This window comes from Paraburkholderia pallida, from assembly GCF_004524855.1.
GTDB classification, from domain to species: domain Bacteria; phylum Pseudomonadota; class Gammaproteobacteria; order Burkholderiales; family Burkholderiaceae; genus Paraburkholderia; species Paraburkholderia oxyphila.
Genome location: NZ_CP038149.1, coordinates 922,747 through 1,038,089, shown reverse-complemented (window position 1 = coordinate 1,038,089; position 115,343 = coordinate 922,747). Strand labels below are relative to the sequence as shown.

General features: G+C 64.1%; 98 protein-coding genes and 1 pseudogene (1 of these 99 running past the window's edge). 62 read left to right on the top strand and 37 right to left on the bottom strand.

The window, feature by feature from the left end; genetic code table 11:
* Positions 1–123 precede the first annotated feature (123 nt).
* On the bottom strand, positions 124–714 hold the full coding sequence (locus tag E1956_RS19875; RefSeq protein ID WP_134752186.1) for an acyl-homoserine-lactone synthase: 591 nt from the start codon (positions 712–714) through the stop codon (positions 124–126).
* A 169-nt stretch (positions 715–883) separates the two neighbouring features.
* On the opposite strand from E1956_RS19875, the gene E1956_RS19870 reads away from it, so the two are divergent.
* Positions 884–1,204, top strand: a complete 321-nt coding sequence (locus tag E1956_RS19870; RefSeq protein WP_134752184.1) for a helix-turn-helix domain-containing protein — start codon at positions 884–886, stop codon at positions 1,202–1,204.
* Here the strand turns inward: E1956_RS19870 and E1956_RS19865 are convergent.
* Complete coding sequence (locus E1956_RS19865; RefSeq protein ID WP_028222779.1) at positions 1,188–1,892, bottom strand: helix-turn-helix transcriptional regulator; 705 nt, start codon at positions 1,890–1,892, stop codon at positions 1,188–1,190. The genes E1956_RS19870 and E1956_RS19865 overlap by 17 nt on opposite strands.
* 570 nt (positions 1,893–2,462) lie before the next feature.
* Positions 2,463–2,915, bottom strand: coding sequence for a DUF3005 domain-containing protein (locus tag E1956_RS19860; RefSeq protein WP_134752182.1), 453 nt, complete (start codon positions 2,913–2,915; stop codon positions 2,463–2,465).
* 306 nt (positions 2,916–3,221) lie between these two features.
* On the opposite strand from E1956_RS19860, the gene E1956_RS19855 reads away from it, so the two are divergent.
* Positions 3,222–3,455, top strand: coding sequence for a hypothetical protein (locus tag E1956_RS19855; RefSeq protein WP_028222781.1), 234 nt, complete (start codon positions 3,222–3,224; stop codon positions 3,453–3,455).
* Between the two features lie 87 nt (positions 3,456–3,542).
* Complete coding sequence (epsC, locus tag E1956_RS19850) at positions 3,543–4,466, top strand: serine O-acetyltransferase EpsC (protein ID WP_134752180.1); 924 nt, start codon at positions 3,543–3,545, stop codon at positions 4,464–4,466.
* 178 nt (positions 4,467–4,644) lie between these two features.
* Here epsC and folE read toward each other — a convergent pair whose 3' ends face one another.
* Both folE and E1956_RS19840 read right to left on the bottom strand, forming a co-directional pair.
* Positions 4,645–5,295 (bottom strand): GTP cyclohydrolase I FolE, encoded by a 651-nt coding sequence (gene folE / locus E1956_RS19845; RefSeq protein ID WP_028222783.1) that lies wholly within the window; start codon positions 5,293–5,295, stop codon positions 4,645–4,647.
* 130 nt (positions 5,296–5,425) lie between these two features.
* Complete coding sequence (locus E1956_RS19840) at positions 5,426–6,349, bottom strand: LysR family transcriptional regulator (protein WP_134752178.1); 924 nt, start codon at positions 6,347–6,349, stop codon at positions 5,426–5,428.
* Between the two features lie 341 nt (positions 6,350–6,690).
* On the opposite strand from E1956_RS19840, the gene E1956_RS19835 reads away from it, so the two are divergent.
* From E1956_RS19835 to pcaC, 5 genes are all read left to right on the top strand, one after another.
* The gene (locus tag E1956_RS19835) at positions 6,691–7,392 is read left to right on the top strand and encodes a 3-oxoacid CoA-transferase subunit A (protein ID WP_028223580.1); all 702 of its coding nucleotides are present in this window, start codon (positions 6,691–6,693) and stop codon (positions 7,390–7,392) included.
* 16 nt (positions 7,393–7,408) lie between these two features.
* Complete coding sequence (locus E1956_RS19830) at positions 7,409–8,068, top strand: 3-oxoacid CoA-transferase subunit B (protein WP_028223581.1); 660 nt, start codon at positions 7,409–7,411, stop codon at positions 8,066–8,068.
* 116 nt (positions 8,069–8,184) lie between these two features.
* Positions 8,185–9,564, top strand: a complete 1,380-nt coding sequence (locus tag E1956_RS19825) for a 3-carboxy-cis,cis-muconate cycloisomerase (RefSeq protein WP_134752176.1) — start codon at positions 8,185–8,187, stop codon at positions 9,562–9,564.
* Between the two features lie 4 nt (positions 9,565–9,568).
* Entirely contained in the window at positions 9,569–10,360 is a 792-nt protein-coding gene (pcaD, locus tag E1956_RS19820) for a 3-oxoadipate enol-lactonase (protein WP_134752174.1), read from the top strand.
* Positions 10,357–10,761 carry a 4-carboxymuconolactone decarboxylase gene (gene pcaC, locus E1956_RS19815; protein WP_134752172.1) on the top strand — a complete coding sequence of 135 codons (405 nt, stop codon included), beginning with the start codon at positions 10,357–10,359 and terminating at the stop codon, positions 10,759–10,761. Before pcaD ends, pcaC begins: the two co-directional genes overlap by 4 nt.
* Positions 10,762–10,815: 54 nt before the next feature.
* Here the strand turns inward: pcaC and E1956_RS19810 are convergent, their stop codons facing one another.
* Both E1956_RS19810 and aptA read right to left on the bottom strand, forming a co-directional pair.
* The gene (locus E1956_RS19810; RefSeq protein ID WP_133199227.1) at positions 10,816–11,064 is read right to left on the bottom strand and encodes a hypothetical protein; all 249 of its coding nucleotides are present in this window, start codon (positions 11,062–11,064) and stop codon (positions 10,816–10,818) included.
* Positions 11,065–11,315: 251 nt separating this feature from the next.
* The gene (gene aptA / locus E1956_RS19805; protein WP_134752170.1) at positions 11,316–12,644 is read right to left on the bottom strand and encodes an omega-aminotransferase AptA; all 1,329 of its coding nucleotides are present in this window, start codon (positions 12,642–12,644) and stop codon (positions 11,316–11,318) included.
* 144 nt (positions 12,645–12,788) lie between these two features.
* Here aptA and E1956_RS19800 point away from each other — a divergent pair, with 144 nt between their 5' ends.
* Positions 12,789–14,204 carry an aminotransferase-like domain-containing protein gene (locus tag E1956_RS19800; RefSeq protein ID WP_134752168.1) on the top strand — a complete coding sequence of 472 codons (1,416 nt, stop codon included), beginning with the start codon at positions 12,789–12,791 and terminating at the stop codon, positions 14,202–14,204.
* A gap of 43 nt (positions 14,205–14,247) precedes the next feature.
* Here E1956_RS19800 and E1956_RS19795 read toward each other — a convergent pair whose 3' ends face one another.
* A complete protein-coding gene (locus E1956_RS19795) occupies positions 14,248–15,675 on the bottom strand; it encodes an aminotransferase-like domain-containing protein (RefSeq protein WP_134752166.1) in 1,428 nt (475 codons plus the stop codon).
* 366 nt (positions 15,676–16,041) lie between these two features.
* On the opposite strand from E1956_RS19795, the gene E1956_RS19790 reads away from it, so the two are divergent.
* Genes E1956_RS19790 through E1956_RS19780 form a run of 3 tightly spaced genes read left to right on the top strand, consistent with a single transcriptional unit; the run spans position 16,042 to position 19,838 of the window.
* Positions 16,042–17,394 carry an amino acid permease gene (locus tag E1956_RS19790; protein ID WP_232071837.1) on the top strand — a complete coding sequence of 451 codons (1,353 nt, stop codon included), beginning with the start codon at positions 16,042–16,044 and terminating at the stop codon, positions 17,392–17,394.
* Positions 17,394–18,626: an NAD(P)/FAD-dependent oxidoreductase gene (locus tag E1956_RS19785; protein ID WP_134752162.1), complete on the top strand. Its 1,233-nt coding sequence runs from the start codon at positions 17,394–17,396 to the stop codon at positions 18,624–18,626. The genes E1956_RS19790 and E1956_RS19785 overlap by 1 nt, the downstream gene beginning before the upstream one ends.
* Before the next feature lie 60 nt (positions 18,627–18,686).
* Positions 18,687–19,838, top strand: coding sequence for a branched-chain amino acid ABC transporter substrate-binding protein (locus E1956_RS19780; protein ID WP_134752160.1), 1,152 nt, complete (start codon positions 18,687–18,689; stop codon positions 19,836–19,838).
* Positions 19,839–20,732: 894 nt separating this feature from the next.
* On the opposite strand, the gene E1956_RS19775 is transcribed toward E1956_RS19780, so the two are convergent.
* Both E1956_RS19775 and E1956_RS19770 read right to left on the bottom strand, forming a co-directional pair.
* A complete protein-coding gene (locus E1956_RS19775; protein ID WP_134752158.1) occupies positions 20,733–21,344 on the bottom strand; it encodes a LysE family translocator in 612 nt (203 codons plus the stop codon).
* 220 nt (positions 21,345–21,564) lie between these two features.
* Complete coding sequence (locus tag E1956_RS19770; RefSeq protein ID WP_134752156.1) at positions 21,565–22,923, bottom strand: hypothetical protein; 1,359 nt, start codon at positions 22,921–22,923, stop codon at positions 21,565–21,567.
* Between the two features lie 1,226 nt (positions 22,924–24,149).
* Between E1956_RS19770 and E1956_RS19765 the strand changes: the two genes are divergently transcribed.
* From E1956_RS19765 to E1956_RS19695, 15 genes and pseudogenes are all read left to right on the top strand, one after another.
* Positions 24,150–24,956 (top strand): IS5 family transposase, encoded by an 807-nt coding sequence (locus E1956_RS19765; protein WP_134752154.1) that lies wholly within the window; start codon positions 24,150–24,152, stop codon positions 24,954–24,956.
* Between the two features lie 719 nt (positions 24,957–25,675).
* Positions 25,676–26,692, top strand: a complete 1,017-nt coding sequence (locus E1956_RS19760) for a helix-turn-helix domain-containing protein (protein WP_134752152.1) — start codon at positions 25,676–25,678, stop codon at positions 26,690–26,692.
* 379 nt (positions 26,693–27,071) lie between these two features.
* The gene (locus E1956_RS19755; protein ID WP_134752150.1) at positions 27,072–28,310 is read left to right on the top strand and encodes an EAL domain-containing protein; all 1,239 of its coding nucleotides are present in this window, start codon (positions 27,072–27,074) and stop codon (positions 28,308–28,310) included.
* Between the two features lie 171 nt (positions 28,311–28,481).
* The gene (locus E1956_RS19750) at positions 28,482–29,744 is read left to right on the top strand and encodes a nucleotide sugar dehydrogenase (protein ID WP_232071835.1); all 1,263 of its coding nucleotides are present in this window, start codon (positions 28,482–28,484) and stop codon (positions 29,742–29,744) included.
* Between the two features lie 32 nt (positions 29,745–29,776).
* A complete protein-coding gene (locus E1956_RS19745; RefSeq protein WP_134752146.1) occupies positions 29,777–32,260 on the top strand; it encodes a tetratricopeptide repeat protein in 2,484 nt (827 codons plus the stop codon).
* A 306-nt stretch (positions 32,261–32,566) separates the two neighbouring features.
* Positions 32,567–34,651 carry a glycosyltransferase gene (locus tag E1956_RS19740; RefSeq protein ID WP_232071742.1) on the top strand — a complete coding sequence of 695 codons (2,085 nt, stop codon included), beginning with the start codon at positions 32,567–32,569 and terminating at the stop codon, positions 34,649–34,651.
* Positions 34,652–34,731: 80 nt separating this feature from the next.
* Positions 34,732–35,763 (top strand): polysaccharide biosynthesis/export family protein, encoded by a 1,032-nt coding sequence (locus E1956_RS19735; protein WP_167760075.1) that lies wholly within the window; start codon positions 34,732–34,734, stop codon positions 35,761–35,763.
* 9 nt (positions 35,764–35,772) lie between these two features.
* Positions 35,773–37,146 carry an ABC transporter permease gene (locus E1956_RS19730; protein WP_134752142.1) on the top strand — a complete coding sequence of 458 codons (1,374 nt, stop codon included), beginning with the start codon at positions 35,773–35,775 and terminating at the stop codon, positions 37,144–37,146.
* 7 nt (positions 37,147–37,153) lie between these two features.
* Positions 37,154–37,873, top strand: a complete 720-nt coding sequence (locus tag E1956_RS19725) for a P-loop NTPase family protein (protein WP_134752140.1) — start codon at positions 37,154–37,156, stop codon at positions 37,871–37,873.
* Positions 37,833–39,026: a KpsE/RkpR family capsule polysaccharide export protein gene (locus E1956_RS19720; RefSeq protein ID WP_232071740.1), complete on the top strand. Its 1,194-nt coding sequence runs from the start codon at positions 37,833–37,835 to the stop codon at positions 39,024–39,026. Before E1956_RS19725 ends, E1956_RS19720 begins: the two co-directional genes overlap by 41 nt.
* Positions 39,019–41,028 (top strand): tetratricopeptide repeat protein, encoded by a 2,010-nt coding sequence (locus E1956_RS19715; protein ID WP_134752138.1) that lies wholly within the window; start codon positions 39,019–39,021, stop codon positions 41,026–41,028. The genes E1956_RS19720 and E1956_RS19715 overlap by 8 nt, the downstream gene beginning before the upstream one ends.
* 28 nt (positions 41,029–41,056) lie before the next feature.
* Entirely contained in the window at positions 41,057–42,148 is a 1,092-nt protein-coding gene (locus E1956_RS19710) for an SDR family oxidoreductase (RefSeq protein WP_134752136.1), read from the top strand.
* Between the two features lie 78 nt (positions 42,149–42,226).
* Positions 42,227–44,044 (top strand): glutamine--fructose-6-phosphate transaminase (isomerizing), encoded by a 1,818-nt coding sequence (gene glmS, locus E1956_RS19705; protein ID WP_134752133.1) that lies wholly within the window; start codon positions 42,227–42,229, stop codon positions 44,042–44,044.
* A gap of 27 nt (positions 44,045–44,071) precedes the next feature.
* Complete coding sequence (locus E1956_RS19700; RefSeq protein WP_134752131.1) at positions 44,072–45,283, top strand: pectate lyase family protein; 1,212 nt, start codon at positions 44,072–44,074, stop codon at positions 45,281–45,283.
* 38 nt (positions 45,284–45,321) lie between these two features.
* Positions 45,322–46,083, top strand: a pseudogene (locus E1956_RS19695) (NTP transferase domain-containing protein); the annotation flags it as partial.
* A 60-nt stretch (positions 46,084–46,143) separates the two neighbouring features.
* On the opposite strand, the gene E1956_RS19690 reads toward E1956_RS19695, so the two are convergent.
* Positions 46,144–46,491 (bottom strand): MarR family transcriptional regulator, encoded by a 348-nt coding sequence (locus tag E1956_RS19690; RefSeq protein ID WP_134752129.1) that lies wholly within the window; start codon positions 46,489–46,491, stop codon positions 46,144–46,146.
* Positions 46,492–46,581: 90 nt separating this feature from the next.
* Between E1956_RS19690 and E1956_RS19685 the strand changes: the two genes are divergently transcribed.
* Positions 46,582–47,199, top strand: coding sequence for a hypothetical protein (locus E1956_RS19685; protein WP_134752127.1), 618 nt, complete (start codon positions 46,582–46,584; stop codon positions 47,197–47,199).
* Positions 47,200–47,253: 54 nt separating this feature from the next.
* Here the strand turns inward: E1956_RS19685 and E1956_RS19680 are convergent, their stop codons facing one another.
* Together E1956_RS19680 and E1956_RS19675 are read right to left on the bottom strand one after the other, a co-directional pair.
* Complete coding sequence (locus E1956_RS19680; RefSeq protein WP_134752125.1) at positions 47,254–47,871, bottom strand: hypothetical protein; 618 nt, start codon at positions 47,869–47,871, stop codon at positions 47,254–47,256.
* A gap of 190 nt (positions 47,872–48,061) precedes the next feature.
* On the bottom strand, positions 48,062–48,478 hold the full coding sequence (locus E1956_RS19675) for a hypothetical protein (RefSeq protein WP_134752123.1): 417 nt from the start codon (positions 48,476–48,478) through the stop codon (positions 48,062–48,064).
* Positions 48,479–48,668: 190 nt separating this feature from the next.
* On the opposite strand from E1956_RS19675, the gene E1956_RS19670 reads away from it, so the two are divergent.
* From E1956_RS19670 to E1956_RS19655, 4 genes are all read left to right on the top strand, one after another.
* Positions 48,669–50,186: a sensor domain-containing diguanylate cyclase gene (locus E1956_RS19670; protein WP_134752121.1), complete on the top strand. Its 1,518-nt coding sequence runs from the start codon at positions 48,669–48,671 to the stop codon at positions 50,184–50,186.
* 377 nt (positions 50,187–50,563) lie between these two features.
* The gene (locus E1956_RS19665) at positions 50,564–51,964 is read left to right on the top strand and encodes an FAD-binding oxidoreductase (RefSeq protein ID WP_134752119.1); all 1,401 of its coding nucleotides are present in this window, start codon (positions 50,564–50,566) and stop codon (positions 51,962–51,964) included.
* A 98-nt stretch (positions 51,965–52,062) separates the two neighbouring features.
* The gene (locus E1956_RS19660; RefSeq protein WP_134752117.1) at positions 52,063–53,760 is read left to right on the top strand and encodes an AMP-binding protein; all 1,698 of its coding nucleotides are present in this window, start codon (positions 52,063–52,065) and stop codon (positions 53,758–53,760) included.
* A 325-nt stretch (positions 53,761–54,085) separates the two neighbouring features.
* Entirely contained in the window at positions 54,086–55,081 is a 996-nt protein-coding gene (locus tag E1956_RS19655; RefSeq protein ID WP_232071738.1) for a peptidoglycan DD-metalloendopeptidase family protein, read from the top strand.
* Between the two features lie 45 nt (positions 55,082–55,126).
* On the opposite strand, the gene E1956_RS19650 is transcribed toward E1956_RS19655, so the two are convergent.
* Positions 55,127–56,059 (bottom strand): LysR family transcriptional regulator, encoded by a 933-nt coding sequence (locus E1956_RS19650; RefSeq protein ID WP_134752115.1) that lies wholly within the window; start codon positions 56,057–56,059, stop codon positions 55,127–55,129.
* 96 nt (positions 56,060–56,155) lie between these two features.
* Here E1956_RS19650 and E1956_RS19645 point away from each other — a divergent pair, with 96 nt between their 5' ends.
* Both E1956_RS19645 and E1956_RS19640 read left to right on the top strand, forming a co-directional pair.
* Positions 56,156–57,427: an MFS transporter gene (locus E1956_RS19645; RefSeq protein ID WP_134754629.1), complete on the top strand. Its 1,272-nt coding sequence runs from the start codon at positions 56,156–56,158 to the stop codon at positions 57,425–57,427.
* Positions 57,428–57,649: 222 nt separating this feature from the next.
* On the top strand, positions 57,650–58,054 hold the full coding sequence (locus E1956_RS19640) for a DUF302 domain-containing protein (protein ID WP_134752113.1): 405 nt from the start codon (positions 57,650–57,652) through the stop codon (positions 58,052–58,054).
* A gap of 150 nt (positions 58,055–58,204) precedes the next feature.
* Here E1956_RS19640 and E1956_RS19635 read toward each other — a convergent pair whose 3' ends face one another.
* A complete protein-coding gene (locus E1956_RS19635; RefSeq protein ID WP_134752111.1) occupies positions 58,205–58,462 on the bottom strand; it encodes a hypothetical protein in 258 nt (85 codons plus the stop codon).
* Positions 58,463–58,983: 521 nt separating this feature from the next.
* Here E1956_RS19635 and E1956_RS19630 point away from each other — a divergent pair.
* Entirely contained in the window at positions 58,984–60,414 is a 1,431-nt protein-coding gene (locus E1956_RS19630) for a cytochrome-c peroxidase (RefSeq protein ID WP_134752109.1), read from the top strand.
* On the opposite strand, the gene E1956_RS19625 is transcribed toward E1956_RS19630, so the two are convergent.
* The 7 genes from E1956_RS19625 to E1956_RS19595 all read right to left on the bottom strand — a co-directional run bounded on the left by E1956_RS19625 (position 60,383) and on the right by E1956_RS19595 (position 67,421).
* The gene (locus E1956_RS19625) at positions 60,383–62,014 is read right to left on the bottom strand and encodes a sensor domain-containing diguanylate cyclase (protein ID WP_134752107.1); all 1,632 of its coding nucleotides are present in this window, start codon (positions 62,012–62,014) and stop codon (positions 60,383–60,385) included. The genes E1956_RS19630 and E1956_RS19625 overlap by 32 nt on opposite strands.
* A 132-nt stretch (positions 62,015–62,146) precedes the next feature.
* Positions 62,147–62,932 carry a c-type cytochrome gene (locus E1956_RS19620; protein WP_134752105.1) on the bottom strand — a complete coding sequence of 262 codons (786 nt, stop codon included), beginning with the start codon at positions 62,930–62,932 and terminating at the stop codon, positions 62,147–62,149.
* Positions 62,929–64,554, bottom strand: coding sequence for a b(o/a)3-type cytochrome-c oxidase subunit 1 (locus tag E1956_RS19615; RefSeq protein ID WP_134752103.1), 1,626 nt, complete (start codon positions 64,552–64,554; stop codon positions 62,929–62,931). The genes E1956_RS19620 and E1956_RS19615 overlap by 4 nt, the downstream gene beginning before the upstream one ends.
* Positions 64,544–65,122 carry a cupredoxin domain-containing protein gene (locus tag E1956_RS19610; RefSeq protein WP_134752101.1) on the bottom strand — a complete coding sequence of 193 codons (579 nt, stop codon included), beginning with the start codon at positions 65,120–65,122 and terminating at the stop codon, positions 64,544–64,546. The genes E1956_RS19615 and E1956_RS19610 overlap by 11 nt, the downstream gene beginning before the upstream one ends.
* A gap of 47 nt (positions 65,123–65,169) precedes the next feature.
* Positions 65,170–65,352, bottom strand: coding sequence for a hypothetical protein (locus E1956_RS19605; RefSeq protein WP_028220877.1), 183 nt, complete (start codon positions 65,350–65,352; stop codon positions 65,170–65,172).
* A gap of 58 nt (positions 65,353–65,410) precedes the next feature.
* Positions 65,411–66,772 (bottom strand): c-type cytochrome, encoded by a 1,362-nt coding sequence (locus E1956_RS19600; RefSeq protein ID WP_134754627.1) that lies wholly within the window; start codon positions 66,770–66,772, stop codon positions 65,411–65,413.
* Positions 66,773–66,815: 43 nt separating this feature from the next.
* Positions 66,816–67,421 (bottom strand): c-type cytochrome, encoded by a 606-nt coding sequence (locus tag E1956_RS19595; protein ID WP_134754625.1) that lies wholly within the window; start codon positions 67,419–67,421, stop codon positions 66,816–66,818.
* 621 nt (positions 67,422–68,042) lie between these two features.
* On the opposite strand from E1956_RS19595, the gene E1956_RS19590 reads away from it, so the two are divergent.
* Positions 68,043–68,780, top strand: a complete 738-nt coding sequence (locus tag E1956_RS19590) for a FadR/GntR family transcriptional regulator (RefSeq protein ID WP_134752099.1) — start codon at positions 68,043–68,045, stop codon at positions 68,778–68,780.
* A gap of 78 nt (positions 68,781–68,858) precedes the next feature.
* On the opposite strand, the gene E1956_RS19585 is transcribed toward E1956_RS19590, so the two are convergent.
* Complete coding sequence (locus E1956_RS19585; RefSeq protein ID WP_134752097.1) at positions 68,859–70,442, bottom strand: aldehyde dehydrogenase (NADP(+)); 1,584 nt, start codon at positions 70,440–70,442, stop codon at positions 68,859–68,861.
* A 254-nt stretch (positions 70,443–70,696) separates the two neighbouring features.
* On the opposite strand from E1956_RS19585, the gene E1956_RS19580 reads away from it, so the two are divergent.
* The 4 genes from E1956_RS19580 (at position 70,697) to kdgD (ending at position 75,622) form a co-directional block, all read left to right on the top strand.
* Positions 70,697–72,028, top strand: a complete 1,332-nt coding sequence (locus E1956_RS19580) for an MFS transporter (protein ID WP_134752095.1) — start codon at positions 70,697–70,699, stop codon at positions 72,026–72,028.
* A gap of 53 nt (positions 72,029–72,081) precedes the next feature.
* Positions 72,082–73,215, top strand: a complete 1,134-nt coding sequence (locus E1956_RS19575) for a lactonase family protein (RefSeq protein ID WP_232071736.1) — start codon at positions 72,082–72,084, stop codon at positions 73,213–73,215.
* A 51-nt stretch (positions 73,216–73,266) separates the two neighbouring features.
* Entirely contained in the window at positions 73,267–74,640 is a 1,374-nt protein-coding gene (gudD, locus tag E1956_RS19570; RefSeq protein WP_134752093.1) for a glucarate dehydratase, read from the top strand.
* A gap of 64 nt (positions 74,641–74,704) precedes the next feature.
* Positions 74,705–75,622 (top strand): 5-dehydro-4-deoxyglucarate dehydratase, encoded by a 918-nt coding sequence (gene kdgD, locus E1956_RS19565; RefSeq protein ID WP_134752091.1) that lies wholly within the window; start codon positions 74,705–74,707, stop codon positions 75,620–75,622.
* Between the two features lie 11 nt (positions 75,623–75,633).
* Here kdgD and E1956_RS19560 read toward each other — a convergent pair whose 3' ends face one another.
* Together E1956_RS19560 and E1956_RS19555 are read right to left on the bottom strand one after the other, a co-directional pair.
* A complete protein-coding gene (locus tag E1956_RS19560; protein ID WP_134752089.1) occupies positions 75,634–75,906 on the bottom strand; it encodes an H-NS family nucleoid-associated regulatory protein in 273 nt (90 codons plus the stop codon).
* A gap of 105 nt (positions 75,907–76,011) precedes the next feature.
* A complete protein-coding gene (locus E1956_RS19555) occupies positions 76,012–76,707 on the bottom strand; it encodes a cytochrome b/b6 domain-containing protein (protein ID WP_134752087.1) in 696 nt (231 codons plus the stop codon).
* Positions 76,708–76,878: 171 nt separating this feature from the next.
* On the opposite strand from E1956_RS19555, the gene E1956_RS19550 reads away from it, so the two are divergent.
* A complete protein-coding gene (locus tag E1956_RS19550) occupies positions 76,879–77,478 on the top strand; it encodes a TMEM175 family protein (protein ID WP_134752085.1) in 600 nt (199 codons plus the stop codon).
* A 66-nt stretch (positions 77,479–77,544) separates the two neighbouring features.
* Here the strand turns inward: E1956_RS19550 and E1956_RS19545 are convergent, their stop codons facing one another.
* Complete coding sequence (locus tag E1956_RS19545; protein WP_134752083.1) at positions 77,545–78,153, bottom strand: DUF4142 domain-containing protein; 609 nt, start codon at positions 78,151–78,153, stop codon at positions 77,545–77,547.
* Positions 78,154–78,650: 497 nt separating this feature from the next.
* Between E1956_RS19545 and E1956_RS19540 the strand changes: the two genes are divergently transcribed.
* Entirely contained in the window at positions 78,651–79,712 is a 1,062-nt protein-coding gene (locus tag E1956_RS19540) for a diguanylate cyclase (RefSeq protein WP_232071734.1), read from the top strand.
* Between the two features lie 90 nt (positions 79,713–79,802).
* Here the strand turns inward: E1956_RS19540 and icmH are convergent, their stop codons facing one another.
* The 3 genes from icmH to tssJ all read right to left on the bottom strand — a co-directional run bounded on the left by icmH (position 79,803) and on the right by tssJ (position 82,718).
* Entirely contained in the window at positions 79,803–80,597 is a 795-nt protein-coding gene (gene icmH / locus E1956_RS19535; protein ID WP_134752081.1) for a type IVB secretion system protein IcmH/DotU, read from the bottom strand.
* The gene (gene tssK / locus E1956_RS19530; RefSeq protein ID WP_134752080.1) at positions 80,594–81,940 is read right to left on the bottom strand and encodes a type VI secretion system baseplate subunit TssK; all 1,347 of its coding nucleotides are present in this window, start codon (positions 81,938–81,940) and stop codon (positions 80,594–80,596) included. Before tssK ends, icmH begins: the two co-directional genes overlap by 4 nt.
* Positions 81,941–82,091: 151 nt before the next feature.
* Positions 82,092–82,718, bottom strand: coding sequence for a type VI secretion system lipoprotein TssJ (tssJ, locus tag E1956_RS19525; RefSeq protein ID WP_134752078.1), 627 nt, complete (start codon positions 82,716–82,718; stop codon positions 82,092–82,094).
* Between the two features lie 368 nt (positions 82,719–83,086).
* Between tssJ and E1956_RS19520 the strand changes: the two genes are divergently transcribed.
* The 9 genes from E1956_RS19520 to tssA all read left to right on the top strand — a co-directional run bounded on the left by E1956_RS19520 (position 83,087) and on the right by tssA (position 94,014).
* Positions 83,087–83,761 carry a tetratricopeptide repeat protein gene (locus E1956_RS19520; protein WP_167760074.1) on the top strand — a complete coding sequence of 225 codons (675 nt, stop codon included), beginning with the start codon at positions 83,087–83,089 and terminating at the stop codon, positions 83,759–83,761.
* Between the two features lie 89 nt (positions 83,762–83,850).
* Positions 83,851–84,381 carry a type VI secretion system contractile sheath small subunit gene (gene tssB, locus E1956_RS19515; protein WP_133199509.1) on the top strand — a complete coding sequence of 177 codons (531 nt, stop codon included), beginning with the start codon at positions 83,851–83,853 and terminating at the stop codon, positions 84,379–84,381.
* A gap of 14 nt (positions 84,382–84,395) precedes the next feature.
* The gene (gene tssC / locus E1956_RS19510; RefSeq protein ID WP_134752076.1) at positions 84,396–85,892 is read left to right on the top strand and encodes a type VI secretion system contractile sheath large subunit; all 1,497 of its coding nucleotides are present in this window, start codon (positions 84,396–84,398) and stop codon (positions 85,890–85,892) included.
* Between the two features lie 200 nt (positions 85,893–86,092).
* Positions 86,093–86,596, top strand: coding sequence for an Hcp family type VI secretion system effector (locus E1956_RS19505; RefSeq protein WP_028220896.1), 504 nt, complete (start codon positions 86,093–86,095; stop codon positions 86,594–86,596).
* 75 nt (positions 86,597–86,671) lie between these two features.
* Positions 86,672–87,151: a type VI secretion system baseplate subunit TssE gene (gene tssE / locus E1956_RS19500; RefSeq protein ID WP_134752074.1), complete on the top strand. Its 480-nt coding sequence runs from the start codon at positions 86,672–86,674 to the stop codon at positions 87,149–87,151.
* 81 nt (positions 87,152–87,232) lie between these two features.
* Complete coding sequence (gene tssF, locus E1956_RS19495; protein WP_134752072.1) at positions 87,233–89,071, top strand: type VI secretion system baseplate subunit TssF; 1,839 nt, start codon at positions 87,233–87,235, stop codon at positions 89,069–89,071.
* Positions 89,035–90,120: a type VI secretion system baseplate subunit TssG gene (gene tssG, locus E1956_RS19490; RefSeq protein WP_134752070.1), complete on the top strand. Its 1,086-nt coding sequence runs from the start codon at positions 89,035–89,037 to the stop codon at positions 90,118–90,120. Before tssF ends, tssG begins: the two co-directional genes overlap by 37 nt.
* Positions 90,121–90,157: 37 nt before the next feature.
* A complete protein-coding gene (tssH, locus tag E1956_RS19485; protein ID WP_134752068.1) occupies positions 90,158–92,860 on the top strand; it encodes a type VI secretion system ATPase TssH in 2,703 nt (900 codons plus the stop codon).
* Between the two features lie 14 nt (positions 92,861–92,874).
* The gene (tssA, locus tag E1956_RS19480) at positions 92,875–94,014 is read left to right on the top strand and encodes a type VI secretion system protein TssA (protein WP_134752066.1); all 1,140 of its coding nucleotides are present in this window, start codon (positions 92,875–92,877) and stop codon (positions 94,012–94,014) included.
* A gap of 810 nt (positions 94,015–94,824) precedes the next feature.
* On the opposite strand, the gene E1956_RS19475 is transcribed toward tssA, so the two are convergent.
* From E1956_RS19475 to E1956_RS19460, 4 genes are all read right to left on the bottom strand, one after another.
* Positions 94,825–95,814, bottom strand: a complete 990-nt coding sequence (locus E1956_RS19475; RefSeq protein WP_418789293.1) for an OmpA family protein — start codon at positions 95,812–95,814, stop codon at positions 94,825–94,827.
* Entirely contained in the window at positions 95,798–96,808 is a 1,011-nt protein-coding gene (gene tagF, locus E1956_RS19470) for a type VI secretion system-associated protein TagF (RefSeq protein WP_028219717.1), read from the bottom strand. The genes E1956_RS19475 and tagF overlap by 17 nt, the downstream gene beginning before the upstream one ends.
* Positions 96,805–100,713 carry a type VI secretion system membrane subunit TssM gene (gene tssM, locus E1956_RS19465; RefSeq protein ID WP_134752064.1) on the bottom strand — a complete coding sequence of 1,303 codons (3,909 nt, stop codon included), beginning with the start codon at positions 100,711–100,713 and terminating at the stop codon, positions 96,805–96,807. The genes tagF and tssM overlap by 4 nt, the downstream gene beginning before the upstream one ends.
* Before the next feature lie 120 nt (positions 100,714–100,833).
* Positions 100,834–101,700, bottom strand: coding sequence for a M15 family metallopeptidase (locus E1956_RS19460; protein WP_134752061.1), 867 nt, complete (start codon positions 101,698–101,700; stop codon positions 100,834–100,836).
* Between the two features lie 137 nt (positions 101,701–101,837).
* Between E1956_RS19460 and E1956_RS19455 the strand changes: the two genes are divergently transcribed.
* Positions 101,838–102,806 carry a hypothetical protein gene (locus E1956_RS19455; protein WP_134752059.1) on the top strand — a complete coding sequence of 323 codons (969 nt, stop codon included), beginning with the start codon at positions 101,838–101,840 and terminating at the stop codon, positions 102,804–102,806.
* Between the two features lie 69 nt (positions 102,807–102,875).
* Here E1956_RS19455 and E1956_RS19450 read toward each other — a convergent pair whose 3' ends face one another.
* A complete protein-coding gene (locus E1956_RS19450) occupies positions 102,876–103,316 on the bottom strand; it encodes an Lrp/AsnC family transcriptional regulator (RefSeq protein WP_028219721.1) in 441 nt (146 codons plus the stop codon).
* A 280-nt stretch (positions 103,317–103,596) separates the two neighbouring features.
* Between E1956_RS19450 and E1956_RS19445 the strand changes: the two genes are divergently transcribed.
* The 5 genes from E1956_RS19445 to E1956_RS19425 are packed head-to-tail and all read left to right on the top strand — an operon-like array spanning position 103,597 to position 109,799.
* Complete coding sequence (locus tag E1956_RS19445) at positions 103,597–106,644, top strand: aminotransferase class III-fold pyridoxal phosphate-dependent enzyme (protein ID WP_134752057.1); 3,048 nt, start codon at positions 103,597–103,599, stop codon at positions 106,642–106,644.
* Positions 106,645–106,670: 26 nt separating this feature from the next.
* On the top strand, positions 106,671–107,642 hold the full coding sequence (locus E1956_RS19440; RefSeq protein ID WP_197732901.1) for an ABC transporter substrate-binding protein: 972 nt from the start codon (positions 106,671–106,673) through the stop codon (positions 107,640–107,642).
* Positions 107,643–107,702: 60 nt separating this feature from the next.
* Positions 107,703–108,356 (top strand): amino acid ABC transporter permease, encoded by a 654-nt coding sequence (locus E1956_RS19435; protein ID WP_197732900.1) that lies wholly within the window; start codon positions 107,703–107,705, stop codon positions 108,354–108,356.
* Between the two features lie 10 nt (positions 108,357–108,366).
* Positions 108,367–109,026: an amino acid ABC transporter permease gene (locus tag E1956_RS19430; protein WP_134752055.1), complete on the top strand. Its 660-nt coding sequence runs from the start codon at positions 108,367–108,369 to the stop codon at positions 109,024–109,026.
* A 14-nt stretch (positions 109,027–109,040) separates the two neighbouring features.
* On the top strand, positions 109,041–109,799 hold the full coding sequence (locus E1956_RS19425) for an amino acid ABC transporter ATP-binding protein (RefSeq protein ID WP_167760126.1): 759 nt from the start codon (positions 109,041–109,043) through the stop codon (positions 109,797–109,799).
* Between the two features lie 122 nt (positions 109,800–109,921).
* On the opposite strand, the gene E1956_RS19420 is transcribed toward E1956_RS19425, so the two are convergent.
* Positions 109,922–110,269 carry a cupredoxin domain-containing protein gene (locus tag E1956_RS19420; protein WP_134752051.1) on the bottom strand — a complete coding sequence of 116 codons (348 nt, stop codon included), beginning with the start codon at positions 110,267–110,269 and terminating at the stop codon, positions 109,922–109,924.
* 34 nt (positions 110,270–110,303) lie between these two features.
* Positions 110,304–111,248: a metallophosphoesterase family protein gene (locus E1956_RS19415; RefSeq protein ID WP_134752049.1), complete on the bottom strand. Its 945-nt coding sequence runs from the start codon at positions 111,246–111,248 to the stop codon at positions 110,304–110,306.
* A gap of 216 nt (positions 111,249–111,464) precedes the next feature.
* Here E1956_RS19415 and E1956_RS19410 point away from each other — a divergent pair, with 216 nt between their 5' ends.
* From E1956_RS19410 to E1956_RS19390, 5 genes are all read left to right on the top strand, one after another.
* Positions 111,465–111,755, top strand: a complete 291-nt coding sequence (locus E1956_RS19410) for a hypothetical protein (protein ID WP_134752047.1) — start codon at positions 111,465–111,467, stop codon at positions 111,753–111,755.
* 46 nt (positions 111,756–111,801) lie between these two features.
* Positions 111,802–112,551: a hypothetical protein gene (locus tag E1956_RS19405; RefSeq protein WP_232071732.1), complete on the top strand. Its 750-nt coding sequence runs from the start codon at positions 111,802–111,804 to the stop codon at positions 112,549–112,551.
* Positions 112,552–112,588: 37 nt separating this feature from the next.
* Entirely contained in the window at positions 112,589–113,194 is a 606-nt protein-coding gene (locus E1956_RS19400) for a TetR/AcrR family transcriptional regulator (RefSeq protein WP_232071730.1), read from the top strand.
* Positions 113,195–113,253: 59 nt separating this feature from the next.
* Positions 113,254–114,099 carry an SDR family NAD(P)-dependent oxidoreductase gene (locus E1956_RS19395; protein WP_134752045.1) on the top strand — a complete coding sequence of 282 codons (846 nt, stop codon included), beginning with the start codon at positions 113,254–113,256 and terminating at the stop codon, positions 114,097–114,099.
* Between the two features lie 93 nt (positions 114,100–114,192).
* The gene (locus E1956_RS19390; protein ID WP_232071728.1) at positions 114,193–114,837 is read left to right on the top strand and encodes a Rossmann-fold NAD(P)-binding domain-containing protein; all 645 of its coding nucleotides are present in this window, start codon (positions 114,193–114,195) and stop codon (positions 114,835–114,837) included.
* A gap of 89 nt (positions 114,838–114,926) precedes the next feature.
* Here the strand turns inward: E1956_RS19390 and E1956_RS19385 are convergent, their stop codons facing one another.
* A protein-coding gene (locus tag E1956_RS19385; protein ID WP_134752041.1) for a porin crosses the window boundary here: on the bottom strand, positions 114,927–115,343 show its final stretch. The gene runs 747 nt beyond the window's last position; the window shows 417 of its 1,164 coding nt (coding positions 748–1,164); its start codon lies beyond the right edge, outside the window; it ends in the stop codon at positions 114,927–114,929.

Here is a 115,343-nt window from a genome sequence, read left to right as displayed (position 1 = left end):
CCCGCTGCGGAGGTTTTCGGCCACCTTCGGCGCAATTCATCAGACAAAAGCGTGAGCTGCCTGACATGAGCGCCGCGGGCCGTGGCGCAAGTTGCGGGATCGACAAGGGGGTGTATGCGTCTTTCAGGCCGCGGCGGCCATCGGTCCGAACAGGGCGTTGCGGGTCTGCGGGCTCACGGCGATTTCCAGCGCGACGGCATTTTCCACGCCAATGCGAACGGGTGCGCCGAGCCGCGTGACGTCAATGCCGGTGCGGCGCAGCAGGCGCTCGATGGGCGTGGTGGTGACGGTCACATAGCGCGAGATGCCCATGCGGTCGGCAAACGAGACCAGCGCGTGGATCGCGTGCATGGTGACGTCGGCAAAGCCGAAGGCGTGGTCATTGCCCGATTCGATGGCAAAACGGCTCAGTTCCCAGATATGACGGCCCGCCGGCGCCGCGTCGCCATGCAGCAGCTGCGGGAAGGTGTCGCGCAGCATGTTCGGGCCTTCGGTCGGCATCAGGCGCCAGCAGCCGCAGACCTTGCCGTCGTCGGCCTGGATCAGCATGTAATGGGGCCCGAGCGCGTCGTACCCGTCGATTTCCATCCCCGCGATGGTGGGAATATCCCAGCCCATGCGGTCGCGAAACACGCGTGCGCGCAGCCGGTACATCTCGTTGATATCCTCGTTGTCGAACTCCTGGCGCAGTCCGATCCGAATCGCAGCTTGCATGACAACTCTCCCGTGTACGTGTGGAGGGGCAGCGGTATGGATCGAAGCTATGCGTTATGAATATAAAAAAACACCTATCAAGATAGGTAGGTGCGCGGGGAGGGTCAGTTCTGGAGAATGGCTGAGCGGCAGTCACTCATCAGGCATATCTGACACAGCGAGAGTCAAAATGGAACTTCTGGACAATCATCAATGGCAGGCGGGCACGAATTCCTCTCACACCGGAGGGGACCTGTCGTCGGTAATCGACCGTGTCCTGATCATCGCGTATCGGAAAAAGAAGAAGGAAAGCCAGCGCCGCTTCTGGGCGCGGTTCGGCGTGACGCAGTCGCGCGGCAGCCGGTTCGAGTCGGGCGCGGAAATTCCGCCGCCGGTGTCGATCCTGCTCGGTCTGTACTTCAACAAGACGATTTCGGACGGCGATCTGGGCCGTGCCGAGCGCGTGCTTCGGCGTCCGGATGCGCCGATGATGCTTAGCCCGGGTCAATAAGACCCATCTGGGTTGCAATCACGGCTGCCGCACGCCGTGAGTTCACGCCGAACTTCCCGCGAATATTCTTCATGTGGAAGTTCACGACGGCCTCGGAGCAATTCAGGATGTGCGAAATCTCCCAGGTGGACTTGCCCAGTGCAGTCCACTTGAGGCATTCCTTTTCGCGCGGCGTGAGCTTGGGAATCAGGGACTGAGCATGATCGTTCAGGTGCCGTTGGCTCGTGTCGAGCACGAGATCCCGTAGCAACACGAGGTTCGGCAGCGCACGGTCCACGTCCTGCCAGAACGAGTCCGACGGATTGGCGTCGTTGACGAAGCACAGCATGCCCGCCTCCTGGCGCGGGCCATGGATCGGCAGGGTAATGCCGGCGCGCAGCCCGTGCGAACGGGCCTCTTCATACATCGATTGCTGCTGCTCGGTGGCAAACAGTTCAGGCGACCAGATGAGCGGGGCGGCCCGCGTCGTGCAGTGCGCGACGACCGGGTCGAAATACGCCATGCCGTGGTCGTTATAGGCCTGCCGCCAGACGGAAGAATAGTTCGTCCGGATGAACGCGTCTTCGAGCCGCATACCCGGGCGCGGCAGGATGGCCAACATGACCTGGCCGAAGCCCCATGAGGCGGCGAGCCGAGACACCGCCTCGAACCACGCCGAATCCTCGGGGGCGTCGAGCACGGATGACATCTGCTCAATGTAATGTAGAGGCACGTCAACACTCTCCATCGGCGGTGGGCCAGACCGCAGGCGGCGCCTGGGGCAGGCTGCCGCCTTGCTTCTTGTGATGTAACAATTTATCACTAAATTCCGAATTCATCGTCTTTTTCTCCCCACCGGAAGGGGTTTGCGCCAGGGATTGACCCGGCGCTTAGGGAGAAGTCTCGTCCTTGTCCTGCACATGCAGAACAAAAGTGGCGATTTGTTGGCACGGCGCATCTAACGCGCATGCAGTCTGGAATTGAGTTTGGGCAGTTATTGCTCATTCCGGAAATGGCTTAATCTGAATCGGTAATAAAGCCGGGTAATTGAAATCGCGCCAACTTGAAAGATTGTTAATACGATCGAATGCAGCGATCAAATGCACTTTTGTGCATGCTAGTCAGGGTGATTCGCGCGTCATTCAACGCGGCATTGGGTCCATGGCGGCCCGCGCCGTCTCACCGAACGGAAGAGGGCCTCGCCGGGTGCATATGGCCGCAACCGGCGGCGCCTGGCGAGGCAAGCTCGCCAGGCGTTCGATTGCCTGTGCTGCGTGGGTCAGGGTTTGCGATGCAGTTCGACCACGCGCGTCGGGCGCATGTGATTGATGGCGTAGTGAATGCGTCCCGGACTGCGGCGCTGGCCCGGCTCGCGCGGGTCGGCGAGCTGCCAGTCGAAATCGTAGGGCAGCTCCGGGGCGCTCATACCCATGTCGACGGCCTCGAAGCCGGTCTCGGGCGCGAAAGGCATGCGATGCGCGAGGCCGCGGCTGTCGAAGCCTGCCAGGCCGTCGAGGGCCTCGGGCACGCTGTTGTCGAGCGAGGCGTTGCTGGTGGTGACTTCGTCGGGGCCGATCAGGCCATCTCCCGCGAGGCGCGCGGCTTCGCGGTTCTTGCCGTCGGTGTCGACCGTGCTGTCGTGGGTGCGGTCGTTATGCAGTTCGGCGCTGCGCCGGCGCGTCTCTTTGGCTTGCATTTCGCCGGGGCGGTTGCTGCGGTCGGAGTCGGTCATGGTGTGTCCTCCGTGGGAGAGCCAATGAAGATCCGGATGCACCAAAATTCAGCATGAGACGTTCCAAAACACCCGGTGCGAACCTTGAATCGGGCGGAATTGCAAGCCTGTGCACCAGGAGAACGCCTCCAGCAATCCAGCATTTTTTTCGTTGGATCGCGGTATTTACTGGGAGTATGATCCTCTTTCAACGAGTTGGCGCGCTTAAGAATTAACGGCATGAAGAAAGGCCGGGCTGTGGCTTTGCCGCACGATCCTGTACGCGCCCACGAAAACGGACAAGGCAGTCAGGGGCGGATGAGACACATGCACTTCGACGCTGCATTCACGCATCGCGGCTATTTGCTCAATTGTGCGCCGGCGCGCGCCGGTGACGGCACATATCAACCTTATGTCGTGATCTCGCGCTCGAGCGACGGCGAACTCGTTGCCAATCGTTTTTTCCCGGCCGATTTGCGCTTTTCCGACGAAGCCGCTGCCATTGCGCATGCGCGCGACTGGGCGGTGCGCTGGATCGATGCGAGCAGCGTCACGCTCTGAGGGCAGCTCGGCGCGCTGTCGCGAAAAGCGGTAATCTCTGGGGTCGATACACTCCTCGGCGGCGCCCGCCGCCTTTGCCGCTTCATCATGCCAAATCCCGCTTCTCCCGATTGGGGCCTCGAACAGATCGTTGCCGACCTGCGCGCGTCGCGCGAAGAGCTCCACCGCACGCGCCATCCGCTCGGCATTCGCGAGCTGCCCTCGCGCGATGGCGTGATCAACATCGTCGCCGGCCTGCGCGCCGCGCTGTTTCCCACGCACTACGGCGCCCCCGACCTGACTGACGAAAGCGTCGACTATTACGTCGGCCATACCCTCGAAAGCACGTTGCGCCTGCTTGCCGAACAGATCCGCCGCGCGCTGCGCTTCCTGCCCGAGAACGCCGAAGCCGGCGATGACGTGCTGCGCACGCGCGCCTTCGACATCGCCCGGGAGTTTGGTCACCAGCTGCCCGGCATTCGCGCTCTGCTCGTGAGCGACATCCAGGCCGCGTTCACGGGCGACCCGGCCGCGCAGCACATCACCGAAATCCTGCTTTGCTATCCCGGCGTCTGGGCCATGACGCATCATCGGCTGGCGCATGCGCTGCATCGGCTCGGCGTGCCGCTGCTTGCGCGCTTCATCAACGAAATCGCGCATTCGGCAACGGGCATCGACATTCACCCGGGCGCGCAGATCGGCCCGAGCTTCTTCATCGACCATGGCACCGGCGTCGTGATCGGCGAGACGGCGATCATCGGCGAGCGCGTGCGCGTCTACCAGGCCGTGACGCTCGGCGCGAAGAGCTTCGCAGCCGATCTCGACGGCACGCTCGTGAAGGGCAATGCGCGCCATCCGATCGTCGAGGACGACGTGGTGATCTATGCCGGCGCAACCATTCTGGGCCGCGTGACGATCGGACGAGGCTCGGTGATCGGCGGCAATGTGTGGCTCACGCACAGCGTGCCGCCGGGCAGCAGCGTGCGCCAGGGCAAGATTCGCGAAATCGGCAGCGGCAACGAACCGGCTTGAGGCGCTGCGAGCGGGCCTGAGCGGTTGCGTTGCGACCGTTGTGGCCGCAAGCGGTCTCAATGGCGGCGCGCCCGGCCTGACGCTTTCGCGCCGGTTCGGGCCTGCCGTGGCGGCTGATCGGCCTGAGCGGTTGCGAACCGGCTCGGGCCGAACCTGAGGGTGCGTTGCAGCGCGCGCTTCAGGTGTTGGGCACGCTCATCACGCCGGGATTGCCGACGATGGAAAGAAATTCGCGGCGCGTGGACGGGTCGCTGCGGAACGTTCCGAGCATGCGCGACGTGACCATCGTGACGCCGGCCTTGTGCACGCCGCGCGTCGACATGCATTGGTGCGCGGCTTCGAGAATCACGCCCACGCCCTTGGGCTGAAGCACCTCGTTGAGCGTGTCGGCGATCTGCGCGGTCATCTTCTCCTGAATCTGCAGGCGCTTGGCGAAGGCGTCGACGAGCCGCGCGAGCTTCGAAATGCCCACCACGCGATGCTCGGGCAGATACGCGACGTGCGCGCGGCCGATGATCGGCACCATGTGATGTTCGCAGTAGCTCTCGAAGCGGATGTCCTTCAGGACGATCATCTCGTCGTAGCCGTCCACTTCCGAGAAGGTGCGCGACAGAATCTCACTCGGGTCGTGATCGTAGCCCGCGAAGAATTCTTCATAGGCGCGCACGACGCGCGAGGGCGTATCGATCAGGCCTTCGCGCCCGGGGTCGTCGCCGGCCCAGCGCAGCAGCACGCGCACGGCGTCTTCTGCTTGCTCGCGCGAGGGACGGCCAGCGCCGGTCTTCGACTTTTTCTTGCGGGTCTTTTCTGCGTTCTTTTCGTCGCTCATGCATCGGCTCCTGTCATGTGGGCCACGCCGCTGCGACGCGCACCACGAACGTGCATTGTTCCATGATTTTTGCGCGTCCGCGCAAGGCGGCGCGCCTTAACGGCTTGTGACGCGGCATTCATCGCGCGATTCACTTCGGCCATTCGTCCATTGCATCGTTGAAGAGCTCGGCCACCACGCTACGCAGCCATGCGCCGCGCGGCGCATTATGGTACTTGCGGTGCCAGTGCTGCTTGAGGTCGAAGCGGGGCAAGGGCAGTGGCGGCTCCACCAGCACGATCGAGGCGTGTTCCGATACGTAGGCGAAGCCGATTGCATGCGGGACGGTCGCGATCAGGTCCGTGCGCGTGAGAATGAACGGCAGGCTCATGAAGTGAGGCGTCTCGAGCACGGCACGCCGGTGCAGGCGCTTCTTCTCCAGAAAGCGCTCGAGGATTTCCTGGCTGCGCCCCTCTGCGCGCACGACAGCGTGCCCGAGTGCAAGAAATTGCTCGAGCGTCATGGGCTTGCCGGCGAGCGGATGGCCGCTGCGCATCAGGCAGATGAACCGGTGCGTGAACAGGCGCTGCTGAAAAAAGTTGTTGCCGCCGAGGTCGGGGAAGTAGCCGACGGCCAGATCGATGTCGCCCGATTCGAGGCCGCGTTCCACCTGGCTGTGCGGCAGCGAGACCGAGCGCAGATTGGCGTTGGGCGCGCGTTTGGCGAATAGCTGCAAGAGACGCGGCAGGAACACGATCTCGCCCACGTCCGAAAGGGCGATCGAGAACGTGTGCGTGCTGGTGGCCGGATCGAAGTCTTGCGCTTCGAGCATGCCCTTTTCGATACGGATGAGCGCGTCGCGCGCGGCCGGGATCAGGTCGAGTGCGCGCGGCGTGGGCTCCATGCCGCGCGAGGTGCGCACGAAGAGGGGGTCGCCGAAATACTCGCGCAGCTTGCCGAGCGCCGTGCTCACGCGCGGCTGGCTCACGCCGAGGCGCTCGGCGGCGCGGCTCACGTTACGCGTTTCCTCCATCGCGACGAGGTAGGGGATCAGATTCAGGTCGAGCTCTTGCATGGGAAAGACGCGCGCTGGCGGCGAGGTGCACTATGTTGAAACGGGATAAACAGTAGTACATGAATTCGATTGCATGATATTGGGGGATTTGCTCACTACATCTCGCACGACAGGCATCGCATGCAGTCCAATGCCTTGCGCAATGGCAAAGCATTGGATTTCCTCCGATGAATCCACCTGCACTGGATGGCTGCCTCAGGAAGTCCCGCCTTGACAAGTGCGCATTTCGGCTCCGATAATGCGCTGGACGTTCGCTAAACGAATCAGTGTTCGTATATAGAACTTTTTCGCGATCGGGTGACGTGGACTTTCCGCGATGCGCATCGCTTTCAGGAACAGTGATGATCAACAAGATTTTCGATTCGCTTCAAGCCGCCGTTGCCGACGTGCACGACGGCGCCACGGTGATGATCGGCGGCTTCGGCACGGCCGGCATGCCGTCGGAACTGATCGACGCGCTGATCGCGCAGGGTGCGCGCGAGCTCACGATCGTGAACAACAACGCAGGCAACGGCGACACCGGTCTCGCCGCGCTGCTCAAGGCCAAGCGGGTGCGCAAGATCATCTGCTCGTTCCCGCGCCAGACCGACTCGTATGTGTTCGACGCGCTCTACCGCGCCGGCGAAATCGAGCTCGAACTGGTGCCGCAGGGCAATCTGGCCGAGCGCATCCGCGCGGCGGGCGCCGGCATCGGCGGCTTCTTCACGCCCACGGGCTACGGCACCAAGCTCGCCGAAGGCAAGGAAACGCGCCTGATCGACGGCCGCCACTACGTGCTGGAGGCGCCGCTGCACGCCGACTTCGCGCTCATCAAGGCCTATAAGGGCGATCGCTGGGGCAACCTGGTCTATCGCAAGACGGCGCGCAACTTCGGCCCGATCATGGCGAGCGCGGCGAAGGTCGCCATCGCCCAGGTGACTCAGGTCGTGCCGCTCGGCGAGCTCGACCCAGAAAACATCGTGACGCCCGGCATTTTCGTGCAGCGCGTCGTTGAAGTGCCGCAGCCGGCGCATCTGGCGCTGCAAGCCGGCCAGGCTGCCTGAGTGACGGAGTCAAGAAATGAAACGTTTGAATCGCGACGAAATGGCTCAACGCGTGGCTCAGGACATTCCTGAGGGCGCTTATGTGAATCTCGGCATTGGCGTGCCGACGCTGGTGGCCAACCACCTCGACCCGAGCAAGGAAATCTTCCTGCACAGCGAGAACGGTCTGCTCGGCATGGGCCCGGCGCCGGCGCCCGGCCAGGAAGACGACGAACTCATCAACGCGGGCAAGCAGTTCGTGACGCTGCTCACGGGCGGTGCGTTCTTCCATCACGCGGACTCGTTCGCAATGATGCGCGGCGGCCATCTCGACTACTGCGTGCTCGGCGCGTTCCAGGTTTCCGTGAAGGGCGACCTCGCGAACTGGCACACCGGCGCACCCGACGCCATTCCGGCAGTGGGCGGTGCAATGGACCTCGCGCTGGGCGCGAAGCAGGTGTTCGTCATGATGGAACTGCTCACGAAGCAGGGCGAAAGCAAGCTCGTCGCCGAGTGTTCGTATCCGGTGACAGGCGTGGGCTGTGTGGGCCGCGTCTATACCGACGTCGCCGCGTTCGACGTGACGCCCGAAGGCCTCGCCGTGCGCGAGATCTATTCGGACATCGACTTTGACGCGCTGCAAAAGCTGGCCGGCGTGCCGCTGATCGACGCCACGCAGAACCGCCGCGCGGCTTAAACTGCTGCAACGCGCTCATCGCATGAACACGCGCGTGGCGCGGCGTCCGGCTGCAGGGTGGCCGGGCGCCGCGCCATCTGTGTTTGCGCGCCTCTCCACTCGACTCATCCCGATCCATGATTGAACGCCTGACGAGCCTGATCTGCGGCACCGAGCCGATGAACGCCGTGTGGTCTCCGGCCGCCACGCTGCAGCGCATGCTCGACGTGGAAGCGGCGCTGGCGCGGGCGTCGGCGGCGCACGGCGTGATACCGCAGCGCGCCGTGGCGGCCATCGTCGCGACCTGCGAGGCGGACCGGCTCGACGCCGAAGCGCTCGCGCGCGATGCCGCCTTGGGCGGCAACCTGGCGATTCCACTCGTCAAGCAACTGACCGCGCGCGTGAAGGACGCCGATCCCGAAGCTGCAAAATACGTGCATTGGGGCGCGACGAGCCAGGACATCATCGACACGGCCACGGTGCTGCAATTGCGCGACGCGCTCGCGCTGATCGAAAGCGGTATCGACGCCACCTGCGCGAAGCTCGCCGACCTCGCGCGCACGCATCGCGCGACGCCTGCGGTCGGGCGCACCTGGCTGCAGCAAGCGCTGCCGATCACGCTCGGCCTGAAATTCGCGCAATGGCTCGACGCGATGCTGCGTCACCGCGAGCGCCTGGCGGCGTTGCGCGAGCGCGCGCTGGTGCTGCAATTCGGCGGCGCGGCGGGCACGCTCGCGAGTCTGCGCGAAGCAGCGCCGAAGGTCAGCGCCGAACTCGCGAAGGAGCTGGGCCTTGCCGCGCCCGCGCTGCCCTGGCATACGCAGCGCGACCGCATTGCCGAGGCCGCCTCGTTCTTCGGCATGCTGATCGGCACGCTCGGCAAGATCGCACGCGATATCTCGCTGCAGATGCAAACCGAGATCGGCGAACTGGGCGAGCCGGCTGCGGCAGGCAAGGGCGGTTCTTCGACGATGCCGCACAAGCGCAATCCGGTCGGTTGCGCAGCAGTCCTGACCGCTGCCACGCGCGCGCCTGGCCTCGTCGCCACCGTTTTCGCGGGCATGGTGCAGGAGCACGAGCGCGCGCTCGGCGGCTGGCAGGCCGAATGGGATGCGGTGCCGGAGCTCGCGCGTCTCGCGGGCGGCGCGCTGGCGCAGATCGAGCAGATCACCGGCGGCCTCGAAGTGCGGCCCGAGCGCCTCGCGGCCAGCCTGAACGTCACGCATGGCCTGATTCTCGGCGAGGCCGTGATGCTCGCGCTGGGCGACCGCATCGGTCGGCTGGACGCGCATCATCTCGTTGAGCACGCATCGAAAACGGCGGTGCAAACGGGCCGCACGCTGTACGACGTGCTCGCAGCCGACCCCGCCGTCACACAACATCTGGACGATGCGCGCCTGAAGGCGCTGCTCGATCCCGCCAACTACGTGGGTGAGGCGCACGCCTTTGTCGATGCGGTCCTCGCGTCGTATGGCGCGCGCGCGCCCCATTCTTCATCGCAGACTCATCAGGAGTAACCGCATGCCTCATGCAGCCGTCAACGACACGCAACTGTTCTACCGCATCGACGGTGCGCAGAACGCCACGGCACCGTGGGTCGTTCTGTCGAATTCGCTCGGCAGCGACGTGTCGATGTGGACGCCCCAGCTCGCCGCCTTCTCGAAGCATTTTCGCGTGCTGCGCTACGACACGCGCGGCCATGGTCACTCGGCGGTGCCGGCCGGCCCGTACACCATCGAGCAGTTGACCGGCGACGTGGTCGGGCTGCTCGATCACCTCGGCATCGAGCGCGCGCATTTCGTGGGCGTCTCGATGGGCGGCCTGACGGGCGTGGGCCTCGGCGCACGCTTTGGCAGCCGCATCGAGCGCCTCGCGCTGTGTAACACGGCGGCGAAGATCGGCACGCCTGAAGTGTGGGTGCCGCGCGCGGCGAAAGCGCGTAACGAAGGCATGCTCGCGCTGGCCGACGCGGTGCTGCCGCGCTGGTACTCGGCCGAGTTCATGGCGAAGAACCCGCTCGTGATCGACCAGGCGCGCGACGTGTTCGTGCATACCGACAAGGACGGCTATGCTTCGAACTGCGAAGCGATCAACGCCGCCGATCTGCGTGGCGAGGCCGCGTCGATCAAGGCGCCCACGCTCGTGATCTCGGGCACCCACGACCTGGCCGCCACGCCCGCGCAGGGCCGCGAGCTGGCCGAATCGGTGCCGGGCGCGCGCTACGTCGAATTGAACGCTTCGCACATCTCGAACGTCGAGCTGGCGGACGAGTTCAACCAGACCGTGCTGGGCTTCCTGCTGGAGTCGAAATGAACGAAGACGAACGCTACGAAGCGGGCATGAAGGTGCGCCGCGCGGTGCTGGGCGACGCGCACGTCGACCGCTCGATCGCGAACCGCACCGAGCTGACCGAGGAATTCCAGACGCTCATCTCGCGCTATGCGTGGGGCGAGATCTGGACGCGCGAGGGCTTGCCGCGCCACACGCGCAGCCTGCTCACGATCGCCATGATGGTGGCGCTCAATCGCAGCGAGGAGCTCGCGCTCCATCTGCGCGCCGCGAAGAACAACGGCGTGACGCGCGACGAGATCAAGGAAGTCTTGCTGCAGACGGCCATCTACTGCGGCGTGCCCGCAGCCAATTCGGCGTTTCATCTCGCCGATCGCATCTTCCGCGAGGAAGACGCCGCGCCGTCCGGCGGTGCGCAGGGCTAATCCTGCACCCCGGGGCGCGCGCCATGTGCGCCCCGGTTCATCCCCTCACTGCACTCACTCTTCGGCATTGAGCTCGGCCACGTAGCGCCGCAGGACGGCCAGCACGGCGGCGTCTTCGGCGCGGCTCGCTTCGTCGCTGGCCGAACCCGCATCGTCTTCTTCGCCCAATAGCGCGGCCGGCGCCGCAAACGTGTCGACTGCACGGCCGTCACGGAACACGCGGATTTCATGCGTCGACGCGAGATATTCCGCCACCCAGTGGACGCCTTCGATATGCGCGCCCATACGGATCGGTGTCTTCATGGCCCTTCCTCCCGCCGCCGCCTGCGAGCGGCATCGCAATGTCGATAAACCAACGATACGCCGATGGCGCGCGCCGTGCGCGTGTCGTGATCGCCGGGCCAGGCACGGGAAAAAGCAAACTGAAAGATAGGGACGTAAAAAAGCGGCCCGCGCATGTGTTGCCGCGGACCGCCTGGCTGTCGACTCACCTCATTGCACGACGCGCGAGGGCGCGATGCAATGAGCGGGGTGCGTGAGCGATAGCGCTGGGGTTACTGGACCTTCGCCAGCACGTCGCGCACCGTGCCGAACAGGCGCTCGATTTCTTCCTCGGTGACGATGAGCGGCGGCGAGAACGCGAGAATGTCGCCCGTGAAGCGGATCAGCACGCCCGCCTCGAAGCACTTGACGAACACCTCATAGGCGCGCGCGCCCGGCGCGCCATCGCGCGAATCGAGCTCGATGCCCGCGACGAGGCCGAGATTGCGGACGTCCTTCACATGCTTCGCGTCGCGCAGCGCGTGGGCCGCGGCTTCGAACTTCGGCGCGAGGCTATGGGCGCGCTCGAAGAGCCCCTCGCGGCGATACAGGTCCTGCGTCGCGATCAAGGCTGCGGCGGCGAGCGGGTGCGCCGAATACGTATAGCCGTGGAACAGCTCGATCGCGCCAGGCGCGCCGCTGTTCACCACCGTGTCGTGGATCGTCTGGCTCACGGCCACGCCGCCCATCGGCACGGCCGCGTTGTTGATCGCCTTCGCCATCGTGATGATGTCGGGCGTGACGCCGAAATACTCGCTCGCCGTGGCCTTGCCGAGGCGGCCGAAGCCCGTGATCACCTCGTCGAAGATCAGCACGATGCCGTGCTTCGTGCAGATTTCGCGCAGGCGCTGCAGGTAGCCTTGCGGCGGGATCAGCACGCCGGTCGAGCCTGCCACCGGCTCCACGATGACGGCCGCGATGGTCGAGGCGTCGTGCAGCGCGATGATGCGCTCGAGGTCCTCGGCGAGATGCGCGCCCCATGCCGGCTGGCCCTTCGAAAACGCGTTGTGCTCGAGGTTGTGCGTGTGCGGCAGGTGATCGACGGCGGGCAGGAGCTGGCCCGAGAACGCCTTGCGGTTCGCGCCGATGCCGCCGACCGAAATGCCGCCGAAGCCCACGCCGTGATAGCCGCGCTCGCGGCCGATCAGCTTGGTGCGCTGGCCTTCGCCGCGCGAGCGGTGGTAGGCGAGGGCGATCTTGAGCGCCGTGTCGACCGACTCCGAGCCCGAGTTCGTGAAGAAGATGCGGTCGAGTCCCGCGGGCATGATGTCGGCGATCTTGCGCGCCGCCTCGAAGGCGAGCGGGTGGCCCATCTGGAAGGTGGGGGCGAAGTCGAGCGTGGCGGCTTGCTGGGCGATGGCGGCGACAATTTCTTCGCGCGCATGGCCGGCGTTCACGCACCACAGACCCGCGCTGCCGTCGAGCACTTCACGGCCGTCGCTCGTGCGGTAGTACATGCCCTTGGCCGATTCGAGCAGGCGCGGCGCGGCCTTGAACTGACGGTTGGCCGTGAACGGCATCCAGAACGACGACAGATCGTCGATGACGGGGCGCGAAGTCATGGGTTTGCTCCTCCTAGGTGGTTTCGAAGACTGTAGCCCCCGGGCTTGAACGGTGGCATATACAGTCTCTATACTGCGCTGATAACCGTGCTGGACAATTTGACGCAACTGTATTGGTCTGCATGCCCCCCAACGACTTCTCCCATGATCGAACTTGAACTGGAACGTGGCCGCGGCGCCTCCATGACGCTCGTCGAGCAGCTCGTGCGCGGCTTTTCGCACGCGATCGAGGCGAACTCGCTGCGCACCGGCGCGCTGCTGCCCTCGGTGCGGCAGCTCGCGCAGTCGCACGCGCTCTCCACCTATACGGTGACCGAGGCGTACAACCGGCTCGTCTCGATGGGGCTGGTGGTGGCGCGCCGTGGCTCGGGCTACCGCGTGGCGCCGCGCGAGACCGCGCCGCGCCCGAGCGCGGCGGCCTGGCAGCCGCCCACGCTCACCGCCACCTGGCTGCTCTCGGACGTGTTCGCCGACCACTCCGTGCCGATCAAGGCGGGCTGCGGCTGGATGCCGAGCGAGTGGATCAACGAAACGGGCCTGCATCACGCGCTGCGCGCGACGAGCCGTGTGCCGGCGGTGCGGCTGGGCGACTATGGGCATCCGTACGGCTTCGCGCCGCTGCGCGAGCGCATTGCCGCGCAGCTGGACCGCCAGGGATTGCCGGTGGAAGTCGGCAACGTGTTGCTCACTCAAGGCGCAACCCAGGGGCTCGACCTGATCGTGCGCACGCTGCTGCGCCCCGGCGATGCGGTGCTGGTGGAGGACCCGGGCTATTGCAACCTGCTGCAGATCCTCAAGCTCGCCGGGCTCGCGGTGCACGGCGTGCCGCGCACGCCTGCGGGGCTCGACCTCGACGTGCTCGAGCAGCAGGTGGTCGCGCACCGGCCCAAGGCGATCTTCGTGAACACGACGCTGCAAAATCCCACCGGCGCCACCTACACGATGGCAAATGCGTTTCGCCTGCTGCAGATTGCCGAGCGCGAGCGCATGTGGGTGGTGGAGGACGACGTGAGCCGCGAGCTCGCGCCGCCCGGCGCGCCGCTGCTGGCGGCGATGGAAGGGCTCCAGCGCGTGCTCTACGTGGGCGGCTTCTCGAAGACGGTGACGCCGTCGCTGCGCTGCGGCTATGTGGTGGCCGAGCGCGATGTGCTGCGCGAGTTGGCGCGCGCGAAGATGGCGGTGGGGCTCACGTCGTCGGAGACGATCGAGCGCATCGTCGACAAGGTGCTGCTCGAAGGGCGTTATGCGCGCCACGTCGAGCTCGTCAACGAGCGCCTGAAGGCCGCGCACGCCACGCTGGAGGACCGTCTCGACGCGCTCGGCCTCGAGCCGTTCTGCCGGCCGCGCGCGGGGCTTTTCGTGTGGGTGCGCCTGCCCGTGGAGCCCGCGCGTGCCGGTGCGATCGCCACGGCGGCGCTGGCCGACGGCATCTGGCTCGCGCCCGGCTCCTACTTCCGCACCGACGATGCGGCCAGCGCCTGGTTCCGCTTCAACGCGCCCTATTCGCTCAACGACGCGCTGTGGCGGTTCATCGAGCGGGTCGGCAGCCGGGGGGCGTGAAGTACGTCGTGAAGCGCGGTTGCCCCGCGCGCCACACAAAGCGCTAGATCGTTCCGTACAGCGCGCGTGGCCGGTCGCGCAGCGTGCGCGCCAGGATCTGCAGCGCGCGCGCCAGTTGCTCGCGCGAACTCGCGCAGGCGAGATTGATCCGCACGCCGTGCTCGATGGTCGAGCGATCGACGGCGAACGCCGAAGCGGGCATCGTACTCACGCCGCGCGCCTGCGCGTTGGCGGCGAAGTCGTCCGAGCGCCACGGCTCGGGCACGCGCAGCCAGACGAACATGCACGCAGGGTCGCTGTTGAGCAGGTCCTGCGGCAGCAACTCGCGCGCGAGCGCCTGGCGCGCTTCCAGCTCCACGCGCTGCGCCTCCAGAATGACCTGCGCGGTACCGTCCTCGATCCAGCGTGTGGTGATGAGCGTCGAAAGCGGCGCGGGCATCCACGCCGTCGTGCGCACGGCCTCGGCGGCCAGCGCGGCGCCATGCGGCGGCGTCAGCAGATAGCCGATGCGCAGGCCAGGCGCCAGGATCTTCGACGTGGAAGCGATATGGAAGGTCAGCTCGGGGCACAGGCTCGCGATGGTCGGCAGGCGCTTGCGCAGCAGCGGCCCGTAGACGTCGTCTTCGATGATGGCCACGTGATGCCGCCGCGCGATCTCCGCGAGCGCGAGCCTGCGTTCGAGGCTCATCGTGACGACGCTCGGGTTCTGCAGATTCGGCACGGTGAAGATGGCCTTCACGCGCATGCGGCGGCAGGCGTCTTCCAGATGCTCGGGCAAGAGGCCTTCGGCGTCGCTCGCGATGCCGACGAGCTCGAACTGGAAAGCGGGCGCGAGCGCCTTGAGTCCGTAGTAGGTGAGCTTGTCCGAGAGGATCACGCCTTCGTGGCCCATCAGACTGCTCAGGACTGCGTAGAGCCCATGCTGCGCGCCGCTCGTCACGACGAGATTCTCCGCTGAGGGCGTGAAGCCGGGCGCGGCGATCCATTTGGCGCCGGCCGCGCGCGCCCAATCCGGGCCTTGGGGCGGTTGGTACTCCTGCGTTTCGGCAAAGCGTGGATCGCGTGAAATGACGGCCATGGTGCGCGCGAGCTGTGCGAGAAATTCGCCGGTCGCGGGGCGGTTGACGGTCAGGTCGATCACGCCGCTCGCGGGCTCGCCCGGCGCCTGCGCGTTGCGCTGCGCGCTAGTCTGCACGGCCGGCATCGCGCCGCCGGTGACGATCGAGCCGCGCCGCTTGCTCGCGACGATCAGGCCGCGCGCCTGCAGCTCCTTGTAGGCGCGCGAAACGGTCGACACGTTGATGCCCAGTTCGATCGCCAGATCGCGTTGCGGCGGCAGCCGGCTGCCGGGCGGGTAATGCCCGTTGCGGACCTGCTCCTCCAGATTTCGCGACACCTCGAGGTAGGTGGCCTGGCGTCCTTTTGTATGGCTATTGCCGTCAGATTTTGTCTGGTTTTCGTCCGCTTTCATTCAAGTAATAACTCCATACAAAACTCGGTCTCCTGCCACCACAAGCCATCTTGGCACGTTCTCCGCACGACGGCCGTGCTGCATCTTAAACCCAATAACCCACTGTATGGCAAGAGATTTGCCAGATTTCCACCGGGTATATGCGGTTCTCTCCAGGGAAATTCCTGGTCTCCACACAAAGACATTTCGTTTGCACACAAAAAATTATTGTGTGAGTATGAGTCCACGGTTTTGTTTGGACACAGATGCGGTGCACCCCGCACTGTAGTACATGAGGAGATGCTCGTGGCAATTCAGCAACCCACGTCGCCGTCCGGCGAACAACCCACCCACCTTGGCCATTCGCTGCGCAAGCGGCACGTGACCATGATTTCGCTCGGCGGGATCATCGGCGCGGGGCTGTTTGTCGGCAGCAGCGCGACCATCAGCGCCATGGGGCCGGCGGCATGCCTGAGCTATCTGCTCGCTGGCATCGTCGTGCTGTTCGTGATGCGCATGCTCGGCGAGATGGCGCTCGCGCATCCGGGCGTGGGCTCGTTCACCGAGTTCACCCGCCTGGGTCTGGGCGACTGGGCCGGCTTCACGAACGGCTGGCTCTACTGGTACTTCTGGGTGATCGTGGTCGCGGTGGAAGCGGTGGCGGGCGCAGGCATTTTGCAGCGCTGGATACCGGCGCCGGTCTGGGTGATCGGGCTCGTGCTGCTTTCGGTGATGACGGCGGTGAACCTGTTGTCCGTGAAATCGTATGGTGAATTCGAGTACTGGTTCGCGTCGATCAAGGTCGCGGCCATCATCGTCTTCATCGTGGTGGGCGCGAGCTATCTGTTCGGCTTCAGCTCGTGGCACCAGACCGCCGCGCATCTCGCGGGCGACCGCGGCTTCCTGCCGTTCGGCGCCATGTCGATTTTCGCGGGCGTGCCCACGGTGATCTTCGCGGTGGGCGGCGCGGAGATCGCCACCATCGCGGCGGCCGAGTCGGACGACCCCAGCCGCAACGTGGCCTCCATGACGCGCTCGGTCATCCTGCGCGTCATCACCTTCTATGTGGGTTCGCTCTTCCTGATCGCGTGCATCGTGCCGTGGGCGCAGATCAAGGTCGGCTATTCGCCGTTCGTGGCCGCGCTCGAGACGATGCACATCCCCGGCGCCGCCGACATGATGAACGCGATCGTGCTGGTTGCCGTGCTCTCGGCGCTCAATTCCGGCCTCTATGTGTCCTCGCGTATCGTGTTCCGTCTCGCCGAGCGCGGCGATGCGCCTCACTCGCTGCTCAAGCTCTCCCGCACGCGCGTGCCGCGCCTCGCGGTGCTCGCGAGCAGTGTGGTGGGCTACGTGGCCATCATCGCGGCCATCGTCTCGCCGCAGGGCGTGTTTCTCTACCTCGTGAACGCGTCGGGCGCGGTGATGCTGTTCGTCTATCTTTCGATTGCCGTTTCGCAGATCGTCCTGCGCCGCCGTCTCGAGGCACAGCAACCCGAGCGGCTCACGCTGAAGATGTGGCTGTTCCCCTGGTTGTCCTGGGCAGTGGTGGCGGCGATTGCAGGCGTGCTGATCGCGATGGGCTTCGACCGCGCGCTTTCCAGCCAGCTGATGGCGAGCCTGGCGAGTCTCGCGGTGGTCTCGCTGGCGTACGCGCTGACCCGCAGCAAGCGCCGTGCACAGACGCGCCGTGTGCACTCGCCTGGCTTTGGCGAACCCGCAACGAACTGGAAGAAGTAATGGCTCACGTGGCTGTCATCGGCGCCGGATTTGTGGGACTTTCGTGCGCGTACTGGCTCATGCGCGACGGGCACAGCGTCACGCTGTTCGACGCGCTGGGCCCGGGCGAGGGCGCCTCGTACGGCAATGCGGGCACCTTCGCGAACTACGCGTGCATCCCCGTCAACAACCCGGACGTGTTCCGCAATCTGCCGCGCTTCCTGTTCTCGGCGACGAGCCCGTTGCGGATCCGCTGGCGCGATACGCCCACACTCGCGCCCTGGCTCGCGCGCTTTTTACTGGCCGCCACGTCGCGGCGTTACGAGTGGAGCGCGAAGGCGCTCGCGCAAATGCTCTCGCGTGCGTTCGAAGGCTATCGCGAGATGCTCTCGGCCAACGGGCTGGCCGCCTTCGTGCGCGAACGCGAATGTCTGTACCTGTATTCGAGCAAGACATCGTTCGAGGCGGCCCAGCCGTCGCTGGCGCTGCGCCGCTCGCTCGGCGTGCAGTTCGACACGCTGGAGCGTGAGGCGATCGGCGAACTCGAACCGGCCCTCGCGCCGCTTTTCGAGCGCGGCACGCTGTTCGGCGGAAGCTGGTTCCTGAGCGATCCGCGCGGTTTTTTGCGGGTCCTGCACGCCTCGCTGCTCGAGCGCGGCATGCAATACCGGCAGGTGGAGGTCGAATCGGTTGCGGCGGACGCGCGTGCAGTCAGGCTGATCGATACCGCGGGAGCCGCGCACGAGGCCGAGCGCGCGATCATTTGCGCGGGCTCGCGCTCGGGGCGCTTCGCGCGGCAATGTGGCGACGCGGTGCCGCTCGGCACGGAGCGCGGCTATCACGTGCGTTTTCCTGGCACGTCCAGCCGGATCTCGCGGCCCTGCGGCTGGGCCGAGCGCGGCTTTTACATGACGCCGATGGAGGGGGGCATTCGCGCGGCGGGCACGGTCGAGCTGGCCCGCCACGAAGCAGGCAAGAACGCCGACTTGCTCAGGCTGCTCACACAGTCGGCACAAGCGGCGCTGCCCGGCTTGCCCGAACCGGACAGCGACTGGCTCGGCTTTCGCCCGAGCCTGCCGGACGGCTTGCCGGTCGTCGGCCCGGCGAGCCGCTCGCCGAACGTGATCTATGCGTTCGGCCACCAGCACCTGGGCGTGACGCTCGGCGGCGTCACGGGCAGCGTGGTTGCCGACCTCGTTGCCGGCCGCGAGAGTGCGCTCGATCTCGCGCCCTATAGTCCGCGCCGTTTTTAGTCAGTGAAGCTAACGATTGCTTTCAACCACCGCTATAGTCTTCAGAAGAGGATGAGCATCATGAACCGTCGCACTTTGATCATCACGATGGCCCTTGGGCTGATGTGTGCGCACGTCACGTCGTACGCGGACGAGCCGGAAGTCGTCAAGATCGGCTTCGCGGGGCCGCTGACCGGCCCGGTTGCGCGAGTCGGCAAGGATCTGCAATTTGGCGCACAGCTCGCGCTGGACGAGGAGAACGCGAAACACCCCACCATCGGCGGCAAGCCTGTGAAGTTCGTGCTCGACGTGCAGGACGATCAGGCCGACCCGCGCATCGCGATCCAGGTCGCGCAAAAGCTCGTGGACGACGGCGTGGTGGGCGTGGTCGGTCACTACAACTCCGGGTGCAGCATTCCGGCCTCGGCGGTTTATCACAAGGCGGACGTGGCGATGATCACGCCGGGCTCGACCAATCCGGCGCTGACCCAGCAGGGCTTCGCGAACGTCTTTCGCACGATGGGCAACGACGGTATCGGCGGCGTGATCGCCGGGCGCTTCGCGGTGGATCAGCTCAAGGCCAAGCGTATCGGCATCATCGACGATCGCACCGCGTTCGGGCAGGGGCTTGCCGACGCGTTCGAGAAGGGCGCGAAGGAGGCCAACGGCAATATCGTCGATCGCGAGTTCACCAACGACAAGGCCGTGGATTTCCGCGCGATTCTCACGACGCTCAAGCAGAAGAACGTCGACATGATTTTCTTCGGCGGTTTGGATGAGCAGGGCGCGATGCTTGCCAAGCAGATGCGCTCGCTGGGCATGCAGGCGCGCCTGTTTGGTGCGGGGGCGCTCAAGAGCAATGCTTTCCTGCAGATTGCCGGCGCGGCGGGCGAGGGTACGCAAGATCTGGAGCCTGGTCCCGCGCTTGATAAGTTGCCGGCGGCGCAGGCTTTTGCGAAGCGTTACAAGGCGCGGTTCAATCAGGATGTCGAATTGTATGCGCCGTTTGCTTATGATGCGGCGCTTGCCATGATCAAGGCGATTGAGGATGCTAACTCGCTTGACCGCGCGAAGATTGTTGCGAGCTTTCCTAAAGTCACTGTGACGGGTGTGACCGGCAATATCGCGTTTGATCCGCACGGGGATCTGATCAAGCCGCCTTATACGCTGTTCGAAGTTCAGCAGGGGCAGTGGAAGAGCCTGCGTACCGTGGGCGGTAATGGCGGGGTTTAAAACAGGGTTGAGCGCCGGGGGCGGCCGGGTGTGGGCCGCCCTTAGGGCGAGGTAGTTGGCCTTAACTTGTATTCGCGGCGGGCCGCAGGCGTTGCCCCTGTGCGGGGCGGCACCTACTTTTCTTTGCCGCGGCAAAGAAAAGTAGGCAAAAGAAAGCCGCTCAAACCGCCAGTGTGACGCAGTTCACCACTGCCCTGTCCTTCGGAGCGGCTCCGGAGCGTCTGTCGCCACGCGACGTCACCCGGAGTGACTAAGGACTCATCCATCCGGCGGCGCTCCGCGCGCCGTAGGGTATGACCAAAAACAGTGGGATGCACGCGCGTTTTCGTAGGACTCCAGCGTATTCGATTGGCGGCTCGCCCACGCATTCGCGAGCCAGCACGCCCGTGCATTCACCAGTAAGCAATCCCGCGCATTTACCAATCAGCACGCCAACGCATTTACCGGTCTGAACCCCAGTGCATTTACCGGTCAGCACCTTCGCGCACTTACTGGGTGGCCCCCCAGCGCACTCGCCGGCCAGCCCGCCTGGTTTTCCTTGCAGACCCTTCCGCCCGCGCGTAGCGCGCGGCGGGAAGCATGAGCCCCTTGTCACTAAGGCGGAGTGTGCGAGGAGACGGATGCCCCGGAGCCGCTCCGATAGTAAGGGCAGTGGGGGACGGCGTCACACTAGCGGTGTGAGCCGCTTTCTTTTGCCTACTTTTCTTTGCGGCTGCAAAGAAAAGTAGGTGCCGCCCCGCACAGGGGCAACGCCTGCGGCTCGCCGCGAATACAAGTTAAGGCCAACGCCAATAGCCCACAAAAAAGCAGACCAGGATGGTCCGCCACCATCATCATCCGTGAAACTTCAAAACGGGCCCCAAGGCCCGCCACTAGCGCGAACAGACGCTAGCCCTACACCAAATGCGCAAGCAACGGATACATCGACGCAACCAGCGCAACCGCCATACCAATATTAAAAGTGCGCAGCCGCCGCGGATCATCAAGAAATCTCCGCATGCCGGTCCCAAACGCGGCCCACACACAAATACACGGCAGCCCAATCACATAAAACAGCGCCGCCATCACGACAGTGTTGACGCCAAAGTCCGCCGAGAGCCGGATCGTGGTAGCCGCGGTGAGCACCATCATCCATGCCTTCGGGTTGATCCACTGAAACGCGATGGCTTCATGAAAGCGCATGGGGCGGCGCTCGCCGCGCTTCTCCTTAATCATGCCCGAGGTGCCGATCTTCCACGCAAGCCACAGCAGATAGGCGACGCTAGCGGCCTCGAGCGCCGTATAGAGCCACGGCACGTGCCGGAACACCTCGCCGAGCCCAAATCCCACCGAAAGCATGAGCACGACGACGCCCGCGCTGATGCCAAGGATGTGCGGCACCGTGCGCTTGAATCCGAAGTTGACGCCGGAGGCAAGCAGCATCGTGTTATTGGGGCCGGGCGTGATGGTCGTGACGACCACGAAGAGCATGCCGGCGGGCAGGGCGCTGAGCATTTCGGACAGCATGGTGCGTTGGCTCCAGGGAAAGGGCGGCGACCGGTGAAGATCGCCGTCGATGGACTGGCAGCCAGTTTAGCCGCAGGAATCGGTACAGTACCGGTACAGATGCGCGTACGAAAACCAGTACGGAACGATTGCGGCTGCGGGGGGTGACCGGTTGCATGCCACAACTTCGTCATGACGAGTTCGCAGCAGGGAAAATCGACCACTCCCGCAAAGTGGGCGACTACGGTTGCGGCCAGGGACATTGCGTTGGCGTGCCTTGTGCGATCACCAGCGCCGTGGCGGCTTTCATCGTGTGACGTCCGGCTGGCACGACGTTGCAGAACTGGTCGTACCAACTGCCGGATGCCGCCGCGGGAATCGTCATGGCTTGAGAGGCGACTGAACAACTCGTGCCGTTGTATTGGCACACCGGATTCATGTAAACCCAGCCGTTGGAATACTGTCGCGAGCACACGCCCGCATTAGCACCATTGATCCATCCACACACGCCGGTCGGCGTGGCTGCATACGGATTGACGGCGGGCGGCGGGGCAATGGGCTCGCCAATTGGCAGCGCGGGAAGACCGGAGATGTTCAGTGCGACCGTTGTGGCGCCGGCAGTCGCCGGCGTGCTCAGCGTAAGCGTTGTGCCGGATACGGCGGCGACGAACGTATTCGCCGCGATACCCGCGCCCGTTACATGCAGACCCACGGACACATTTCTCGACGACGACAGCCCTGTCACTACCGGGCTGCCTGCACTGCTCGTGCCGGTGACGGTTACGTCGACATAACCGCCCATCGACGGCGGATACGATTCAACCGCCCTCGACGAGATTTTCCCCGCGCTAAGAAAACTTTGAGCGCTTTGTGTCGTCAGCAAGGTCCAGGCTGTAACGTAGGCTTCTTCGGTCTTCGTGATGCTGCTCGTGTCATGCCCGTTCAGGTAGCTAACCGCCGCGTAGAACATCTGCGTCACGTTCGCCGCGTTGTAAAGGTTAGCCTCGAACAGATCGTCGATCATGAACCCGTTGTACCAGCTATTCTCCGCGCTGATCCCTTGCTGCTGCGGAACGTTCTCTACGATGATCCCACTCACCGCGTTTGCCGCTGCAACGAAATTCGCTCCCCCTTCATATGAGAGGTTCGCGATCGTGGCGAATCCAGCAGCCTTCGCCTGCGCGCTAATGTACTTCAGGTACGCGAGATTCGCTGCTGTCCATTTGGAATCGCTGGCAGATGCATACTGAGCGACGAACGTCCCGCCACACGCGGGGCGCAGTTTGGCTGGACACGGCGCACGAGTTCCGGTGTAGTGCCCAAGCTGGTAAATCGAGTCGTTGCTAATGTTTTCTGTGCTGACATTGTCGAGCGACAGCGCCTGATAGCCGCCCGCTTTGGCCGCCATCGCGTGGAACATGTACTGCTGGACGTTCGGGTTCGAGATATCGACGACAGGGTAGTCCGTGTGACCGAACTCGTACATGACATTCCTGTCCGAGCCGTACTCGATCCAGTCCGGATGGTTGTAGTAGAGCCAACCGAGTGGCGTCGCGTCGTATCCGTTCGCCCCGCTCCATCCGGACGGAGTGGTGTCCAACCTGTACGCCGGTGCATAGGACATTGAGTAGACGCCAGGCTGTGGCCCCCATCCTGAGGACCACATTGCGCCGACCCGACCAACGAGCGCTTGTTGCGCCGCTTCCGATGTTGGCCCAAAAACCTGGAGAAAGTTGATCGAACGGTTCTGTACCGCAATCGAAACCGGTAGCGCCGATTGATCGCTGCTTTCTTCCGACGCTGGCGGAGTCGACGGCGATGGCGTTGAAGCATTTGTACCGCTATCGCTTGAACCTCCCCCTCCGCATCCTGCAACCACTAAGCATAGCAAAACAAATGCGTGGCATTGCCTCGGCACGCGAATGCTGTCACCAGGACGGTCCGTGTTTATGGTTCTGATGTCCATTACTCCCCCAATGTCTAGTCTTGCGAGTTGTAAATTCGTTTCACCAGGCTTGAGAATTTCTTCGGCCGGCTGGCTACAGACGATCGGCCGAAATCTCGCCGCGAGCATCGTGCCGTATCGTAGTGCTCGCGCTTTACCGGACATTACTAACGGGCAGCAATTGACTCAACGAATTTCGAGCTCAAGATACGTATAACGTGGCGTAAAGACCGAACGCGAGCCATAACGTTCTACACGATATGACAACCCTGTGCCAACAATTCCGGTTTTAGTGTGAGGTTGGCCGGTAGAAACATGAAAATGTCTGAATCAATATAGTCGACATCTGTAAGATGGCGGTTCTCTCCGTTTCGGCAACCGCCCTCGGAATAGCCGGAACGATTTGTGCCGACGCATTATGTGTCGGCACTTTTTTCGCTTTTGCGTACCGGGGTGAAGTGAAATCAATGGAGTAGCGTCATTTGCGTCGTGTCGCTACAGTCGAGGACCGAACAATCCTCTGTTCGACTGTCTGATTGCATCAGGACAGGTCCGATCTGAGCACCCATACGATTCACTCATCCGGCGCCCGGCAATGCATGCGGCCAGGCATTGGTGCCTGACTTGCTGGTCCTGCCAGCTCGCTATCAACGTCCTCAATGCGATCGACGCAATGCATGCGCAATCAGCCAACGCTTTGCGTCAGGAACTCGCCGAACTCGGCCAGCATGCAAGGCATGGAGGGGCGACTCGCAGCTTAGCAATTTGCCTTGGCATTGAGGACATCGTTCTCTAAATGAACGCCTCCCTTGCGACGGCGCACGGTGCCAGAGTCTTAGAAGGTGTTATGAACTTTCGGCCAGACCTGGTACCCTGGCGGGATGAAGAAACGCAGGCCCTACCCAACGGATGTATCGGATGAAGAGTGGTACTTCGCCGCTCCGTACCTGACATTGATGAACCCGGACGCGCCTCAGCGTCGCTACGAATTGCGCGAGATGTTCAACGCCTTGCGCTGGATTGTCCGCGCGGGTGCACCGTGGCGTCTGCTGCCCAATGACTTTCCACCATGGGAGACGGTCTACCAGCAGACGCAGCGCTGGATTCAGGCAGGCTGTTTCGAGGCCATGGTAAATGACCTGCGTTCGATTATCCGGGTGGCGCAGGATCGCCGGGGTCAACCCAGTGCAGTCATCCTCGATGGCCGCACACTGCAGTCGACGTGTGAGAGCGGTCCACGCGCAGGCTATGACGGGTACAAGCGCAAGAAAGGCAGCAAGGTGCACATGGCGGTGGATACGTTGGGGCAACTGCTTGCGGTGCACGTGACACCGGCCAACGAACAGGAGCGTGCACAGGTCGGAGAGCTGGCGCGACAGGTCCAGCAGGCCACGGGGCGGACAGTGAGAATCGCGTTCGCTGACCAGGGCTACACCGGCGAAGAGCCTGCAGAGGCCGCGCGCGATGAAGGCATCGAGCTTCAGGTGGTCAGGTTGCCGGAGGCGAAAAAGGGCTTTGTATTGTTGCCGCGTCGCTGGGTGGTGGAGCGCAGCTTCGGCTGGCTCAACCGCTTCCGCCGACTGGCCAGAGACTACGAGCGATTGCCCGAAACCTTGGCTGGTCTGCATTTCGTCGTGTTCTCCGTGCTTATGCTCGTCCACTTTACAGCCCTTAACAAAAGTGCATAACACCTTCTAAACCCGTTTTCGCGGTGATCGCGCGTAATCGCGTATCGGACGACGGCATGATCGGCGCCGTTGACGGCGTGGATCTGCATGACGTTCTTCGCCAGACCAACCCCAACACAAGCAATCTTGTCCAGGACGCTCTTTTCGCGGAGGGTCGCGTCGCGCCGGTCACGATGGCACCCGGCGGTGCCCTCGCCGCAATCGGCGCGGACCGTGTCAACCTGGATCATGGCCGCGACCGGGGCCGGGAATCCTGCGAGGCCTGGCTGGCCAATTCCCGACTATACGCGCCAGGGAAATGGCCGGCTCGATGGGTTTCATGCCCGATAGTTCAACACGAACGGTTAGCCGTCGCCTGACGGGCGTAGGGCTTTGAAGGCACTCCCGCATTGGATGATCGGCGGCGGATCTGACGCGAGTCGTAACCCTGATTTTCCGCCAAATTATTGCGCATAAGCGCCAATTTTATGTTTATTGGGTAAGTGATAATGTCGATCAATAGAAAGACAAATGTTATGTATGTAATGTTAATGATGTTGCATGTTATTGAAATGTAATGTAAATTCACGCCCGCAATGCGGCGCTGAGTGCTTCGATTGCAAAGTATCTTCCGACAAAACGTTGCTTATCGATGCCATGGGCCATTGTCACCTATCTAAAAAAAGTACACTCAGTGCCGGTAGAGAAAAACTAAATGATTGCCGTTGAGAGAGCGGTTTATGCAAGCACAAATAGATGTGACGGAGTATTGGAAGCCAATGGATCCGCGTGTGGTAGTCAAGCCGCGGGAGGCGACGCTTAATGTGGCAATCGTATTATGCGATGGCTTTTCCCTGCTTGATCTTAGCCTGGTAGCCGAGGTGTTCCGGCAACTCAATCAATTTCCGGACGTTTCATGCACGACTGATAACCGTGTTTTAGTTACCATGGTTTCGGCGCGCGGCGGGTACGTTACGAATTCCGTATCGGTGCGTATCAGAACCGATGCGATCGACGAACATCTAGACGAGAATTTTGACGGCGTTTTCGTTCTCGGCGGAGCCTCCGAAAACGTCGCTTCGGTCGATCCAATGGATCTTCGCGCATTGCGTAGATTGCTTATGAACGCCGGCTCAGTGAAGTGGAATGAGCAAGGGTGGGCGGTGATCGAGGCTTCGGGCTATGAACCTGCTTCGGCGGCGGAAAGGGGGCGGTCCGAATCCTATCGGCGGAAAACCAGTTCAACGGAAGATTGCCCGTCGCTCGTCGGTCAGAGTGTGAACAGTTCGCTTTCCGCCGCACTGTCATTTATTCCGGGAAGTCTTTATACCGAGATTGCGCACAGGATTATGCGCAATGTCGTTGCGCCCAGTCTCGATTCCACGTGTACCGACGACGACGCGCTCAATGAGGTGAGCGTGATGGATCGGGTTCACGCCGCGGCGCAATGGATCACGAAGAATTGCAGACGTTCGATCTCCGTTGCGCAGGCGGCGGAGGTGGCCAGAATGAGCGAGCGAACGTTCCTGCGTCATTTTAAAGTGGTAACCGGCAGGACACCCTCTGAATATCTTCTCGATGCTCGCTTTGAGATGACCTGCCGGCTGCTTCGGGAAACGACGCTTCCGGTCGACAAGATTGCACGGCGCTGCGGGATGAGCAGTGGCGAGCGGATTTCACGGGTTTTTCGCAAACGTTTATCGCAAACGCCGACGGAATATCGGGCAGCTCATCGGGCGACGGGTCGCTCCACCTGAGAGCGGAACGGCTCGCACACTCCAGGTGCCACGGCTGAACACTGCGTTGCAAGGCTCTCCTGGGCCAATGGTTCGTGGTGTGAGATCGATTCTGCAGAAAAGAAAATCTCTTCTGGCATGAGCTAGCTCGCTGGTGCGGATGCGAGTTTGCATGTCATCTGCAATTACCCAACGATTTCGTTGTACTTAAAAAATTGCGAACTTTTTCCGAAAACAAAACGGTGCTTTTGGGTGACGATGCACGCGTGGCACGATCAAGCGTATCGGTAGATCGCACGCGCCGTCAGCTCAAGACACGCGAGGTATTCGTGCTATCAAAAGGCGCCCTCGTGTCCTTTTATCCCTGTGGTGGGATTGCTTTCAATAGAGGCGCCAGGGCATGACGTTCCAGGAGAATTCTTTTCTGCAGTCGGTGTTGGCAGGGGCTAATTTACCCGACGACGTCGACCCGGCGGGGCCGCTGTGCATCGTCGCTTCGATCACGAATCTGCGGGAGATCGACCGCGCCTGGGGTTCGCAGCCTGCGCTCGCTGTACGGCACGTCGTGCTCCAGCGAGCACGCGAGCTATGCAGGTCGATACCGGGCATTGCCGTGCAAAGCGGCGACCTCATCCTGTTCGTCTTCGATTCGCCTTTGGACGGTCTGCCGCAGGCTACGTCGGGTTCGGCACGGCTCGGGCTGCTGATGGACCGCATTCTTTGCGATCTTGCTGACCAACCAATCGAAATAGCGGGCAACGTTGTATTTGCCGCACTGTCCGTGACGGTCGTCGATCAGCTCGAGAGCGCATTCGATATTGCGGCTGCCGACGCTGGCCCGGACGGTACACGGCTCGGCTTGGCGGAGCAGCGCTGGCGCGATCGGTTTTTTTCCGACATGAAGGCCGCCGAGCGGCTGTTCTCGGCGAAAGATCACGATCGCCTGGTCTTCGACGCGGAGCCGGTTTGCGATCTGCACAACGCTGAAATCGTACGCTACTACGAGGTGATGCCTTGCTGGACGTGCGACGGCGTCCGCAGGCAAGCGGCAGAGATGGTGGCGCCGCTCGAGCGGCTCGGCTTGACCCGAAGACTCGATCGCTGGGCAGTCGAAACGACAATTTGCGCGCTGCAGTCGAAGCCCGGCATTGCGCTTGGCTGCAATGTGACGTCGCAGAGCGCTTCGCTCGATGGCTGGTGGACGTTCATCATCGCCGTGCTGAGCGAGCAGCGCGCACTCGCCGAGCGCCTCGTCATCGAGCTTTCCGGGGTTACGCCCGCGGTAGATCTGGCAAGTATGGGGGCGTTCGTGCGCAAGCTTCAGGAGCTCGGTTGCCAGGTCGCACTCGACAACGTGGGCGGCGGCAGCAGCAGTCTTGAAGCTTTGGCGTCGCTAGGCGTCGATGTTGTGAAGATCGATGCAGGCTGCCTTCGCGACGCGCGCAAGCGCGATCGGACTAGTGATTTCTTGCGCAACCTCGTCACGCTGGCGCGTGGCGCGGGCGCTGACGTCGTGATTACCGGCATCGAAAACGAGTCGGACGTGGCGGTTGCGGAGCGCGCTGGTGCGACGCACGTGCAGGGTTCACGTTTCCGGAACGACATCATTGCAGATCTAAGAATCAATAGTCCTAATTGAATAGCGGCTTCAGGGTAGCCAGGAATCTCTACGCTCAGGTCCAGTTTTCACGCTGGTCACCGGGCTTGTTTGTCTGGGTCGAAGCGTTCGTGCCAGCGAGCCATGCATGGCTACGCGGGCCGGCGACAGGCGACTGTTAATAAGGGGAATTGTGTGACGACGAAGATTGCAGTGTGTGGCTTGGGCTATGTCGGCCTGCCCGTGGCGGTGGCGCTCGCGCGGCACTTTGAGGTAACCGGATTCGATGTTGACGCGAGGCGAGTCGAGAACTTGCGCAGCGGTGAGGACTGGACCGGCGAGATCGAGCCGCATGTGCTGCGCGACTCGACGCTGCGCTTTACCAACGAGGTCAAAGACCTGGCCGGTACAAACTTCTTCGTGGTCGCGGTGCCCACACCTGTCGACGAAAAGTGCAGCCCCGATTTTTCGCTGCTGCAGAGTGCCTGCCGTCTGATCGGGCCGGTCCTGCAGCCGGGCAGCATCGTGGTGTTCGAGTCCACCGTCCATCCGGGCGCGACCGAAGAAATCTGCGGGCCTGAACTGGAAAAGAGTTCGGGCCTGCGCTGCGGCATCGACTTCAAGCTCGGCTACAGCCCCGAACGGATCAACCCGGGCGACCGCGAGCATCCGCTCGAAAAGATCGTCAAGATCGTCTCGGGTCAGGACAAGGAAGCGCTCGATTTGATCGCGGCCGTTTATGAAAAGATCATTGAGGCTGGCGTTTTCCGCGCGTCTTCGATCAAGGTTGCCGAAGCGGCCAAGGTCATCGAGAACACGCAGCGCGACATCAATATCGCGCTCATGAACGAAGTTTCGAAGATCTGCGATCTGGTCGGCATCCGTTCGTCCGAAGTGCTGGAGGCTGCGGGCACGAAGTGGAACTTCCTTCGATTCACGCCGGGACTCGTTGGCGGTCATTGCATCGGCGTCGATCCCTACTATCTGACCTCGAAGGCACAAGAACTCGGCTACCACCCCGAAGTGATCCTGGCGGGGCGCCGTATCAACGATGGCATGGCCGACTATGTCGCCAGCCGCCTCGTGCAAGTGATTGCAAGCCGCCATCGCCTCAAGGCGACCACCCGCGTCGGCATTCTTGGCATCACGTTCAAGGAAAACGTGCCCGACATCCGCAACTCGAAGGTGGTCGACCTCTACGAAGCGCTCACGCGTTATGGCATGACGCCGCTCGTCTACGACCCGATGGCCGACGCGGAGCAGGTGCACGAAGAGTACGGCATCAAGCTCTCAGCGCGTGAGGAGCTTAGCGCGCTGGACGTCCTGGTATTCGCGGTGCCGCATCGCGACATCATGGCAACGATCGAGCGCGACCTGCCCGAGATGATTGCTGACGGCGGGATTGTCTGCGATCTGAAATCGTCGCTGGACGGCGAGCGGATCACGAAAAACAAGCTGACCTATTGGGCACTTTAAACGCCGGCACTGACGATATTCGAACAGCGATCATGACTCCATTTACCATTGCGCCCGTCGGTACCTGCCGCATTCACACGCCGCTGCGTCGAGGCGCGGGACGCTACCCGATCCGCCCGGCGCTAGCGCGAAACTACGGCTACGTGCACACGAGCTCCGAGGCGCTCCAGCAGTTGCAGTTCATGTTCGGGGAGAAGGACATCCCCGCAGACGTGCGCACGCTGACGTTTCGCCCCATTTTGCCGGAGAACTTCGCCGCGGATTCGTGGACCGGCGCCGAGTTCTATCTGGTCGAGATCTCCTCGCGAAAGCTCTTTAGCGTCGACGATCATCCGATCCAGATGAACTACATGATGCGTCATTTCGGTGACTTCTTCGCCGACAAGAAGCGCTCGCGTATGTTCATGTCGATGGCGACGCCGAATCGTTTGGACGAGCGCCGGCAATGGCTCGAGCAGGATTTCGCGTTTCAGCGTCTCTCGCCGGTTGACCGGGATCTGCTTGCCCGCATCCTGCGGCGTGATCTCAAGGATTCCGAAATCATGGCCGAGATGGAGCAGATCGCCGACCTGGTCGGCAGGGACAAGCTGGCGTTCGTCACGCATGTGAACGCCGATATGCCCGACAGCATGCCAGTCGTGCAGCGGCGTGCGCTGATCAACGCGGTACGCACGATTGCGAAGCGGATGAACGTGCCGTGCTACGACCCTAGTCTCCTGATGCGCAAGTTGGGCCAGGCCAACGCGCTGGAAAACGGCGGACTAGATCTGGCGCACTACACCGATTTGTTCTCGGACCAGCTGTGCGAGGCGTGGTACACGGAACTTGTCGTGCCGCGGGTCGATGCGTCGGAAATTACGTTGCCTCAGAAAGCCGATTCCATTCAGCACGAAGATACGGCTGAAAGCCTCGAGGCCGCGTGGAACGCCGGACGCGTGCTCGACGTGTCGCAGCGGCTGCGAGGGATCCTGCGCCACGGCGAGGGCAGCCGCCAGCATCGGCTGCTGTTGGGTCGCGTGCAGTATGAGCTCGGCGACTTTGAGCAAGCGGCCGCGCAGTTCGAATCGCTCGGCACGGAGCCGGAGCTCGACGAGAAGGCGAATCTGCTGCTCACGCATTGCTACTTCGAGACCGGGCGCTACGAGCAGGCTGCCCGTCTGGCCGCCGCGCTGATCGCGGACGAGCGCGAGGCGCCGGTCGTCCTGAGGATTTGCGCGGAATCGGCGGGGAAGCTCGGCGATACGCCCACCGCGCTGGCCACCTGGAAGCGTTTGTTCCGCGTTTCGACAGATACGGCTGACACATCCGTTGCTGCGACGGCCGTGATCCGTCTGCTCGAAGCCTCTGGCGATGCCGAGGGCGCGGTCCAGTGGGCCAACGAGGTGCGCGAGACGCTGCCGACCCATGCACCGAGTTTCTCGGCGCTCTGGGATCGGGCGATGGCGGCGTCCGACCGCGAGGCGCTGCTGGAGTTGGCGCGCGAACTCGTGGACATGGCTGAGGCCGAGGTTCTGGCCGTCGCGCAACGCACGGCCGAGCGCGGCTTCGCGCTACCGGCAGCACTGCTGAGCGCCACCCAGGGGCTCACACGCAGCAAGGACAAGGCTGCGGTTGACTGGATCGCCAACTGCGCCACAACGTGGCTCGATGAGGGTACCGCGGCACTGGCGGCCGGCGACTTGATGCAGGCGGCGGACAAGATCCAGGCCCGTGCGCAGCTGAGTCCGAACGGCAATGCGTTGATTCGCGCGAAAAGACAACTCGAACGCCAGATGCGTCAGGACGCGCGCACGGCCCTCATCGCCCGCGACTATGCGCGCGCGGCTGCCGTGATCGCGATTGCGGGCCAGACGCTCACGACCTTTCCCGAGCTGGTGAGCTTCCGCATACGCGTGGCTGAAGCGCTCGACGACATCCGCACCGCGCTCGTCTATCTGCGTGACCCATCCACGTTCGACGACATTGCGGACAGTGCATGGATCAAGCTGGCCCGCATGGCTGTGCGCAGCGGCTACTACGGCGAGGCGATCGATGCCTATGCGCGGGTGCTGAACTCGCCGTCGAGTGATCCGGCAGCACGCATCGAGGCCAAGCGTCAGATTCTCGGCCTGCGTAGCCGCGCCATCCGGCTCGCGCGCGATGCACACCTCGCGGGTGAACATGAGCGCGCGTGGGCGCTGCTCGAGCGTCTGCAGCAGCTCGATCCGGATAACAAGGAAGTCTCGCAGGAAAAGAAGCGCGTGCTCACGGGGCTACACGTGAAGGTGAAGGCGCTCGACGCTACGAGCGACGCAGACCGGCTCTCGCTCGGCGAGACGATCCTGCGCCTCGCGCCCGAGGACGCCATCGGGTTGAAAGCGGCGGCGACCGGCGCTATGCGCACGCATCGTTTCGACCAGGCGCTCAAGTACTGGCAGGCGCTGCGCCCCCGCTCCGCGTCGCCGGAGTTGATCGACGGAAATATCCAGAAGTGCCGGATATTCATCGATCGCGCAAAGCGCAAGAAGGCGGCCTGACACGGCCTCTGATGGCCTGCGGGCCGGGGCGCGGGTCCCGGCCCGTGGCGAGCGATCGCGAACGTGGTTGGCGTATTTCCAGTAAATCATGGTTGGGTTCCGGTAATGGCTAAAGCAGGAAAGACAGAGGCGAACGAGAGCGCGCGTGCCGCGCCCGCCCGGCCCAAGCGGGTCCGGGCGTCCGGCGACGCAGTCGCTGCGGCGAAGGCCACGGTGGTGGCAAAGCCTCGCGCGGCAGCGAAGCCTCGGGCAGACGCCAGGCGAAAGGCATCGTCTGCGCACGCAGTTGCCCCAGCGCCCCAGAGGGTGCCGGCGCCCGCTGAGCCCGAAGCGGCCGGCACGCCGCAGCCGCCTCGGGCCAGCGCTGAATCGCCTGCCGGCTTGCAGTCGCTGCACGAGGAACTGGCCGGCCTGCTCGCCGCCAGCACAACGCTGCAGAATGCGCGCAAGCATCTGGGCGAGGCGGAACGGCTGGCTGCGCAGGCGCCAGACGACATGACGGTCCGTATCGCGATGCTGCAGATCAAGGAGAGGACCGGCCTCAGCACGGGCCTGCTCGCGCAATGGGCCGATCTGCTTCGCGACTGTCCCGAGGATCTCGTCGTGGCGCGTCACTATGCAACGCGTCTTTTCAAGGAGCGTCGCGTGGAAGAGGCCATGGCGCTCGCGGACCGCTACTTTCCCGAGCAGCCGGACGATTCCCGCAAGACGCTGGCCCGCGCGGAGTTCCTCGCCGACATCAAGGCACACGAGGCTTCGGATGCGCTGTTCAGGCGCCTCATCGCAGAGCACGACCGGCGCGATCTGCGCGTGGCGTTCGCGAAGCGCCTCGTCAAGCGCGGCATGGTTGCCGATGCGATCCAGGTCATCGAGCCCGTCGCGCTCGGGCTCGCGCCTGACAGCAAGGCAGGGCAGCTCGTTGCGAAGATCATCGACGACTACACGTTTTACCGTCGATTCGAATCCGCAGCGGATCTGGCGGGGCAGGACATCAAGATCGCCGCGATGCGTCAGGCGATCCTGCGCTTTCGCGATCGCGTCGTGTCGCCACCGGAGCGCGGCAAACCCGCGTCGGTCGCGCTCGTGACGGGCAGCCTGGGGCCTGGCGGCGCGGAGCGGCAGCTCTCGCGGCTCGCCGTTCATCTTCAGCGTCTCGCGTCTGCGGCCGCAAGCGAATACGCCGAGGGCCGCGCCGTTGGCGCCGTGGAAGTCCTGGTCAAACAGCACTCCGAGCCTGCACGCGTCGACCGCCCGCAACGGCTCGACTTCTTTCTGGGTATGTTGCGTGACTCAAATGTAAAGGTATCCGAAATCAATTCGATGCCAGCGGTGTCGACTGCGCACCAGGACATTCTCGACGCGGATCTGTTGCGCATGCTCGCCAGCCTGCCGCCGCAGGTGCATTACGGTGTCACGCGCCTCGCCCCGTATCTGCGCGAGCACGCGTTCGACGTCGTGAGCCTCTGGCAGGACGGCACGTGTCTGTTCGGCGCACTGGCCGCGCTTCTGGCAGGTGTGCCGACGATTCATCTCGTGTTTCGGGGGCTTCCGCCGAACATCCGGCAGGAGCGCAACCGTCCCGAGTACGCCGCGTTCTATCGCGCCATCGCCGAGGTGCCGGGGGTCGATTTCGTCAGCAACAGCATGACCGGCGCGCGTGAGTACGCGCAATGGCTGGGGCTGCCGCTCGAGCGATTCCGCATTCTCTACAACGGCGTGCCCGAAATGAACGCGATCGCCTCGGAGCACGACGAGCGCAAGTGGACGGAGTTCGTCGAGCGCACGCCGGACGCGACCGAGACGATCGGTGGCGTGTTTCGCCTCGAGGCGGACAAGCGGCCGCTGCTGTGGATCAAGCTCGCGCATCGCTACCTGAAGCGGCGCCCGCTTGCCCGCTTCGTGATCGTGGGCGACGGCCGGTTCGGCGAGGAGGCTCACGCGCTGGCTACCGAGCTTGGCATCGCCAACCGCCTGCTGCTCGCTGGACTCTCATCGCATGTGGGGTTCTGGTATTCGAAGATGGACGTCAAAGTGCTGCTGTCCCGGCATGAAGGGTTGCCGAACGTTCTGATCGAGGCGCAACTGCTCGGCATCTGTACGGTCTCGACACCGGCGGGTGGGGCGGGTGAGTGCTTCATAGACGGCGTGACCGGGCATCTGCTGGCGTGCGCGGAGAACCCCGACCTGAACGACGCTTGCGCGAAGATCGAACACCTCGTCCTGAGCGCGCAGGCGGACGCAAACGTGAGGGAACTGGCGAAGCGGCGTGCCACTGAGCACTTTTCGGTGGAGACCATGCTCGAAACGTTTATGGACCTGTGCCGGCGCGACGATCCGGTGGAGGCACGTCGCCAGTGTGCGGAACAACTCGAAAATCTGGTGATGAACTGATGCTGTACCGGCTTGTTGGTATTCCTGAACGCCTGATCATGAGCGTGGCTGTTAGCCTCTGTTGCGTTTTGCAGGGCTGTGTGGTCCCGCGTAGCGGCCCGCTGCTGAGCGAAGTGCAGGCGTCGCGCGATCGCAACGACATCGAGCTGATCAGTGTCACCCCGGCGCTCGCGCTTGCCTCGCGCGTTGCGGGCAGCGCCAGTTTTCCGGCCGATTTTCTGCAGGCACAGCCGATCGATGATGAAAAGCTGGCTCCGGGTGACGGCGTCGATATCTCGCTGTGGGGGCGCGACGGCGTGGGCGTCTTTGCCAACGGTACGGGCGGCATGACCGACATGGGCGAGATGGTCATCGACGAGGCCGGCACGATCTACGTTCCACAGGTCGGCCGCGTGCGCGCACAAGGCCTGACGCCAGCCGGGTTGCGCGATGCGATCGAGCGGCGATTGAGCCGCGTGACGGTGGGGCTCGATGTCAGTGTGCGCCGGACAGAGCGGCGCGGGCAGACCGTGACCATCGAGGGTGATCTTGGCAAGCCCGGCGTCTATCCGATCGCGCCTGGCGCCCGGCGCCTGAGCGGCCTGCTCAGTCAGGCCGCGCCGAACCCGACGAATCCGGAGCAGCTCGCGATCACGGTACGACGGCACGGCGAGAGCGCGTCGGTGCGCCTGTCCGACGTCTATCGAAATAGCGCGGAGGACATCGCGTTGCACGCCGGCGACTCGGTCGTCGTGCACAACGTCGTAGAAAATCTGATCGTGTTGGGCGCCGCGGGCGCGCAATCCACAGTCAAGCTCAGCAAGCGCAATTACACCGTGCTCGACGCGCTTGGCGATTCGCGCGGCCTGAGCGATGCGCTCGCCAATCCGAAGGCGGTCTTCTTGCTGCGTATTCGCCCCGATGCCGTTGCGGCTGCTGCCGACGCCCGGCCGCTCATCTATCAGTTCGACTTCACGAAGCCCGAGCAGATGGTGCTCGCCGGTAAATTCTCGGTGCACGACGGCGACGCGATCTATATCTCCGATGCGCCGTTCACGCAGATTCAGAAGGTCCTTTCGGCCTTCAGTGCAACGCTTGGCACCGCGCGCTCCGTGTCCAGCATGGCGCAGTGAAGGTCGGGCATGAGCAATCAGGATCGGATCAAGAACTGGCGCGAACGCCGGACGGCACGGCATGCCGACGGCGAGGCCGCCAACGCGATTGCCGTTGCCAGCGTTGCTTCGGACGCGGCGACGGGTTTGCACGGCACGCGCTCCGGCTGGACAGCTTCGGACAACGTGCGCAACGTGCTGAGCGGCGTGCTCGATGCGCTCGCCAGCGCGCCGCGCGAAAGCGTGGCCGGGCGGCGCCGCATCTACGATGCGCTCGAGAGTGAGCTAGACGCGGAACTCGCGCGCGATGGCGCGCCGCCCGAGCGCGCGGAGTTTCGCCGGCGTCAGCTGCGCACGGTCGTGCGTCTGCTCGAAGCCGATATCCGTGCGGGTGTCGACGTGCTGATGGCAGGCTACGCGCCGGCCACGCTCGACGCCGATAACGCACGCCTGTGCGACGGGTTCGATCGGCGCGCGCAGCAGCGCAAACAGCAAGAGGTACGCGAGGCGCGGCGTCGCGCCTCGTCCGAGGATGTCGCCTTCGAGGTCGCGTTGCAGCCGCAGGAGGCGCGCGAAGTCGCGCTGCTGCGCGAGCGGCTCGCCGGTATTCATGCCCGGCAGCATTGCGCCCGGCCCGGCACGCTGCAGTCGCGGCTGGCGAGCATTGCGCCGCTGCTGCGGATTCAGCTGCACATCCTGCAGAACGAGAGCCGCATTGCCCTGTTGTGGTCCGTGGTCGGCCCCGCGGTGCTGCTGAGCCTGATTTCTTCGCTCTACTTCCTGATGGGCACGCACTACGTGCTCGGCATGGACGTGCCCACCTTTTCGTTGCTGGGCGCGACCACCTGGATCATGTTCCGGCAGACCGTGTTTCGCACCAGCACGAGCTACGTTGCGGCCCGCTGGCTCATCAACCTGGAGCCCGTCAAGCCGCTCTCCGTGGCGGTCGTGCAGGGATGCCTGTTCATCGGAATTTACCTCAGCGTGTACGCCATTCTCATCGGCGTCGGCCACGGAATCGGCCTCATCACGCTGCCTGTGCGCTGGTCGGGGGCGATCGCCTATGTCGTGTTGATGGGCGCTGCGGGCGTTGCAATCGGCTTGATCTTTGGATGCATCGCCAGCACGTGGCACTTCTTCTTGCGATTTGCGCCGGTGATCGAGCGTGGTCTGGAGCTGTTCTCGTCGGTCTTCTTCGTCTCCGAGCAGTTTCCGGAGCAATATCGGAAGTACGTTTTGTGGTCGCCATTCGCGCATGGCATGCAGCTGCTCAGGTCGTCGTACTTCGACAGTTACTCGTCGCACGACGCGAGCGTCACGTATTTCGTCACCGCGCTGGTCTTGCTGGCTGTGCTTGGCGTGGCCATGGAGCGGATCGCGCGGACCCGCGTGCAACCGATGTGAGCGAGTCATGATCTATCTGAACGACGTCACGGACGCTCCGCGCATCTTCGGGACGCAGCAAATCCTGCTTCAGGATGTCGACCTGTGGATTCCGCGCGGACGCTATGCGCTGCTCTCGCGCAAGCCGGAGTTTCATCGGGCCATTGTCGACGTCATCGCGGGCCTGCGGCCGCCGCGAGATGGGTTCGTCGATCGCAGGGGCCTCGTTTCGTGGCCGCTCGGGCGGCAAGGCTTCGTGCGCGGCAAGGCGACGGGACTGCGCATGATCGAGTTCGTGTGCGCGCTTTACGGCATGGCGTCCACACCTTGCGTCGAGCTCGTGTCGGACCTGCTGACGAGCCCCGAATATCTGCCGCGGCCGATGGAGCACTGGCCGCTCTACGTACGCCAGGAATTCTCCTTCGCGCTCGCGCTCGCACCGGATTTCGACGTGTACATCGTCGAAGGGGCGATTCCGTTCGAGGACTGCCGCTTCACGAACCTGTGGCTCGCGCTGTTCGAAGAGCGGCTGGTGGGACGCACGCTACTTCTATCAACTTACCGTCATCAGCAAATGATGGATTACTGCACCAAGGGTTTGGTCTATGAGCAATACGGCCTTCGGATCGACGATGACCTCGGAGAATGCATCCGCCGCTTCCCGCCCCGGAGATCTCGCAGCGAGTCTGGCGAGTCAGGCGAAGCCAATGTCGTCGACGTCGGCGCTGCCGACCAGTTCGGTGTCTAGCGCGGATTTACCGATCTCGCAGCGCGCGAAGGTGCGCGAGCAGGCGTTGCGCGGGCGCCGCCGCCAGCGCCTCGTCACGCTCGGCCTCGTATTCGTCCCCGTGGTGCTGGCGGCGATCTACGCGCTTGCGTTCGCGGCGCCGCGCTTTGGTGCCGAAGCGCGCTTCTCGGTGCGATCGAGCGCGGTGCCGTCGTCCGTGCAGGGCGCATCGGGGAGCCTGCTCTCGAGCGGTAACGGCGGTAGCGCGGTGGGGGGATTCGTGGACGGTTGGGCCGTCGCCGACTTCATCCGCTCGCGCGATTGCATGCGCCAGCTCGATAGCAAGATCGGACTGCGCAAGTACCTTGCCTACACGGGCATCGATCCGCTCAACCGGCTCTCACCTGATGCCGGCGAGGACGAACTTTATCGCGCCTATCTCGACGCGGTCGATGTCTCGTACAACATGATCGAGCAGATCGATGTATTGCGCGTGAGCGCCTTCTCGCCGGCCGACGCGCGCGCGATCTCGAATGGGTTGATCGAACTGGCCCAGCAGTTCGTCAACAAGATGGACCAGGAAGGCATTGCCGATACGCTAAAGGTCAGCAAGGAGGCCGTGGCGCGCGCGGAGAAAGAGGCAATCGATGCACGTGGCGCGCTCACCGACTGGCGGGTGCGCAACGGCAATATCGATCCACAGGCGGAAGCCAGCATGCTGCTGAACCTCTCGGCGCAATTGGAGGCCGAGCTCAACACGGCGAAGATCAATCTCGACAAGGTTCGGGCGCTGAGCAATCCTGAGCATCCGATGCTGCAGCCCGCGCAGATGCAGGTGAGTGCGCTGCAGAAGCAACTCGATGAAGTGCGCGCGCGCATGAGCGGGCGCGGCAATACCGAGGCAAGCCGTCTGAAGTCCTATCAGGCGCTACTGAATGCGCAGACCTTCGCGGACCAGAATCTCAGCTCGGCGCGGCAGAACTACCAGCAGGCGTTCATCGACACCCTGCGCCTGCAACGCTACCTCAGCGTGATCGCGCGCCCGGTGCCGGAGGCGCGTCCTGGAAGCCCCAACACGCGCGTGTTGCTGATCGAGGCGCTGGCGGTGGGGTTCGTCTTCGCGTTCGCCGTGCGTATGGCCGCGGCGTTGTACCGGGAGTTCCACCATGGCTGAGCCACGGGCCGAACGCGGCGCAAGTGCGCGCGCCGTCTCGCCGCTCGACGCCGCGAAGCGTGCGATCCGCGCTGAAGCATGGGAAACCGGCCTCGCGCTGCTCGAGGAGATCGAGCGCGGCGGCGGTGAGCTCGACGCCAATGCCGGCGTTCTGAAGGCGATCGCGCTGATCCGCTCGAGAGGCCTCATGGCCGCGATCGACAGTCTCGACCCTCAGCGGATTCGCGAGGCGCAGGGGCGCGCCGATTTGCGGCGCCTCGGGGTCGCTCCGCTCGTGAAGGCTGGCGCCCTGGTCGACGCGGCGCGCGTGCTCGACTTGCTGGTGCGTGCGTATCCGGAGAGCGCCGACGATCGGCGCAGCTATGCGAGTGTGCTCGCGCGGCTCAAGCGATGGGGCGAGGCAATCGCTCATGTCGACGAAGCCGCACGCGTTGCGCCCGGCGATGCGTCGCTATTGGCGACCCGTATCCAGTTGCGCACACTGGCAGGTGAGACCGCTGCGGCCGCCCAGCTGGCGCGCGAGTCGATCGGCGCCGCCACGCAGGCCCCTGACGACGCGCATGTCTGGATGACCGCGCTGCTACGCGGAGGCGATCATGCGGGCGCGGCAAACATCGCCGCCAAGATCGAGGCGCCCAATCACCGGGTCGCGAGCGTCGCGGTGCGGGCGCTGCTCAGCAATGGCAGGACCGGCGCGGCCATCTCCGTCGGGCGCAACGCGTTACGCGCCGGTCACGATAGCGCGGCGCTGCGTTCGCAACTCGCCCAGGCGCACCTCGCGCGCGGGACGCACGACGATCGTCTGGTCGCGGCGCTCGAGCACCTCGCGGTGGGCGTCCAGATTGCGCCGGACGATCTGCGGCTCAACTCGCTCTATGGCGAAACGCTATTGCGCGCCGGGCGCTTTGCGCAGTCGGTGTCGTTTCTGGAGAAGAGCGCCACGCTCGCGCCAGAGCTCGAACACGTACGCGCGATGTACGCGCGGGCATTGCGCCATTCCGGCAATCATGCGCAATCGGCTGAGCAGTTTTTGCATCTGGCCCACGCGAATCCGGAGCACGCGCGCTGGCAGCGCGCGGCGGCGGGTGCGCTGACCCAGGCGGGCCGCACGGAGGAAGCGGCGAATTTGTTCGACGCGTTCATCAGCCGCCGTTCGGCCAGCGTGCCTGCCACGTTCGAGCAGGCGCTCGCGCGGATCGACGCGCAGGCAGCCACGGTGACGGTGCCGCGCGCGCGTCTCGACTGGGCGTGGGCGTTGCGAGGCGACCAGCAGGCACGGGAGCCGATGACACGCGAAGCATGGGAGCGCGCGGCGCAATGGGGCTATCTTGTCGACCATCTGCTGCTCGACTGGCTCGAATGCCGCGAAGACCGCGCGGAAGAAGCCATGGAGTTGCTCGCGGACCTTGACGAGGCCGAGCAGTTCTTTGCCCCGCTGCGCGAGAGCGGACGGGGCTTCGTGGTCGCCACGGCCCACGTGGGGCCGATGTATGGCGGACTGATGGCGCTTGATCTGCTCGACATTCCGTCGCGCTGGATTGCCTCGACGCCGGGCATCAGCCGCAGCCACTACGCGCGCTCGCTGATCTCGACAAGCGACAGGACCGAGGTCCAGGTGGTGAAGGCCAGCCTCAAGGCGCTTCAGGAGGGGCACGCCGTATGCCTTGCCGTGGACGGCGCGCTCAACCCGGCGGCCGCGCGCGTGCCGTTCGAAGGCCAGGAGATCACGTGGTCGAGCTTCGCTGCACGCGCGTGCTATCGCCTCGGCCTTCCTTCGCTTTTCTACGCGCCGAAATGGGAGCAGGGCCGCATTACCCACACGCTCGAGCGGCTGCCCGAACCACTCGAGGACGAGACGCTTGAAGACTACGTCGTGAGATGGCAGCGCGCGTGGCTGGCGCACTTGCGCACCCATATCGCCGGGCGGCCGGAAAGCCTGCGCCTGAGCGGCGGACTGTGGCGGCACGTTGTGTCGTCCACTGCAACGGATTCGCTTACTTGAGTATTGAACAAAACGTGGAGATGCACTAATGAATCGGAACGCAACGACTTTGAATACCCACCTGCCGTCGTGGCTGCAGGACGAAACGCAAACCGGGCTGCGGACCTTTCTGCAGGAAAACCGGTTTCGCTGGCTCGTCACCGGGGCCGCAGGGTTTATCGGTTCCAACCTCGTGGAGACTTTGTTGTTGCTCGGTCAGGAAGTCCGCGGCCTGGATAATTTCGCCACCGGCCACCGGCGCAACCTCCTGGAAGTGCGGGAGCGGGTTGGCGAGGCGGCCTGGAGCCGCTTCGAATTCCATGAGGCGGACATCCGGGACCCGCAGGCCTGCGCGAAGGCGGTCGCCGGCGTGGACTACGTCCTGCATCAGGCGGCGCTTGGCTCGGTTCCGCGTTCCGTGAAGGACCCGGGCACGACGAACGACGTAAACGTGTCTGGTTTTCTCGCGATGCTCGACGCTTCGCGCGTAGCCAGCGTACGACGCTTCGTCTATGCCGCGTCCAGCTCGACCTATGGCGACGAGCCCAACCTCCCGAAGCGCGAGGAGCGCATCGGCAATCCACTTTCGCCGTATGCCGTGACGAAACTCGTCAACGAGCTCTATGCGAGCGTCTATTCGCGGACCTACGGTTTTCATTCGATCGGCCTGCGCTACTTCAACGCGTTTGGCCCGCGGCAAGACCCGGACGGCGCTTACGCCGCGGTGATTCCGAAATGGATCGCCGCGATGCTGGCAGGGGACGACGTTCAGATCAACGGAGATGGCGAAACGAGCCGCGACTTCTGCTACGTGGGTAATGTCGTGCAGGCCAACCTGCGCGCTGCGCTGCTCGGAGAACTCGCCGCGAGCAAGGTATACAACGTCGCGGTGGGCGGCCGCACCACGCTCAATGACCTTTTCTCGATCATCCAGGCAGGGCTCGCCACGCACGGGATTCACTACGAGAAGCGGCCGGCATACCAACCATTCCGCGCTGGCGACGTGCGCCACTCGCAAGCCGACGTATCGAATGCGGTGCGGGATCTGGGCTTCTCCGGGCTCTTCGATCTCCAGAAGGGCATGACGGAAGCGCTTCCCTGGTACCTCGCATTCGTTGCCGGAGAGAAGGCCACCGTTTGAACCGGCACGTCGCGTCAGGCGATAACACACAAGCATGGGCGTGAAGCCACGCCCCAATATGGGAAGGGGAAAAAAGTCATGTGCGGGATTGTTGGTGCGGTTGCACGGGAGAATATTGTTCCGGTGCTGGTTGAGGGTCTCCGGCGTCTTGAGTATCGCGGTTACGATTCGTGCGGCGTGGCCGTGAATTCGAAGCGCGGTCTCGAGCGGATGCGCAGCATTGAGCGCGTGTCACATCTCGATTCGAGTCTGCGCCGCGCGCGCCTCGAAAGCACGAGCGGCATCGCACATACGCGCTGGGCGACGCACGGAGCGCCTGAAATCCGCAATGCGCATCCGATGTTTTCCTGCGATGCGCTTGCGGTGGTCCACAACGGCATCATCGAAAACTATGAATCGCTGCGCGAGGAACTCTCCGATGCGGGTTACGCGTTCGTGTCGCAAACCGATACGGAAGTGATCGCCCATTTGATTCACAGTCTCTACGACGGGGATCTGTTCGCCGCGGTGCGCGAGGCCGTTCAACGTCTGCGCGGCGCCTATGCGATCGCGGTGGTTCATGAAGACGCGCCGCATATTATCGTCGGCGCACGCGAGGGATCGCCGTTGATCATCGGCGCCGGAGCGGAGGGCAATTTTCTTGCCTCCGACGCGCTTGCGCTCACGGACCAGGCCGAACATTTCCTGTTTCTCGACGAGGGTGACGTATGCGAGTTGACGCGCGACACGATTCGCATTGTGGCGCGCAACGGCGAGCCGGTCGATCGTCAGCCGCAGCAGGTGCGCATCGCGAACTCGGCGGTGGAGCTGGGAAGCTATCAGCACTATATGCAGAAGGAAATCTTCGAGCAACCCGGCGTGGTGGCGGCCACGACAAACGGTGTCGAAGCCTTCGTGCCTGAGCTGTTCGGCGATGCCGCGGCCGCGACGTTCGACGGCATCGAAAGCGTGCAGATCCTCGCGTGCGGCACGAGCTACTATGCGGGACTGGTCGCGAAGTACTGGCTCGAATCGATCGCGAAGATCAAAACCGACGTCGAGATCGCAAGCGAGTATCGCTATCGCGAGCCGATGACGAGCTCGCGCACGCTCGTCGTGACGATCTCGCAATCGGGCGAGACGGCCGACACGCTGGCCGCGCTCAAGTACACGCAGTCGCTCGGACAGACGCGTACCCTCACGGTCTGCAACGTCGCGTCGAGCGCAATGGTGCAGCTTTGCGGCACGCGCTTTCTGACCCAGGCGGGGCAAGAGGTGGGTGTGGCGTCCACGAAGGCATTTACCGCGCAACTGGTGGCGCTCTTCATGCTGGCGGTGACGCTCGGGCGCCAGCGCGGTCATGTGTCGGCGTTGCACGAGTCGCGGTATCTGCAGCAGTTGAACGGGCTCCCGCAGATGCTGACGTCGACGCTCGCGCTCGAACCGCAGATCGTTGCGTGGTCGGCGCGGCTCGCCACCCGGGAGAATGCGTTGTTCCTCGGGCGCGGACTGCAATATCCGATTGCACTGGAAGGCGCGCTCAAGCTCAAGGAGATTTCCTATATCCACGCCGAGGCCTATCCCGCCGGAGAACTCAAGCATGGGCCGCTCGCGCTCGTGACCGAAACGATGCCTGTGATTGCGATCGTGCCGGACGACGACATGCAGGAGAAGATGAAATCGAATATCCAGGAAGTGCGCGCGCGCGGTGGTGAGCTTTTTGTTCTGGCGGATAAGGACACGCAGATCGAAAGCGAAGAAGGCATCCATGTGATCCGCCTGCCGGCGCACTATGGGCCGCTCTCGCCGGTCCTCTACACGGTGCCGCTCCAGCTGCTCGCGTATCACACGGCGTGCGCACGCGGTGCCGATATCGACAAGCCGCGCAATCTGGCGAAGTCGGTAACGGTCGAGTAATTCGGCGCTCCAATAGAGGTAACGTTCATGACGATCAAAGTTGGCAACTTCGTGCGGGGCTTGTGGTTGTGGCTGCTTGTTTGCCTTGCACTGGCCGCGGCATCGCGCGGGGCGTTCGCCGATCCCGCGAGCGCGTGCACGGTTGCAAGTGCCGAGTGTCCGTTCGTCTCCAGCCTGCTTGCGCAGCGCGAGGGCTACGGGCGCGCGGCAACGGGCGGCCTGGGCGGAGCGGTGGTGACCGTGACGTCGTCGGCGGACGCGGGACCGGGCACGCTGCGGGATGCGCTCGCAAACGTCGACGGCCCGCGGTGGATCCGCTTTGCATCGGACATGACCATCACGTTGCTGTCGCAACTGCATGTGCCCGGCAACGTGACGATCGATGGCCGGGGGCACCGCGTCACGCTGCTTGACTATGGTCTGGGCATTTACCGCAGCAGCAACGTGATTGTCACGCATCTGACCATCGACGGGCGGTTGCGGACGTTTTCGCAAGCGATCAATGTGGCCAACTATTCGAGCAATGTCTGGATCGATCATCTCGATCTTTCGCGGTTCGCCGATCGCCTGCTCAACGTAAAAAACGGCTCGACGGACGTGACGGTGTCATGGGTCAAGTTCCACGACGACGACAAAGTGATGCTGTTGAACAACATCACGTCGAAGGATTTATTCGCTAACTACGATCGTGACAAGGTAGCGCGCGTAACGGTCCACCATTGCTATTTCCTGAATACCGTACAGCGAAATCCGCGCGCGCAGTTCGGCACGTTTCATATTTTCAACAATCTGCTCGAGAACTGGGATTTTTATGGCATGAGCTTCAGTCTCCAGGCACGGGCGTTGGTGGAAGGCAATATATTCAGCAACGTGTCGAAGCGAGATTGTGTGGAGCCGAAATTCTTCCCCACGGTGGAAGGCGTGAACGCCAACTACTGCAAATACATCGCCGACGCACCGTCGAGAAGCGCATTGCCGAACGGGGGATCGGACCAAAAGAATTTCGAGCGGACAGCCCAACTTTATGGGGCAGGGCGCGACTATCGTGCCTACCTTTCGGTCAGAGACAATCTCTATCTTGGCGACGCGAGGCCCGTGTTGGTGAGCTACCTGCCGGAGAAGGTGTCAGCTCCGCCTTATTGCTATAAGTACGACACACCAACGCCAAAGCTCGCGGAAGAGATTCGTCAACTCGCGGGCAATACCGGTGGCCAGACGCCAGGAACGTCTTGTCAGTGATGGCGTAGTTCCACTCATCCACTCCTATAGGCATACTCGTGAATATCGTGATCCTCGCGGCAGGCATGGGCAAACGCATGCACTCCGATCTGCCGAAAGTGCTCCATCCGCTCGCCGGCCGGCCGCTGCTCTCGCACGTCATCGACACCGCCCGAAGCCTCGCGCCCACGCGCCTCGTGGTCGTGATCGGCCATGGCGGCGAAGCCGTGCGCGCCGCCGTCGCCGCACCCGATGTGCAGTTCGCCGTGCAGGCGCAGCAGCTCGGCACGGGCCACGCGCTCGCGCAGGCGCTGCCGTTGCTCGATGCGAATCAGCCCACGCTCGTGCTCTACGGCGACGTGCCGCTCACGCGCGCGTCCACGCTCGAGCGCCTCATCGACGCCGCGGCCAACGTTGGGCAAAATGGACAAAGCGGACACAAGACGGGCTACGGGATCCTCACCGTGACGCTCGACGATCCGACCGGTTATGGGCGCATCGTGCGCGGCGCGACCGGCCAGGTGCTGCGCATCGTCGAGCAGAAGGACGCGAGAGACGACGAGCGGCTCATCGACGAGATCAACACCGGCATCGTCGTGACGCCCACCGCGCCGCTGGCGGGCTGGCTCGCCGCACTCGGCAGCGATAACGCACAGGGCGAGTACTACCTCACCGACGTCGTGGAAGCGGCGATCGCGGCGGGTCATCCGGTCGTCACCGCGCAGCCCGATGCGGAGTGGGAGACGCTCGGCGTGAACAGCAAGCAGCAACTCGCCGAGCTCGAGCGCGTGTACCAACGCAACGCCGTCGATGCGCTGCTCGCCGCCTTGACAACGGCCGAATCGTTTCCGCCAGGTTGACAGCGCCGTGCGCCTTCGCATTCACGAACCTTTCGCGGCTTTGGCGAATGCCTCGGCGAGCTTGTCGAAATGGCGCAAGGCCGCGGGCGTAAGCTCGATCTGCTTGCGGCGCGCGTCTTCGGTATCGGTGAGCTGCAACCATCCCTTGTCGCGCATCGATGTGATGCGCGCGTGAAGCGTGGCGGGCGAGCCAAGCTGGCTTTGCGCCATCATGTCCCGCACCGACAGTCGGTCTTGGGTTTGCGCCGCGCGTGCCACGAATTCGAGAATCCGTTCTTCGAGCGGGTCCAGACCGGGCAGCGCCGGCAAACCCCGCAGCGCTTCGGCCAGTTGCAGAAATCGCAAATAGATATCAGCGGGACGTGTCATTGCTTGCGCGCTGTTGAAAGGGGCTCGCGTAGCGACACGCGAGCGCGTTATGATCCACTCGATCATAACCATGAGAGAGCAGTTTACCGGATGTCCAGCTTACGGTTACATTTCTTGTCTATAACCGGTACCGTGATAGCGTTTGTGGTGTCGCTATGGGTCAATCAGCTGGTTTTCGCGGATACGTCGTTTGTCCGCGGCGTCAACTGGATTTATCTTCCATCGGGCATCCGCCTGTTGAGCACATTGCTCGTGGGAGTCGACGGATTCATTGGCTTGCTCGTCGGCGGTCTGCTGATGGACTTTCTCTATTGGTTTCCCCATGACCCGGTGCGCGCTATTGCGGGAGCGATTTTTGGTTCACTGGCGCCGTACCTGGTTTACCGGCTTGCGCTGGAGCGCTATCACCTGCGTGCTTCGTTGACGAATCTCACACCGAAGCGGCTTCTGATATTAGCCGTCGCTTATTCGATTGCGAATCCCTTGTTGCATCACATCTGGTTTGCGCTGCAAGGGGATACGCACAATTTTGTCGAAAGCTTCGTCATGATGTTTGTGGGCGACCTGTCCGGGGCGCTGATCATGCTTTATGTCATAAAGGGAATGTTGGCATTGCTGCCGAAACAGCCGGGCGATTCGCACCTGACGAACGGAATGTTCAGCATCCGGTTGGCACTCAATAGCGCCTATGACAATCGGCTCAGGTAGCACGGCGCCTGATATTGATGACGGTTCCGGGCGCACGTTGGTACGCCGTATCGGTCAGGCCTGTGGCGGTTCGCCGAAATTTCGATGTGCGTACTTGTGCGGCCCGCTCATGGAATCGCGAAGCGTCCCCAGCCGATCATGAAAGTCCCGCCAGTTGACGGCGAGTAACGGGATCGTCGGATCGCCGCGCGAGGCGTACGAGAAGAACCGCATCCACCCGTCGAGGAACGCGTTGCTGTCCGGGCGAAGCAAGCAGGGCGGCCTTGCAACAAGAGGGTAATTCAGATTGGGAACTGGCGGGAGTGGGGTTTGACGCGATGCAGCGGGGCGGTCGTCTGTGGCCTCGCCTCCAGAGTCTTGTCCGCCAAGATAACGCTGAACGACCTCGTTCACCGCGTTCGTTGAAAGCTCGATAAATGACACACGGACATCGTCCAGAGTCCTGGACGCGATAGCCCGCTCGGCTAAATCGATCGTGACGCGTTTGAGCGCTACCGTCCTGACGTAGTCAGGCAGCGTGCGAAAGGTTGCCTCGCCGTGGCGCAACGCATCTTGAAAGAACGGATAGCGCGCGAGCCATGGGTCGGCAGCACGATCAATCGGTTGACGCGCTGTATCTAACCCATGGCGCTGGGCAACGCGCTCCATTCCGGCGATTTCTCTCAGGTTCATTGTTATGAAAACTATAACGATCAGCCGGCGAGTTGGCAAGGGATGCCGCCTGAATTGACGACTCTACCCAGGTTGTCGGCCACGTCGCGACGAACTTTAGGGGCGCACGCCAGGGGTGCACGTTTTCATCGGGCTTTCAGTCTCGCGTCGTTCTGCGCGTCATGGTACAACGCGTTACCGCAACACAGCCTTAGCCGGTCGCAAGCATGGCGGGCAGCAATGACCCGTTAACCCCACTGGTGACATACTGTTCCCCGTCTGCGCGGCCGGCATCCGCACCTCGATGAAAGGCTGCGGAATCGCTTTCAGGATTCGCCCATTGCGTGCCGGCAATGCGCGGATAAATCAGGGCAATGGCGAGGCAGCCAGCGTCCATGGCCACCCCCTGATCGGCGATCGCCCATGCGGTGCAGATGGCCGCGGAAAAGCCGTACAGATAGCCGGCAAGCGTTGCCGTCATATCGGCGCTCAAGCTGCAGGGCTGATATTCGCTGCGCATGATGGCGCTAAGGCCCAATGTGGCGACGATGGAGGCGATCTGATGGGCCGAAGCGGTGGAGGCCGATTGGGCTGCCGCCCTGTTCGCGCGAAACCATGAGCCGTTCATTGCCGTCCCCGATTGATTTTGGTGTCCGCGCAATGCATGCTGTCACGGCACTGGGTCACTATGGAGACTGCCCGGAAATCATTCTGTTCGGTGGTGAACGTCTGAACACAGGAAAGCCCTCCAGCCCGGCGGGCCGCTCTGGCTGAGCGGTGTCGCCGGAACAGGAAACGGAGTCGGATGTGGCCTGAAGATGACAAGAACGCAAAAGAACCGGTCCGCTTTTTTCGTCAACCGCATCCGGCGAATCGCCTCGACATCCTCGCTGGTTGTCGGTTCCTGCGCGTTGATTGCAATCGTCATGGTCGGCCTGTGCGGGCTCGTCCTCTATCAGGGGCGGCTCGACGCACTGAGTCACACGCGGGATACCTTGCGTGACATCTCCTTGATCGCCCAGCGCGATATCGAGCGCAATTTCGAGTTGTATGAGCTGTCGCTACAGGCGGTGGTCGACGGACTGCAACAGCCTGAGGTCATGGCGCTGCCGCCCCATCTGCGCAGGCAGGTGCTGTTCGACCGGGCGGCCAGTGCCCGATACCTCGGCTCGATGCTGGTGCTGGACGCCGCGGGCAATATCGTCATCGACTCCGGGAGCGATACCCCACGCGCGGGCAACTTCGCCGACCGGCCTTACTTCATCGTCCAGCGCGACCATCCTGACGTGGGCCTCTACATCAGCGACCCGTACCAGTCGCGTCTGCGTGGCGGCGAGCCCAGCATTGCCCTGACACGACGGCTCTCCCATCCGGACGGTTCGTTCGCCGGGATTGTGCTGCTGTCCGTCAATCTCGAGTACTTCCACAAGCTGTTCGCCGGCCTCTCGCTCGGCCCGCACGGCTCGATGTCGCTGATCGGCCACAACGGGATCATGATCATGCGGCAACCCTACGATCTCCGGATCGTCGGGCGCAGCATCAAGGGGGCCAGCACCTACCGGCACTTCCTGTCCGCGCCGGAGGGCAGCTTCAGCGAGACCGCGTCTATTGACGGCACGCGCCGGCTTTACTGGTTCTCCAATTTCCCGCGCTATCCGCTCATCATCATGGTGGCGGCGGCCGACCAGGACATCTACGCCGCGTGGCGCCGGCGCACGCTGTTCATTGGTTCGCTGATGCTCGCGTTCGGTTCGGCCTTTGTCGCCTTGTCGATGCTGTTGGGTGTCCAGTTGCGGCGCCGCATGCGGGCGGAATCGGAACTGCAGCTGCTCGCGCGCACCGACGGGCTGACCGGCCTGAACAACCGGCGCAGTCTCGGTGAAATACTCGAACAGGAATGGCGCCGCGCGCGGCGCAATCGCAGTGTGATGTCGCTGCTGTTTCTCGATATCGACCGGTTCAAGGCCTACAACGATACCTATGGTCATCAGGCCGGCGACGATGCGCTCGCGGTGGTGGCGCGCTGCATCAGCGCAAGCATTCGCCGGCCCGCCGATACGGCAGCGCGCTACGGCGGGGAGGAGTTCGTGGTCGTGCTTCCCGAGACACCGGCGTCGGGGGCGGCGGAAATTGCGGAACGGATCCGCAGCGCGATCGCCGGGTGCGAGATCGAGCACGCGGGTAGCGAATACGGGCGGGTGACGGCGAGTATCGGTGTGGTCAGCCGCGTCCCTGAGACCGGTGACGACCTGAGTGCCGCGATCAAGGCCGCCGACGAGGCACTGTATCAGGCGAAAATCAGCGGCCGGAACAGGGTGTCCCAGTACGAGCCGTGAGCGTGGTATCGCGATACTCGCGGGGCAGGGCGCCGTCGCCGCATAAGGGCGAATGCGCGCGTTTCATTCCCGTGCGCTATCAGGACCCGGTGCGGCGCCGATGGTAGGCGGTCGCCCGCAAACCGGGAAAACCCTACAATCAACTTTCTGTTGCTTTACTATATTTACGGTGGTGAGCCAGCGGGCAGCCGGAAAAGGCGCTTTTTTCGTCATAACAATCAACGCGTCCATTCTTCCGTCGAGTCCTGGCAGCCCATTGAGCTTTAGAGCGCCGGGCAACGATTGTAGGACTACTGAACGCTGCCGTGGTGAAGAGTGCCTGGCCGTGAGCATCTGTTCATCCTGCTGGTTCACGCTGAGCAACAGGAGTGAGTCCGATGGCGACTGATCGAGCAAGCGCGGGTAGCGGAGCGGGCGTGGCGCAACCCGTGCTGGAGGGCTTCGATGGGCTTCGGCAAAATCTCCGTGGTCAGATTGTCGTGCCCGGTGATGCCGGCTACGAGCAAGCGCGCAAGGTATGGAACGGCGCCATCGACCGGCGCCCCGCGCTGATCGTCTATTGCATCTGCTCCAGCGACGTGGTCGAGGCCGTCAATTTCGCCAGAGAGGGTCATCACGCGGTGGCCGTGCGCAGCGGTGGGCACAACCTGGCGGGTCTTTCGGTCTGCGACGCGGGCGTGGTGATCGACCTGTCCCGGATGAAGCAGATCGACGTGGACCCCGTGCGCCGCATCGCGCGCGCGGAAGCTGGCCTCACGCTGCATGAGTTCGACGAGGCGACTCAGGCTCACGGCCTCGCGACGACGATGGGCGTCAACAGCGACACAGGCATGGCCGGACTGACGCTCGGCGGCGGGTTCGGCAAGCTCGGCCGCAAATATGGCCTGGCCTGTGACAACCTGGTGGCGGTGGAGATGGTGACCGCCGATGGTGAGTGTCGCCGCGCGAGCGCGACCGACAACGTGGATCTTTTCTGGGCCGTGCGCGGCGGTGGCGGCAACTTTGGCATCGTGACCGCGTTCGAATACGTGCTGCATCCCATAGGCACGAATCTTCTTGCCGGCTCGCTGATGTACCGCTATGGCGATGCGCGGGACGCGATGCGGTTTTACGCAGCGTTTGCGCACAGTGCGCCCGATGAACTGAGCCTCGATGCCGCGCTCGCCACGGCACCATCGGGAGAGCGCTTTTTTAACGTCTCCGTTTGCTATGTGGGCGCGATGGAGGAGGGCGAGCGGGTTGTCGCGCCGCTGATGGCGTATGGGGCGCCAGAAGCACGGCCGCTCGAGCCGGTCCCTTATCTGCAACTGCAATCGGCCAGCGATGCCGTCTTTCTGCGCGGGCGCCGCTACTACTGGAAGGCCCAGTTTCTGAGCGAACTGAGCAACGGCGCAATCGACGCTTTGCTTCGTGTCTACGAAAGCGCGCCCTCGCGCGCTTCCATGTTCATCCTGCAACAGGTTGGCGGCGCCATCGCACGCGTGCCGAAGCCGGCCACCGCTTATGCGAATCGCGAGGCGCTCTTCGACGCTTTTCCGCTCTCGATCTGGGACGAAGCCACGGAAGACGACCTCAATATCCGCTGGGCTCGTGAAGCGTGGAGCGCGCTGAGACCGTTCTCGACGGGCGGCGTCTACGCGAACAACCTGGGCGATGAAGGCGAGGATCGGGTGCGCGCGGCGTTCGGCGAAAACTATTCGAGGCTGGTGGAAGTCAAGCAGCGCTATGACCCGGACAACTTCTTCCGGCTGAATCAGAACGTCAGACCGACACCCTAGTTCACGCTGTTTCGCAGCGGTGCAACGCACGCGCATGCCTGCTGGTCCGATCCAGGCGGGAACACACTGCGAGAGACCCGTGAAGGAGCCGGCTCACCATGACGATTGCAGACGACGCAACGCTCCTGGACCGCTTTTTCGAGTGGGAATCCCGGCGGCGCGATCATGTCTATCTCACGCAACCCCGGCCCGATGGATTGGTCGTCGACTACACATGGGGTGAGGTCGGGGAGCAGGCGCGCCGGGGCGCGGCGTATTTCCTCTCGCTGGGTTTGCCGGAGGGCAGCCGTATCGCGCTGCTCGGCAAGAATAGCGCGCACTGGATCATCGCGGATCTCGCGATCATGCTCGCCGGCATGGTCAGCGTCCCGCTCTATCCGTCGTTCAGCGCCCAATCGGTCCGCTACGCGCTCGCGCATAGCGGCGCTGCATTGCTGGTGCTCGGCAAGCTCGACGGCGTGAGCGACAACTGGCCGAACATCGCTGCGCAACTGCCGCCCGGCTTGCCGATGCTCGGCTTGCCGCAATCGCCGCGCAAGGACATTGCACAGTGGGACGACGTGCTCGCGCGACATGCGCCGCTCGCCGCCGTGCATCGGCCGCAACGAGACGCCTTGTGCACGATCGTCTACACATCGGGCTCGACCGGCGAGCCGAAGGGCGTGATGCACTCTCATGGCAGCATGGCGGCGGCATTCCTGATCATGGATCGGGCGGGCTGGTGGGCGACCACACCGGACGAGCGCGGGTTCTCGTATTTGCCGCTGGCCCACATGGGGGAGCGCATCGCGGTGGAGACCGCGTCGCTCGCGTTTGGCTACCGCGTGTTCTTCGCCGATTCGCTGGCGACGTTCGCGCGCGATCTGAAGCGCGCGCGGCCGACGATCTTCTTGTCGGTGCCGCGCCTGTGGAACAAGTTCTATCTCGGCGTCTGCGAGAAGCTGCCGCTTTCGAAGCAGCGCGTCCTGTTCGCGCTGCCGTACGTGGGGCACAGGGTCAAGCGCAAGATTCTGGGCGAGCTCGGACTCGATCAGGCGCGCATCGCCATTACCGCCACCGCGCCGCTGCCGCCACATCTGATGCGCTGGTATCGCAGCCTCGGTCTCGAGCTGCTCGATATCTACGGCATGAGCGAAAACGCCGCGATTTCGCACGTGACGCGTCTGGGGCACGCTCGCGCGGGCACGGTTGGCCAGCCCCAGGCCGGCGTCGAGGCGCGCATTGCCGGGAATGGCGAACTCGAAGTCAAAAGCCCGGCGCAGATGCTCGGTTATTACGGGCAGCCGGAAATGACCGCCGCGCAGATGACCGCGGACGGGTTCTTCCGCACCGGCGACTGCGGTGTCATCGATGCGGAGGGCTTTCTCACCCTGACCGGCCGCGTCAAGGATATCTTCAAGACTGCGAAGGGAAAATACGTCGCGCCGCTGCCGCTCGAGCAGAAGCTGCTCGAGCATCGTCACATCGAGGCAGCCTGTGTGGCCGGTGCGGGCCTCGCGATGCCGTTCGCGCTGTTGCAGCTTGCGGCCGACGTGCGCGACGCCCTGGCCAACGGCACCTGTGACCGTGCCGCGTTGACGGACGAACTCGCGGCATTGCACGCGCGGATCAACGCCTGCGCTGAACGCCATGAGCAGTTGCAGTACGTTGTCGTGGTCAAGGATGTCTGGAGCGCCGAGAACGCGATGCTGACGCCGACACTGAAAATTCGCCGCGCCGCGATCGAAGCCCGCTACCTGCGCGATGCGCAGGACTGGTCGAAGCTGGGCAGGGCGGTGGTTTGGGAGGCGCGCTGAGGCTTTCAGCGAAGACGTGAATTGGTCCGGCATCGCGACCGCCGGGCGCGCCGCCGGTTGCCGCAGGCTATCGTGCGCAATCCCGTCGAACTACCGCGAATGGGGCATCAAAAAGAGGGAATTAACGTTATTGACCATTTTTAAGATTCGCTTAAGAAATCTTCCTTAGCCTCGGGTCTTTCGCCCATCGGCGCTGCAATGGCGCCGGTGTCTCTACGAAAGCGGCGTGTTGCGCGCGGCTTTCTGCCAGCCAGCCGTACCCGATCCGTTTCAGTAGATGCCCAAATTCGTATCGACGACCTCACAGGGAGTCGCGGGTAGAGCGATGCTCGTTGCCGCACTCAGCACCGCCTGCACGGCGTGGCTCTCGCACGAGATGCCCAGACCCGGCGCCGAGATTTCGCTGCACGCCTCCGACGATCTCCCCGAGCGCGCCGCGCACGACACCGCCCCGGCCATCGCCGCGCCCGCTGTTCCCGCTTACCGCGTCGAGACCGCCGAGGTCACACAGAGCTTTTCGGCCACGGCGAACCAGTTGGGCGTGGACGCCGCCGCCACCGCGAAGCTCGCCCGCGCCCTCGCGGGGCGGCTCGACCTGCGGCGCGATTTGCAGCCCGGCAGCGAGGTGCGCCTCGTGTTCCGCAACGGCGCGGCGAACGCAGCCGGCGCGCAGGCCAGCGCGCCTGCCGGGCCGGCTGGCGCTGCGGGAACTGCCGCACTGGCCACAACGTCCGATGCCCCCGTCGCGATGCGCGTTTCCACCGGCAAGGATTCGCACGACCTGTTCCTCTACCGCAATCTCGACGGCAAAGCGTTCTACTACAGCGCCGACGGCAAGCCGGCCGCGCTATCGTTCCTCCGTTATCCGCTCGACTACACGCGCGTCTCGTCGGACTTCTCGCCAAACCGGTTCGACCCCGTCACGCACCGCTGGGCCGCGCACGAGGGCGTCGATTTCGCTGCGCCCGTGGGCACGCCCGTGCACGCGACCGCGCAGGGCACGGTGACGTTCGCGGGCTGGCAGACGGGCTATGGCCGCGTCATCAAGATCAAGAATTTCGGTGAATTTTCCACGACCTTCGCGCACCTGTCGCGCTTCGCGAAGACGCTGCGCGTGGGCAGCGCGGTGCGCCAGGGCCAGGTGATCGGCTATGTGGGCAAGACGGGCTGGGCGACCGGGCCGCATCTGCACTACGAAGTGCATGTGGACCACGTGCCGGAGGATCCGCTCACGGTCGAACTGCCGATCCGCACGGCCTTGAACGGCGCGGACATGGAGCGTTTCGCGCAGCAGGTCCAGCAGATCACGCCGATGCTGTGAGCGCCGGGCGAGCGCGATGCGTGCGCGTTGTGGATTAGCGCAAGACTATTTCGCCGCCCGCGTGTCGTCATACGTCGCCAGGCCGCTTGCAGCCAGCACCTCGGTCAACGAACGGCGCAGCAGTTCGACGGGCCGCACCAGCCGGCCCGGCAGCGAGCCGTGCACGAACCATACGTCGACGCCGGTGCGGAAATCGACGGCATCGATCACCTGCAACGCGTCGCGATGCGCGGAACGCTCCAGCACGTCCGGCGTGGCGACGCCGATGCCGAGACCGCGCGCCACCAGCGATAGTTGGAGGTCCGAACCAAATGCCTCGACCGCCACGTTGAACGGCAAGCCGGCCATTTCCAGCGCGCGGCTCAACGCCGAGCGCATCCCGCAGCCGTTCTGGTTGAGCACCCACGCATGACTGGCCAGATCGGCGAGCGTCACGGGCGTATCGGGCAGGCCCAGCGAGCGCGGCGCGACGATCACGGTCGGCTGGAACGCGAGGGCGATTGCGCGCACGGTCTCGGGCGGCGTGAAGTTCGAAGGCATCAGGACGACTGCCGCGTCCAGCGCCGCCCGTTCGACGCTTTGCAAGAGGCCAGGCGACCAGCCCGCCGTGATCCTCAGGGTCAGCCGCGCAAACGCGCTGCGCAACTGATCAATCGGCTTTTCCAGCGCGATGTCGGCCAGAAACGGCGGCATGCCGATCCTCAGTTCGCCGGACGGCTCGCTGTCCGTCGAGGCCACCGACAGCAGATCGTCCACCGCGCCCAGCACGGTGCGCGCGAGCGCATAGACCTCATGGCCCGTGGCGGTCGGCTTGAGCGGCTTGCTCTGGCGATCGAGCAGTTCGGCGCCGAGCGTGCTTTCGAGGCTCTGCACGCGCCGCGTCAGACCAGGCTGAGTCAGATGAAGGCGCTCGGCGGCGCGCACCATCGAGCCACTTTCGATGACCGCAACGAACGCCTGCAGATCCCGTGTGTTCAAAACAAACTCGCATAATCGATATGCACATGTTTCAATTGTAGCATGTTGGAAGAGGGGCCAGGATGGGCGATGTCCCTTCCCTGGAGCGTCACGCTGATGAATCCCTCTGCTCAAACGCGCGCCGAGACCGTCGCACCGATTGCCGCCGAAAGCCCGCACGCGCAGACCCTCACGCCGCTGCTCACGATCTTCTTCGCCACGGCAGTCGGCGTGATCGTGATGAACCTGTTTGCGGCGCAACCGTTGACCGGCCAGATCAGCCGGAGTCTCCATCTTGCGCCGCAGTTCGCGGGCCTGGCCGCGATGCTGCCGCAACTCGGGTACGCGGCCGGTCTGGTGCTGTTGGTGCCGCTCTGCGATCTCCTCGAGAACCGCCGCCTGATCGTGCACACGCTGGCATGCTGTGCCGTTGCGCTCGGCATCGCGATGTTCAGCGCCTCACGCGGCGTATTTCTTGCCGCCGTATTTGCAGCCGGTGCCGCATCGAGCGTGATTCAGATGCTGGTGCCGATGGCCGCGTCGATGGCGCCGGAAAGCCATCGCGGACGCGCGGTCGGCAACGTCATGAGCGGCCTGATGCTCGGCATCCTGCTCTCGCGTCCCGCCGCGAGTCTGGTGGCCGGAACGATCGGTTGGCGTGCGTTCTACGGCATGGCGGGGGCGATCGATGCGCTGCTCGCGGTCGTGCTTTACCTGCAGTTGCCGACCCGCACGCCGGCGAACTCGACGCGCTATGGGACGCTGCTGGGCTCGCTGTGGACGCTGCTGCGCCACGAGCGCGTGCTGCAACGCAACGCCGTCTCGGCGGCGCTGGTGATGGGCGCATTCAGCGCGTTCTGGACCGCGATCGGTTTGCGGCTCGTGCTGCCGCCGTTCAACTTCGGCATGAACGGGATCGCGCTGTTCGCGCTGGCCGGCGCGGCGGGCGCAATCGTCACGCCGCTGGCCGGGCGCGCGGGCGATCGCGGCTGGGGCCGCAGGACCGTGTTCGCGGGGCACATGACGATGCTGGTTGCGCTCGTCGCAATCGGTGTCGCGGGCTCCGGCTGGGGAGGATTCTCAGCGCGCGCGCATCCGCTGCTGGCGGTGGCGATGCTGGTGGCCGGCGCGGCCGCGCTGGACGCTGGCGTGGTCACCGATCAGACGCTGGGCCGTAGAGCAATCAACCTGATGAACCCGGCCGCGCGCGGCAGGCTCAATGGGCTGTTCGTCGGCGTGTTTTTCATCGGCGGCGCGCTGGGCACGGTGCTGGCGGGTGCGATGTGGGCGTGGGCCGGTTGGGGCGGCGTCTGCATGCTGGGCTTTGCCTTCACGGGGCTCGCATGTGTGCTCAGGCTGGCCGGTGCGGCGGGCGGAAGCGAGGTTTGAAAACCTGAGCAACGTCAACGACTGCGCCACCATTCGACTCACGAGCCTGCGCGAACGCCCATCGTGCGGCCCGCGCTTTTTGCGCGGGCGCGCCGGCGCCGGTTTCAGGGCGGGCGCTTTATTGATGGACTAAAGTGCGATAGCGCGCTGGACCCGGGTCCGTCACGAGTGTGAGCAGGCCCTGGATGCAGGCACGCGTTTCGTCCACCCAGGAGCCTTGCCATGATCGAGCACGATCAGCACCCCTCGTCCATTCTGACGTTCAAGAGCGCATACGACTTCGATACGACGATCGCGCGTCTCAAAGCGGCGCTCGAGGGCGTGAACGCCGTCGTGTTTGCCGATGTGGATCAGCGCGAGGCGGCGGCGCTCGTGGGCCTCGAGTTGCGGCCCACGAGGCTCATCATGTTCGGCAACCCGAAGGCGGGCACGCCGGTCATGGTGGCCAATCCGCACGCGGCGCTCGAACTGCCGCTGCGGCTCGTGGTGTGGGAGGACGACGAAGGGCGCGTGCACGTGGACTATCGCGATGTGTCGCAAACGCTCGGGCCGCTCTATGCCATCGAGCCCGAATTGCTTGTGCCCTTGCAGCGCGTGCCGGAGCTTTTGCAGGCCACGGTGCACTGAGGCGCGACTCACGCGCCGGCGCACGAAGGCACCCCGCGCGCCGTGCGCGCGAATTGGGGCGCAACGGCGCGGCCGGCGCCGCGCTAGCCAGGCCAGCGCAGCCGGCGCGCCGCGCACGCACGCGGCTCGACCTGGCCGCTTACTGAGCGCTTACTGCCCGAAAAATATATCGCACTGCGAACGAGGCCAGCAGGCCTTGCCCGTGCGTTGGCCCGCGACGCTGTGCGTATCGGGCATGCCGCCGTACGACATGTCGGTGCCGGCCTGGGCGGAGGCATCCGCGTCATCGGTCATCGTCTGATGCGCGCGTTGCTGGGGCACCGGCTCGTCCTTCGACTGTGCCGTTGCAGGCGCACCGGCTGCCAGCGCCGCCACGCAGCCGGCGATCAACGCCAATCGGATCTTCATCTCAACACTCCTTCCGGAACACAACGCAAAGCCAACCCGGTGCGCGCACGGCCATTCAACGCGCCGTGCGCGCTCGGGGGGAAGGCCGGATGCCGGCGCAAAAGGCCGGGCTGCCGGACGTGTTAGGGTCTGTTCACTAATCGATCACGCCTCCGCCGGTTCGGGAGGCGGCGCAGCGTGGCGCGGCGCAAGATGAAGGTGAGAGCGGGCGCGCAGAGAACATCCGCGCTGCACTTTCGTTATAGCTCGCGCGCGCAAGAGTGCAACGCGACCGCGCACTGATTAGTGCACGTTTCTTTCCAAAATGAAATGAAGCGAAAGCTTAAGGAAATCAGATGGTCGCCGTGCAGTCATGTTCAGGTGTTGTAATGCGCTCGCCCTGGTGTCTGGTAAATCGCATGCGTCAGTAGCGATTCGAATTCGAATACGCCGTCGATATCCGCGCAGGATGCGCGCCCGCGCCGGGTGTTGTGCCGGTTTTGATGTCGGCGGCTTCTTTGCTTCGCCAAGAACAAGGCAATATGTCCGAGCTCTCTTCTCCGCCTTCTCCCGCTTCCACTGCGGCCCGCACCAGGGCGAAGCCCGCGCGCCTCGCGCTGCGTGCCGCCGCGGTCGTTGCCATCGCCGCGCTCGGCTTCAGTGCCTACGCCGTGGCCTTTCCCGCCGATGTGCCCGAATCCGTGGGCACCATCGTCGAGAGCCTCACGGGCGCGAATCCGCATCCCGTGGTGCTGCAACGTCCGCCCGTGGCGCCGCTTTCTGCCATGGCCCAGCTCGGCAAGCAGCTTTTCTTCGACCCGTCGCTTTCGGCTTCGGGCAAGCAGTCGTGCGCGTCGTGCCATAGCCCCGAGCATGCCTACGGGCCGCCCAACGGGCTCGACGTGCAGCAGGGCGGTCTCGCGATGACGCAGCAGGGCTATCGTCCGCCGCCGTCGCTCATGTATCTGTATCGCCAGCCGAATTTCAGCATCGGCCCCGACGCGGGCGAAAACGACGACGCGCCCACGGTCGCGCAGCAGGCCACGGCCTCAGCCGACGTGGTGAAATCGCAGAAGACCGCGGGCGGTCCGTCGACCTCGGTGGAGATGGTGCCGCAAGGCGGGCTGTTCTGGGACGGCCGCGCCGACACCTTGCAGCAGCAGGCTTACGGCCCGCTGCTCAATCCGGTGGAAATGGCGAACACGAGCGTCGATGCGGTGGCCGGGAAGCTCCAGCACGCGCCCTACGCGAAACACTTCACGGAATTGTTCGGATCACGAATCTTCGACGACCGCAAGCTGCTCGTCGCCGAAGCGATGTTCGCGATCTCGCGCTATCAGGTGGAGGACCCGTCGTTCCACCCGTACAACAGCAAGTATGACCGCTGGCTGGAGGGGCACGCGCGCCTGAGCCGGGCCGAGCTGCGCGGCCTGCGCCTCTTCAACGACGACAAGAAGGCGAACTGCGCGGGCTGCCACCTTTCGAAGCCGGGCAAGGACGGCCTGCCGCCGATGTTCACCGACTACCAGTACGAGGCGCTCGGCGTGCCGCGCAACCGCAAGCTCGCGCAGAACCACGACCCGCGCTTTTTCGATCTGGGCGTATGCGGGCCGTTCCGCACCGACATGAAGGACCAGACGCAGTATTGCGGCATGTTTCTCACGCCCACGCTGCGCAATTCGGCCACGCGCACGGTGTTCTTCCACAACGGCCTCTATCACAACCTCGATCAGGTGATGGCGTTCTACAACGAGCGCAACACCGACCCCGGCAAGTTCTATCCGCACGATGCCCACGGCAAGATCGAGAAATACGACGATATCCCGCCGCAACTCTGGAAGAACGTGGACATTACGGACGCGCCGTTCGATCGCAAGTTCGGCGACAAGCCCGCGATGACCGACGATGAGATCCGCGACATCATCGCGTTCCTGAAGACGCTCAACGACGATCCGGTGCCGTCGTCGAACTAGCCTCAGGCGGTCGCGCCGGCGGCTCGCTTTCGACGAGCGCGTTGCGCGGGTCGGGCGGCGGGCCGTCGAAGGCCGTTGCCTTGACCTGGTTGCGGCCGGCCTGCTTCGCCGCGTAGAGCGCCTCGTCCGCGGCGCGCAAGAGCGCATGCGCGCCCGTGCTTTCGCGCGGCGTGCAGGTCGCGCCGCCCACGCTGACCGTCACCGAGCCGTGCTCGCTGTGCCCGTGCGCGATGCCGAGGCGCTGCACGTTCGCGCGGATCTGCTCCGCAATGGTCAACGCGCCATCGGGCGGCGTGTTCGAGAGAACCACCGCGAACTCCTCGCCGCCGTAGCGCGCCGCCATGTCCGTCGCGCGATGCACGGTGGCCTCGATCGCGTGCGCCACGGCGGCGAGCACCTCGTCGCCCACCGCGTGGCCGTAGAAGTCGTTGAAGAGCTTGAAGCGGTCGATGTCGATGAAGAGGATCGAGAGCGGCTCCTCGGCGCGGCGGGCGCGGTTCCACTCGTTCACGAGACGCAGATCGAGCGCGCGGCGGTTCGCGAGGCCGGTGAGGGCGTCGGTGACCGAAAGCCGTTGCAGCTCGGATTCGGCGCGCAGCCGCGCGCGCAGTCCGAACGCGAGCAGCCACGAGGAGAGCGCGACCACCACGCCGAAGACGAGCGACATCGGCCCGTTGAGCGCGACGCGATGGTGCCACGCCGCGAGCGTGTCGTCGAGCGCGGGCGCAACCGCCACGATCAGCGAACTGTGCGGAACGCGTCGCCAGGTGTAGATGCGCGTCGTGCCGTCCTCGTCGTCGCGCGCGATGAACGTGCCCTCGCTCGATTTGAGCATCGGCGCGACCTGCTGCTGCGAGGCGAGATTCGTGCCCACGTCGTAATCGGAGTACGGTTTGCGGGCGAGCAGCGTGCCGTCGTCGAGCATGATGAAGACGGCGCCGTGGCGGCCCGCATCGATACGGTCGAACAACTGCTGGAAATACGCGAGGCGCAGCGTGAGCAGCACGACGCCGCCGAACGCGCCGTCGTAGTCGTTCACGCGGCGCGAGAGCCCGATCGCGTATTGGCCTTCGTTCACGCGCGAGCGGAATGGATCGGAGATGTACATGCCCACCGAGCGGCTGCGCTGCTGCGCGCGGAAATAATCGCGGTCCGCGAGATTGATGTTCGGGTAGTCGCGGCCGTCCGCGGACTCGACGATCTGGCCGTGCGCATCGACATAGAGGGCGCCGTCGAGATAAGTCGAGCTCGCCACCTTGCCGAAAATGAGCTTGCGGCGCAGGTCGCGCGGCAGCGTGGCCGTGCGCGGGTCGCGGATCGATTCGAGCGCGTCTGTGAGGATCAGGTCGTAGACACCGAAATTGCTTTCGAGGTGCGAGGCCACCAGCGAGACCAGCATGCCGGAAGTCTGCCGTGCGTTCGTCAGCGCCTGTTCGCGTTGTTGCGCGAAGCCCGTGAACGCCAGCGCGACGATCGCGATGCCGACGAGCGTGCCCACGCAGCCCGGCACGAACGGATGGCGGCCGAGCCAGCGGAACTGCGCCGCGAACGCATTGCGCACGGCACGGGTCAAGCGTGCGTGCAACGGCCTGGACGCCATGATCGGGGCTCTCCACAGGAGTGAGGGGGAAGCGCGCGGCGCGCAAGCGGCGTGTTGCGCGCCCCGCGCGGCTTGAGTCGATTAAATCGATTGAATCGATTGAGTCGGGCGTGCCGCCATGGGCACGTGGCGCTAGCGTGCGCCGCCCGCGTACCAGGCCGCCGCCGCGTCGATTTCCTCGGGGGTCATGTTGCGCGCGATGTTGCGCATCTGCTCGGAAATGTCGTTGTGGCGCGTGCCGTCCGCGAAGGCCGCGAGCTGGGCCTTGGTGTAGGCCGCCGGCAAGCCGTCGAGCCAGGGGCTGCCCACCTTGTGGTCGACGCCGCCGTGGCATGCGGCGCACGCCGGGATATTGCGCAGCGGCGCGCCTTCCGAGACGATCGTAGGCGCATCGCCGCGCACGCGCGCCGCGCTCGGCAGCGACGCGTAGTAGGCCGCGAGGTCGCGCATGTCCTGATCCGAGAGATTCTGCGCCATTGGCGACATCACCGCGCTCTTGCGCGCGCCGCTCTGGAAATCGAGCAGCTCCTTGTACACCACGCTCGCGAACTGCCCCGCGAGATTCGGCGAATTGGCCTCGCTCATGCCGCGCGGGCCGTGGCACATCGTGCAGCGCAGCGAGAGCGTGGCGCCGCGCCCGATGGAGAGGCTCGTGGCGTCGTCGAACATGTGCGGCGTGAGCTCGACCGTGCTCACCTTGTAGCCGGGCGCGATCGGGGTGCCCACCTGATACCACTGGCGCGGCACGCCGGCCGCGCTGCAGATCGCGTTCCAGATGCCCTGGAAGTGCGGATCGCTTTGCGCCGAAGGCAGCCAGACGAAGCCGATCAGCGCGGAGACCACGAGCACGAGGATCGTCGCGCCCACGCTCGCGCGGAACCACACATTGCGTAACGTGAACAGGCGTTCGTCGCTCATCGCGGCGCTCCAATCGGAATCGCGGGCACGGCCGTGTTGGGTGTCGCGAGCAGTTGGGCGATGGGGTAGCCGTAGTTGGTGATCGTGAGGGCGATCATCAGCACGATCCACAGCGCGAAGCTGTTCAGCGCGGCGGGCAGCACGGGCGATTCATGCACCGGCGCGCTGAAGCGGTATTCCTCGGGCGCCTGTGCGGCGCTGCGATGGCCCTGCAGCAGCACCACGAAGAACAGGATCGCGGAGATCACGAGAATCAGCCCGCCCACGGCCGAGATCGTCACGAGGCTCGCCTGCGCGGCCAGCGCGGGGTCGCTGTAGTCGAAGTAGGCCATGCGGCGCGGCATGCCGAGAATGCCGACCAGGTGCCACGGAAACGTCGTCACGATCATGCCGATGAACCACAGCCACAACTGCCAGCGCATGAGCCGCCAGTTGGTGAGCGCGCGGCCCGTGAGCTGCGGCCACAGATCGTAGGCGATCGCGAAGTACATGATGACGATCGCGCCGCCGTAGATCAGGTGAAAGTGGCCCGTGACCCATTGTGTGTTGTGGATGGGCTGGTCGAGCTGGTAGCTCATGTTGATGAGCCCGCCCGCGCCACCGAAGCCGAGCATCACGAACGAGAACGCCACTGCGAGCATCTGCGGGTTCTGCCATGGCAGCTTCGCGATCCAGCCGAAGGTGCCCTTGCCGCCGCGCAGCCGCCCCGCGATCTCGACCGAGGCGCAGATCGTGAAGACCGTGAGCAGCGTGGGCACGGCCACGAGCGCCGTGAACACCGACTGCAGGAACTTGAAGCCCGAGCCCACCTGCGGGTCGGTGAAGAGGTGGTGCAGGCCGATGGGCATCGCCACCACGAGGAACAGGATGAACGAGATGCGCGCCATCGCATCGCTATAGAGGCGGCCGCCGATCGCGCGCGGAATGATCGTGTAATAGGCGATATAGGCGGGCATGAGCCAGAAGTAGACGATCGCGTGCAGTGTCCACGAGAAGAACACGCGCGCGAGGCCCGCGTCGATGGTGTTGCGCAGGCCGAGCGCGACGGGCAGGATCTGGAACAGCACTTCGATGGCCGCGCCCACGGCGGTCCAGCCCCACAGATACGCGCCCGCCGTGGTCGCGAACATCGCGAGCGGCACCGGCTTGCCGCGGTTCTCGCGCCGCCACGCCGCGAGATTCACGCTCATCAGCGCGACCCAGACCCACGAGCCCACCACCACGAGCACGACGCCGATGTAATAGAACACGTTGCCGATCATCGGCGGATAGAAGGTGTAGAGCACCGAGGCGCGGCCGAGCGCGACGGGCACGGATGCGGTCACCGCGCCGAGCGCGAGCAGGATGAAGCCGAGCCATGCCCAGCGCACGCCCACGAGCGGCCGCTTGAGCGCGAGCTCGCTGACCGCGTAGCCGAAGCCCATGGCGATGAGCGTGGGGAACGCGTAGCCCATCACGGTGCCGTGCTCGGTCACCGAGCGGTAGTAGAGCTCGGGGTCGTGCAGCCACGGATGCAGCGGGCTGCGCACGAGCATCTGCCACGCGCCAAGCAGCAGCGCGACGCCGAACAGGATGAAGGCGAGCCAGAAGTGGGCGAGCACGAGTCGCTTGTTATTTAACACAGCTCAGTCTCCGCGATTGGTTCTCCGGAAGGGCCGCCATCTGCATGAATGCATCGCGATCGACGACCTTCACGTGCGCCCACATGCCCTGATGACCCGTGCCGCAATACTCGTGGCACGGCATGAGGTGATCGCCGGTCTGCTCGAAGGTCGTGCGGAAGGTGGAGACGTAGCCCGGCTCGACCATCGAATTGAGGTTCGTGTCGGTCACGAGAAAGCCGTGCACGACGTCGGCGCTGGTGGCGCGGAAGGTGATGGGCACGCCCGCCGGCACGACGATGCATTGCGGCGTGAACGAGTACTGCTGCGCGAGCACGCGCACCGTGACGGAGCCGTCCGGCTCGAGCGCGCTGCCCAGATTCGTTTCGACGAATTCGCCCGAGACGTGCAGCGTTCGCGGGTCGATGATCTCGACGCGCGAAGGCGGCATCATCGACCAGTGCAGGCCGGTGAAGATCACCATCGCCACCAGCACGAGAACGAGCGCCACCATGAGCGTGGCCCAGCGGCGCTCCACGCGCGCGGCGACTTCGGCGCTGCCATGGGGATCGGTTGGATGCGTGGACATGAGGGCGGTTGGCGCGAGGATGGAGTGAGGGGTTAGGGCCGGCGCATTTATTGAATGACGCCGCGAGGCAGGAACACCCAGAAATAGAACGCAAACCAGATCGCGGCCACGATGGCCGTGGCAATGCCGGCGAGCGCGAGCGCGCCGTGCGGCCCGCGGCGCACGATCTCGTCGACCTGCTCGTGCTGCGGGGGCTCACCGGGCTGTTGCGGAACGGGAGTCTCGATCATCGCGGCCTCGGGTTGAAACGCTGTTTGAAACTCGGTTTGAAAACTTCGCAGCCACAGCTCAGAAAAGCGGCGCCGAGCGCAGCGCATTCACTTCCTGCGCGGAAATCGGCGTGCCGTGATTGCCCCATGCCGTGCGGATATAGGTGACCACGGCGGCGATTTCCTCGTCGGAGAGCAATTGCGCGAACGGCGGCATGCCGTACGGCATCGGGTTCTTCTTCGTGCCTGGCGCATAGCCGCCGTTGAGCACCATGCGGATGGGGTTCACCGCCGAGTTCATCTGGATCGACTGGTTGTTCGCGAGCGGCGGGAAATGCGGCAGCTTTCCCTGGCCTTCGGCGGCATGGCATTCCGCGCACTGCGCCTCGTAGATCTTCTTGCCGAGCGGCGCGAGACGGTTGGCTTCCTCGGTCACGAACTGGCTCTTGGGCGACTTGTCGACTTCGTTGGTGTGGCCGGGTAGCGACTTCAGATAGACGGCCACGGCGCGCACGTCGTCTTCGGTGAGGTACTGGAAGCTGTCGTAGACGACTTCGGCCATCGGCCCGTACACGGCGCCGCGATTGGACACGCCGGCGTGCAGCAGATCGACGATATCGTCGATGCTCCAGTCGCCGAGTCCCGCCTCCTTGTTCGAGGTGAGCGAAGGCGCGTACCAGTTCTGCAGCGGGATCAGGCCGCCCTGGAACTCCTTCGAAGCCGTGTTGCCGCCGAGCGCGTTGATCTCCGTGTGGCACATCGTGCAGTGCCCGAGGCCCTCGACCAGATACGCGCCGCGGTTCCATTCCACCGACTGCTTCGGATCGGGCTTGAACTCACCCGCACGGAAGAACAGCGCGCGCCAGCCGAGCAGGAGCTGACGCTGGTTGTACGGAAAGCGCAGCGTATGCGCGCGATTGGGCTGATGCACGGGCGGCGTCGACAGCAGATACGTGTAGATCGCGTCGGAGTCGGCGCGCGTGACCTTGGTGTACGAAGCGAACGGCATCGCGGGATAGAGCAGCGTGCCGTCGCGCGATTTGCCTTCATGCAGCATGCGATAGAACTCGTCGGCGCTCCACGCGCCGATGCCGTATTCCTTGTCCGACGAGATATTCGGCGTATAGAGCGTGCCGAACGGCGTTTCCATCGGCCGGCCGCCGCCGAACATCTGCTGCGAAGGCACGGTATGGCAGGCGATGCAGTCGCCGGCGCGCGCGAGATACTCGCCGCGCACGAGTTGCTCGGCATTGCTCGCCACGGGCTTGGCGTTGGCCGATGCCGCCGCTGCGGCTGCGGCGGCCGCATCCGCGGCATTGGCGGTGGGCGCGCCGGTTTGCGCCTGCGTGAGCGCGGCGCCCGCGCACCAGAGCGCGGCGCCCAGCGTCAGGGCGCGGGCGAAACGCTTCGCACGTGTTGGCGCCAGCGCGGGGGCCGGCATCGTCGGGATGAGGGATCGAAGTTTGCGCACGTCGAGGCCTCGGCTAGTGGGGGACGCTGCCGCACGCGAGCGGCAAGGGCGAGGGCGCAGCGGGCATCGGATTGGCCGGCGCGGGCTGCGCGGCGAGCCAGGCGGCGATGGCCGTGATGTCGCGCTCGGAGAGCAGCGAAGCGATGTCGTGCATGCAGTCCGGGCTGGCGGCGCGGCGCGTGCCGTAGCGGAACGCGCCCAGTTGCGCGCTGATGTAGTCGGCATGCAGGCCCACGAGGCCCGGAATGGCGGGCTGCATGCCGGTCAGCGAGGCGCCGTGGCAGGCCGCGCAGGCGGGCACCTTGCGGCTGGCCTCGCCGTTCATGACGAGCGACTTGCCGAGCGCGAGCGTGGCCGCATCGACCTTGGGCGTGGCGGGCGGCGGATAGGGCGGATGCTCTTGCGCGAAGAATTCGGCGATCTGCTTCAGATAGGCATCGGGCAGATACGCGAGCAGATAGTTCATCGGCGGGTAGCTGCGGCCGCCGTCGCGAAACGCGATGAGCTGGTTGTAGAGATAGCCGGCGGGCTTGCCGGCGAGGCGCGGGAAGTAGTCGTTGTCGGTGCCTTCGCCGTGTGCGCCGTGACACGCGGCGCAGCCCATCACGCGGGCCTGCATGGTGTCAGGCGCGCGCTCCGCGGGTGGCGCCGCGAAGGGCGCGGCGCACGGCAGCGCGAGCGCAAGGGCACAGAGGACAACGCGGACGATGCGGTTTCTCAATGATTCCCTCGTTGCGGATTGTGGACGGCAGGGACGGCACAAGCGCGATGCGATTCGGTATCAGTTGAGGCGTCGTCCGGCGCGGTGATGGGCTCGCTCGTGGGCTGCGCCTTGTAGGCGCAGCGTGGCGACCGCGTTCCGGCACGCATCTTCTGGAGCACATTATCGTGGAAAAACGCGAGCTGTCGAGTTGAACGTGTACAAATTGTCCGCAGCGTTTTTTTCGATTCGGCCTTAAATAAGGACGTTTGCTAACGCATGCATATTGAGGATCAAACGCGGTTTGCATCGATCAATACGGAATCCGAATCAATTGGCGCGGCCATGCGCTTTTGTCCGGTAACGATTCCGCTCATCGTGCGCACGCCGTCAATCATGTTGGCCGACCCGGTTGTCCGATGTCTTCGGTCGTGCGCTGGAGTCATGCGAAGCGGCGCTGGCGCGAGCGATTCGACGACGGGGCGTGCAGTTGTCCGACGACGTATAATGAAACGAAATTCGCATCCCAAGGAGGGGACGATGGCCGATTCGAGCGCCGCGCCCATACCCACCCGCACCCGCAATCTTGCCGAGCAGGCCGTCAACTACATCAACGAGCAGATCGCTTCGCGCATGCTCAAGCCCGGCGACAAGCTGCCGACCGAAAGCAGTCTCATGGGCACGCTAGGCGTGAGCCGCACCGTGGTGCGCGAGGCCATCTCGCGGCTGCAGGCGATGTCGGTGATCGAGACGCGTCATGGCATCGGCAGCTTCGTGCTGGAGCCGCGCCGCGAGCCGCTCGATCTCGAGGTCGTGCCGGCGAGCACGCTCAACGACCTGCTCTCGGTGCTCGAGTTGCGCATCAGCCTCGAAACGGAGTGCGCCGGGCTCGCCGCGCAGCGCGCGAGCGAGCGCGACCTCGCGAATATCCGCACGGCGCTCGATGCGATCTCGGTCGCCACGCGCTCAGGCGGTGATAGCGCCGACGCCGATCTGCAGTTCCATGTCTCGGTGGCGCGCGCGACCGGCAACCGCTATTTCGTCGACATCCTCACGCAGATGGGGGCGGCACTGATTCCGCGTCATCGCATCGATTCGGCCGGTATCGCGCATAGCGATCCGAAGGCCTATGCCGAACTCGTGAATCGCGAGCATGAGAGCATTTTTGAAGCCATCGCGAGGCACGATTCCGAAAGCGCGCGCGCGGCGATGCGCATGCATCTGTCGAGCAGCAGGGAGCGGTTGAGGCGCGCGGCGGCAGCGGGGGAGGGGGCTTGATAAGACAAGAGCGATATTGTTTCGCTCACGGCGACAAACGACGCGCCGACCGACATAGTCGGTCAGCGCGCCGATCCATCACCCCCGCACAACCTCCCCATCCCTGCGCCGCCAGAGCCCAAGCGGATTCGCATCCGCGAGCGCCTCAGGCAGCAGCTCAGCCGGAAAGTCCTGATAGCAGACCGGGCGCAGGAAGCGCTCGATCGCACTCGTGCCCACCGAGGTCGCGCGGCTATCGGAGGTAGCCGGGAACGGTCCGCCATGGACCATCGCGTGCGCCACTTCCACGCCGGTCGGGAAGCCGTTCACGAGCAGGCGGCCCGCCTTGCGCTCGAGGATAGTCACGAGGCGCTTCGCGGCGGGCAGGTCGTCGCGCTCCATCTGGATCGTGGCGGTGAGCTGGCCCGCGAAGTGCTCCGCCACCGCGAGCAGCTCCGCCTCGTCCGCGCAGCGCACCAGCGTCGAGGCCGGCCCGAACACTTCGTCCTCGAGTGCGTGCTGCGCGAGGAAGGTCTTCGCGTCGGTCACGAAGAGTGCGGCGCACGCCTCGTTCGGGCCGCGCTCCGGTTGACCCTGCGCGCACGCCTGCACGCCCGGCGTTTCGGCGAGACGCCGCGCGCCCTGTTCATAAGCCGCGTGGATGCCGGCCGTCAGCATGGTTTGCGCGGGCTTGCCGGCGAGCGCCGTCTGGGCGGCTGCGACGAACGGCGCCAGCGCGGGGCTGTCCACGGCGATCACGAGCCCCGGGTTCGTGCAGAACTGGCCCGCGCCCAGTGTGAGCGAATCGACGAAACCCTGGGCGATGGCCGCGCCGCGCGTCGCGAGCGCCTCCGGCAACAGGAACACCGGATTGATACTGCTCATTTCCGCGTAGACGGGAATCGGCTCGGGTCGCTGCGCGGCGATCTGCATGAGCGCGGTGCCGCCCGCGCGCGAGCCGGTGAAGCCCACGGCCTTGATGGCCGGATGCGCAACGAGCGCCTCGCCCACGGTGCGCCCCGCGCCGACGATCAGCGAGAACACGCCTTCGGGCAGCCCCATGTCCTTGACGGCCTGCTGGATCACGCGGCCGACCATCTCCGAGGTGCCCAGGTGCGCGCCATGCGCCTTCACGACCACCGGGCAGCCCGCCGCGAGCGCGGCCGCGGTGTCGCCGCCGGCCACCGAGAACGCGAGCGGGAAGTTGCTCGCGCCGAACACGGCGACCGGCCCGACCGCGATCTTCTGCAGGCGCAAGTCGGCGCGCGGCAGCGGCTTGCGCTCGGGCAGGGCGGAGTCGAGCGTCGCGCCTAGCCACAGGCCCTGGCGGACTTCCTGCGCGAACAGGCGCAGCTGGCCCACGGTGCGGGCGCGCTCGCCTTCGAGGCGCGCCTTCGGCAGGCCCGTCTCCGCGTGCGCGCGCTCCGTGAGCGCGTCGCCTAGCGCCGCGATGCCGTCGGCGATGCGCTCGAGGAACGACGCGCGCACGGCGAGCGGCAGGCCTCGGTAAGCATCGAAGGCCGCGGCGGCCAGCGCGCAGGCCTGCACCACGTCTTCGACGGTGCCGCTGCCGAACACCGGAGCAGGGATGTCCGCGTCGGTCGATGGGTTGTAGGCCAGCAGCGGCTTGTCCGAGCCGCGCACCGCGCGGCCCCCGATCAGCATTTCGCCGGTGATTTGCATGTTGCCTCCTGGTTTCGTTACGCGATATATGTCATCGTACAACATAAGACGATCGCGAGACAATCCCGTCATGGCGTAAGGTGCCTTTAGGTCCATAATTTGCGGTGTTAAAGCGCTTTTGCCGGTCTATGAAAGGGTAAACACCATGTTGGAGTGATCGTACAACATCGCTAAAATGTCATCAGACAACGTACCACGATGCGTTTTGTCGATGCCGAGCCACCGGCCAGGGCGCCAAACTGGAGACAACCCCGATGTCCACTTCCGCCACCCGCTACGAAGACCTGCTGGATTCCGCCAGCGCCAAGGTCAAGCGGCACGTGTTGCCACTGTTCCTGATCATGTTCATCGCGAACTACATCGACCGCGTGAACGTCGGCTTCGTCGGCGCGCACATGAAGGCCGATATCGGTCTTTCGGCGGCGGCGTATGGCCTGGGCGCGGGGTTGTTCTTCGTCGGCTACGCGATCTTCGAGGTGCCGTCCAACATCCTGATGCAGAAGTTCGGTGCGCGCGCCTGGCTCACGCGCATCATGGGCACGTGGGGCATCGTCGCGGCGAGCATGGCCTTCGTGCACAACGACACCTCGTTCTACGTGCTGCGTTTCTTGCTCGGCATCGCGGAAGCGGGCTTCTTTCCCGGCGTCGTCTATTACTTCGCGCAGTGGCTGCCGCAGAAGGAGCGCGGCAAGGCCGTGGCGATCTTTCTCGCGGGCTCGGCGTTCGCCTCGGTGCTCTCCGGCCCGGTCACGGGCGCGCTGCTTTCGGTGCGCGGGCTGGGCCTCTCGGGCTGGCAGTGGATGTTCCTGATCGAAGGCGCGTTCTCCGTCGCGCTGTGCGGCGCGAGCTGGCTGATGCTGAAGTCGCGCATCCGCGACGCGCACTGGCTCTCCGCCGCCGAGCAGACCGCGCTCGAAACCTGCATGGCGAGCGAGCAGGCCGAGCGCGAGGCCGCAACGGGCGCGCACGTGCCGGTCATGCGGCTGTTGCGCGACCCGCAGATCGTGCTGTTCTGCTTCCTCTATTTCGCGATCCAGCTGACGATCTACGCGGCCACCTTCTGGCTGCCCACCATCATCCGCAAGATGGGCGGCCTCACCGACTTCCAGGTGGGCCTGTACAACACGATTCCGTGGATGATCGCCATCGTCGCGATGTACTGCTTCGCGCTGCTCTCGGCGAAATACCGTTTCCAACAGGCGTGGCTCGCCGTTGCGCTCGTGATTGCCGCGTGCGGCCTGTTTGCCTCGACTTCGGCGGACCCGGTGTTCTCGTTCGTCGCGATCTGCTTTTCGGCCATCGGCTTCAAGGCGGCTTCGTCGCTGTTCTGGCCGCTCCCGCAGGGCTATCTCGACACCCGCGTGGCCGCCGCCGTGATCGCGCTCATCAATTCGATTGGCAACCTGGGCGGCTTCTTTGCCCCGGCCACCTTCGGCTATTTGCAGCAGCACACGGGCTCGATCACGGGCGGACTCTACGGCCTTGGCGTGACGTCGCTGATCGCCGCCGCCGTCGCGTTCCTCGCGCGCAACACGCCTTCGCTCCGCGCCTTTGCCGAGGCGCCGGCGCACGGCAGCGCGCAGTGAACGCATACGAATTCATGCACGCGTACGCACAATAATTCAGGAGCCTATAGAACATGCACCAGCCGGCCCACGATCCCATGCACGAGCGCTACTTCGTCTATGTCTCGAACGCGCACGACGGCGAGATCGCCGTGCTCCATCTCGACGCCGCGCGCGGCACCCTCACGCCGCACGCGCGCGTGAGCGCCGACGAAGCCGTGATGCCGCTGGCGCTTGCGCCGGACCGGCGCCGTCTCTATGCGGCCACGCGCGGCGAACGCAAGCAGATCCTCGTGTATGCAATCGATCCGCGCAGCGGTGCACTCGTGCTCGAGACCCGCACGCCGATCGAATCGAGCCTCGCGTATCTCTGCGCCGAGGCGGGCGGCCACTTTCTGCTGGGCGCGTCGTATGGCGAGCATCGGCTGAGCCTTTATCGCGTCGATGAGGTCGAGCACGGCCGCGGCGTGCCCGTGCAAGTCGTCGACGGCATCGAGCATGCGCACTGCGTCATCGTCTCCGACGACGGCCGCTACGCCTATGTCTCGTCGCTCGGCAGCGACCGGGTATTTTGTTTCGCACTGGACGAGACGGACGGATTGCGCGCCATCGGCACGGTGGATCTGGAGAAGGGCTTCGGCCCGCGCCATCTGCGCTTTTCGCCGCAAGGCGACGTGCTCTACGTCCTGAGCGAATTCCGCGCAACGGTGGCCGCATTCGCGCGCGACGCCGCCACGGGTCAACTGACGCCTCTTGGCGTTTCGCCGCGCGCCAACGAACTCGCGCATCTGAACGATGGCTTCGCGCGCCCGAACGCTACGCATCCGGTGCAGCCCGATCCGGCGGTGCTCGCCAGGCTCGTCTGGGCCGCCGACATCCATGGCTCGCCCGATGGCCGCTTCGTCTACGCCTCGGAGCGCACCTCGAGCCGGCTGCTGACGCTGCGCGTCGCGCAGGACGGCACGCTCGAACCGGTGAGCTCGGTCGAGACCGAAACGCAGCCGCGTGGCTTTCGCCTCGACCCGAGCGGGCGCTTCCTCGTCGCGTGCGGAGAGAAGTCGCCGCACGTCTCGCTCTATCGCGTCGATGCGCAAAGCGGCGCGCTCGCGCTCGCGGCGCGCTGCGCGGGCGGGCAGGGCGCGAACTGGGTCGAAATCGTCGCCGCGCAAGATGGCGCGGATGCAGTGGATGCTCATCAGGCATCCTGATTATCGGAATCGTCAGGCGCAGTGCGCCGCATTTATTGAGGTCATGCTTCCATGTCTACACAGAACGTCCAGCCGAACGGCAAGCCGAATGTCACGTCGAGCGCCACGCCGGTCGTGACCGAACTGCGCGTCGTGCCCGTTGCGGGCCGCGACAGCATGCTGATGAATCTCTCCGGCGCGCACGGCCCGTTCTTCACGCGCAACGTCGTGCTGCTGCGTGACAGCGCGGGCAACACGGGTGTGGGCGAAGTGCCGGGCGGCGAGTCGATCCGCAAGACGCTCGACGATGCGCGTGCGTTCGTGGTCGGCCAGTCGATCGGCAATCTGCAAGCGGTGCTCAACACGGTGCGCAAGCAGTTCGCCGATCGCGACGCAGGCGGCCGCGGCCTGCAGACCTTCGACCTGCGCACGACGATCCACGCCGTGACCGCGCTCGAGGCCGCGCTGCTCGACCTGCTCGGCCAGCATCTGAACGTGCCTGTTGCGGCACTGCTGGGCGAAGGGCAGCAGCGCAGCGAAGTGGAGATGCTCGGCTATCTGTTCTTCATCGGCGACCGCAACAAGACGGATTTGCCGTACGCGAGCGGCGCCGATGGTCGCGACGACTGGGAGCGCCTGCGCACCGAAGCCGCGATGACGCCCGAAGCCGTCGTGCGTCTGGCCGAGGCCGCGCAACAGCGCTACGGCTTCAACGACTTCAAGCTCAAGGGCGGGGTGCTGGCGGGCGAGGCGGAAATGGAGGCCGTCACGGCGCTGGCCGAGCGCTTCCCGCAGGCGCGCGTGACGCTAGACCCCAACGGTGCGTGGTCGCTCGCTGAAGCGATCCGCCTGTGTCGCGACAAGCACGACGTGCTCGCCTACGCGGAAGACCCCTGCGGCGCGGAAAACGGCTACTCGGGCCGCGAAGTGATGGCCGAGTTCCGCCGCGCGACGGGCCTGCCCACGGCCACCAACATGATCGCCACCGACTGGCGTCAGATGGGCCACGCGATCCAGTTGCAATCGGTGGACATTCCGCTCGCGGACCCGCACTTCTGGACCATGCAGGGCTCGGTGCGCGTCGCGCAGATATGCAACGACTGGGGCCTCACGTGGGGTTCGCATTCGAACAACCACTTCGACATCTCGCTCGCGATGTTCACGCACGTGGCCGCCGCGGCGCCCGGAAAGATCACCGCGATCGACACGCACTGGATCTGGCAGGACGGCCAGCGCCTCACGCGCGAGCCGCTGCAGATCATGGGCGGCAAGGTGCAGGTGCCGCACAAGCCGGGCCTCGGCATCGAGATCGACCTGGAAGAACTGGAGAAGGCGCACGCGCTCTATCAGCAGCACGGCCTGGGCGCTCGCGACGACGCGATCGCCATGCAATACCTCATTCCCAACTGGAAGTTCGACAACAAGCGCCCGTGCCTCGTGCGCTGAGCGCAGCTCGAACGCCACGCCATCGACTGAACACCTTTACCGACTTCATCACAGGATCAAGACCATGACCACGCCGCAAGAGCTCAAGCAAATCGTTTCCGAGGGCCTGCTTTCGTTCCCCGTCACCGATTTCGATGCAGAGGGCAACTTCCGCGCCGACACCTACGCCGAGCGCCTCGAATGGCTTGCTCCTTACGGCGCGAGCGCGCTGTTCGCGGCGGGCGGCACCGGCGAATTCTTCTCGCTCACGAAAAGCGAGTACTCCCAGGTGATCAAGACCGCGACGGAAACCTGCAAGGGCAAGGTGCCGATTCTCGCGGGCGCGGGCGGCGCGACGCGCGTGGCGATCGAGTACGCGCAGGAAGCGGAGCGCAACGGCGCGCAAGGCATTCTGCTGATGCCGCATTACCTCACGGAAGCCTCGCAGGAAGGCATTGCGGCGCACGTCGAGCAGGTCTGCAAGGCCGTGCCGAAGATGGGCGTGATCGTCTACAATCGCGCGAATTCGAAACTCAGCGCCGACATGCTCGAACAGCTGGCGGACCGCTGCGAGAACCTCATCGGCTTCAAGGATGGCGTGGGCGACATCGAAGCCATGGTGACGATCCGCCGGCGTTTGGGCGAGCGCTTCTCGTACCTCGGCGGCCTGCCCACGGCGGAAGTCTATGCGGCGGCCTACAAGGCGCTGGGCGTGCCTGTGTACTCGTCGGCGGTGTTCAACTTCATTCCGAAGACGGCGATGGACTTTTACCGCGCGATTGCCGCGGACGATCACGCCACCGTCGGCAAGCTCATCGACGAGTTCTTCCTGCCGTATCTGCAGATCCGCAATCGCCGCGCCGGCTACGCGGTGAGCATCGTGAAGGCGGGCGCGAAGCTCGTGGGCCGCGACGCGGGCCCGGTGCGCGCGCCGCTCACCGACCTCGACGAAGAGGAAATCGCGCAGCTCGACGCGCTCATCAAGAAGCTGGGTGCGCAGTAAATCCGCGCGGATCAGTGCCCGGCAGCGTCGCCGAACAGATCGAAGTTTGCCTGATCGGCGGCCGACGCCGCGGCGCTGTCTTGCGCGTCCTTGGGCCTGCGCTGCGCGCCCCGCGTGCCTTTTTGCTGGCGCGGCTTGCCGAACAGGTCTTCCGCCGTGAAGCCGAATTCGGCGATGGCGGCACGGGCGGCCGCGAGCGCGTCTTGAGCCGCCTCGGCGCGCAACGCTTCGATGCGCGCGTCCAGCGCGCGTTTTTCGGCGAGCAATTCGAGGTAGGTAGCCATCTGCTGTCTGGTCGGTTGGGGTGGTGGGAGCGGTAGATTTTACGTCAAGCGCCGTGCGCCGTGCGTGACACGGCGGTCAACATTGTGGCGAACTGGCGCCCACGCTCACAGATACGCGGAAAGGAGCGCTGTCACGAGCGCGGATAAAGCCAGCAGCAGCGCCGCGAGCCAGAGCGACGCGCGCCGCGGCGCGCGCACGGCCGCGGGCAGGCGCTTGGCGCCCGTCACCATCGGGCCGAGCAGATTGTGGCCCTTGAGGAGCGCATAGACCGCGATCGCGCACACGTGCAGCACGACGGCGCCGGCCAGCAGGTCCCATCCCCAGGCGTGGATGGCCATGATCGCGTTCGCGACGGCGGCCGGGACGATCTCGGAGAGCGGGCCTTCGTCGGCGATATCGTTGTTGTCGTAGAGGCCGGAGAGCGTCTCGACGAGCAGCAGTGCGAGCAGAAACAGCACCATCCAGCCGCCCGCCGCGTTGTGGCCAACCTGCACGTCGGGCTCGCGCCGCGCCAGACCGCGCAAATGCCGCCACGCCGCAGCGGGCGTCGCGATGAAGCGCGTGAAGCGCGCGGTTTCGCTGCCGAAGCAGCCCCACAGCAAACGGAACAGCACGAGCGCGAGCAGCGTCTCGCCCGCGCGCACGTGCAACTGCATCCAGTTCATCCGCTGCGAGACATAGGCGAGCGCCACGAGCATCACGGCGAGCCAGTGGAAGAGCCTTACGGGCAGATCCCAGACACGCACGCGGCGCGTGAGCGCGGCGGTGGGCGAGGGCGAGGCGTCCGGTCCGGTATCCATGGCATTCCTCTGTATTGCGGCGAGCGTAGGGAGCGAGCGTGTTGGCGCGGCTTTGATTGCACTGTAACGCGGCTGTGCGCAGCGCGCTCGTGCTCGTGCCCGGCATGGCGTCGGTGGGCGCTTTCGGCCATACTGGCGCCAGTTTTACCCGACCCGCGAACAACCAGGCCGATGAACAAGAACCGACTCGAAGCGTTCAGCGATGGCGTGCTCGCCATCATCATCACCATCATGGTGCTGGAACTCAAGGTGCCGCACGGCGAAGATATCGCGGCGCTCCTGCCGTTGTGGCCCACGGTGCTCAGCTACATTCTGAGCTTCGTGTATGTCGGCATCTACTGGAACAACCACCATCACATGCTGCACGCTTCCAGCAGCGTGAACGGCACCGTGCTGTGGGCGAACCTGCATCTGCTGTTCTGGCTCTCGCTGCTGCCGTTCAGCACGGGATGGATGGGGGAGAACCACTTCGGGCGCTGGCCTACCGTGCTCTACGGCCTGAATCTGCTGCTCTGCGCGGTCGCCTACGTCGCGTTGCAAGGCACGCTGGTGCGCCATCACGGCACGCAAAGCGCGCTCGCGCGGGCGCTGGGCCACGACATGAAGGGCAAGGCTTCGGTGGTGGGGTACGTGCTGGGGATGGGGCTGGCGGCGGCCGGGTGGCCGCATATCGGCGCGCTATTCTTCGTGGCGGTGGCGCTGCTGTGGCTCGTGCCGGACCGCCGTATGGAACGGCTCGTGACGGCCGCGCACGAGCATCCGCAAGAGTGAATCAAGCGGGCGCGCTCCCTCTGTGACAGGGAGATCGCGCCCGCTTCCGTCTGCGCTGTCGACAGATTAGCTGGCCATATGCTTGCGCTGCGCCAGTTCCTTCGCCTTGGCGATGTCCGCCTGGATCACCGGCAGGCCTTCGCTCGCGGCCTTCTTCAGACCCGCATCGCGGCCCGAGGCGATTTCCGCCTGGAAGGCTGAAAGCGTCTTTTGCTGGCCAGCCAGCGCCACCTGCTCGATATAGGCCTTGTCGAAATCGGCGCCACGCAGATTCTTGATGCCGTCGAGCGTGGCCGTGTCCGGGTCGTTGCGCGGCACGTCCACGCCGCGCGGGCTCGCGGCGCGCATCGAGTTCGAGAGCTTCGTGTAGTCGGCGACGATCTGCTCCGCGAAAGCCTTCACTTCGCGGTCGGAAGAGCGCGAATCGGCAATGCGCGCGGCGTCGCGTTGCGTGGCGACGGTCTGCGTGCCGTCTGCGATGAAGCTCTTGTCGGCTTCATGCAGCTTGTCTGCGGCACCGGCGGCGGGCGCGTTGGTCGTGGCGGCCGTGGTCGCATTGGCGGTGGCGGCGTTGGTGCCGGCAGGCGCCGCGGTCTGGGCGTGAGCGCCCAGCGAGAGCACGAGAAGGCCGGCGGCGGATGCAGTGGCAAGCGAAGCAAGCGAGAGGCGGGACATACGAACTCCTTTCTACGTGATTTATCGATTGCACAAACGAGGCCCTGGCGGGATGCGGTACGCATGGACTGCGCGGGCTTCGTTTGAGACCGCTGTGCGAGCGCGCCGCGCAACGGTCTGATGAATTCTAGGAAGGCTCGGCGCGGATAGGTGAAACCATGGCGTCGCTTCTGTAACGGTTGGTAAGAACGCTGGGCAGCGCAAGAGAACCGCTCGCGATTCATCGCGATGTCATCGGCATCGTGCAAGACGGGCGGCGCCGCTCGATCTGCGCATATGCACTCTCCACCCACACGCGCCGCAACCGTGCATATGCGCAGATCGAGCGGCGCTGTTCATCGATTGGCGTGCGTCGAGGGCGTTGCGGCACATCCGCAGCGATACGCCACGCCATTGCGCCTGGCAGATGGCACAATGGTCCCATTCGTTCACTGCTGATTTCACGTATTCGTCACTTCGATCCCGTATAGAGCAGCGGGACGCGCGAGACCCACAGGATGGCATCCAGCACGGACCCGATGACCGGCAAGGGCAAACGTTTCGTCGAGCGCATCTGGCGCTTGCGCATGGCGGGCCTCGGGCTCGGGTTCTTCTGCGTGGCTTCGGTGTTCGTGCAGCAGGGGCGCGGCACGCTGCTCTGGGCACTGCTCGTATTCCATGGCTTCATCTGGCCACACGTGGCACGCCGTGCCGCGCATGCGTGGGCCGTGCCGTATCGCGGCGAGCGCGTCAATCTGATGGTCGACTCGGCACTGGGCGGCCTGTGGGTGGTCGCGATGCGCTTCAACCTGCTGCCGAGCGTGCTGATCCTCGCGATGCTCAGCATGGACAACATCGCGGCGGGCGGCGCCAGGCTCTTCATGCGCGGCGTCGCCGCGCATCTCGTGGGATTCGCGCTCGGACTGCTGGTGCTCGGTTTTGCGTTCGAACCGGACACGCGCATGCCGACGATGCTCGCGTGCCTGCCGTTCCTCATCGTCTATCCGCTTGCGCTCGGCTGGAGCACGTATCGCACTTCGAAGAAGCTGGCCGAGCAGACGCGCACGCTCGAACGCCTGAGCCGCATCGACGGTCTCACAGGCCTGCTCAATCGCCGCCACTGGGAAGACCTGCTCGCCGAAGAATTCGAGCGGTGCCGTTCGGCGCACTATGCGTCGTCGCTGCTGCTCATCGATCTCGATCACTTCAAGAGCGTCAACGACACGCGCGGCCACCCGGCCGGCGACGCGGTGCTGCAGGCCTTCGCGGCGCTGCTGCGCGAGCACTTTCGGGTGGGCGACAGCATCGGGCGTTACGGCGGCGAGGAGTTCGGCATCGTGTTGCCGGGCGCGACGCTGGCTGAGGCGCGCGCGGTGGCCGAGCGCTTTGCGGCGTCGGTGCGCATGAAGGCGCAGGAGGCGGGCACGGCGTGTCCATGCACGGTAAGCATCGGCGTCGCGCAATGCGACGAGACGATGCCCGATTACGCCGCATGGCTCAAGCAAGCGGACGCGAGTCTTTATCGCGCGAAGGTGGCGGGCCGCGACCGCGTGGTGGCGGTGCACGGCGATGCGGCTTGAACGCGAGCGCTCGCGTGTAGGTTCAAGCCTGAATGCGAAGACCCAACCGACGAAACGCGCCAGCCTTGCAGGCATGGCGCATCCGGATCATCAGGGCAGTGAGATCGTGAGATTGGCCGATTGCGGCCCGAGCTTGACGATGTTCGTATAAGGCGCGAGCGTGCGCACGGTGCTGTCACGCAGCCAGGTGTTGAGGCCCAGCCACGCGAGTATGCCGACCAGCGCGAACACGGCGCCGATGGTCCAGAGCGGCACTTCGCGCTTGAGGCGGTGCGCGACGAGATCGGGCAGCGGCCAGTGCGGCGCGAACGCCGCGCGCTTGCCCTTCATGTGAGCGATTTCGTCGCCGATGCGCGCCGTGAGATACGCGAGCTTCTCGGGCCCCTCGAGCATGTACTTGCCCTGGAAGCCCAGCAGCAGACACATGTGAAAGACCTCGAGCGACTGCAGGCGCGCCGCGCCCTGCGCACGGCATTCCTCCAGATACTGGAAGAACTTCTCGCCGGCGAGCTGCTCGCCGAACAGCGTGAGCTGCAACGGCCGGCGCTCCCAGTCCGAGCGGATCTTGAACTTCGAGGAGAGCACCGACTCGTCGATGGCCGCGCAGAACGCGAATTTCGCGGCATAAACGTCTTCCGCCGCGATATTGAGCTTCTTCGCGCCGCGCTCGAAATCGCCGAGAAACTGCTGCACGCGCGCGCCGAATTCCGTCGCGTCGCCGGGCTCGCGGCCGTTCTTCAACAGGAACAGCATGAAGAAACCGTCGTATAGCAAGTCGAGCAGCGAGCGGACCTGGTACGCGGGCTCGCTTGCCGGCATGGCCGGCGTGGGCGACGCGGAAGGCGGCGGTGTCACGCCGCCGAACAGGGAAGGCGCGTTCGTCATGACGTCACCGCGATGAGTTCGAGTTTGAGATCGTTGATGCCCGAGGGCGTATAGACCATGGCCGACTGCGCCTGGATCATGCGGTCATAGAGCGCGCTGCGCGACTCCAGCGCGAAGTAGCACGCGCCCGGGCGTACCGGAATGGCCGGCGGCACCTGCGGCGTGTAGACGAGGCGCACGCCGGGCATGGCGGAGAGCACGAGCTTGTCGACGTCGTCGGGGGCGCCCACTTTGAAACGCGCGGGCACGGCTTCGACCAGATCGACCGCGGGCATGTCGGCGGAAACGGCCAGATAGAACGTGGTCTTCTCGTCGATCTTGCCGGAATCGAGGCGCCCGATATGGAACGACGCCCGCACTTCCTCGAGCGCGATCGCGAAGTACTGCGTGGAGATCACGGTCTCGAGCAGATCGCGCAGGATGGTGTCGAGGCGCGCGAAGCCGGGGCCCGGTTCGTCGTGGCGATAGCCGGGCAGGTCGGCGAGCGTATGGTTCTTCGAGAACGTGAGCAACTGGCCGGCGAGGCGCAACAGCTCCTGGAAGAGCCGCTCGGGATGCAGCGCCGCGTGCTGGTACAGATGCGCGAGCGTCGCGAACGCGCCGCTCGCCGTATGCAGCAGCCAGAACGAGGCGATGTCACCCGAACGGAATTCGATGATGTTCTTGGTGGGCTCGCGATGGAAGCCGTAGAGCGCGTTGACCTTGGCCTGCAAGGCATCGATCAGCCGGCGCAGACGCTGATGCAGGAGCGGCGACGCCTCGATCGCGAGACAGGGCGGCACGAAGCTCTCGTCGGCCTCGAAGCCCGAGGACGCCGTGCGCCGCACGCGCAGCACCGGCACCGCGAGCAGCTGATCGCGCGGCTCGGTGTGCGCGACGAGCTTCACATTGCTCTTGAGGAACGTGACGTCGGCCAGCGCGGCGTCCGTATAGTGGTCGGACACGCTGGCCTGATCGCTGACATAGCGCGCGACGAAGCCGGCGTCGCGATCGCTCGAGTAGTTCGAGCCGTTTTCGCGTACCTGATGCAGCGCAAGATAGAACGTGAATTCGTTGATGCCTTCGGGCAGCGCATCGAGCGCGACGGACAGCGGCAGGCTGTCGGCCTGCGGCGCGGAGTACAGCGTGCCGTCGGGAAACACGAGCGAGAGCTCGTTCAGGCGCAGGATGTTGCTGCCGAGCGAATCGTGATCGACGCGGATCGAGCGCACCCCCCAGTTATATGGCTGGATGGCCTGGATCGACTCGAAGAGCCGCGCTTCGTGATAGGCGTCTTGCCGCTGGAAGTGCTGAGGCCTGAGAAAGAGGCCTTCCCCCCATAGCACTTTCGAGGAATAGCTCATGTTGATTCAGCGTTATGCGTCGATCGGGCCTGCGCATGCCGATGGACTGGATTGGTTAAAGTGGTTCGCTTCTATCACGGTTCAATTGCAGCGCTATTGCAGCAGCATTCCCGTTGCTTCTGGCCCGCTTTAAATCGTCGCGCGCGGCGATTTATCCACAAGTTACCGACGAGAGCAGATTGAGCGCTTGCGCCGACTGCCCCGCACCGGACGGAATTACCGTGCCGCTCGTAACGGTCATGGCACAGTTGTGCAGGCCGACCATTATGCCGGATTTCTCCGATTTCGCCGGGTCAAATGCGAACTTCCAACGCTCCATTGCCGGGTCCCGGAAGAGCGCGACGATCCCGAACGCCTGCGCTTCGCGCGAGACCTTCTCCGTCGCGTTATAGCGCTGCCCAGGGATCAGTGTGATTTCACGCACGCTCAGCAAGTCGGCGCCCAGCGTGGTTTTTTCTTTCGCGGGATCGGTAAAGGTATCAAAAGGCGCCTGCTCGAACGAAGTCGGGTCTTTCAGCGTGTAGAGGCGCACTACTAAAGCGAGCGGCTTGTTGTCGTTGGCCGCGTTCAGGTTGCGCGCCGCATAGAGCGTGACACCCAGATCGCGCGGCGGCTTCTGGCTGTCCGGCACGTCGGGCTTGCCGATGCCCGCGAACTGCAGAGCGGCCGAGGCCGCGCTCCCAATCGCGGGCACTGCCGCCGCACAGCCACCCAGCAAGGCGGCAGCGGCACACAGTGCAACCGCATTCGATGCGAATTGAATAATGCGCGCAGTCATTTTTATCGCGGGCGCTCGGACCCGTGCTCTCCAGCTACGTTAATATGTCTTGGCTCGGGTAATGCGAGGCGCATTGCGCAGGCATTAACCGTCCCCGTGGTGCGTTCATTTATTTAATGAAACAGGAAATTTTTCCTTCTCGCGCCGCTGCTTTCAATGATCCTGTCGGTATTTCTTCCTTGGTCCGCTCGCCATTTATCCGCGGATGCAGTGCTTTAGCCCGCACGCTATTTCTGGCGCTTTTAAAACAAGGTTAAGTCATCTTGAAATTAAGAAAATTGGCCTGTACTATACGGCGCGCTGGGGGATAAGTAAAACTCCTGTCTCTGAATTAAAAAATTAACCGGTCTAACGGCGGTGAAAGAACGATGAAAAAGCGGGTTTTTTCGAAGCTAACGGGGGTTGTGATCGCTTGCGGTGTCATCGTCGCCGGCTGCGCTTCCCAGAGCAATACTCTCTCGACATCGCCGGAGGCCTTCAACAAGGCGCTCGCGGATGCCGACACGCTTTCGAAGGGCGGCAACCAGGACCAGGCCATTGCGGCTTATCAGAAGCTCGCCGCCGCCGATCCCACGCGTGAGGAGCCGTGGTCGCGCATCGCGCAGATCCAGTTCCAGCAGCAGCATTACGGCCAGGCGATCGTCGCCGCGCAGGAAGCGCTGCAGCGCGACCAGACCGACCGCGGCGCGAAGAGCGTGCTCGCCGTGGCGGGCCTGCGCGTGGCCACGCAGTCGCTCGGCGAGCTGCGCCAGGACGCGTCGCTGCAAGGCGATGCGAAGACGGACGCCCAGGCGCTCGCCAAGGAGCTGCGCGACACGCTCGGCGAAGACGCGCTGTTCCCGCCCGATCAGAGCGCGAAGACGGCCGTGAAGAAGAAGCGCTACGTGCGCCACGTCGCGAAGGCGGCGCCCAAGACCACGGATGCGGCGGATGCCGCTGCCGCGCCGGCGCAGACGCCGTCCACGCCGGCCGTTGCGCCCACGGCAACGGCGAACGGCAAGGCGACCGGCAACGGCGCGGACCCGTTCAGCGCGCTGCGCTAGGCGGCAGCGGCGGTGAGCGGCAACGCCACTCGCTAGCAAGGCCACACGCAGGCCATAACGAAGGTCAAAACGGAAGCAGGGAGCCGTCGATGGCAAAGAAAGAAAGCATTCAGAAGCGCTTGGGGAAGGTGCGGCCGCCGCGCGTCCAGCTGACCTACGAGGTCGAGCGTGGCGACGCGATCGAAGTGAAAGAACTGCCGTTCGTCGTCGGGGTGATGGGCGATCTGGCCGGTCAATCGGAAATCGAGCAGCCGAAGCTGCGCGAGCGCAAGTTCATCAATATCGACCGCGATAATTTCGACGATGTGATGAAGGGCATCGAGCCGCGCGCCGTGTATCAGGTGGAAAACCGCCTGAGCGGCGAGGGCGGCAAGTTCGCCGTCGATCTGCACTTCAAGTCGATGGCCGATTTCAACCCGGACGAAGTCGTCGCCCAGGTCGAGCCGCTGCGGCGCCTGCTCGAGGCGCGCTCGAAGCTCGCGGACCTGCGCAACAAGCTTGCCGGCAACGACAAGCTCGAAGACCTGCTGAGCGAAGTGCTTTCCAATACGCAGCAACTGCAGGCGCTTGCGGAGAACGCGGGCAAGCGCTCGTCGGACGACGAGCCCAAGGGCGAATGAGGCGGGGGTAAGACATGAACCAGCAAAGCGCAGCCGCTCAGCAATTGCAAGAAGCGGCGCAGGGCGAATCCTCGCCGTCGTTGCTCGACGACATCGTCGAAAAGAGCAAGGTCGCCAAGTCCGATTCGGAGCACGCACGCGCGAAGGATCTGATCGGCGAGCTCGTGCATCAGGTGCTCGACGGCACCGTGGTCGTCTCCAACAATCTTTCGGCCACCATCGACGCCCGCGTGGCCGAGCTCGACCGCCTGATTTCGGACCAGCTCAGCGCCGTGATGCACGCGCCGGAATTCCAGCGCCTCGAAAGCACTTGGCGCGGCCTCGAATACCTGTGCAAGGAAAGCAACACCGGCCAGACCATCAAGATCAAGGCACTGCACGCGCCCAAGCGCGACGTCGTGCGCGACTTCAAGACGGCCGTCGAATTCGACCAGAGCGCGCTCTTCAAGAAGGTCTATGAAGAAGAGTTTGGCACCTTCGGCGGCGCGCCGTTCGGCACGCTGATCGGCGACTACGAAATCACGCGCCAGCCCGAGGACATGTACTTCATCGAGCAGATGTCGCATGTCGCGGCGGCAGCGCACGCGCCGTTCATCGCATCGGCGTCGCCCGAGTTGATGGGCCTCGAATCGTTTGCCGATCTCGGCAAGCCGCGTGACCTCGGCAAGGTGTTCGACACCGTCGAATACGCGAAGTGGAAGTCGTTCCGCGACTCCGAGGATTCGCGCTATGTGGGCCTCACGCTGCCGCGCTTTCTCGGCCGCCTGCCGTTCAATCCGAAGGACGGCGCCACGGCGGAGGGCTTCAACTTCGTCGAGGACGTGGACGGCACTGATCACGGCAAGTACCTCTGGTGCAACGCTGCCTGGGCTTTTGCGGCGCGCCTGACGGCCGCGTTCGACGAGTACGGCTGGTGCGCGGCAATCCGCGGCGTGGAAGGCGGCGGCCTCGTGCAGGACCTGCCCACCCACACGTTCAAGACCGACGACGGAGAGGTCGCGCTCAAGTGCCCGACCGAGATCGCGGTGACCGACCGCCGCGAGAAGGAGCTGAGCGACCTCGGCTTCATCCCGCTCGTGCATTGCAAGAATTCCGACTACGCCGCGTTTTTCGCCGCGCAGTCGACCCAGAAGGCGAAGAAGTACAGCACCGACAGCGCCAATGCGAACGCCGTGCTCTCCGCCCAGCTTCAGTACATTTTCTCGGTTTCGCGCGTGGCGCACTACCTGAAGGCGATGATGCGCGACAAGATCGGCAGCTTCGCATCGGCGCAGAATGTCGAGGTGTTCCTGAACCGCTGGATTTCGCAGTACGTGCTGCTCGACGACAACGCCTCGCAGGAGCAGAAGGCCCAGTTCCCGCTGCGCGAAGCGTCGATCCAGGTTGCGGAGATTCCGGGCCGCCCCGGTTCATACCGTTCGGTCGCGTTCCTGCGCCCGCACTTCCAGCTCGACGAGCTTTCGATCTCGCTGCGTCTCGTGGCGGATCTGCCCAAGCCGGCCAATTCGTAAACTCGCGTAGAACCCGTGCATCACTGAGGCATCCGGCTGTGCGGGCAGCATGAAGCATCCGGCTGTGCGGGCAGCATGAAGCATCGGGCGCCTGGCCCACGCGTTAGCGGGGTCAGGCGCCAGAGACTGCGGTACAACAGGCGGACCGGCAGCACGTCTGCCGCCGTCGTACAAACCACCTCTATGGGGAGCGATACGTTATGAAGGACATCTATCTAAAGTTCGGCAATCCGGCGATCAAGGGCGAGTCGCAGGACAAGGACCACGCGAACTGGGTCGAGATCGACTCGTGGAACCACTCGATCCTGCAGCCGCGCTCGGCCACGGCGTCGACGGCGGGCGGCCATACGGCAGGGCGCTGCGAGCACGCCGACATGCGCTTCACGAAGGACATCGACGTCGTCAGCCCGCTGCTGTATCAGCACGCTTCGGGCGGCACGACGTTCGACGAAGTCACGATCGATTTCATGCGCTCGGACGGCGAGGGCAACCGCATCAAGTACCTCGAGATCAAGCTCAAGTACGTGATCATTTCGAGCGTCACGCCGTCGGTCGTCGGCGAGGGCCTGCCGAGCGAAGAGTTCTCGCTCAAGTACGCTGCCGTGCAGTGGAAGTACACGCAGCAGAAGATCGGCGGCAACCAGGGCGGTAACGCCCAGGGCGCATGGAGCCTGACGAAGAACGACAAGACTTACGCGGTCTGACGTTTCGACTCGATGTCTGATTAGCCCGGGCGATGCGCGCCGTGCGCGCCGCCCGGGCATTGCCATTCTGGTTTGATGAAGCGCTTCGAACCCAGTTTCTTCGACAAGCTGTTCGACGACGAACCGCATGTGCCGGCACCCGCCGCCATGCGGCAATTGTCGCTGGAAGAGCTCAAGGCGACCGTCGCACGCGATCTCGAGTCGATCCTGAATACGCGCATCGCGTTTTCGGAGGAGATGCTCGCGCAGCTGCCGCAGTGCCAGAAGTCTTTGCTGACTTATGGCCTGAACGACTTCGCCGGGCGCAGTCTGGTGAGCCACACCGACCGCACGTTCATCTGCAATTCGATCCAGCAGGCTATTACGCGGCACGAGCCGCGCCTGCAGGGAGTTAGCGTGACGCTCGAGCTGAATTCCCGCTCGACCAGCGTGCTGAACTTCGTTATTCAGGCGTTACTGGTGGTCCATCCGGCCGAAGAGCCGGTAAACTTCGACGCGATGCTGCAGCCTTCCACGTTGCAGTATTCGGTGACGCGCGCACGCGCGAAGATATAAGGAAGCACCGCCCGGTGCCGCGTGGCCACGCGGCATGGACTGGCGGGGCGTGACGCAGGATTTTGGGGAGCGCGAGCCGCGATGGAAGAGTTGTTGCCGTATTACGAGCGCGAGCTGTCGTTCCTGCGACGCTACTCGGGCGAATTCGCCCAGCGCTACCCGAAGATCGCAGCGCGGCTTGCGATGACGGGCGAGCACTGCGAGGACCCGCACGTCGAACGCATGATCCAGTCGTTCGCGTTGTTGGGTGCGCGCATCAATAAGCGCCTCGACGACGACTACCCGGAATTCACCGAGGCACTGCTCGAAGTCCTCTATCCGCACTATCTGCGGCCGTTTCCCTCGTGCTCGATCGCGCAGCTCGGCACGAGCGCATCGTTCGCCAGTCTCAGCGCGCCCGCGGTGATCGAGCGCGGCACGCAGCTCCGGTCGCGCCCCTTGCGCGGCGTGCAGTGCCGCTTTCGCACGGCCTATGACGTCACGCTCGCGCCCGTGCGCATCGCCGAGGCGCGCTACCTGCCCGTGGCGATGGTGCCGAGCTCGGTCGTGCTGCCGGCGGACGCCACCGGTGTGATTTCGATCACGTTCGAATCGATCTCCGCGCAACTGGATCTGGCCGCGCTGAAATTGCCGCAGTTGCGCGCCTACCTGCACGGCGAGCAATCGTTCATTGCGGCGCTCGGCGACTGTCTGTTCGTGAATGCGCTTGGCGCATGGGTCGAACCCGAGCGCAACGGGCGCTGGAAGGCGCTGCACGAACTGCCGTTTGCGCAGGCGGGCTTCGCCGATGACGATGCGCTCATCGACTTTCCCGCGAGATCGCATCCGGCCTACCGTCTGCTCACCGAATACTTCGCGTTTCCGGCCAAATTCGATTTCGTCGATTTCGACCTCGCGGCCATGAGCGCCGCCACGGGCCGCTGCCAGCGGCTCACGCTGCATATCGTGCTCAAGGAAGTGCGCGGCGACTCGCACGAGGCGCGCCTGCTCGACACGCTCGGGGCCCATCATCTGCGGCTGTTCTGCACGCCGGTCGTGAATCTCTTCAAGCAGCCCGGCGAGCCGATCCGCCTGAGCCATCAGGCTATCGCGTATCCGGTGATTGCCGATGCGCGCCGCGCGTTCGCCTACGAGGTCTATTCGATCGATTCCGTGAAGCTCGTCCAGCAGCGGGCCAATGAAGAATCGATTGTGGAATTCCGGCCATTTTATTCGCTGCGCCACGGCGAGTCCGCGCGCGCGGGCCATTACTGGTTTGCGCGCCGCGACGAATGGGTCGCGCAAAACAGCCCCGGCTACGAAACCGAAATATCGATTGTCGACATCGACTTCGACCCCTCGGCTGAGCAGACCGATACGCTGAGCCTCGAGCTCACTTGCACGAACCGCGATCTGCCCGCGGGGCTCGCGGTAGGGCTCGAAGGCGGCGACCTGTTTCACGAGGGCGGTTCGCTCACGAACCCGATCACGCTGCTCGCGCGTCCCACGCCGTGCGTGCGCTTCGAGCGCCGCCAGGCCGCGCACTGGCGCCTGATCTCGCATCTGTCGCTCAGCCACGTCTCGCTCACGAGCGGCGGCGCGTCGACGCTCAAGGAAATGCTCACGCTCTACGACATGCGCCGCTCGGCGGTCTCGTCGCGGCATATCGACGGCATCGTGAACGTGGAGCAGCGCGCGGCCGTGCAATGGTTGCCCGGCAAGCCGTTCGCCACTTTCGTGCGCGGCGTGGAGATTCGCGTGACCGTGGACGAAGACCACTTCGTCGGCACGAGCCTCGGCACGTTCGCGCGCGTGCTCGACGTGTTCTTCGGTCTGTACGTCCATATCAACAGCTTTATCGAACTGGTGGTGATTTCGGAACTCACCGGCGAGGAGATCCTGCGATGCAAGCCCCGCAGCGGCGAATCGATCCTGGTGTAATCGAGCGCCTGCTCGACGAGCCGCACCGCTTCGAATTTTTCCAGGCGGTGCGCCTGCTCGAACGCTGGTTCGTCGACAAGGCGCAGGAGCGCCAGCGCGACGTGCTCGCGCAGCGCGTGACGTTTCGCAACACGCTCTCGCTCGGCTTCCCGCCCAGCGAGATCGAGCGGGCCGTGCCGTACGACGAAGCCGGCCAGCCGCTCGCGGAAAAAGCCGCGCGCACCGCGGCGATCGACGAAGGCAAGCTGGGCGAGGTGGCCATCACGCCCGCGTTCTTCGGCCTGCTGGGCGCGCAGGGCGCGCTGCCGCTGCACTATACGGAGCAGCTCATCGCGCGCGAGCAGATCAAGCGCGACCGCGCAGCGCGCGAGTTTTTCGACGTCTTTTCCAACCGCGCGACGGCGCTCTTTTACGCCGCGTGGAAGAAGTACCGCCTGCCGTTTCACTACGAGCTCGACCGCGACGAGCGCTATTTGCCATTGCTGCTCGCGCTCGCGGGCGTGGCCGACGACGACTCGCGCGGCAGCCTGCACGGCGGGCCCGGCGCGCTCTTCGACGAAGCCATTGCCGGCCACGCCATTGCCGCGCGCCATCGGCCCGTTTCGGCGGCGTATCTGCAGAACACGCTCTCCGACTATTTCAACGTGCCCGTGCGCGTCGAGCAATTCGTCGGCAAGTGGTACGACGTGCCGCCCGAGCAGCTTTCGATGCTCGGCAAGCGCAACGTCGCGCTGGGCGCGACCGCGCTCGCGGGGGAGCGCGTCTGGCAGCGCGACATGCGTGCGCGCCTCGTGATCGGGCCGCTTTCGAAAGAGGACTACGAAGCATTCCTGCCTGGCGGCGAGCGCGCGCTGGCGCTCGAGCGCATGCTCACGCTGCTCGGGCGCGCGACCCTCGAATACGAGGTGCGGCTCGTGCTGCGCCGCGCGGAGGTGGGGGCGATCCAGCTCGGCACCGGCTCGCGGCTGGGCTGGGACGCCTTCCTCTGCACGCACGAAGCCGATAGCGACCGTAGCGACGCACACTACGAATTGCATGCCACCCACTGACGACTGACTCGAATTTCGCCCAGACCGACTTCACGACATGAGCACGCCTCTCAAGACCCTGATTACGAAGCTCAATACGACCAGCCGCCTCGCGGCCGAACGGGCGGCCAGCTCGTGCCTGTCGCGCGGACATTACGAAGTCGATCTCGAGCACCTGTTTCTCGCGCTGCTCGAAGAGCCGGCGTCCGATCTCGTGTGCGCGCTGCGCGCCTCGCGCGTCGATCCGCATGCGGTGCGCGCCGATCTCGAGCGCGAATTGCAGCACTTCAAGACGGGCAACACGCGCACGCCGGTGTTCTCGCCGCATCTCATCGCGCTGTTCGAGCAGGCGTGGCTGATCGCTTCGCTCGACACGCAGATCGGCCGCATCCGCTCGGGCCATCTGCTGCTCGCGCTGCTGGGCGCGCCCGATCTCGCGCAGTTTGCGCAACGCATGTCGGCGCGTCTCGCCGAGGTGCCGGTGGCCGAGCTCAAGCACCGCTTCGACAAACTGACCGAAGGCTCCGTGGAAGGCGTGCCGCGCGACGCCGAACGCAACGCGGCGCAACACGCTGGTGCCTCCGGTGAAGGCGCGGCGGAGCCGGGCGCAAGCGCCGGCCCCTCGAAGACGCCCGCGCTCGACACCTATACGACCGATCTCACGCAGCGCGCGCGAGAAGGCCACGTGGACCCGGTGATCGGCCGTGAAGGCGAGATCCGCCAGACCATCGACATCCTGATGCGGCGCCGCCAGAACAACCCGATCCTCACGGGCGAGCCGGGCGTCGGCAAGACGGCGGTGGTGGAGGGCCTCGCGCTGCGCATCGCCGAGGGCGACGTGCCCGAGCCATTGCGCAACGTCGCGCTGCGCGTGCTCGACATGGGCCTGCTGCAGGCGGGCGCGAGCGTGAAGGGCGAGTTCGAGAACCGCCTGAAAAGCGTGATCGACGAGGTGAAGAAGAGCCCGCAGCCCATCGTGCTGTTCATCGACGAGGCGCATACGATCATCGGCGCGGGCGGCCAGGCGGGCCAGAACGACGCCGCCAACCTGCTCAAGCCGGCGCTCGCGCGCGGCGAGCTGCGCACAATCGCGGCCACGACCTGGAGTGAGTACAAGAAGTACTTCGAGAAGGATGCCGCGCTCGCGCGGCGCTTCCAGGTGGTGAAGATCGAGGAGCCCGGTGAAGCGCTTGCGGCGGCCATGCTGCGCGGCATGACGGGGCTCATGGAGCGCCACTTCAATGTGCGCATTCTCGACGAGGCGATCACCGAAGCCGTGCGCCTCTCGCATCGCTATATCAGCGCGCGCCAGCTGCCCGACAAGGCGGTGAGCGTGCTCGACACCGCGTGCGCGAAGGTCGCGCTCGCGCATAGCTCGACGCCTGGCGCGATCGACGACGGCAAGCGCCGCATCGAGCGCATCGAGGCCGAGATCGCGGCGCTCGAACGCGAAGCGGCCAACGGCGCCGCGCACGACGAACGCCTTGCCGAATTGCGCGCGCAACGCGACGAAGCCGCGGCCGCCGTTGCCGAAGACGAAGTACGCTACGCCAGCGAGCGCGAGCTTGTCGCGCAGATCGCGGCGCTGCGCGGCCGTATCGACGCGACGCGCGAAACGCGCGAAGCGGGCGCGACGGACAATGCGGCCAAACTTGCCCGCGACGCCGAAGTCGCGCGCGCGGCGCTGCCCGCGCTCATCGAGCAACTGCATGCGCTGCAGGGCGACGGCCCGATGGTGCCGCTGCACGTGGACGCGCACGTGGTGGCCGAAGTAGTCGCGTCGTGGACCGGCATTCCGCTGGGCCGCATGGTGAAGGACGAGATCAAGACGGTGCTCAACCTGAACCCGCTGCTCGGCGAGCGCGTGATCGGCCAGGACCATGCGCTCGAGGCCATCGCACAGCGCGTGCGCACGGCGAACGCGAATCTCGAGGACCCGAACAAACCGCGCGGCGTATTCATGTTCGTAGGCCCCTCGGGCGTGGGCAAGACCGAAACGGCGCTCGCGCTCGCCGATATCCTTTATGGCGGCGAACGCAAGCTCGTGACCATCAACATGAGCGAGTATCAGGAGGCGCATAGCGTCTCGGGCCTGAAGGGCTCGCCGCCGGGCTACGTGGGCTACGGCGAAGGCGGCGTGCTGACCGAGGCGGTGCGCCGCAACCCGTATTCGGTCGTGCTGCTCGACGAAGTCGAAAAGGCCCACCCCGACGTGCTGGAAATGTTCTTCCAGATCTTCGACAAGGGCACGATGGACGACGCCGAAGGGCGCGCGATCGATTTCCGCAACACGTTGATCATCCTGACCTCGAACGTGGGCTCGGCGGCGGTGATGCAGGCATGCCTGAACAAGGCCGCCGAAGAACTGCCGGACGCCGACGCACTTGCCGAGCTGTTGCGCCCGCAACTTTACAAGACTTTCAAGCCTGCCTTCCTCGGGCGCATGAAGGTCATTCCGTACTATCCGATCTCCGACGACGTGCTCGTGGAGATCATCGAACTCAAGCTCGAACGCATCCGCCGGCGCATCGAGTCGAACCACAGCGCTGCCTTCGAGTGGGACGACTCGCTCGTGGAAGCCGTGCTGGCCCGTTGCACCGAAGTGGACTCGGGCGCGCGCAACGTCGACCATATTCTGAACGGCACGCTGCTGCCGGAGCTTGCGCAGCAGGTGCTCGAACGCATCGCGCAGGGCACCGCGCTCGCGAGCGTGGCGGTGCGCGCGAATGATGCCGGCGAGTTCGAATACACCGTGAATTGACCATGCCGACTGCCATGTCCACCGATACCACCGCGCTCTTTGCGCCCATCGACGAAAGCTCGCCGTGCGGCGAGGATCTGCTGTTTTCCGCGGATTTCGACGCCATCGCGCACGCGCGCCGCTTTGACGATCCCTCGCTCGATCAGGGCGAGTGGGTCACGGAAATCAAGGAAGCGGACTGGGCCTTCGTGGCCGAACGCTGCACGGCGCTGCTCGGTACGCAGACGAAGGATTTGCGCGTGGCCGTGTGGCTCACCGAGGCGCTGGCGATTCAGGACGGCATGCCCGGCCTCACGCAAGGCTATGCGATTCTCACGGGGCTCGTGGAGCGCTTCTGGGATCATTTGCATCCGTTGCCCGAGGGCGACGATGTGGAGTCGCGACTCGGTAATGTCGCGTGGCTTGCGGGGCGATCGGCTGAGCTGTTGCGCGCTGTGCCGCTGACGCAGTCGGGCACGCCGTTTAGCGCGCTTGATTGGGAGGTCGCACAGCACGTCGCGCAGGCTATCAAGCGCGATCCCGAGAATGCGGCTGACATTGCGCGTGGGAAGCCTTCTGTCGAGCAGATCGATGCCTCGCGGCGGGCTACTGCGCCGGCCTTTTATGAGGCACTAGTCGCGCAATTCAAGGCTTTTGAAGGGGCGCTTGCGGCGCTCGATGACGAGCTGGAGCGTCGTGCTGGCGACGCCGCGCCGAGCTTTCGGCAGACGCGGGATGCGTTTGAGACTGTCTATGGCCTGGTGGCGCGATTTGCTCGTGATGTGGGTGTCGATCCGGACGCGGCGGCTAAAGCGCAGCAAGCGGCGCATGGTCAGCATGATTCGCAAGGAGTCCAAGGCGATGCGGCTTCTGTGCCCGATCGCGCGGAACCGAGCTTCAAGACGTCTTTGCCCTATGAGGAATCCGTGCAGACTCCGAATCGAGTTCATGGTCGTGTGAATGGCGGCTTTCAGAGCCGTGGGGAGGCGGTGGCGCAGCTGCGCGCCGTGGCTGACTATTTTCGCGCTACCGAGCCGCATAGTCCTGTGGCTTATCTTGCAGATAAGGCGGCCGAGTGGGCCGGCATGCCCCTGCATGAGTGGCTGGCGACGGTCGTCAAGGACGATGGCACGCTCTCGCATATTCGAGAGATGTTGGGTGTGAAGAGTGAATGACTGCCATTTTTTAATGGCTGGAATTTTTTGGGTTTTTCGGCCTTGCGCGGTTTCTTGTATTCGCGGCGGGCCGCAAGCGTTGCCCCTGTGCGGGGCGGCACCTACTTTTCTTTGCAGCCGCAAAGAAAAGTAGGCAAAAGAAAGCGGCTCACACCGCTAGTGTGACGCCATCCACCACTGCCCTGTCCGTCGGAGTGGCTCCGGGGCATCCGTCACCTCGCACACTCCGCCTTAGTGACAAGGGGCTCATTCTTCCCGCCGCGCGCTACGCGCGGGCGGAAGGGTCTGCAAGGAAAACCAGGCGGGCTGGCCGGCGAATGCGTGGGGGTGCCACCCGATAAGTGCGCGAAGGTGCTGGCCGGTAAATGCGCCGGGTTCTGACCGGTAAATGTGTTGGGGTGCTGACTAGTGAATACACGGGCGTGCTGGCTGGCGAATGCGTGGGCGAGCGCCGATCGAATACGCTGGAGTCCTACGAATACGCGTGAATCCCACTGGTTTTGGTTATGCCCCACGGCGCGCGCAGCGCCGCCGGATGGATGAGCCCTTAGTCACTCCGGTACGGGGCGAGTGATGGCAGACGCCCCGGAGCCGCTCCGATATACAGGGCAGTGGGGGATGGCGTCACACTGGCGGTTTGAGCCGCTTTCTTTTGCCTACTTTTCTTTGCGGCTGCAAAGAAAAGTAGGTGCCGCCCCGCACAGGGGCAACGCCTGCGGCCCGCCGCGAAAACAAGTTACCTCGTAAACAAGTTACCGCGAAAAACCCGAAATCGCGCCAGCAAAAATCAAGCAATCGCACTGCGATGCGTTAGAGGCCCGCCCGAAACTCAATGCGGCGATTCCTCGCACGCCCGTCAGCGGTATCATTCGACGCCACGGGCTGATCAGGCCCGACACCATCCGTCGTGAGCTGCTGCGGCGAGATCCCCTTACCAACAAGATATCCCTTCACGGCATCCGCACGCGCCTGACTCAACGCGATATTCGACGCACGATTACCCGAGTTATCGGTATGACCGATGATCTCCACCGTCCGCGTATTCATTTTCACCAGCACGGCCGCCATCTGATCAAGAATCGCGCGGCCCTCCGGCGCGAGCGTCGCGCTACCCGTTTCGAATTCAATCGTGCGATTCGCGAGCGTCTGATCAAGCAACCCTTGCTCTGACGCGCTCACGCGCAACCCATTGCGAATGGTATAGGTGGGATTGAGCGCATTGGCCATATCGCTCGCGATCTGCTGCCGCTGGGCTTCATTGCCCACTTCCCCCCGCACGTCGATCTGCGTGCCATCAATCTTCAGCTGTCCTTTGCGAATCTGCTTCAGCCCTGGATTAATCAGCTTCTGCACGTTCGCGGACCAGTTGGGTGGCGTGGCCACGTCACCCACTTCGATCTGATCGACCACGTTCGCCGCTCCATAGGTGTCGCGCAGACGCTGCAGCACGGCCGCGTGCGTGGCTTCGTCAGGCACCTTGCCGCCCACCACGACCTGGCCCGGCGCCGTGTTCGCCGGAGCGGGCGTCGAGCTCACGGTGCCGCGCGTGCCAGAAGCCGAGGCCGAGGCATTGCCCGTGCCGGCCTGGCTGACCTGGCCAGCAGCGGATGCCGTGCCGGGCAGCTCCGTGGTGCGGATCTGTCCGCCGCTCGTATCCACGGGCGTGACGCGCGCGGGGCTGGCATCGTCGGCAAACGCGGGGACGCTGAACATGCCGAATGCACCGAGCAATGCACCCAACGTCAGCGCCGCCGCGGCGGCGAGGGCGCTGCGCTTCGGCAGCTCAAGCACGGCGGCCATTGACCGGCTCCCCGATGAACGCCTCGCGGAACGTGTCGATCGAGACGCGCAGTGACAGTTGCGGCTGATCGAGGTAGCTGACGAGTTTGCTGATGCCATGGTCGTTCTGTGCATGTTCGTCGACCCACTCGGGATCGTCGATATCGATGTTATGGGCCGAGTAGGTTTGCGGATCGACCACGCTATGCAAGGTCTTCGCCGAGGCGCCGTTGAAGCCGATGATGAGCCGCTCGCGCTGCGCAATGGTGCCCATGAAAATCGCCAGTTCGAAGTCGGCCTTCGAGACGAACGGCGCGATCAGCTCGAGCCAGAACGCCGCCACGAGGCTGCGGTAGAACGGGTCGGTCGGCAGCGGCAGCGTAAGGCCCCGCTCGAGATGCGCCGCGCCGCTCGTCATCACGGGGCGCAGCAGCGAGCCGAGCGCGAGCATCGCGCCGCGCAAGCGCACCGGATGGCCGCTTGCGAGCAGCATCTGCTCGAGCCCTGAGAGTGTTTGATGCTCGATGAAGTCGGCGAAGGTGCCGTCGTGCGGATTGCCGGCGCCGCCTACGTCCACCGGCACGAATGTCTCGCCGAGCGCCTGTAGTGCACCGGCGGGCTCGCTCGGGCCCAGGAGCGGCTGCATCTGCGCGGAGACGCGCGACCATAGGCGCGCGAGCGCGAGCGGGCTGCGCGCGAGAAACGCGAGCGGCTGCTCGACTTCGAGCGCGGTGGCCGCGAGAAACGGAAAGCGGCGTGACGACTGATCGCGGCTCGCCACCATATGCCCCGCGATCGCGAGCTTGCTCTGCGAGCCGAGAAACGCGAAATGCATCGGCTGCGCTTCTTCGTAGACGATCTTCCAGCGCGGATCATCGGTGAGCATGTCCATCGCTTCGGCAATCCAGCGGTCGAGCGTTTGCAGGAGCTGCGGATTGTGCGCGCTCTTCACGAAGTCGCCGCGCGACGGGATCTTGCCGAAGTAGGCGATTTGCGCCTGTACGGTTTGCGTCATTGCGCGTCTCCCGCGTTGTTGTTGGCGCCCGTGGCATTGGCCGTCGTCACCGCGCCGGCGGGCGCGTTGACGGGGGCGGTGTTGTTCTGCGCGTTGCCCGCTGCGGGCGCTGCGTTCGGCACGGCGGGCGTGTTGGGTGAGTCGGGACTCCCCGACGTCGGGCCCATGTTCGCGACGGAAGACGGCAGCTGCACGCCACTCAGCCCCTGCTGTTGCGGAGCGTTGCCGCTCGAAGCCGTGGGCTGCGAGGTGCTGATGATGCGCATGCTCACCGAAACCGACACGCTGCCCTGGGTCCACGTGAGGTCGAAGGTGCCGTCCGGACGGCGGCTGCGCTGCGCCGAGTTGATCAGTTTCTCGAGACCGTAGCGGCCCGGCTCGTTGACGAGCTGGATCGTGCGGCCGTCGAAAGTGGTCGCGGAGAGCGTCGCGCCCGGCGCGCCCGCCGGATTCGGCCACACGAAGTTGGTCCACTGCGGCGGCGTGTTGCGGTAGCGCAGCTGCTGGCCGTCGATCGCAATCGTGTATTCGGTCGTGCCACTCGAAGGCTGCGGCAGGATCTGGAACACGGTCTGCGGTTCGCTCGTGCCCCCGTTCGCACCGGCCGCGCCGCCCGCGAGCGGCGCCACCCAGCGGGCGAAGCCGTTGGTGAAGTCGGGCGTGAGCGCGAGGCCCATGTCGCCCCACGTGCGCGCGGTGAGCGTGTCGCCGCGGCGCACTGCGAGGGGCCCGAGCGTGGTGCTCACGAACTTCGAGATCGCGCCGTCCGGGCCGAAGGTCTGGGCGATTTCACTCGAGCCCGCCTCGATCTTCGCCGTGCTCGAGAACGGATACTTGTTCGCGAGCGACGCCTGGAAGGGCTGGTACACCTGGGCGTTCCACACCTTGTTCACTTCCGCGCTGGCCGGCTGGATCACCACCGCATAGGCCTGCATGAGTGGGCGCACGAGCAGCGGGCGCAGCGCCTTGCGCTGGTCGTCGGTGAGGCCGGTGAGCATCTGCTCGTCGACGAACTTCAGCGAATCGGATAGTTCCGAGCCGTTGCCGTCGAGCGTCTGCTGCATCAGCTGGCGCGCGCCCGGTCCCGGATCGCCCTGGTTCTTGATGGTGTTGAAGCGCGTACGCACCTTCGAGAGCGAGTCCATATAGCCCTTCAGCAGCGAGCCGTTGTCGTGCGTGACGACGATGCGCCCGAGCCCCGCGAACGCCTGGCCGACCGGGCCCATCGGCATCTCGACCGGATTGCCGTTGATGTCGATGTTTGCCTGGATCGGGCCGCTCGTTGCGCGCGAGAACAGGTTCTTGAACCAGCCCGTGATGCCGCTTTGCGCCTGCTTGAACGTGGCGTTGACGAGCGACGGGTTATCCCACGAAGTCTGGTCGTACGCGGTTTCGAGGATCTTGCGGATCGGCGAATCGTGCGGGTCGCCGAGGCGGTTCATCGCGTCGACGGCCTGGCCGAAGCTGCCGAAATCCTGCACGGCGATGCCCTGCATGAACTTCTGCCAGTGCTGCGCGTACTCGGCCTTGTACATGCCCACCAGGGTCTTCTGGATTTGCTCGGGGCTGCCCTCGAGCGTGAGGTCGTCGCTGGCCGAGGTGTTGAGCACCCAGTCCTTCGCCTGCAGTTCCTTTGTGGCGGCGTCGCGGATCGCGGGCTGCACGTACTGGAACCATGCTTCGCGCGTGAAGGTGCCCGGAATCGCGTAGCTGCCCGCCACGAGCGAGCCATTGCCGTCGCCGACGATGCGCGCGACCGTCATCGGCGCAAAACGCGTGGAGGCGCGCGCCTTGATTTCCTCATAGACGCGCTGGCGTGCCGGCATGCCGCGCACCACGTGGCGCAGGTCTTCGCGCGTCTGGTCGACCACCGCGAGGTTCGCGTCGATCATCGGCCAGTCGTCGTCGGACACGCGCGAGAGGTAGAACGTGATCATGCGCTCGGCGCTCTTGATCATCTCGTCGCGAGGCATGTTGCCGCGATTGGTCTCCAGCCAGCCGCGCCAGAAGCGGGCGATCTGGTCGGTGAGGTGGGCGGTTTCCACGTGACGCTTGTCCGAGAGCATCAGGTAGGTCTTGAGCGCGTTGTACGCATCCTCGACGCTGGTGGGCGACGCGTCGCTATAGAGGCCGCCCTGGCTCGGGCTCGCCATGGCCGCGTGCGCGGACACCGGCACCGCGCCCGAATCGGGCGTGCGCGTCATGGGCGCGAGCTGGTCCGGATGCGCGTCGACTTCCTTGAGGAACGCTTCGACATTCTGCGAGACCGGCGTGAGCATGATCTGGCGCACGCCGTTGTAATACTCCTGAAGCAAGTGCTGCTCGACGCGGTCGCCCTGATAGAGGCCCAGCGACACCGCGAGCGGCCTGTCGCGGCGGAACTGCTCGAGCTGCTCGATGCGGTCCTCGAGGATGTCCATGGCCTGCAGGCGCGACTGCAGGTCGTTGCGGTTCTGCTGCAGCTTTTCCACGTTGTCGAGGTCGGCCTGCACGTTCGCCACGAGCTGCTGGTTGTTGATCGCCGACCACGTCCAGCCGCCGAGCGCGAGCGCGAGCGCGGCCACCACGCCGAAGAACGTGGCGTAGCGCAGGCGCGTTTTCGCGGGACTCGCGAATTGGCGGACCGTTTGCTTGTCGGCGAAAATCACCTTGGAGAACAGGTCTTTCAGGAAGAAGCCGTTCTTCGAGAACGCCGCTTGCGGCTTGGGCAGGCTGTCGGTCGAGAGCGAGAAGCGGTTGGCGATGCGCTGCGCGGCGGCGCTGTTGGTTTCGCCTTCCTGCAAGGCGCTCGTAAAGTAAAAGCCGCGGAAAATGGGCTTGTACTGGAACGGATTGTTCTCGAACAGCGTGGCGAGGAACGCGCGCAGCGAAGGCTTGATGGTGGAAAACTCGAGCGGGAAGCTCAGTTGCCCCGGCGTGAGCGCGTTGCCGCGGCTGATCGACATCTGCGCGATGCTGATTTCCTTGAGGCCGTCGTAGAGCTCTTCGAAGCGCTCGTCGAACAGCGCGACGATGTCGCGCTTCTCGTCCGGTTCGTAGGGCAGGGTGGCGCCCCAGACGCGGTCGTATTCGTTGCGGTCGCTGCCGCTGAAAAATTCGGTGAAGCCCGTAATGAGGTCGACCTTCGTGAACATCACGTAGACCGGTGCGAACACTTCGAGCTTTTCGGTGAGTTCCTGCACGCGCTGGCGCAGGTTCTTCGCGAGATTGATCGCGAACTCGGGGCGGTTGCCCGTGAGCTCGGCAATGCTCGCAGTCACGATGATGCCGTTGATGGGCGCCTTGGGCCGGAAGCGCTTGAGCAGCCCCAGAAAGCCGAGCCATTCGCCGCGGTCTTCCTCGTGCACCGAATAGCGGCCCGCCGTGTCGAGCAGAATGCCTTCGGTCGTGAAGAACCAGTCGCAATTACGCGTGCCGCCAATGCCGTGCACGATGGCGTCTTTTTTGTCGGCGAAAGGAAATTGCAGCCCCGAGTTGAGCACGGCGCTGCTCTTGCCCGCCGCCGGATTGCCGATGACGATGTACCACGGCAGCTCGTAGAGCGCCGAGCCGCCCGAGAGCTGGCCGATCTTCGAGGTCTTGATGGTCTTGACCGTTTCCACGAGGCGCGTGCGCAGCGCGTCGAGCTCGACCTGCGAGCCGCTCGCGGCAGCGGTGCTGCTGCTCTCGACCTGAGCCTGCTGTTCGAGCATCTCGCCGAGCTTGTTGTTGCCGCGGCGCACGCGCTTGCGGCGCACGAACCAGACGAGCAGCGATAGCGCGAGCAGCACGCCGAGTGCGAGCACGGCCCACATGAGCGCGATTTGCCCCGCTTCGACGAGAGCGAACAGCCCCGTGGCCACCGCGATCAAGGTGATGATGGAAAGCGTGCGCCTGTGGGTCAACACGTTGAGGATGCGTTGCATAAGCCGGTCAGGTCCTGGTGCTTTGAGTGCTGTTCTGATGGTGCGTAGCGTGAGCTACGGCGGCCACGGCGGGCCGCTCGAGCTTATAGGCGTCTGATTGCGAAACCATGTCGGCGCGGATTATTGGACTTTTTGAAGAGCCGCAGCTCTGCGCCCGAGCACGAAACCGGGCTTGTGATATTCGACGTGCCCGAGATCCATCAATTTCCACCGGCCACCCCACGTTAGCCCGACCTGTTCGGCCACCTGCCCATATAACTGATAGCCGCGCATGGCCCAAGGATCTTTTTCTGAAATGACGAGCTTGCCGTCTCGTAAAAACGCGTTATCCGCCGCGAGTCCGTATTGGTGGTAGCTCTGAAACGCCGCGGCATTGGTCACGCTGCCCCCCATTTTCGCCAGCCGGTCCTGCCGGTCGGGGCTCCGATAACCTTCCAGCAACGCCATTTGATAACCGTATTGCTCGTGCATGATTTTATAAACGAGCAATAGACGCGTACGGAAATCCGGATCGAGCAGATTCCAGTCGCGGCTCGCGTCCACCAGCGCGGGGCGAAGCTGTTCGACCTCCTGCGTGGCGAACACATCGGGCGGCAATGGCGGCGGCGGGACGAGCTGCTCGCCATTGAGCAACGCCGAGATTTTTTCATCGGGCGCCCGAAGCGTGTCATCGTATTGGAATAACTGGTGGCCGCGAAGCGCAATGGCAATCAACGGCGGCGTCGCAAGAATACCTGTCGTCGACAAAATCAGCAAGCGCCGTTTAATCAGCAAATTTTGCATACCCGTCATGCTTGATTGGGAATATTTTGCCGATCTTGAAATACCTTTACGCGCTTGCGTGGCGCTTGCCGATATACGTTGCGTAACGAAGCTATGCAAATTGGATATGACGTCGAAAAACACCGCGCGCACGCCCGGAAGAAGCAGTATTGCCGCTAACGGGACGGTAATGGCGAAATAGACTACGAGTGCAATGGCAACCAAAAGCAACCTCTTGAACTGGAGGCAATTGTTTTTTGTAATGCTTGATTTTAGAATCAGGCCTGCCCGAAGCCGGGCCGACCCGTATTATTACGGCGAAACAGGCCCGATTCAATGTGCACGATTCGAATGAGACTCTAATGAGTGTGCCGGACAACTCCCGCCCTAAAGCTCCACCCAGCCTGCTTGCTGATGGCCCCGGCAAAGCGGCCAGCGCGCCCGCCAATGGCGGCGCGCCCAATGGCTCGCGCATTCTTGCGAATCTTGAAGGGCGCGTCGTGCCGCCTGCCGCACCGGCAGGCAAGCCGGCGCGCGTCTCGAAGGCGGCAGCGCTCGTTGCGCTGCTCGTGATCGGTGCCGGCGCGTTCGGCGCATGGCAGTTGATGACACGCGCGCCCTCCGCGGCATCGAGCGCCTCTGCAGCGCCGGCAAGCGCCACGGTGGCGGCGGCTGCGGCCGTGAGCGCATCGCAGGCGGTCGTTGCGGGCGCACAGAATGGCGCGCCCGACGCCGCTTCGGCATCGCACGCGGCAACGATCGTCGCCGACGACGATACGGCCAATGCGAAGTCCGCCGCGGCCAATGTTGCTCCGGCGCCGGCGAATGATGCCGACCGGCTTTCACACGCACTGACAGACGGTGCGCGCGACAGCAACGCGAGCGGCGCCGCGGTTGCGACAGCCGCGCCGAAGGCGCAGGCGCCTCGAGCCCAATCGGCCCAATCGGCCCAATCGGCCCAATCGGCGCCGTCGCGCGAGAAAGCCGCGGCAAAGCACCCGGCGGCGAATACCCGCCGCACGGAAAGCAAGACGGCCGTTGCGCAGTCGAAGAAGCCGCACAGCGGCGCGAAGCAGGATGACTCCGACGTCGATCTGCTCGCCGTGCTCGTGGCGCGCACGAAGCCGGCCGATGCGAAGGCGGGCGCGCGTACGTCGAAGGCCGCGGGCAAGACCCAGGGCGACAGCAATGCACCGCTGGCGCAGCAAGTGAAGGCGTGCGGCGATCGGGGATTCTTCGAGGATCAGCTGTGCCGCTGGCGCGTGTGCGATGGCCACTGGGGCACGGATCCGGCGTGCCCCTCGGCGGCGCGTGCAAGTAACGAGCATTGAGAGCGCGGCTGGACGGCCGGGTGGGGCGCAACGCTCGACCGGTCGTTCATTTCTGCTTGCGCCTGTGCGTCAGCGCATTTCCCGGTCAATATTTCGCCGCAGAACGACCGCCGTCGTCAGATCGTCGACCGCCTCGTAGTTCGCGACCCAGTCGCGGACCCGGTTGAGCCCGTCGATGTTGCCCGCTTCAATCTCCACAATCAGGTCAAGCTCGCCGCTAACCGACGACACGCGTCGAACCTCCGGCTGTTCAGCCAACAGGTCGAGCAATTGATTCGCGGGCGTTCGCTTCAAGCTGACCAGCAGGACCGCACGAATCACGTTGGCGTTGATCTCGCCGATGTCCGCGCGATAGCCCCGTATCACGCCGCTTCTTTCAAGATTACTGACGCGCTCGCTCGTTGCACTGCGTGATAGCCCAATGCGGGCAGCCAAGGCCTTCAATGCGATGCGGGCATCCTTGGCGAGGATAGTCAGAATTTCACGGTCAGTCGCATCAAGTTCTCGCATCAGTCATCGTCCCCGTCAACCGAATAGATGCCGGTCCATTCCGACAATCTGCCGGACGTTCCGGCAACTTACATGATGTCGCAAAACCGATTGCATGCCAACATGTAGCCTGAATAGCCCGTTCGACGAACCATCGAGTGGCGGCACGAACCGCCGTTCGTGAAATTGCGCGAGGCGGGTCGATTCTTGCCCGTGGCATTCAATAAGTGATCCTGAATAATGCCGGCAAATAACCGGTATATTGAACAGGTCTTTTGGCAATCCGCGCTGGAAGCTCGATATGACTGATCTCACTCGCCCTGCACCTCACTACACTGTCACCGACGCTGAAAAGCTCAGCGAAGAGATTTTTGGCGTGAAGGCAACCGCCTCCTTGCTCGACGGGGAGCGGGACCGTAACTTCCGGCTGATCACGCAGACGGGTGCAGCCTGGATTCTGAAGATCGTGAATTCCAGCGAACCCAGGGTCGAAAGCGAGCTGCAGACCGCGATTCTGCATCATCTGAACGAAGTCAACCCCTGTATACCCGTTCCGCATCTGAAGCCGAGCCTCAGCGGTGAGCGGCTTGCGTCGACGGTGTCATCGACGGGAGAAGCGCATGCCGTGCGCCTCGTGCAATGGATTCCAGGCACTCCGCTCGCGCAGGTCGAGAGAAGCTTCGAGCTGTTGCGCAATCTCGGTCGCGCCATGGGCGAGCTCGATCGCGCCTTGCAGGGGTTTATCCATCCCGGCGCACTGCGCAATCTCGACTGGGACCTTCGGCACGCCGCCCGTGCACGCACCCGTCTGCACTTCGTACGCGACGAGGCGAAGCGTTCGCTTCTCGATCGGTTCATCACGCGCTTCGAGCGTCATGTAGCGCCGAAGCTGTCGCGTCTGCGCGCCCAGGTCATCCATAACGATGCGAACGACTGGAATGTGCTCGTCGACGAAGCAACGCGCAGTGACATTGCCGGACTGATCGATTTCGGCGACGCCGTTCATACGGTGCTGATTGCCGACGTCGCGATTGCATGCGCCTATTCAATCCTGGACACGGACGATCCGATTGGCGCTGCGGGTGCACTTGCTGCCGGGTTTCACGAGAAATATCCGCTCCTGCCGGAAGAAGTCGACATGCTGTTCGATCTCATCGCGATGCGGCTCGTCATCAGCGTGACGTTCTCTGCTTCCCGCCGTGACCGGATTCAGGACGATCCTTATCTCGCGATCAGCGAAGCGCCGGCGTGGCGGCTATTGCACCGGCTCGACGCGATGAATCCCAGCTTCGCCACAGCCATCCTGCGCAAGGCGTGCGGGTTCGAAGCGGTCGAGGGGGCGGTCGCGACACGCAACTGGATTGCCGCCAACGCGAAGGACTTCACACCGATCGTGCGGCCGCATCCGGCGACGCTGGTCAAGGGGCTTGTTCCTTTCGGCGATGCAACGCATGAAATGACGCTCGACTCGGCCGCGCAGCGTCCCGAGAAAGCCACGGCGTGGTGGAACGACTTCTGCGCGCGCCATCATGTTCAGCTTGGCGTAGGGCCGTGGGGTGAAAAGCGCACGGTTTACAGCAATGCCGCGTTTGAGTCCAGATTCATCAGCGGCCAGCATCGCGTCTGTCATCTCGGCGTCGATCTGTTCATGCCTGCCGGCACCGCCGTCCATACGCCACTGGATGCCACGGTGCGAAGCGTGCAGGTCGAGCCGGATCCCCTCGATTACGGCGGGCTGATCACGCTCTTGCATGAGCCGCAAGGGTGTCCGCCTTTCGTGACACTCTGGGGGCATATGGGACATGAAGCGCTTGCGCGCCTGAAGCCAGGTCAGAGGCTGGCAGCGGGCGATCTCGTCGGTTACATGGGGGCAGCCGATGAGAATGGCGGCTGGACACCGCATCTTCATCTACAGGTCTCGACAGACGTCGGTCTGTCCGCAACGGAAGTGCTCGGGGTGGGCGAGGTCGCGTATCTCGACGTATGGGCTGATATCTTTCCGGATGTCGCCGCACTGGCCGGCATCCCGCCTGAAGCGTTCAAACAGACGGGGCGCAGCCGCTCCGAGATTGTCGAGCGTCGCAAGGCCATCCTGCTGCCCAACCTGTCGATCTCCTATGCCGAGCCGATCAAGTTTGTGCGCGGCGACGGTGTCTGGCTGATCGACCATCGCGGCCGCGCCTATCTCGACTGCTTCAATAATGTCTGCCATCTCGGCCATGCTCATCCCGACGTCGTGGAGGCCATCGCCAGGCAGTCGGCGATCCTCAACACCAATACGCGCTATCTGCACGACAACATCGTGACGTACGCCGAGCGCTTGACCGCCACCTTGCCGCCGGGCCTTGCGGTGGCGAGCTTCGCCTGCTCGGGCAGCGAGGCGAACAGTCTGATGCTGCGCATGGCCCGCCACCATACTGGCAGCCGCGACGCGCTGGTGCTGGATTGTGCCTATCACGGCAACACGCAGGAACTGATCGACCTGAGCCCCTACAAATACAAGAGCAAAGGCGGCAAAGGTAAGCCGGACCACGTATTCCAGGCTGAGATTCCCGACAGCTACCGCGCGCCGTTGGACTGGCCGCTCGAGGAGCATGGCCGGCGTTTCGCGCAGAGCGTAGCCGAGCAGATCGACGACATGAAAAAGCAAGGCCGCAAGCCAGCCTTCTTCATGGCCGAGTCCATCCCGAGCGTGGCGGGGCAAATCTTCCTGCCGGCAGGGTATCTGAAAGAGGTCTATGCCATGGTGCGCGCCGCCGGTGGACTTTGCGTCGCCGACGAAGTGCAGGTTGGCTTCGGCCGGGTTGGCAGCCACTGGTGGGCCTTCGAGATGCAGGACGTCGTGCCCGATATCGTCACCATGGGCAAGCCCATCGGCAACGGCCATCCGATGGCGGCACTCGTGACCACTCGCGAGGTTGCCGACAGTTTCAACAACGGCATGGAATATTTCAACACGTTCGCGGGCAATCCTGTGTCCTGCGCCGCTGGCCTCGCCGTGCTCGACGTCATTGAACGCGATGGTCTGCGGCAGAACGCACTCGAAGTTGGACAGTATTTGCTCGAGGGCTTTCGAGCGATGCAGCAGCGCTACGACGTGATTGGCGACGTGCGTGGGCAGGGCTTGTTCCTCGGTATCGAGCTGGTGCTGGACCGCAAGACCAAGGAACCGGCCACGGCCCTGGCAAAGAAAATCTGCGATGGCGCGCGCGAGCGCGGCGTCCTGATGGGCACGGAAGGCCCTTTCGACAACGTGTTGAAAATGCGTCCGTCGATGATCTTCAGCCGCGCCAATGCGGATCATTTGCTCGGCGTGCTGGCAGATAGCATCGAAGCCGCACTTCGTTAGAGAAACTGGCGCGTGGATGCCGGTGCGTGCAGGGTGCGTTCTGCGAGGGCACGGCCAGGGCAGCGAAGCCGGCAAAATGCCGGCCGGATCCGACGCTATATCGGATTCCACCGGCACTTTGCCGGCTCTCCGCCAACGGGAACTATGTCAAGATTTTGACGGAACAAGAGATCGGCAAAAACAGACGATCAATTCTGGAGGAGATGCTTGCCATGATTTTAAAAATTAAACGCCTGATTTCGGTAGCGCTGACGGCTATGACTGTCACTTTTCCTGCTCACTCTGTCATGGCTGACGAGCTTCAGGCATTGAAGAGTACGGGCGAGCTTCGCATTGCAATGAGCGGTCAATATCCCCCCTTCAGTTTCGCCAATGACAAGAACGAGATCGTCGGGTTTGACGCCTCGATTGGTTCCGAGCTTGCCAGGCGATTGAAGCTCAAGCCGGTGATCGTGACGACGCCTTTTGACGGCATCATCGGCGGCCTGCTGGCAAAGAAATACGACATCGTGGTCGCTTCGATGACGATCACGCCCGCGCGTGAGAAGGCCGTGGATTTCGTCGGCCCGTACTACCATGTGGAACGTGTCGCCGTGGTCTCGGCGGGCTCTCCAATTCAAAAAATCGACGACCTCAAGGGCAAGACCGTGGGCGTGATCCTCGGGGATACCAACGACAAGTGGGCACAGGCGCAAAGCAACTGGAACATCCGCACCTATAAGGGGCTGCCCGAGATGTTGATGGAGCTTCAGAACGGCCGTATCGACGCTATTATCATGGATAGTGTTCCGGTCATGGTCGCGGTCAAGGAGACCGGCCAGAAAGTCAGGCTGCTCGCCATTCCCGGTGCACAAGCATCGCCGGACAGCATCGGCATCGCAGTCCGCAAAGGTAATCCCGAGCTCAAAGTGGCCTTGCAAAAGGCGCTTGACGACATGAAGGCCGACGGCACTTACGAGAAAATTTCCAGGCAATGGATCGGCAGCGATATTCGCTGATCGAAATAGCGGGACCGGCTCGGGCACGCCGAGTCGGTTGAAGGCGATGCGGAGATTTTCATGGATATGGCCATTGCATTGGTGCTGCGAACCCTGCCGTTTTTTCTGGAGGCGACATGGGTGACGGTACAGATTTCGTCGCTTGCTTTTGTCATTGGACTCGCCCTGGCCGTTGTGCTGGTGACAGGGCGTCTTTCGGATAACCGGGTTCTGTGCGCGCTCTCAACCACATATGTCAGCATCTTTCGCGGCACGCCCAATCTGGTGCAGCTGTTTATCCTCTACTTCGGCGGCCCGCAGATCGGGCTGAATCTGGATCCGTTCAGCGCCGGGTATATCGCGCTGGGCCTGAACATTGCCGCGTATATGTCCGAGTCGATGCGTGGTGCGATCGTGAACGTCGAGCGCGGGCAAACCGAAGCGGCTCGCTCGATCGGGCTGTCACGCGGACAGACGATGAGGCTCATTGTCCTGCCTCAGGCGGCGCGCCTGATGATACGTCCGCTAGGCGTCAACACGATCGGGCTCGTAAAGGGATCGGCGCTGGTTTCAACGGTGTCCGTGGTCGAGCTGACGTATACCGCTCAGCGATACATTGGGTCCACCTATAAGCCCTTCGAAATATTCGCGATCGCGGCAGTCCTGTACATGATCGTTATCTACGTCGTAGTGCGCATAGTCGATCTGCTGGACAAACGCTTCGCCGCTTGCTGAGGAAGAACCGATGCAATCACTCGATTTCAGCATAGTTTTGCCGTACACAGGGCTGCTTCTGCAAGGCTTGGCGTGGACGTTGATCCTGACGGCGCTGTCCTCACTCCTGAGCCTTGTTTTTGGCGTGGTATTTGCGCTTGTCGTGCTGTATGCGCCGGCCTTTGTTTGCTACCCGGTGCGTCTCTTCATATGGCTGTTCATGGGGACGCCTTTGTTGCTGCAGCTCTTCCTCATCTACTTCGGGCTTGCGCAGATTGGCATCGATATTTCGGCCTTTATTGCTGGCATCATTGGTCTGAGCCTCCACTTTGCCGCCTACAACGCCGATGTCATTCGCGCGGGCATTCTTTCCGTCGATCACGGTCAGACCGAAGGGGCGCGCTCGATTGGCTTTGGCCGCTGGCAAACGCTGATCCACATCGTTATTCCACAAGCGGTACGAAAGACGATCCCGCCGATCGGCAATAACATGATTGTTCTCTTGAAGGACTCGTCTCTTGTATCGGTCATCGGAATCACCGAGCTCGTCAATAGTGCCCAGCATGCCATCAGCGATACCTTCAGTCCGTTTGAGTTCTATCTGAGCATTGCAGCGCTTTACTACGTTTGCAATGTTGCGATGGAATTCGGCCTTCGACTTCTTGAGAAAAATGTGGAGGTGACGCGATGAGCGCCTTGAAACCCATGGTCGAAGTGAAGGGTGCGCGCAAAGCCTATGGCGCCGTGGAAGTCTTGAAGGGCATCGATATTTCCGTGTCGCGCGGTCAGATCGTCGCGATCATTGGCCCCAGTGGGTCTGGGAAAAGCACGCTGCTGCGCTCGATCAATCATCTGGAGACATTGAATGGGGGAGAGGTTTGGCTCGACGGCATACAAGTGAATCAGCCATTGAAGGGACGCGCATTCGAGAGGCACATTAATGCCGTCCGGCAGCAGATGGGGATGGTGTTTCAGCACTTCAATTTATTTCCTCACTTGACTGTTCTGGAAAATATCGTGTTAGGCCCCATCAAGCTCAAAGGCATGCGCAAGGACGATGCCCGTGAGCTTGCACGGGAGCTGCTATCGAAGGTCGGACTTGCCAGCAAGATTGATGCTTACCCTTCGCAATTGTCTGGAGGGCAGAAGCAACGAGTGGCGATTGCACGATCGCTGGCGATGCAGCCCAAAGTCATGTTGTTCGACGAGGCGACCTCGGCTTTGGACCCGGAGCTGGTCGACGAGGTCAACGCGGTCATGAAGCAGTTGGCGGCCGAACAGATGACGATGTTGATTGTCACGCATGAAATGCGTTTCGCCGCAGAGGTCGCCGACCGGATCGTGTTTATGGACGGTGGCGTGGTTGTAGAAGAAGGCTCGCCAGACCAAGTGCTTCGCGATCCGCGCCAAGGCAGAACGCGCGCATTCTTGAAGAATCATCTTGCTTCGGTCGAGCGAGTGTGAGGAGTGCCTCGCTTCGTGCGCCGCGTCGGCGACAAAGCGGCGCTGCCGCGGGCGATTTCATTGAAAAATATGGATTCCTTACCGAATGAAATGCGCTCGCGGCATGGCTCGCCTGAATCGGCTTACTGCACAGTAATGGTCGCCTTCATGTACGGATGAATGCCGCAGTTCACGTTATACACCCCCGGTTTGTCGAACTTGAACTGATACGTATCGTTCTGATCGAGCGCGGCGGAGTGGAATATGCCCGCGTCGTTGACGACCGAATGCGGCTCGCCATCCATGTTTTTCCACGTCACCGTCGTGCCGGCCTTGACGGTGAGGGACATCGGCGAAAACATGAAATTCTTGATGATGATTTCATTGGGGTCCTGAGCATGCGCGGCAGGCGACCCGATGGCCAATGCTGCCGTGAGCAGGGCGCTCCCAAGGGAAAGGATGAACGCACGACGAAAGAAAGGGGATGGCATGGCTTGGCTCCTTATTGAATGATGAATTGCGCAGTCAGGCGAGCGTCGTGTCGGAAAGCGTCGCGGCAAGCGGATGGCGCGTGATGCGGATGCTCGTCACGCCAAGCATCTTGGGCAGTTGATCGCTCGCCACCGTCAGCGGCCCGGGTCCGGGACCATTGCCGGCCGTCGGTTGCGGATAGGCGGTCGAGCGCGCGGTATGGAAGGTGATATTGCCTTCCACCTTGGAGACGATCTGATGGATATGCCCATTCAGAACGGTGACCGAGCCGAACCGCTTCAGAGCGTCCATCGCCTGGCCCGCGTCGCCCGTGCCCCAACCCCAGGGTTCGTAGATTGTCCACATCGGCATATGGGTAAAGACGACGATCGGCGTGCTGGACGTGCGGCCCTTCAGATCATTCTGGAGCCAGGCAAGCTGGTCGTCGCCCAGACTCCCGAGCCCGTTCGGCTTGAAATGCATGACATTGACGAGGCCGATGAAGTGCACGCCATTGTGGTCGAAGCTGTAGTAGCCCCGGTTGTCGGACGCCTGGCCGAAGCGTTTGAAGTATTCACCCTGCGGTCCGTCCGTCACGTCATGCTCGCCGGGCACCGTGTGCAACTCGGTGATGCTCAGCCCGGACAGCAACTGGCTGGCGAGATCGAATTCTGCCGGCTTGGAGAGATGGGTGATATCGCCCGTGTGTATCGTCAGGGCGGGCTTGACCGGCATGGCGTTGACGTAATCAATCGTCTGCTTGAGCGTCCCCGCGACGTCCGGATTCGCTTCCTTGTTGAAGCCGATATGCGAGTCGCTGATCTGCAGGAACAGGGGCGTGCCGGAGGCCGCCGACTGGTCCTCGCTGCCGGCCGCAAGCGCCAGATCCACAGGTGTGAAAACCCCACCGGCCAGGACAAACAGGGTGCCTGCGCCACCGAAAGCGAGGCATTTCAGGGCGTTGCGGCGCGACGGCTGGGAAGGAAGATCTGAAGGCATGATGTCCTCTCGTGTGAAGTCTGGATTCAGGAGGCCGGCTGCCGGATCAATCCGGAGGGCCTCCAGGGCGGGTTTCAGACGTAATACCGGGGAGGTGCCGGTTTTATTCCCGGCTGCCGATCGCAGGGCTGGCAGCTGATGGAGCGTAATGCTCGCGGGAATAACGGGCGCCTCGCCGCGGTATTGCAGGCAAGGCACCCAAAATGGGAGATCGAAATGGACCTCATCGAGATGGCCCGTGCGTCGGGATTGACCGTGATCCTCGACGGCAGGATTGGCCGCGAGGAATACCGGAGCGTATGCGGTCCGATATCGGCGTTAGAGCGGTTCGCCGATTCGCTGCATCAGGGCGCGGCGCTTCGGCATGACGGCGCCCCGCGCCGGTCATCGGCGGGCAGCGTGTTTGGCCGGTTGCGCCGGCGCATCAGCCGGCTGGCGAGCTTGACGGGCGCCATGGCGAAGCCCGCCCGCAACATGTCACGTGTCGTTCATCGGAGCCGGAAGTGAGCGGCTTCGGCGCGACGTGCGCGCGACCGGCGCAGTGAGGATCGGGGTGCAAGCCATTCTGCGCAAGCTCCAGCTCGCCTCGGGACTGGTGATGCTGACGTATCTCTTGCTGCATCTGGTCAATCACGCGCTCGGGATCGCGTCGCTGGAGCTCGCGGGACACGCGCTCGTGCTCGCGCTGCGGCTGTGGCGCAGCACGCCCGGCACGATCGCGCTGTACGGTGCCGCAGCCCTGCATTTTGCGCTGGCGTTGCACACGCTCTACGGGCGGCGTCACTGGGCGCTGCCGCCCGCCGAATGGATCCGCCTCTGGGCCGGCCTCAGCCTGCCGATGCTGCTGATCCGGCATGCGGTGTCGACCCGGCTTGCGTCCACGCTCTATGGCTTCGAGCCCGACTACGAGCGCGTCATCGTCGTGCTGCTCACGAGCGGCACGCAGGGTTTGCAGCTGGCGCTGCTGGCGCCGGGGTGGATACACGGGTGTCTCGGGCTGTGGTTCCGGTTGCGCCACTATGCGTGGGCACGCCGCATGAAGCCGGCACTGCTGGCGTTCATGATTCTGCTGCCGTTGCTGTCCGCTGCGGGCTTTGGCCGGATGATGCGCGCGGTCGAGGCGAGGGGCCTCATGCTTCGACACGTCGATCCCGTGCTCGTGGCCCATCAAGCCGCGCTCGACGCCTGGCGCCACAATCTCCTCGCGCTGTATTTCGTCCTGATTGCCAGCGCGTTGATCCTCGGCCAGCTGCGCAACGGCCTTGAACGTCGAAGGCTGCGAAGAAGCTCACTAAGTTCCTGATCAGTTGAAATTGCACGCTTCCAAAAGGCGTGTATAATTGAGCGCGTACTCAGTCAATATTCATGCAGAAACGATGGCACGCCCTTTGAGCCCTGAAAAACGCAACGCCCTGTTAATGTCGGCAACCGAGGCCGTTGCCGAGCAGGGCGTGCTGGCCACCACGGCGAGCATTGCCCGCGGCGCCGGTGTAGCCGAGGGGACCTTGTTCACGTACTTCGAGAGCAAGGAGGTGCTGTTCCAGCAGGTCTACCTGCACCTCAAGCGCAGCCTCGCGGAAACGGTGATGCCCGACTATCCGGATGAAGCGGACTACCGGCAACGCATGGAGCACGTTTTCCAGCGCTATGTAAACTGGGGGCTCTCGAATGCCGCCGGGCGGTTCGCCATCGCGCGGCTCTCCGCTTCGGGGCAATTGCTGGACGAGACCCGGGTGCAGGGGATGGAGGCGTTTCTGGCGGTGGCCCGAATGATGGAGGCCGGGGTGCGCGATGGCGTGCTGGTGGATGCGCCGGTCAGCTTTCTGTCTTCGGTGATCGAGCATATTGCCGATACCACCATCGAGTACGTGAACAAGTATCCAGAGGAGGCAGGACGTCACCGGGAGCTGGGGTTTCGCGTCCTGTGGCGGGCGATCACGCAGTAAAAATTTTCTATTTTAAGTGAGCGCGTAAGCACTCATTTATTCACAAGGAGAACAGCATCATGTCCAGCCAAAAGTGGTTCATCACCGGCGCGTCCAGTGGTCTCGGGCTTGCCCTCACTGAAAAGGTGCTCGCAGAGGGGCACCGTGTCGTAGCCGCGGTGCGCCGTGTCGACGCGATGCGGGCGTTGGGGCAGCAATACCCCGCGCTGCTCGAGGTGGAGTCGCTCGATGTGACCGATCGCGAACAGGTGCAGGCCGTCGCGGCGCGCCACACCGATGTCGACGTGGTCGCCAACAATGCGGGTGGTGCGGTGATCGGCGCGATGGAGGAAATGACCGAAGCCGATATCCAGCAGCAGCTCGCGCTGAATCTGCTCGCGCCCATTCATGTGACGCGTGCGTTCCTGCCGGCATTGCGCGCGAAGCAGGGTGGCACGCTCCTCTATGTCAGTAGCGTCGGCGGGCGTGCGGCGTTCCCGAGCGGTTCCATGTATCACGCCGCGAAGTTCGGTCTCGAAGGCTTTGCTGAATCGGTGAGCCAGGAAGTTGCCGAGTTTGGCATCAAGACGATCATCATCGAGCCGGGCTCGATCAAGACGGGTTTTGTGGCCAATATTCGCTGGACCCAGGAACTTGACGCCTACAAGGATGGCATCGTTGGAAAGCTGCGTCGCCAGATTGTGGAGGTGGGTGACGAACAAGCTTCGGGCGATCCTGTGAAAATGGCTGCCGCCATCTATACGGTCAGCCAGATGCCGGCGCCGCCGCTGCGCACCGTGCTCGGCGGCGATGCCTATGCGGTGCTGGACGCGGCTTACTCGCGAAGCCTCACGGCGTTGCAGGCGCAAAAGGCGCTCACCGAGTCCGTGATGTTCGCGGGTAAGGCGGGATTCAATCCGCAGTGAGCACGATGACTGTTACATCGCAAGCTGCCGTGAAGGCGCAAGAGTGGACCTTGGAGTAATGCCATACGCGTTGTCCTGATCGGTGCGTCCGGCATGGTGGGCCAGGGCGTATTGCGTGCGTGCCTCAAAGCCCGCGACGTCACCGAAATCATCTTGATTGGACGGCGAGCGCCGCCGGGCTATGCGGATCCGCGACTGCGGATATTCACCGTTCCAGACCTGAATGCTTTCGAGGCCAGCGATGCCGTGTTTGCCAACGTCGACGCATGCTTCTTTTGCGTCGGCGTGACGTCATTCGGCATGTCCGAGGCGGCATATCGCGCCGTGACTTACGACCTCACGCTTCATGTCGCGCAACAGCTGCTCGCCCGCAGTCATGGCATGACGATGGTGTATGTCTCGGGGGCGGGCGCGGACAGCAGCGGGCAGGGTAAGACCATGTGGGCCCGCGTCCGCGGACAAACCGAAAACGCGTTGCAGCGCCTTGGTTTCCGGCAGGTGGCCATCTTCCGGCCATCGGCGATCATTCCCGAGGACGGGATCCAGTCGCGCACCGCCAGTTACCGGTGGCTGTATAGCGTGCTCAAGCCGTTACTGGCATTGGCACGGCGTATCTCGCCGGCGAGTGTCCTGACCACGGGGATTATCGGCGATGCCATGCTCAATGCCGTGCGCCGCGGCGTGCCGCACGCGATCCTGAAGCCGGCTGATATTTATCGGTTAGCGATGGGTCAATGAGCGCACACGAGCCGCGTTCCCCTTCGCCCGCGACAGGGAGGCACGGCTCGTCGACATGTTTCAAAAACTCGCCAGGCCGATGGCCGATCCTAGAACCGGTGGGAGACACCGACCGCCACGAGCGTTTGCGAAGCGCCCGCGGTGTTTGCCGTGTAGCCGGGCCAGGACACCGTGGCCGTGCCGTTGTTCTTGATGTAGCCGGCGCGCGCGTAGACGCTGGTGCGCTTGGAGATGTTGTGGTCGACGCCAACCTCGAAGCCCACCGAATTGTCGTGCGCGCCACGCACGTTTCGCGTGAGCGCCGCGAGCTCGATCACGTCGGCGGAACTGGCCTGGATGGTGGCCCCCAGTTCCATGTAGCTCAGGGAATGCGCGAGCGAATCGAGCGGCAGGCTCACGCGCCCGGGCACGACCGTGACGAGGGAGTTGGCCGCCACGTCGTTGGGCCGCGCATAGTTGTAGTTGAATTGCAGATTGACGATGCCGATGCGGTAGGCCAGGGCCGC

What these genes read in the sequence shown, in the direction of transcription:
- icmH (WP_134752081.1), bottom strand. Translation starts at nt 80,597, where the DNA reads ATGACGAACGCGCCTTCCCTGTTCGGCGGCGTGACACCGCCGCCTTCC.
- E1956_RS19600 (WP_134754627.1), bottom strand. Translation starts at nt 66,772, where the DNA reads ATGCCGGCCCCCGCGCTGGCGCCAACACGTGCGAAGCGTTTCGCCCGC.
- E1956_RS19870 (WP_134752184.1), top strand. Translation starts at nt 884, where the DNA reads ATGGAACTTCTGGACAATCATCAATGGCAGGCGGGCACGAATTCCTCT.
- kdgD (WP_134752091.1), top strand. Translation starts at nt 74,705, where the DNA reads ATGACCACGCCGCAAGAGCTCAAGCAAATCGTTTCCGAGGGCCTGCTT.
- E1956_RS19855 (WP_028222781.1), top strand. Translation starts at nt 3,222, where the DNA reads ATGCACTTCGACGCTGCATTCACGCATCGCGGCTATTTGCTCAATTGT.
- E1956_RS19775 (WP_134752158.1), bottom strand. Translation starts at nt 21,344, where the DNA reads ATGCTGTCCGAAATGCTCAGCGCCCTGCCCGCCGGCATGCTCTTCGTG.
- E1956_RS19780 (WP_134752160.1), top strand. Translation starts at nt 18,687, where the DNA reads ATGAACCGTCGCACTTTGATCATCACGATGGCCCTTGGGCTGATGTGT.
- E1956_RS19760 (WP_134752152.1), top strand. Translation starts at nt 25,676, where the DNA reads ATGCAAGCACAAATAGATGTGACGGAGTATTGGAAGCCAATGGATCCG.
- E1956_RS19830 (WP_028223581.1), top strand. Translation starts at nt 7,409, where the DNA reads ATGAAACGTTTGAATCGCGACGAAATGGCTCAACGCGTGGCTCAGGAC.
- tagF (WP_028219717.1), bottom strand. Translation starts at nt 96,808, where the DNA reads ATGACGCAAACCGTACAGGCGCAAATCGCCTACTTCGGCAAGATCCCG.
- E1956_RS19680 (WP_134752125.1), bottom strand. Translation starts at nt 47,871, where the DNA reads ATGAACCTGAGAGAAATCGCCGGAATGGAGCGCGTTGCCCAGCGCCAT.
- epsC (WP_134752180.1), top strand. Translation starts at nt 3,543, where the DNA reads ATGCCAAATCCCGCTTCTCCCGATTGGGGCCTCGAACAGATCGTTGCC.
- tssF (WP_134752072.1), top strand. Translation starts at nt 87,233, where the DNA reads ATGGAAGAGTTGTTGCCGTATTACGAGCGCGAGCTGTCGTTCCTGCGA.
- E1956_RS19835 (WP_028223580.1), top strand. Translation starts at nt 6,691, where the DNA reads ATGATCAACAAGATTTTCGATTCGCTTCAAGCCGCCGTTGCCGACGTG.
- E1956_RS19635 (WP_134752111.1), bottom strand. Translation starts at nt 58,462, where the DNA reads ATGAAGATCCGATTGGCGTTGATCGCCGGCTGCGTGGCGGCGCTGGCA.
- tssM (WP_134752064.1), bottom strand. Translation starts at nt 100,713, where the DNA reads ATGCAACGCATCCTCAACGTGTTGACCCACAGGCGCACGCTTTCCATC.
- E1956_RS19445 (WP_134752057.1), top strand. Translation starts at nt 103,597, where the DNA reads ATGACTGATCTCACTCGCCCTGCACCTCACTACACTGTCACCGACGCT.
- tssJ (WP_134752078.1), bottom strand. Translation starts at nt 82,718, where the DNA reads ATGACTGCGCGCATTATTCAATTCGCATCGAATGCGGTTGCACTGTGT.
- E1956_RS19785 (WP_134752162.1), top strand. Translation starts at nt 17,394, where the DNA reads ATGGCTCACGTGGCTGTCATCGGCGCCGGATTTGTGGGACTTTCGTGC.
- E1956_RS19790 (WP_232071837.1), top strand. Translation starts at nt 16,042, where the DNA reads ATGATTTCGCTCGGCGGGATCATCGGCGCGGGGCTGTTTGTCGGCAGC.
- tssB (WP_133199509.1), top strand. Translation starts at nt 83,851, where the DNA reads ATGGCAAAGAAAGAAAGCATTCAGAAGCGCTTGGGGAAGGTGCGGCCG.
- E1956_RS19540 (WP_232071734.1), top strand. Translation starts at nt 78,651, where the DNA reads ATGGCATCCAGCACGGACCCGATGACCGGCAAGGGCAAACGTTTCGTC.
- E1956_RS19555 (WP_134752087.1), bottom strand. Translation starts at nt 76,707, where the DNA reads ATGGATACCGGACCGGACGCCTCGCCCTCGCCCACCGCCGCGCTCACG.
- E1956_RS19700 (WP_134752131.1), top strand. Translation starts at nt 44,072, where the DNA reads ATGACGATCAAAGTTGGCAACTTCGTGCGGGGCTTGTGGTTGTGGCTG.
- E1956_RS19605 (WP_028220877.1), bottom strand. Translation starts at nt 65,352, where the DNA reads ATGATCGAGACTCCCGTTCCGCAACAGCCCGGTGAGCCCCCGCAGCAC.
- E1956_RS19765 (WP_134752154.1), top strand. Translation starts at nt 24,150, where the DNA reads ATGAAGAAACGCAGGCCCTACCCAACGGATGTATCGGATGAAGAGTGG.
- E1956_RS19725 (WP_134752140.1), top strand. Translation starts at nt 37,154, where the DNA reads ATGATCTATCTGAACGACGTCACGGACGCTCCGCGCATCTTCGGGACG.
- E1956_RS19580 (WP_134752095.1), top strand. Translation starts at nt 70,697, where the DNA reads ATGTCCACTTCCGCCACCCGCTACGAAGACCTGCTGGATTCCGCCAGC.
- E1956_RS19435 (WP_197732900.1), top strand. Translation starts at nt 107,703, where the DNA reads ATGGATATGGCCATTGCATTGGTGCTGCGAACCCTGCCGTTTTTTCTG.
- E1956_RS19550 (WP_134752085.1), top strand. Translation starts at nt 76,879, where the DNA reads ATGAACAAGAACCGACTCGAAGCGTTCAGCGATGGCGTGCTCGCCATC.
- tssG (WP_134752070.1), top strand. Translation starts at nt 89,035, where the DNA reads ATGCAAGCCCCGCAGCGGCGAATCGATCCTGGTGTAATCGAGCGCCTG.
- E1956_RS19825 (WP_134752176.1), top strand. Translation starts at nt 8,185, where the DNA reads ATGATTGAACGCCTGACGAGCCTGATCTGCGGCACCGAGCCGATGAAC.
- E1956_RS19755 (WP_134752150.1), top strand. Translation starts at nt 27,072, where the DNA reads ATGACGTTCCAGGAGAATTCTTTTCTGCAGTCGGTGTTGGCAGGGGCT.
- E1956_RS19520 (WP_167760074.1), top strand. Translation starts at nt 83,087, where the DNA reads ATGAAAAAGCGGGTTTTTTCGAAGCTAACGGGGGTTGTGATCGCTTGC.
- E1956_RS19875 (WP_134752186.1), bottom strand. Translation starts at nt 714, where the DNA reads ATGCAAGCTGCGATTCGGATCGGACTGCGCCAGGAGTTCGACAACGAG.
- E1956_RS19590 (WP_134752099.1), top strand. Translation starts at nt 68,043, where the DNA reads ATGGCCGATTCGAGCGCCGCGCCCATACCCACCCGCACCCGCAATCTT.
- E1956_RS19720 (WP_232071740.1), top strand. Translation starts at nt 37,833, where the DNA reads ATGTCGTCGACGTCGGCGCTGCCGACCAGTTCGGTGTCTAGCGCGGAT.
- E1956_RS19685 (WP_134752127.1), top strand. Translation starts at nt 46,582, where the DNA reads ATGTCCAGCTTACGGTTACATTTCTTGTCTATAACCGGTACCGTGATA.
- tssE (WP_134752074.1), top strand. Translation starts at nt 86,672, where the DNA reads ATGAAGCGCTTCGAACCCAGTTTCTTCGACAAGCTGTTCGACGACGAA.
- E1956_RS19390 (WP_232071728.1), top strand. Translation starts at nt 114,193, where the DNA reads ATGGTGGGCCAGGGCGTATTGCGTGCGTGCCTCAAAGCCCGCGACGTC.
- E1956_RS19715 (WP_134752138.1), top strand. Translation starts at nt 39,019, where the DNA reads ATGGCTGAGCCACGGGCCGAACGCGGCGCAAGTGCGCGCGCCGTCTCG.
- E1956_RS19630 (WP_134752109.1), top strand. Translation starts at nt 58,984, where the DNA reads ATGTCCGAGCTCTCTTCTCCGCCTTCTCCCGCTTCCACTGCGGCCCGC.
- E1956_RS19675 (WP_134752123.1), bottom strand. Translation starts at nt 48,478, where the DNA reads ATGAACGGCTCATGGTTTCGCGCGAACAGGGCGGCAGCCCAATCGGCC.
- E1956_RS19730 (WP_134752142.1), top strand. Translation starts at nt 35,773, where the DNA reads ATGAGCAATCAGGATCGGATCAAGAACTGGCGCGAACGCCGGACGGCA.
- E1956_RS19395 (WP_134752045.1), top strand. Translation starts at nt 113,254, where the DNA reads ATGTCCAGCCAAAAGTGGTTCATCACCGGCGCGTCCAGTGGTCTCGGG.
- E1956_RS19860 (WP_134752182.1), bottom strand. Translation starts at nt 2,915, where the DNA reads ATGACCGACTCCGACCGCAGCAACCGCCCCGGCGAAATGCAAGCCAAA.
- glmS (WP_134752133.1), top strand. Translation starts at nt 42,227, where the DNA reads ATGTGCGGGATTGTTGGTGCGGTTGCACGGGAGAATATTGTTCCGGTG.
- E1956_RS19455 (WP_134752059.1), top strand. Translation starts at nt 101,838, where the DNA reads ATGAGTGTGCCGGACAACTCCCGCCCTAAAGCTCCACCCAGCCTGCTT.
- gudD (WP_134752093.1), top strand. Translation starts at nt 73,267, where the DNA reads ATGTCTACACAGAACGTCCAGCCGAACGGCAAGCCGAATGTCACGTCG.
- E1956_RS19645 (WP_134754629.1), top strand. Translation starts at nt 56,156, where the DNA reads ATGAATCCCTCTGCTCAAACGCGCGCCGAGACCGTCGCACCGATTGCC.
- E1956_RS19810 (WP_133199227.1), bottom strand. Translation starts at nt 11,064, where the DNA reads ATGAAGACACCGATCCGTATGGGCGCGCATATCGAAGGCGTCCACTGG.
- E1956_RS19625 (WP_134752107.1), bottom strand. Translation starts at nt 62,014, where the DNA reads ATGGCGTCCAGGCCGTTGCACGCACGCTTGACCCGTGCCGTGCGCAAT.
- E1956_RS19505 (WP_028220896.1), top strand. Translation starts at nt 86,093, where the DNA reads ATGAAGGACATCTATCTAAAGTTCGGCAATCCGGCGATCAAGGGCGAG.
- aptA (WP_134752170.1), bottom strand. Translation starts at nt 12,644, where the DNA reads ATGACTTCGCGCCCCGTCATCGACGATCTGTCGTCGTTCTGGATGCCG.
- E1956_RS19425 (WP_167760126.1), top strand. Translation starts at nt 109,041, where the DNA reads ATGGTCGAAGTGAAGGGTGCGCGCAAAGCCTATGGCGCCGTGGAAGTC.
- folE (WP_028222783.1), bottom strand. Translation starts at nt 5,295, where the DNA reads ATGAGCGACGAAAAGAACGCAGAAAAGACCCGCAAGAAAAAGTCGAAG.
- E1956_RS19865 (WP_028222779.1), bottom strand. Translation starts at nt 1,892, where the DNA reads ATGTCATCCGTGCTCGACGCCCCCGAGGATTCGGCGTGGTTCGAGGCG.
- tssC (WP_134752076.1), top strand. Translation starts at nt 84,396, where the DNA reads ATGAACCAGCAAAGCGCAGCCGCTCAGCAATTGCAAGAAGCGGCGCAG.
- E1956_RS19655 (WP_232071738.1), top strand. Translation starts at nt 54,086, where the DNA reads ATGCTCGTTGCCGCACTCAGCACCGCCTGCACGGCGTGGCTCTCGCAC.
- pcaD (WP_134752174.1), top strand. Translation starts at nt 9,569, where the DNA reads ATGCCTCATGCAGCCGTCAACGACACGCAACTGTTCTACCGCATCGAC.
- E1956_RS19745 (WP_134752146.1), top strand. Translation starts at nt 29,777, where the DNA reads ATGACTCCATTTACCATTGCGCCCGTCGGTACCTGCCGCATTCACACG.
- E1956_RS19795 (WP_134752166.1), bottom strand. Translation starts at nt 15,675, where the DNA reads ATGAAAGCGGACGAAAACCAGACAAAATCTGACGGCAATAGCCATACA.
- E1956_RS19665 (WP_134752119.1), top strand. Translation starts at nt 50,564, where the DNA reads ATGGCGACTGATCGAGCAAGCGCGGGTAGCGGAGCGGGCGTGGCGCAA.
- E1956_RS19840 (WP_134752178.1), bottom strand. Translation starts at nt 6,349, where the DNA reads ATGCAAGAGCTCGACCTGAATCTGATCCCCTACCTCGTCGCGATGGAG.
- E1956_RS19595 (WP_134754625.1), bottom strand. Translation starts at nt 67,421, where the DNA reads ATGCAGGCCCGCGTGATGGGCTGCGCCGCGTGTCACGGCGCACACGGC.
- E1956_RS19420 (WP_134752051.1), bottom strand. Translation starts at nt 110,269, where the DNA reads ATGCCATCCCCTTTCTTTCGTCGTGCGTTCATCCTTTCCCTTGGGAGC.
- tssK (WP_134752080.1), bottom strand. Translation starts at nt 81,940, where the DNA reads ATGAGCTATTCCTCGAAAGTGCTATGGGGGGAAGGCCTCTTTCTCAGG.
- E1956_RS19410 (WP_134752047.1), top strand. Translation starts at nt 111,465, where the DNA reads ATGGACCTCATCGAGATGGCCCGTGCGTCGGGATTGACCGTGATCCTC.
- tssH (WP_134752068.1), top strand. Translation starts at nt 90,158, where the DNA reads ATGAGCACGCCTCTCAAGACCCTGATTACGAAGCTCAATACGACCAGC.
- E1956_RS19545 (WP_134752083.1), bottom strand. Translation starts at nt 78,153, where the DNA reads ATGTCCCGCCTCTCGCTTGCTTCGCTTGCCACTGCATCCGCCGCCGGC.
- E1956_RS19475 (WP_418789293.1), bottom strand. Translation starts at nt 95,814, where the DNA reads ATGGCCGCCGTGCTTGAGCTGCCGAAGCGCAGCGCCCTCGCCGCCGCG.
- E1956_RS19450 (WP_028219721.1), bottom strand. Translation starts at nt 103,316, where the DNA reads ATGCGAGAACTTGATGCGACTGACCGTGAAATTCTGACTATCCTCGCC.
- pcaC (WP_134752172.1), top strand. Translation starts at nt 10,357, where the DNA reads ATGAACGAAGACGAACGCTACGAAGCGGGCATGAAGGTGCGCCGCGCG.
- E1956_RS19560 (WP_134752089.1), bottom strand. Translation starts at nt 75,906, where the DNA reads ATGGCTACCTACCTCGAATTGCTCGCCGAAAAACGCGCGCTGGACGCG.
- E1956_RS19660 (WP_134752117.1), top strand. Translation starts at nt 52,063, where the DNA reads ATGACGATTGCAGACGACGCAACGCTCCTGGACCGCTTTTTCGAGTGG.
- tssA (WP_134752066.1), top strand. Translation starts at nt 92,875, where the DNA reads ATGTCCACCGATACCACCGCGCTCTTTGCGCCCATCGACGAAAGCTCG.
- E1956_RS19430 (WP_134752055.1), top strand. Translation starts at nt 108,367, where the DNA reads ATGCAATCACTCGATTTCAGCATAGTTTTGCCGTACACAGGGCTGCTT.
- E1956_RS19690 (WP_134752129.1), bottom strand. Translation starts at nt 46,491, where the DNA reads ATGACACGTCCCGCTGATATCTATTTGCGATTTCTGCAACTGGCCGAA.
- E1956_RS19710 (WP_134752136.1), top strand. Translation starts at nt 41,057, where the DNA reads ATGAATCGGAACGCAACGACTTTGAATACCCACCTGCCGTCGTGGCTG.
- E1956_RS19800 (WP_134752168.1), top strand. Translation starts at nt 12,789, where the DNA reads ATGATCGAACTTGAACTGGAACGTGGCCGCGGCGCCTCCATGACGCTC.
- E1956_RS19640 (WP_134752113.1), top strand. Translation starts at nt 57,650, where the DNA reads ATGATCGAGCACGATCAGCACCCCTCGTCCATTCTGACGTTCAAGAGC.
- E1956_RS19415 (WP_134752049.1), bottom strand. Translation starts at nt 111,248, where the DNA reads ATGCCTTCAGATCTTCCTTCCCAGCCGTCGCGCCGCAACGCCCTGAAA.
- E1956_RS19575 (WP_232071736.1), top strand. Translation starts at nt 72,082, where the DNA reads ATGCACCAGCCGGCCCACGATCCCATGCACGAGCGCTACTTCGTCTAT.
- E1956_RS19585 (WP_134752097.1), bottom strand. Translation starts at nt 70,442, where the DNA reads ATGCAAATCACCGGCGAAATGCTGATCGGGGGCCGCGCGGTGCGCGGC.
- E1956_RS19670 (WP_134752121.1), top strand. Translation starts at nt 48,669, where the DNA reads ATGACAAGAACGCAAAAGAACCGGTCCGCTTTTTTCGTCAACCGCATC.
- E1956_RS19610 (WP_134752101.1), bottom strand. Translation starts at nt 65,122, where the DNA reads ATGTCCACGCATCCAACCGATCCCCATGGCAGCGCCGAAGTCGCCGCG.
- E1956_RS19620 (WP_134752105.1), bottom strand. Translation starts at nt 62,932, where the DNA reads ATGAGCGACGAACGCCTGTTCACGTTACGCAATGTGTGGTTCCGCGCG.